The sequence below is a fragment of the Oenococcus sp. genome (genome assembly GCF_047725585.1).
GTDB lineage: Bacteria > Bacillota > Bacilli > Lactobacillales > Lactobacillaceae > Oenococcus > Oenococcus kitaharae_A.
The window spans coordinates 112,915-213,309 of record NZ_JBDNNF010000003.1; the positions used below are offsets into that span (position 1 = coordinate 112,915).

A 100,395-nucleotide genomic window follows, 5' to 3' on the forward strand; every position below is an offset into this window, starting at 1 on the left:
ATAAAGAACCGTATCCACCATATGTTCCAAAATCTTCGGCCCGGCAATTGCACCGTCTTTTGTCACATGGCCAACAATAAAAATCGTAATTCCGTTCGTCTTGGCAATCTGCATCAGATCAGCCGTCACTTCACGAACTTGGGCAACAGATCCGATTGGAGACTGCAAATCGGGTTCCTGCATTGTTTGAACAGAGTCAATCACCAAAAAATCAGGCTCCATCTGCTGAATCACAGATTCGATCTGCTGCATATCTGTCTCCGGATAGACAACAAAATCGTCAGAACCAACACCCAGCCGATCAGCTCGCAGTTTAATCTGGTTGGCCGATTCTTCACCAGAAACATAGAGAACACTGCCACCGGTCTCGGTCAGCTGGCCGGATACCTGCAGCATCAAGGTAGATTTGCCAATGCCAGGATCCCCACCGATTAGAACCAGGCTGCCCGGTACAATACCACCGCCTAGGACACGATTTAATTCCTGCATGCCGGTCTGAACACGCGGTGTTTCGTTGCCGGAAATTTCCGATATACGTTGCGGCTTGGCCACGCGGCCATCAAGACTGATTCTAGCCTTGCGGTTAACAACGGTATCCGGCACAATTTTTTCTTCGACTAACGTATTCCACTGACCACAATTCGGGCAGCGTCCTAAATAACCGGCACTCGTATATCCACAGTTAGAACAGACAAATTGTGTTTTTTGTTTTGCCAACTTTACTCCCCTGTCGAACCAAATCCGCCTTGACGGAGGCCGGCTGCACGATCATCGTCCACAGTCAAAAAGGGCATGAAGATTGCCTGCACGATCCGGTCGCCTTTTTTAATCTGAACATTTTGGCCAGAGATTGACTGTATCTGCACAAAGATCTCGCCCTCATTTTTTTCATTATTATAGTAGTCAGCATCAATCACACCGACTGAATTAGGCAGCACCAGGCCGCGCTTATACGGTCCTGAAGAACGATTGATCAAATACAGGACTTCGTTCGTCTGCATATAAGCCTTCAAACCGGTTGGAACCAATTTGATTGTGCCGTCTGCCGGGATCAGCATATCAGCAGCTGCTTGGATATCATAGCCAGCGGCATGAGCAGTGGCTCTTTTTGGTAATTGAATACCTGCCTGCTCGTATTTTGTAACAATTTCAAATCCGCGTTCTTTTGTCATATAACTCATTATACGGAATCAGCTGATTATTTAAAAAAGGCCAAAATAAAAACCGAAGCTGTCTTCGGTTAATTTACTTGCTGTTTTCTGAATACTCATCCAGCATATGATCACCACTAGGCATATGCCGCTCGTAGGTTTGTTCCATGCTCTCGATGTGTTTGTTCAAGTAGTCCATTTGCTGAGCCGTACCAGAATGAATATCCCGTAACTCCTCAGCCGTATAATGACCGCGTTTGACAAATTTCATGTTCATATTGCTCTCCCTATTGCGATAAATCTGATTGGAGATTTTTTATTTGTTCCCAAAATTAATAGCTACAACCCCATTATAAAAGCCATCGAAGCTTTGTAAAATAGACTTATGACAGAAAATGCAATTAAGCAGGAACATGGCCGCTATTTCATTGAAAATTCGGATGGCAAAACAATAGCCGAGCTGTTATACAGCGAAATCGCTGGAAAGAATGCGATCAGTATCGACAGTATTCGAGTAGATCCCGACTATCGCGGGCACGGCTTAGCGAGCAGAATACTCAAACAGGCAGTAAGCGATGCTGCTGCTGCAGGAAAACGCGTCAAGCCTGTTTGTCCCTATGCTAAAGCAGCATTTTTAAAAAATCCCGAATACGCCAAACTTACTTTTAAAGCATAAAATACTCAACCATTATTTTTCGGCTTGCGGCTTTTTTCAGAGCTGTGAATACCAAAAATATCCAAGAAAAAGGAGACAATCGGTAATCCCACAATCAGTCCCCAATCACCAATTAGCTTGCTCATCACGATTAAGGTAATAAAAGCAATGAAGACAGGTAAATCCGTCCGGTCGGCCATAAGGCGTGGATGCAGAAAATATGATTCGAACATGTGAATCACGATAACCAGCACAATCACTTCGGCAACACGAATAAGGCCGCCAGAAGCAAAAGCAATCACTGTCAGTGGAATGACAGAAATTAAAACTCCTGCAACGGGTATCAGGCCAAGAAGAAAGACGATAATTGCCAGCAGGAGCAAGTCAGGCATTCTCAAAAAGAAAAGACCGATAGTCATTAAAAAAGTATTAATCGTACAGATCAGCAGCTGCGTTTCGATAATTTTGCCTAAGATCAACACAAATTTGCGTGCCAAAAAATGCACATTTCCGAAAAATTCGTGATAAGGCGATTTCAAAAATTCTTTGCCGAATGAAAGAATCCGTGGGCGGGAAATGCTGTAAACAAAGCTAAGAAAAACAGCCAGCACAAAATGTGTCAATCCGCGGCCGACATGGCTGGCTTCACGAAAACCCGTTACCACGACGTTCCGGCTATTGGACACCATCTCGCTACTATGAATGAAGCGATTCACTAATCGGTTAATACTGCGATTTAAAAGCGGGTGGTTAATGATCGCTTTGGAAACCATTTGTGGAATTACCTTAAGCTGGTCGACTAGCAAAGGCGCAGCGTAAGAAATAGCTGCCGCCAATAATCCCAAGATCAATATGTACAAGGACACCACGGCAAGCAGATAAGGGACTTGAAAGTGTTTTTTAAAATACAAGCTGGATTTAATGGCTAAATAAGCGAAAATTGTTGTCAATAGAACAATCCCCATGAAAGCACGTAAAAAGTAAATCACAAGAATTAAAAGTGCTAGTGTCAGATAGAGCTTGACATTCTTCCGTTTTAAAAATTGGATAAAATCATCCATATATATGACCTGCTTTCATATTTTTTGTCACTTGACGGTCCAAAGGACGAAAGGGCTGTTACGGACAATTAGAACAAAAATTCATTGCAGCAAACGGATATTTGACAATATTTTAATTTTTGAATAGAAAAATGATAATTAGTCTAATTGCCGATCCGGGTTGAAAGCACAAACAGCTTCATGATCATTGATAACGCCGGTGCCTTGCAGATAAGAGTATATTGTCACCGGGCCGGTAAACTTGAAGGCATCTTTTTTCATCTGTTTGGCTACCAACTGCGATAAATCATTTTGTGCCGGAATCTGGACAGGATCGGTAATGTGGTGGTCAATTATCTGACCATCAGTAAAATGCCAAAGATAGTTATCAAAAGAGCCATACTGCTTCTGCGTGTTTAAAACGGCACGCGCATTGTTAATTGTCGCCTGTAGTTTTAGGCGGTTGCGAATCAGGCCGCTGTCAGCCATCAAAGAATCGATTGAGGTTAATTCGGCGACCTTTTGAATATCAAAATTAAAAAAAGCACGTTGAAATGCAGCGCGTTTTTTCAAAACAATTTCCCAGCTCAAACCAGCCTGATAAGTCTCCAAACAAAGCAGCTCGAATAAATAACGGTCATCATGGCTAGGACGGCCCCACTCATTATCATGATAAGCAGTCATATCGTCCCAAACTTTATAGTTTGTCAGCCATTGACAACGCCGTTTGCCATCATCGGCTTTTAAAGATTGTGTCGATAAAACCGTCACTTATTCAGCCTCAGCCTGGCCACTACTGATTGAAATATCAAGGTCAGCCGTCTGAGTACCGCCTGCAAATTCAAAGGAACCCGATGCGTGGTAATTATCGCCGCTTTTAGATCCTGTGAAATACAATTGGACATCCGTCACATCGGCGTCGTAAGATTCGGCTGCAGAAATAAATTCACCATTGATGGCCGAAATCCAGACAGGCAGATTCAGATTTTTATAAGAAAAATGCAAGGCCGTCGACAGCAGCGCTTTCTTCATTAATGTTTGATCATCCATAATTACCTCCTCAATTCATTTTATACTGCCTAGTATTGCATGAAAATAAATTAAAATATAGGGACTTGAAGTTTAATCAATCGAAAGCTGTATCTGCAAAACAATGTCTGTGGGCATTTTCGGTACTAATTTTACAGATTGGTCTTAGAGAGAATGTGCAATTGATTATCAAAATCATAGACAATCGGCTCACCGTTTCCAACTTCGACATTCATAAAATCCGCATCATTAACCCGATCCAAGAATTTTAAAAGAACGCGAATGGAAGAGCCGTGAGCGACCAGCAAAACATTTTTCGATGCCCTTAAGTTTGCCGCGATTTGGTCCTCCCAAAAAGGTTTGACACGCTGCCAAGACATCTCAGCTGATTCGCCCAAAGGTTCGATCACGGCCGATGCCCGATAACGGCGGTCCTGATCAGGATGCTGTAAAAGCGGCGGCACCAAGGTATAGCTGCGGCGCCATTCACGAACCTGCTGGTCGCCATATTTTTTGGCAGTCTTAGCCTTGTTTAAGCCTTTCAAAGCGCCATAATGGCGTTCATTTAAACGCCAGCTTTTTATAATCGGCAGCCAAGGCTGATGAATTTCGTCCATCACAATGTAGCTAGTAACGATTGCGCGCTGCAGGACTGAAGTGAGGACGATATCAAATTGAGTGTCCGATTCTGCTAACTCACGCCCGGCAATATGCGCTTGGGCAATGCCTTTATCAGTCAAAGGTGCATCCGACCAACCCGTAAAGACATTATCACGATTAGCGGTTGATTGGCCATGACGAATTAAAACAAGTTTACTCATAGTTAAATAGTAACGAAAATTCATCTGGATTGTGCAGTATCAAACGTGAAGCTGGTTGGTTCTGACTGCGAACTGTTTCTCAAATTATACAACCTGTTGTATAATTCTTGAACGGAGGTTCCTTTGTCAGACCAGGACTTTACACTTGAACGCCAAATTTTAAAACTGGGTCATCAGCTGATTGCTTGGCGCAGCGTCGACCTCAAAAAGCATCAGTTGACGTCCAACCAATCAGAGACTTTGTTTTACTTTCGTGCACATCCGGATGCGGATATTGTTGATCTAAAAAATTATCTCAAAATCAGTCATCAGGCTGCATGCCGAATGATTGAGCGCCTAAAAAGCAAATCTTTGCTTCAGACAGGTATTTCAAGCGCAGATAAGCGTGTCAAACAAGTTTATCTGACAGAAAAAGGCCGCCAGCTGTGTCATGAATTGCAGATAAACGGCAGCCAGGCCGGCCGGACAATTTTAAATCGGCTCAATGACCAGCAAAAGCAGGAGCTCGCTGATTTATTAAATAAAATCAGCGATCAATCATAAATCTATCTTTCAGGAGCAAAAAATGGCAAATAAACAAGTTCGTCGGCCCTTTGTGGTCATTTTAGGTATTTTAGTCGTTAATTTTCTCGGATTATTTTCCGAGACTTCGCTTAACATCGCGCTGCCCGTCTTGCGCGAGACTTTTTCCGTCTCGTCAGCAGCGATACAGTGGCTGGTCATCGCTTATATGCTGATGATCGGTTTAGCGTTACCACTATCGACTCTAATTTCACACTGGTTTAAGACCAAAGATATTATTATTTTTGCGATTTTTATTTTCGCTCTAGGATCGGTGATTGCGGCCTGCGCAAACAGTTTTGCCGTCTTATTGATCGGCCGAACCATCCAAGGAATCGCTACCGGTCTCTTCATTCCCCTTATGTTCACAATTGCCACGATTATTTTTCCCAGCAATAAATTCGGCAGCGTCATGGGTGTGATTGGTGTCGTTATGGGTTTTGCACCAGTCATCGGCCCGACTTTATCAGGAATTATTATTGATTCTTTGTCTTGGCGCTGGATTTTTTGGCTCTTTTTGCCTTTTCTGCTATTATCACTGCTCTTGACGATTTTCACGATGCCTAATGTGATCGAACAGACACATCCAAGAGTTGATTGGCTGTCGGTTATCTTGTCTATGCTTGGTTTCGGCTTGCTGGTCAGTTCGGTCGGCCTTATCAGCAACTTAGGCATCGCCTCCCCGATCGTGATCATTCTGATTTTGCTATCCCTATTGATTTTGTTTATTTATATCCATCGGCAATTGCGTATCAACCGTCCCATCTTGAATTTCAAAATACTAACCAATTCGCGCTATCGCAATGGCACTTTGATTGTTATTTTTAACTTCGGTATTGTGCTGGCCGCCATGTACTTATTGCCGCAAATGCTGCAAAACGGTTTAGGCCAGAAAGCAAATACGACGGGCTGGATTTTACTGCCAGCCGGTGTGTTAAACGCCGTGATTTCCGTGATCGCCGGCCGTCTATCTGACCATTTCGGTGCTCGATATCTCGTCTTGACAGGCACTGTGATTTTTATCGCCGGCCTGATTATGATGTCGATCATCAATTTAAAAAGCGGCATTCCTTATATTATCGCTGCCCAAAGTATGCTGCTGTCAGGCTCGGCCATGCTGTTTCCGCCGGCTCAAAGTTATGCACTGAGAAGCCTGTCAGCCGCACATTCCAGTGACGGCAGCACGATTATGAATACCTGTCAGCAGATTATGGGTGCTTTATCAACTTCAATTACAAATAGCCTGCTGGTCTTCGGCGGGACACTGCATCCGCTGCAAAACACAGCAGCCAGATTCATGTCTGCTTCGCGCTTTGCCTTTATTTTCGCTTTTGTACTGGCTGTTCTGATTTTAATCGTCGCCTTTCAAATCAAAGGTAAGGACAAGACTAGCAGGCAAACCGCTTAAAGACGCTCTAAAAGTAAATCCCATATAGCCGAAAAAGCTGCAATAATCGGATTTTTGCCAGCCTGCCGAGCTTCTCTGTATGACCTTCTTGCAAAAACGAGCAACAAAACAACCGCAATCAGCAACAGTGCCAGAACAATGATTATCGTCATAAGGGCTCCTTGTTCTCATTATATATAGTAAAAACCTCAACGAAAATAATCGTTGAGGTTTTTACTCGACAGCTTGTGCAATGAATAGATGGGCACTGAAATCTGCTGAAGCAGTCATTGGCTGATTAATGTCTAAAATCTGGTCAACGGCGTAACCGGCGTTTTCCAGTTCGTCACCGAAAAATGTTTCCTCGCTACCATTAATGCGATATAGGCGATCTGGCGATAAGCCCTTAAAATACAAACGCAGATAGGCTGGATTAGGGCGATTAAGAAACTGGTATCTCGCCGCGATTGCTAGTGTCCGGTCAGCATTGACAACTTCCCAACTGGCGACATTTTTATCGCCGGCAAAAGGACTCTGTAAGCGGTAAAAAGTACCGAATTGGAAAAGCTGCCGATGCCGTTTGTAAAAAGCAACCTGTTTTTTAATTTCCTGCTGTTCTTTTTCGGATAGCTTTGTGATGTCCAGTTCGTAACCCAAATCACCGAAATAGGCAACGCGTCCCCGTGTCGATAGCGGCGTGATGCGGCCAGTCTGATAATTAGGTACGTCAGAAACGTGGGCCCCCATCATCGACGGTGCATAACCATAAGAAGTCCCATATTGGATTTGGATCCGTGAAAGTGCATCTGTGTTGTCACTGGTCCAAGCCTGCGGGGCGTAATACATCATGCCCAAATCAAAGCGTCCGCCGCCCGAAGCACAGGATTCAAATAAGACATCTGGGAAACGATCAATCAGACGCTGGTATAGATGATAAACACCCAAGATGTAACGATGTGCCATTTCTAATTGCCGGTCAGCTGGTAATTCGCTGCCGAACATATCAGTAATGTAGCGATTCATGTCCCATTTCACATAATCCAGATGCGATTCTTCAATGCGCTGCACCATCATTTGGAAAACAGCGTCAACAATTTCATTACGCGTAAAATCGAGAACATACTGATTGCGGCCAGCGATTGGCTGACGTTTTGGAGAAGCGATTAGCCAGTCTGGATGCTTTTTGTAAAGCTCACTGGCCATGGAAATCATTTCTGGTTCAAACCAGAGACCGAATTTCAGACCCAGCCCGTGCACAGCGTCAGCTAGATGAGGCAAACCTTGAGGCAGTTTCTTTTTGTCGACGAACCAATCACCCAAAGACGTGTGGTCATCATCGCGATGGCCAAACCAGCCGTCATCCAAGACGAAAAGCTCAATGCCTAATTCAGCAGCTTTCTTGGCGATTGCCAATAATTTATCTTCATTAAAATCAAAGTAAGTCGCTTCCCAATTGTTAACTAGGATCGGTCGCGATTGTTTGGCAAAACGCGGATTGACTAAATGATTGGCATAAAAATTCGTCAGCTGCTGGCTCAATTGGTTAAAACCCTGCTTAGAAAAGCTCAAAACAGCTTCAGGTGTTTGAAAACTCTCGTTGGGATCAAGCGTCCAAGCAAACTCTTCAGGGTGAATGCCAATTAAAACACGTGTCAGATCATAATGATTCACTTCGACCTGATCAAGAAAATTACCAGAATAAATTAGATTAAAGGCGAAGACGTCGCCTGTATCTTCGGTAGTTTCTGGCCGTGCCAGCATGATAAAAGGATTTTCCTGGTGGCTCGAAGCGGTTCGCAGGCTGCCGACGCTCTGGATACCGGGCTTTAGAGCATTTTTGACTTCTTGTCTTTCTCGCGCCCAAGAACCGGCAAAACTAATCATCTGGAAACGGCTGTCCGGCAGATCCAATTGTGCACTCATAGCCCGCCTTAAAATAATTTTGTTGTCACTTAAATTACTAAAAGTCGTGCTTCGGACGATCACATCTTCCTGTTCAAAGACACTGTAATGCAGGCTGGCTTGCAAACCAGTCAATGGGTCAGCAAGATCAATCGTCAATGTCTGCACACCTTCAGATGGTTGGCCAAATGCTGAAGGCAGTTCGGACAAGCGCGCCTTACCCTCATCGATATGATAGCCGGCATATGCCAATTCACTGATTCGGCTGCCGTTCTCTGCTGCAATCTGATAAGCGGGATCTCTAAAATCGCCGCGGCCAAAAGCAGCATATTCGGTCTTCAAATTATCGGGATGAAAATCATCAACATCATTTCCCCAGGCGACCATCGCTTCGCGCCGCTCGCGTTTGGCCAGATTGTCATAGTGATCTTTAACATGGATTTTGCGGCCAAAGTATAATTGGCCTAAATCACCGTTTGCCATCACATGAAAAATATAGCTGCTGTGAGCTGTCTGCAGATGAAACACTTTTGCTTGCTGATTGACACTAATTGACATGAATTACCCCTTTAATCATTTAAAGCATCGCTTACATAATACTTGCAAAATAAGTAAGCGCTTACCGTATATGATTATTGTATTGAACCTAGGGCTTAATTTCAATCATTCAGCAGCCATAATCCTTTTTTCACAAGTCCCAGCCGATATAGTGGGCAACTTGTTCAACATCTTTATCGCCTCGTCCCGACAGATTAATAATCACAATCTGGTCTTTAGACATTTTTGGCACCATCTTGACAGCTTGGGCCACAGCGTGTGAACTCTCAAGGGCCGGAATAATGCCTTCCAGCTTCGACAACAATAGAAATGCGTCAACGGCTTCTTTATCCGTGATTGCGTAGTATTCAGCGCGATGCGTATCTTTCAAAAATGAATGTTCAGGACCAACGCCTGGATAATCAAGACCTGCAGAAATTGAATAAGCTGGCAGCACGCCGCCTTGTGCGTCTTGTAAAAGATAGGAAAACATACCATCAGCAATGCCAGGGCGGCCGTTAGTCATCGTGGCAGCGTTTTCTGGCGTATCAACACCTTTGCCGGCTGCCTCAGCACCAATCAAACGCACATTTTTGTCAGGAATAAATTCTGCAAAGGCACCAATGGCATTTGATCCGCCGCCAATGCAGGCAATAATCGCATCGGGCAGGCGGCCTTCTTTTTCAAGAATCTGGCGACGAGCTTCTTTGCTGATGACACTCTGGAAGTCTTTGACAATCGTCGGATAAGGGTGCGGGCCGACTGCTGAACCTAAGACGTAAAAAGTATCGTCTAGGTGCTGAGCGTAGTAGCCTAAGGCTGCATCAACTGCGTTTTTTAAGGTGGCTGTTCCAGCTGAAACAGAATGAACCGTTGCGCCCATCATTTCCATGCGAAAAACATTCAATTTTTGCCGCTGCATATCCATGGCACCCATAAAAATATCGCAGGACATACCAAATTTAGCAGCTGCCGCGGCTGTAGCGACACCGTGCTGGCCAGCCCCTGTTTCGGCCACGACCCTCTTTTTGCCCATGCGCCGTGCTAATAAAATTTGTCCCAAAACATTATTTAATTTGTGGGCACCCAAATGGTTTAAGTCCTCACGCTTTAAGTAGACTTTTGCGCCGCCCAAATATTTGGTCAGTGATTCGGCGTAATAGAGCGGCGTTTCCCTGCCGGAATAGTCCTTTAAATATCCAGCCAACTCTGTGCGGAATTCGGGATCATCTTTATATTGCAGATAAACCTTTTCCAATTTATTCAAAGCTGTTTTGACGGCTTCAGGGACATATTGTCCACCGTAATCACCAAAATAGCCGGTTCTTTTTACTTGTGCTGCTGTATTTTCTTCTGTCATTGTCTAATTCCTCATTATTTTTATTTTTACGGAGTCTAGACGGACGACCATTTAGATACAAAAAGCCGCATAGCGATTGATCCATCTTAGCTATGCGGCTGAATTCGATTCAAAAGGAAATCGTGACGGCATAGACTCTCTTCAATACAAATCAAAGCAAGTCTACGCTTAGAGTAAACTTACTTTCTGCTACGCCAGTTTTGCCAACGATTCAAAGTAATTGCCATCATCAGATTTCCTTTCTTAAAAGTTGTGTTTATTATTATCTGTTTAGATCATGAAGTCAAGAAAAAAAGGCAATAAATTAAAAATAGTTGTTTATAAGTGAATCAGTTTCTCGCCCTCTAAGCCTGCTATCACGCGATCAGCCACCTTTTTGCCTGGATACATGCTTGCCAAAGCAGTTGCATAAATATTCAGCTGCCCGGCATAACGCGCCGACAAATCAGCCATATAATTTTTCGTCAAACGATCCGTCTTGTAGTCAAACAAGATAACATCATCACCGTCAATAAAATAGCCGTCAATAATACCGTGAACTAAGACTTGATCGCCGCTACTGATACCCTGATAGAGTTTTTCGGCCGGCAGGAGCATGGCAAACGTTTCCTCACGTCTGAGACTGTCAACATGCGCTTGAATCTGCCTGCCTAACTCAGAATGTATCAGCCATTCCAGCTTGTCTAATTCAATCGCTTGGGCCAGCTCGGGATCACTAATAGTCTGATGAATTAAATTCGTCAGGTAATCTGTGGTCAGTTCTTTATGCCAGTCAATTTTTTCCAAGATTAAATGCGTGGCAGTCCCTTTATCTGTCGAACTGATATGTGTTCCCTGGCTGGACTGGGCGAAATCCGGCTTAGGCAATTCCGTGATTTCTGCAGCTGGTTGGTCATCCATTTCCGGCAAAAGCAAAGCGTCTGGATCCTCAAAAACACGTTTTAATTCACTGACGTTATGATAGGCCGCCAGATTACTTTCTGTCTGAAAGGGATATCGGTAATCGAGAATTTTTTCTGCCCGTGATAAATTAATTTCCGGGTCGGATTTAATATCTGAAGCCGTCACTGCGGCCGTATCGTTTTCCGTTTCTTGTGCAGCCATGTCTATAATTTGGCTATAGTCAACCAGTTTGATTGAAAATACCAAGTCGGATTGATCAGCTTGTTTGACCAAATCCGTCAAATCAATCCGGCCAGTCTTAGCTAAAGCCATACCAATCCACTGCTGATAGCTCGTCGCACGCAATCGATCCTGCACAGCCAGCACGGCCGGGTCTTTTGAAACAGGTGTCTCCCAAGATAAAGCTAAATCAGTCTGCGATCCGCTAGCACCAATTAGATACAGGCGCTGTTCGGCACGCGTTAAAGCAACGTACAAGAGCCGCATCTCTTCAGCCCAGTTTTTTTCCTTAATCTTTTCTGCAACAACCATTTTTTGCAGGGTCGGAATTTTTACACGCGAAACCGGATCAACCAGATCAATCCCGATGCCTTCGTCAAAATCTGCCACCATCGCGCCTTGCGTATCGCGCGCATCAATTTTTTTGTCAAGGTTCAAAAGAAAGACGATTGGAAATTCCAAACCTTTGGCTGCATGAATCGTCATAACTGAGACAGCTTGCTCACCCATATCCGCCGGCGCTTGGGAAAAGTCTTCAGTCGCGTTCATCAACTGTTCGACATAGCGAATAAAACTGAATAAACCAACAAAACGATTGTCTGATAATTGCTGAGCGTATTCGTATAAAGCGTGCAAGTTGGCTAAACGTTGTGTTCCGCCGACCATCGCCGAAACATATTCTGGCCAATTCGTGTCATCGTAAATCTGCCAAATCAAATCAACAATCCGGTTATCAGCCGCGATTTCCCGATAACGATTCAGCTGCTGGAGAAAGTTGACCAGTAAATCTTTTAAATCAGTGTCGGTGCCGGTTTCAGCATACGTTTTCACGGCCGTAAAATAATCGTGTTTTAAATCCACTGTGCGAATCTCGGCCAATTTATTTTCGTCCAAGCCATAAATCGGTGACCGCAAAACAGCTGCCAAAGGAATATCCTGATGCGGGTTGTCAATAATTTTTAAGAAACTTAAAATCACAGAAATTTCAAATTCCTGCAGAAAATTACCAGCCGCGACATTCACTGGAATATTGTGTTTGGCAAAAACAGCCTGCAGCTCGTTTTCCCAAGCATGCGAGCGCGCAAGAATGGTAATATCTTTAAATTGAACTGGCCGCATGCTTTTTGAGTCGCGGTCAAAAAGCTGCTCGTGGCCAACTAAATCCTGAATTTTAGCCGCAATCAATTCAAGTTCGGCGTCAGTCTTGCCAAAATCCGCCTCTGTCCGTTGGCCGTCATCAATCACGATCGACATCTCAGCAACTTTCTTCAAGTCGGCCGGATAATCTTTGTTGGCCGCCTTTAATTGGACATCCCCTTTGTAATCAATTCCGCCTAATTTCTGGTCCATTAATTGATCAAAAACGGAATTCGAAAACTGCGTGACATTTTTTTCTGAACGATAATTATCAGCTAATTCGATCAGACGACCGCCTTGATGCCGACCATAGGCACGATATTTTTCCGTAAACTTCTTCGGGTCAGCTTGACGAAAACCGTAAATACTCTGTTTTAAGTCGCCAACCATAAACATATTGTGGCTGTTTGCCACACTCGTGAGAATACTTTCCTGCAAATCATTAATATCTTGGTATTCATCGACAAGCACTTCATGATAACTGCTTTGAACTTCTTCACGAATACTGGGAACTTTGAGAATCTGATAGGCAAACTGCTCGCCATCTGAAAAATCCAGCAGCGATAGATCGCGTTTTTTAGCAGCAAAATGTTTCCGAAATAGTTTTGTCAGCTCAACTAATTCTGTGACAATTTTATCGGCATTTTGGCTAATCAGCAGCCATTGTTTTTCGTTAAGAAGCAGGAAATCCGTGGCAATTGAGCGATACGAATCCCGAGCAGCCTTGATCTGCTTATCGACGAATTGTTTGAAATACTCAGCTTCACCAGGTGTATTGCCCTTTTTGCGAGCGGATTTCGGCCAAGGATGCTGATCATAATAATCGCGAATCTGCTGCCAGTCATTACTTTTGAAACTTTCAATTAACCCCTGCATCATGGCAGCGACGTCAGTCAAATAAGGTTCGTAACTGCTATAATCCTGCAATTTTTCAATCTTCTCTTTGGCTGAGACAATCTGATAATAAGCTTCGACAACCTTATCGGATAATTGGGGCGCTAATAAGCGCTGCCAAAAATCGCCAGCAGTCAAACTTTCTCCCAAGCGATAATGGCGGCCGAGCGAATCCAGCCACTCATCGGCTTCGGCACGCGCTTCGGCCATCGAATTCAATCTAATGACCAGTTTTTTCAAATCTTGATCTCGGCTGGCTGAAGAAAAATTCGCGAGCAGTTCCAGAAAACGGCTGTCTTTATATGACGAATTAAAAGTATTATCAATCACTTCTTGAATCAGCAAATCTTTTTCGGTCTGATCAGCCAAAATGCGATAGCACGGGTCCAAGCCGATTGCCGCATAATATCGTTCGATAATTTTTAATGAAAAAGCGTCTAAAGTCCCGATTGCCGCGCTATTTAACGATAGCAGCTGCGCCTGTAAATGTTTTTTATCGGCCTTTGCGCTAGTCTCTCCGATCCCTTGACGAATGCGTTTTTCCAGACGACTTTTCATTTCCGAAGCTGCGGCATCTGTAAAAGTCGAAATCAGAAAACGATCAATATCCTGGCCTGCCAACAGCTGCTGGTAGACATGTTCAATTAAAACAGTTGTCTTGCCAGAACCAGCCGAAGCAGCAACCAGCAGATTTTCATCAGGAGCATGAAAAATAACAGCTTTTTGGTTTTCAGAATAGTTCATTTTTCCTGCTCCTTTTTCAATAAGGCCAAAACGCCTTTTCTGTTATTGGGATAAACATTCAAATCATGATAACGATCGCCAAAAGAACGATCGAAATTCATAACTTCCTTATAATCGGAATAAGTCAGTGCAGATCTCTGGTCGCCCTCCCGCAAAGGATACAAAGGAAAACGCCCTTGACTAATGGCATTGCCGGCTTGGACCAGTTTGTCCTGGTCATGTTTCATCAATAATTGCAGATCTTCTTTAGATAAGACATCATCGCTAGCAGCATGCTGTTCATTTTTTGTTAACGAAAAATGATAAAAATCGGCCTTCTCGCCAGCTTCCAGATGCTGCAAATTATCCAAATAGGCTGAATCGTCCAGTAAAAGACCACGGAATTGGAAATCCGGCCGCTGAAACTGTGCATTTTGGCCAAAGACCTGGTCCAGCGGCACACCCTTGGACAGCATATCTGCGATTGTGGCCGGCTGATTTTTAATCTGGGCGAAAACAGCCCCGCCCAACTGGCGAAATCCCAGCTGCTGTGTATTTTTTAAAAGATCCATCCAATAAGTCAACAACTGCAGCTCACTGCCAACATAAGCATCGCGAAAATTAAATTGTTTGCCATTGGACTTGTAATCAATAATTGTCGCAAAATCATGATTCTGATCCTGGCTATCAATGCGGTCGACTTTCCCGCGAAGATATAAGCGGTTGCCGTTTTCCAAAGTGAAATCCAGACCAATCAAAGGCGCCTGCTTGTTATCCTGATCCAAGCGGCCAAAAGCTGCCTCAGTGCGGATAGGGCGTGATTGGTTAAAGGCATTGGACAGCCGCATCAGACGGAAAGTCAATGCAACATCCTGTGTGAGGCTTTTAGCAACAGCCTGGAAATGGTCATCTGAATCCAGAATCTGAAAATCTTCTTGCTGCAGCAGGCTCTCAGCAGCCTGACGACTGCTTTCATCCAGTTCTTGATTGCTTAAATCGCGAAATGCGACTTTTTTTTCGATCATCCTATCAACGACTTTTTCAAAAATCGCATGATAGTAACTGCCTGAAAGCGCAGGATCCAGGGTAAATTGGCTCCGTTTTTTCAAACGCAGGCCATACTGCAGAAAATATTCATAAGGATTACTGAAATAGCGTTCGATTTGAGAAATTGATAAACGCAAATCTTTGCCAAAAAGCTTATCGACCAGATCTTTTCTCAAAGTCACAACTTGATTTTCATAATGGCTCGCGGCCAAAACTTTCTTAAAGTTGGCGTTTCGCAAGGTAATTAACGAATATAAACCGTCAATAAAAGCAGTCCCATATGCTTTTGCACTGCGGCTGACGGCAGTAACCGAGCTATTGGCATTGCCCAAATAATTAACGAGATCCGCCTTCTTTTCAGGCAGATCCGGCACTTTGACTTCGTACAAGTCCGAGACTTCCGGCAATGACAGGCGGGACAAATAAGGCGAAAGCTCATTTTTTTTGCCATCGCTTCTAAATTTTGGATAACTGAAGACAACTGATTCTGTGGCGGATAAAACGGTCGAATAAAAACGCAGATTCTCGGCAGCCATTTGCTGACGACTTGTGTCCTGCAAAAAATAATCCTTTTTGGCTTCAGCGAAATCACTGATTAATTGCTGACGATCAGAGTCATCCAATAGGCTTTTAGAATCAATCTGCGCCGGCAGGCTATCTGAAGTCGCACCAATAAAGTACAGTAAGCGATAATCCTGCCGCTGAACAATCCCGCTTTCTGAAATTGTAATCTGATCCAGACTGGCCGGAATACCTGAAAAGGTGGCCGCTGCAAAACCATCTTTTAACATCTGCAAAAAATCCTGGCCAACAAATTCCTTATCGGCAATCAAATGATCGATCTGTTCCAGGCTGTTTATCAGCATTTTCCAAGCTTGAACGCCTCGGTCATCGCCGCGATTGGCTTGTGCAATAAAGACCTGATCGACTTTAAAGTCCAGCAGCCAAGCCATCAAAGCTCTGACAGCCTGCCCATAAGTAGCCACTTTGGCAAAACGGTCCTTAAAACTATCCAGCAGCTGCACAATATAGACACGCATCTGATTAACCATTTGGTTGATTCGCTGGTCTTGTGGATCGCTTTTGGCCACATCCTGTTCATCACTGACCGCGACATACTGAAAATCACCATTACGCCAAAGAGCCTCTTTAGGGTTAGCTGCCAGAACAAAGTTTTCCAGATAATCCAAAGACTCTTGAAAATTCGTTTCGGATTCCCATTGGAATAGGCCGCTTTTTAAAATCCGCATAACCCGTTCGTAATCGAATTCTGCACTTGGTGTCAACAAACTTTCTAAAACAGAAGCTAAAGGATGATCAGACATGCGGGTATCACTGTCCAAGAAATAAGGCAGATCATAGCGCTGGAAAAAGTGCGGCAGAATATCTTTGTAATTATCCAAACGCTGAGCAATCACCAAAATGTCACGTGCCCGCAAAGTTGGATCGTCGACCAATTTGCGGCGAATCGAGCGGGCAACAAAAGCCGCTTCGTTTTCCTGGCTGCTGACGGCCCTGATCGACATCTGAGGCAATGGGCGTTTTTCTTGGGCAAAACCCTGTGTTTCTAATTCACGCCAGCTCTTTTCAAAATTCTGCTGCGACATAGATAAATTTCGATCGCGATGAATCCGCTCGATCTGGGCATCAGGAAAATTTTCTCTAATCAGGCGATTCGTCTTAAAAAAGAGATTGCCATCCCCAAAACGATCACTGGCACTATCGCCGATCAAAGCGACCGTCACTTCAGAATCACTGCCTAGTCTGCCTTGTCTATCCAAGGCAATAATTGCTTGTAAAACAGACATCTCAGTATTGGTAAAATTAGAAAAACCTTCAAAATAGAAATTTGCGTGCGATAAGTCTAAATCTGCCAAATCTTCAGCAAAATTTTTCAGCTTATCCTCAGGCAGCTCAAAGTCTGCCAGTAAAGGCAGAACTTGTGCTTCAATAATCGCCAGAAAATGAATTTTGTCAGCTAAACGATCTTGGCCGCTATGTGTTACCCCTAACTCAGCGGCAGTCAATCCGGAATCCCAAATTTCCTGCAGCTGTGCGGCAACATTGGCCACAAACCCTGGCAAACGGGCAGAACGCGCAAAAATTCCCAATTGTGCTAAGGGCAGATCCCGCAAGACTTGTCCAACTAGAATGGCGATTGATAAATCAGTCAGCGCCGTTTTCCCCTCTTCTTGTTTGGTCAAGGCCCAAGCCAGGCGTGAGAAAGAGTAAACCTGCAAGCGTGAAAAGGCCTGGTTATCTTGAGTTTTTGCGCCCAATAAGCCTCCAAAATCCTTTAAAACACCGACCTCTGACGAAAATTTAATATGGTTGGGTACCACATAGAAAAAACGCGCCTGCGGATCCGCCTGATATTTTTTATGTATACGAGCCAATAACTCGGAGCGAAAATCACTATCAGCAAAGGCTCGGATAATCTTTAAGGTCATAAGCCAATTTTAGCATCGTACAGGACAACACTTCATTCATACGAAACGTAATCAAAAACTTTCAGATTTTTGTTTGACCTTTATTGACTTTCTGACCAATACTGACTATTATAATAGGTGTAAGCGATAGATATGATATATCACTTAGCAATAGGAGGTATTGAATATGGCAAATGATTTAATTGATAGGAATGATGGACTGATGGACGTCGGCGATATGATGGGAAATTTGATGAATAATTTCTTTGGCCCGCGTGATGAGTTTTGGAACGGTATGCGTCGGAGTAATCCTTTGATGCGGACCGATGTTTCCGAGGATGACAAAGCTTACGCTTTACAGATTGAACTGCCCGGATTAGACAAAAAGGATATTAAAATAGATTACGCTAACAATAATCTGTCCGTATCGGGCACGCTGAATCGTGATTCGGAGCAAAGAGATAAGAAAAATCATCTCGTTGCCAGTGAGCGCCGCTCTGGCAGTTATTCTCGCAGCTACTATCTCCCTGGTGTTGATGAAAGCAAGATCAGCGCTAAGTATGAAGATGGCATCTTGAAGCTTGTTTTACCAAAGTCTGATGAGAATCAAGCACATCATATTGAAATTCAGTAAATCCAAAAAAGCCACTGTGATGATCAGCGGCTTTTTGTTTGTCCAAATTTATTTTTTAATCAGCTTGCGTGCATCTGATTCTGTAAAACGCAGCTGCTGCCATTTTTTGGATAGGAAACGATTATTAATCCGATAGTGAGGCTGCTTCTGCTTTTTGGTGAGAAAAGGATATACACCCTTATCAAAAGCCAACCAGCCGCGCCAGCCTAGGTGAATCGTATCTTCCATGAAATAAGGCTGGTCACCATCTTTGGACAAATCCAATACCCGGTTGAAAGATTGCTCATGCAGTTGATATTTGATTTTACGCACAGCACGCTGATAACGCGCTTCTTTTAAGCCTGTATAGGCAGCCCATTTATGATTAACAGGTGGTATTACAATCATGACATTGATATTGGACTGAGCAAATTGAGTCAGCAGCAACTGCAAATCGCCATACTCCGGTGAACGCAGGTAACTGGCTCTCCTTTGAACGCCGCGCAAACGCCGCACGCCAATCGGCCGAATTTTGCTGCGATAGAAACGATTAGAAATACCAAATGCGTTGTTGCTGCTCCCCCTAGCTGCCATACGGCCTGCTATGCGGCTTAGGCGACCATAAGAAAATTTCTTTGGCAGGTATTGGCTTTGCTTTAAAATTCGCCGGTCATAATTATCATTGATATGAAAATTACTGAATAGCTCATCTTCATGTTCTAAAACATTTTTTCGAGTTCGGATTTCCCATTTTTGAAAAGGGGTCAAGGCTTTTCCTTGGGCAATCCGCCGATACATAGCGGCTAAATCATCTTTGCGGCCTTTGCCCTGCAACGCAAGAAAGCGACGAGCTGCATATCGATCGACAGCTGTATTCCTTGCACGGCATAGCCAATCAGCACCTTGCAGATTGGAAAAATAAAAGTCAAAAGCTGCAGGTTCAGCTCCAACATGATCAAACCACTGCGGCGAAATAACAAAAACAGCCTGCTTATTTTGTAATTGCGGCAAAATGGTCTGCATGCCAAAATATTGTGTCAGTGACTGTGTTCCCCGCCGGCCTAATAAAAACGGCCGGTAACTGCGTTGATATTTAACCGCTAGCACTGAAGGATGGAAGGCATCCATACGTTCCCATTCAGAAGACCCGAAAAAAGGAATGTAACGCATATGCTGATCCGATAACGCTTGTTTTTTTAACTGCTGATTCTTAAAAACGACAGAATTCAAAGCAACTGCCGCCCGCTGTTCATCTTTGGATGAAAAGTGAGAATAATTAAAAGGCGCAAATAACAAAACAAGCAGAATCGCGACAGCCAGCAGTACGGGTCCAAAAATTCTCCAGAGCTTTTTCCCCATTAGTGATTCATCAGCTCCTTGACCTGCGCAATCACTTTATTGGGCGTATCCCATTGGCTGCGATCGAATTCAGAGACTGGTACATTGATCGAGAACTTTTCCTGCAAAGCTAAAATCAAATCAACAGTCGCCATTGAATCTATGAGACCATTTTCAAAAAAATTCTCATCACGCTGGTCAGACAAATCTTCACCAGCAATATTTTTTAAAATTTCTAGAACTTCTTTTTCCATTTTTACACCTCTATTTTTTGATAAACCATAAAACATTCAAGAATCCCGAGAACAACAAGAAACTGAACATCACCACGTGAAAAGTAAAGATAATCGCAATGCCTTGTGTCAACCAATTAGACTTCAGCCATTTTAGATGGCGGCGCTTATAACGCAGCCAGGCATCGTTAATCATTAGACCCAAGCCATGAAATAGGCCATAGGCAATATAGTACCAAGTGATGCCATGCCAAAAACCCATCAGCAGCATATTCAAGACATAAGCCACACTTGAATAAGTGGTGGATTTTTTGAATAATCGTTTTTTCTTCATGGCGAAGACCATCCGCATGAAAACGTAATCTCGAAACCAAAAACTCAAGCTGATGTGCCAACGATTCCAGAACTCTTTCAGGTTTTTTGACTTAAAAGGAGCCTTAAAGTTCATTGGCGTTTCGACGCCCATTAAATACGAAATGGCGACAGCGAATAAGGAGTAGCCCGCAAAATCAAAGAACAAGTAAAAACCATAAATATACATGACCCACAAAAGTTCAAATGATGGCCCCTTGCCAGCCGCCAAAGCCATATTTTCAGCATTAGGAAGCATTAAGCTGCCGAAGATATAAGACAATACGAATTTATACAAAAAACCGATAAACAGATATTTAACAGCTTTGCCAACCAAATCCACATAATGGTTCCGGTCCGGAATCTGCTGATAATCTTTTTCAAAACGCCGATAACGATCAATCGGGCCCGAAGACAAGGTCGGCATAAAAACCATGAATCTAAAAAAATGCCAAGCTTTGAAATCTTTTTGGACACCGTCCCGCATTTCCATAATCACGCCGACCGCACGAAAGGTCAGATAAGAAATACCAAGAAAACCAATGATCGATTTGGCGCCTTCATCGATGGCTGGCGTCATTTTCACAATGATCAAGGGCAGAATGGAGGCGAACACAGCTAGATAGAAAACCCAGGCCTTATTTTGGCGATTCCGGTAGACATGATACAGCCAGACGGCTAGCAGCTGCCAGATAATATAGCCGATTAGAGCTAATCCCTGACCCAGCTTATCGTCTGTAAACATTAAAACAATGAAAACTAACGAAAAGACGGCTTCATAAATCTTAAAACGCCGGCCGAAATATAAACCGATGGCTAAAGGCAGTATGGCTATCAACAGGTAAATAAAGTAAGTCGGATCCGCATAGGGCTGTAAATTAGGCAGTTGATTTCCGAAAAAATCAAACATTATTGACCTCAGCGATGGCCTTTTTGATGTCAATTTTTCCGTTGGCTGAAATCGGCAAACTGTCTTTGTAAACAAAACGGCTGGGAATCATATAGGACATCATCCGTTCTTTCAAATCTTCTTTAAGCGCTTTTGTTAAATCAGCATCCTTGGCAAACTGATTATCTTTGGGCACGACCCATGCCAGTAATTGGGCAACTTTATGATCCGAATCGTATCGTGGAATAGCCACGGCTTGTTTGACCAAATCACTTTGACTTAAACCATGGTTCACTTCCTCAAGCTCGATCCGGTAGCCGTGCAGTTTGATCTGAAAATCTTTACGGCCCTCATAATGCAGCAGACCGCGTGCATCCAAACTGCCTAAGTCTCCGGTACGATAAGCCCGCTGCCCTTGATAATGGAAAAAGGCTGCTGCAGTCTTTTTTGGATTGTTCAGATAGCCCTTTGAAACACTTGGGCCGTAAATAATGATCTCCCCAGATTGGCCACAAGGTACGGGTTTCCCTTGCTCATCAAAAATCGTGACTTGCGTATCAGATTTGACATAGCCCACAGGCAGACGATCGAATTGATTTACAAGCTGCTGAGTTATTTGAACTCCCGAAACAGCTACAGTAGCCTCAGTCGGCCCGTACGTGTTAAAAATTTTAGCGCCAGGAAAACGTTCTTGCAGCTTGTCGGCAGTCTTTTTAGTCAGCTCCTCACCGCAGAAAAGAAAATGACTCAGTTGAGGTAAATGAACTTGATCGAAATCCGGATTTATCAGACAGACTTCTGCAAAAGAAGGCGTCGAAACAAAAACCTGCAAATCATACTGCGGCAGAATCTCAAAGAGTTTTTTGAAATTATCAGCAACTTCTTTTGGCAAAGCCCGCAGCTGCCCGCCGGCTAACAATGCCGGAATCCAGTCCATGACAGATAAATCAAAAGAGAAAGGTGCTTGGGCTAAAGTGGAGGCATGTTCAGGAAGATTAAAATCAGAACCTAGTTGCCAATTGGCAAAACTTAAAATGTTGCTGCTGCTGATCTGTACGCCCTTGGGTTGACCCGTTGTACCAGATGTAAAAATGATGTAGAAGGTATCATCACCAGTGACGGCATGAGTCATCTTGTAGGCAGTCTGCTGCAAAAAAATATTTGCCAGCTGATCAGCTTGAATCACCGGCCGGTCTGAAATTTTTATCGGCAACGCATCACAGGCAATCACAAGAGCGGGATCAGCAATGGTTAAAATCGCCGTTAGCCGCTCGCTAGGCGAGTTTACATCGACAGGGATATAAGCGTGACCAGATTTAGCAGCAGCCAAAAAACTCGCAATCATCGAAAATTCCTGACCACCAAAAATCATGATCGGTGCATTTGTTTTGATTGGCTGACAATCGATATAAGCAGCCAAGGAATCAGAATATTCTTTGAGGTCGCGATAACTGTTATGTCTGCCCAAATAATCATATGCCGGTGAATCAGGATGGATAGCGGCTTGTGCATTGATTGTTTCTAAAATATTTTTAATCATAATCACCTGTTAAAACTCGTTATAGATAAATCCGCCATCGTTAATACCGGTATATCCATATAAATAAAGCAAAATGACCAGCACGACAAAATAAAATACTGTTTCTAACAAAAATTGAACGGCTGGACGATGGAAAAAATCAAACAAAATCTTCACGCCTTCTCCTTTTCGTAATCTCAAATCATGTTACATTAATTACATCTCTATTGCAAATTTGTAACAAAAAATAAGTTTAGTTGGTCCCACCATTATTCGTATTCGGCAATGGGGAAATTGGAAAATCAAGGATACGTCTTTGAATTAATTCAATGATTTGTGGATTAGTGGGTAGGTCAGAATGTTGAGAATCAGCGCCAGAAACCGTAATTTGCGTATAAGAATGAACAACGTTTTGAAAAATATAGCGGCCGGCAAGGACACTCTCGATCGGCACAATCCCATCATCTTTGTAGGTCTCAGTGCCGGCAATCGAATATACAACAAGAGAAGGCGGTAGATGATGACGCCTTTTTATCAAATCGGTTAGCAACTGTGTCCGATCATTGGGCGAACTTTCAGAAAAATTGTAGGGTGAACCAACAGTCATCAAAGTACCAACCGTATTTTTTTTGCTGTTAAAGTAATTTTCTAAGTAAATTGTCCAATCTAATCCACCATTGGAGTGACCAAAGGCATTGAAATGATTGAAATGATAACGTTTCTGCAAAGCCTGCATGGCTAAATTCAGCCAACGTGCCTGACGCTTAATCGTCTCATAACCATCGCTGTTATTTTGAAAACCAATCACAATATAAGGCTGCTGGTCATTAGCTTTGATACGGCCGGAATAAGTAATTGTGTTATTCGTATTGACTCTGACGCGCAATAAAGAGTGCGGCGTACTTTTGCTGTTCAGAATTAGAATCAAGTTATTAAAACGCGTATTGCTGGCAGCCGAGCCAGGAATCATAATCGTAGGATTCAATCTAGAATTATAGACAACTGCCTGGTTTTGAATACTCTGCCGCACCCAATTGCGGCCGACGAACAACGATGCCAGTGAGAAAAGCAGCAGAAATAATCCAGCAGACACATTTTTAATCTTTTTCATCGCGATCCCTTTCTAACCAGCGATTCACAAAAGGAAAATAGATCAGCATCCCCACTGCTAAATTGATAACAACCAGCAGCAGATTTCGCCAATCAGCACCTGATGATAAAAAAGCCACGAACAGACTCGGTGTTCGCTGAGGAAGCTGATAAACAGCAGGATTAACCAAATTCATTTTTAAGGCAATTGCTGAGATCGATACAGCTGCTAAAGGTGCCAATACAGCAGGCAGCAGCAGCAAAGGATTGAAAAAAATCGGCAGTGCGAAGGCCAGAATCTGATTGCTATTAAAAAGGCTGGGCAACAGAGCAATCTTAGCCATTTTTTTGGATTGCGCGCGCCCCTTCAACAATAAAAGCAGAATTAAGGCGAAACTCATCGAAACGCCGCCAAAAACTGCAAAAGCATCATAAAGCGTGTGCAGGCTTAAGACGTTTGGCACGGTTGAAACTTTATTGTCCAAAGAAGCGTTCAAATTACCAATCGCTGCCGGAAGAGAAAAAGTGTTACGTGTTAAAGCCAGTGGTACCGGTAATCCCAGCCACAAGAAAAGACTCGCCGTGATGGCCAGCAGGAGAACACCAGCAAAATTTGTTGACAGCAAGTAGACAAAACGGTCATTAAACCACTGTCCCAGATTAACCATCTGGGCAAATTGGTGATTTTTTAAAAGATATGCCGCCGCTAAGGCTGCCGAAACCAGGCATAAGAGACAAAACATGATCAATAATTGCCGATTAAACGTATTCGGATGCCGAATCAATAGCTGCATACAGCGCGTGAGCACAAAAGTGACTGCTGCCACAACAAGCAGGTTTTGGCCGGAAGCTTGAAAAAGAAAATCGTTGCTGAACAACAAAAAAGTCACAATAAAATTAACCAGAGGAATTAAATCATGGCGGTTGTCATGGTCAAGGGGCTCCATTAAATGCTTAGCATAGAAAAAAGCAAACAAAGGCAGCAGCAGACGCGTCAAGTAAAAGTCCAATTGAGATAATTCGATTGCCGGAGCTTGTAAAAAAGCCGGTAGTTTGATATTAAATACGGTCAGAAAAAAGCCCGGTTGCGTCAAGAAAATAGACACAAACAGGTGGAAAAAAACCGTCACAACGACAAAAGGCAGCATTTTTTTCAAAGCTGCATAAAAAGCTGCAAAGAAAGAAACTTTGTTCATCGCGTTCTGCCAGTGTTCCAATTGTGTCAACAAGGCTGCCAAGGTTTCCTTCATCTTACAACAGCCGCTGCTATGATCAAAACGAAAAGCAGCCAAAAAAAATCTGCTCCTTTCAGAGCAGATTTGTACAAACAACGATTTAACCAAGAAATCCTAACCACTTGCCGATAATACCTAAAGCGAAAATACCAAAGATAATTGTCAAAGGACTGACGCCTTTTTTCAGCAGCCAAGAAACAAACAGTGTTAATACCAGCGCCAACGCGCCCGGCAGAACCGTATCCAATATATTTTGTATCGTTTGCGTTTTGCCGCTAATCCTTGTTGCAACAATAGGAATATTAATCGTCGTCCACTTGGAGACCAAAGCACCCATGACGAATAATCCCATGATAGAGGCGCCTTCAGTCAGCTTCTTGATGCGATCGCCAGCCATATCGCTGATAATCTCACTGCCTTTTTGATATCCGTACTTGAGCAGATACCACTTGATAGAAAGACGAATGGCGTTGATTAAAACAAAGAACAAAAGCGGCCCTAAGATACTGCCTGTTTTAGCAATACCAGCACCTAAAGCTGCCAGCACTGGCCTTGCCGTTCCCCAAAGCAGTGGATCACCGACACCAGCCAGCGGGCCCATGAGCCCGATTTTCATGGCGGCAATCGCAGTGCCGTCAACCTTGCCGCCATTAGCTTTTTCCTCTTCCATGGCTGATGTAACACCAAAGATAGGTGCTGTCAGCCAAGGATGTGTGTTAAACCACTCCATGTGCCGTTCCAAAGCCTCATTACGCTCTTTGCCCGGTGCATAAAAGCGCTTGATAGCCGGAATCATAACAAAGCAGTAGCCCATGTTCTGCGCACGCTCAAAGTTAAATGAACCAAGCAGAAACCAGGAACGTACGTACATGTGGCGCAGATCGCTTTTGGTTAAAGTCTTTTTTGTGTCTGTATTTGCTATTGCATTATCCATTATGTCTCCTCTCAATCATCCAAATCGTCATCTAAATCGTCATCGCCGTTTGAAGCAGAAGCCGTTGCCAGTTTCTCACTAGTACCGCTGCTATGATGATTGTTTCCATTATTGTTGTTGTACTTCAGCTGGATGTAAAGCAGAGCAAAGATCAAACCCAAGCCGCCAAAACCAACTAGGTTGAAGTTCGTAAATGCAGCAAACAAGAATCCTAAATAGAAGAAAGGCTTCAAATGCGGCACATCCATCATGTTGATCACCATCGCATATCCGACAACCACGATGATACCGCCGGCAATCTGCAAACCACCTGTGATAACAGTTGGAATTGCTTTTAATCCCGCCTCAACAGCACTCGTACTAATCATCATGACAATAGCTGTCGGCACCATCACGCGCAATGCCTGCAGACCCATGGAAATTACATGCATCCATTCAATTGCGCGGTAATTGCCCTTCTTGGCAAAATCATCACCTTTATGAACAAAGAAAACCACAATCGTCCGAACAAAGATCGTTAATGCCTGACCGGCTGCAGCCAGCGGCACAGCAATCGCAATACCCTCACCAATGTTGGCGTGTGTGTTGATAACCAGCAGCGTTGACACAATTGAGGCCAAGGCGGTATCCGGTGCCATAGCCAGGCCGACATTCATCCAGCCTAGGGCCATCATTTCCAAAGTACCGCCCAAAATGATGCCCATGTTCAAGTTGCCCAAAATCAAACCCACCAGCGTGCAGGCAACAAGCGGCCGATGCGTCTGTCCTTCATCCAAAACGGAACCGACGCCAGCAATGCCGGCCACTAACAAAACTAAAATACCCTGTATAATATTCACTTTCCGTTATCTCCTTTATGATTTATCGTCGAGGATTTTCATGAAGTCTTTGCTGGCATCCCCCGGCAGCTGCTGCAGATCCAGACTGATCCCTTTATCGGCCAGTGCACGAAAGGCCTTAACATCCTCTGGTGTCACACTGACTGACTCTGTCACGTGGATTTTGTCCGGCGCAAAACGCATACCGCCAACATTCACTTTTTTAACTTCAACGCCAGCGTTAACTGCCTCCAGCAATTCTGTCGGATTACCAAAAATCAGCATGGCTGTTGTATCTTCATATTTAGGGTTTTGAAACACCCGCCCCATTTTTTCCGGGCTGACTGCACTGGCTTTCACATTAGACGGCGCCACAGACAAAACCAGTGTTTTACGCATCGGATCATCAGCAACTTCTTTACTAACGACGATAATACGGTCTGCCGGCAGCAACTTGATCCACTTGGTCAAAACCTGGCCGTGGATATAACGGTCGTCAATTCTTGTCACTGTTACTTTCATAATGTATCCCCTCCTTCGTCGCTAGCTGTCGTGTTCACACTTTTAATCTCGTCACTAAAGACGCGTACAGTTCCAGGTGCAATTTCCTTCAGATGCGATACGATAGCTGACAGTGATCCAGCCAGCATTGAACCTGCCTCCAGCAGCATTGGCAGATTAACTCCAGCTACAATATCGCGCTCCGTATGACCATAGACCAGTTGCGTCGCTGCGTTGTAGGGGCTGCCGCCAAAAAGATCGACAAGAAACAAAACCTCGCTGCCTGGCGCTAATGTGCCTAAGACCGTTTGATAATGTGCTTTTAAATCATCAACACCCTCACCCTTTGAAAATGTCACAACATGAATCTGGTCACTGTGACCGAAAATCATCTCAAAAGCACTTAGCAGACCAGGTGCTGCTTGTCCGTGACCACTCAGAATTATTGTTACCATTCTTATTCCTCCTCACTTATCTACATGCAAACAGCGTGCCAGACTTGTTTTAAACAAAAAAAGACGAAAAAAATACCTCTGTCATCCGTAAAAAAAGAAGAACAGAGGTGTTTTAAAACAACTGATGATTATTTGGAACGATTTACGATTTTTTTGAAACAAGTTGGCCGGAATTTAAAACAACTTTGAAACACTTTCCCCTTCATCAAGAAATATCGAAGCAATATATTTCTTTTCGTCCAAGGGCAGCGTGACAGCTAATTCTTTCTCATAATAAGTCAGCGACTGGCTAATAAATTTTTCCGCACGCGCCAAGGCAGGGGTGGTCGGTTCCGTGAAAGTCAAATTGTCTTGACGCAATGAACGCTCAAAAGCAAAAGCCGTATGAACAATACTTTTGATAATCAGGCTATTGGAAAAACGGTGATTCAAACGCTGCTGGACCTGATCAATCCAATTATTCAGCAATTGATTAATTAAATAAGGATTCAAGTAGACCAAATGTGCTTTTAAAATATCTTCGCATAAGTCATAAGCCACAATCGTCTTGTCAGACAAAGGCTGCTGCTGAGGCAAAGTTGGTTCATGGCGCAAGACAGCCTTCAACACGTCCTCACCATTTCCACCAATGAGTTCCTCTAGCGACACATAAGGTACCGGCAGACTTGGCCGTTTTGTCCCAACAGCTGCAATCACCTCGTAATCAAGTACGATTTTAGCAATCTGTTCCGTCATTTTTAAAGCCGAAACCGTCTTAACGCTGATTGCTTCCTTTGTATTGCTGTGAATAATTTGTTCCAATATGTCCTGGATTTTTTTGGCAGTCCCACTGCCCGTTGTGCAAATAGCCAGAATCACTTTTTGTGCGGCAGTTTCATTGGGCAGATCGCCCTGCATCACCAATTCGCGAAAATCTTCGCGGACAGAATTATAAATCGAGCCAAGATCCATATTCAAATAATTCACCTTGCGAATCACATCCAGCACAATCGAAGTTGTGACATTTGCGATCGTTTTAATTGCGACGCCTGTTTCGGCTGTTAAACGCTGTTCTAACATCGCTAAAGAACCCATATCAACGAGCAGCAGCACGCCTTTGCCTTGATCCAAACGAGGTACGATCGCAGTCATCTTGCGAAAAATATCTTCCGGCGACAAATTAAGCGGCATGTCCAGCGCTTGTGCATAATGGCCGCCGAACAATTCATTGGCTACCTGCACCATCGAAGAAGCCGTACTATTACCGTGAGAAACTACTAGTACACCGACCTTGTGGTCAACAGACAGTGTCTCAATTGATGCCAGCAGCATGGTGAGGTAAATAACTTCAATATCCGGTAGGTAAACGTCAAAACTACTTTTAATTCTCATAGCAAACAGCTTGGCCACTTGATACTCTTTGGCATGGCTCTTTTTAATCTCTTGGATTTCTGGTTCCAGCAGCAAGTCTGTTTTAAGGCCGCGTTTGAAAAAAGCGTCAATATGCATGCCCATATAATAGATAAAACGCTGATCCAGCTGCGTGTGCAGTTTTTCTTCGGCCAATTTTTTCAGCTCATGAGTGAAATCCAGTAATTCCGGCGAGACAAATTTTGCTAAATTCTGTTCGACACGTCCTTGATCAAAGAAATTTTTGATGTGCAAATGCAGATCAGTCATGATATATTGGTGAATTTCGTCGTCTGAAACGCCGTGTGACTTTAACAAACCGACTTTGTTTTCAATTTCGCTATAGATATTGCCTTCGCTATTCTCAGGCTGATCAGCCGAACCGTCGACATTAAAAACCGTATTTGTATCAACGAGCGACAGCAATTCCTTGGATTTTTTCAGATTAGAACTGCTTGATAGCCATTCTTGGCGAATTTCTTCAGACAGATCATTAACTTTAACTAAGACCCTATCCGTTGTATTCAAACTGTTTAAAAAAGCTTGCGCACAAACCAGCTGAATCTGAGATTTTAGTTGGCCAACATTACCGTAATTGTTGGCCGTAATCAAAGCCGTCAAGACATCAATGGCTACTACCAGCTGTTTTTTGATTCTTTGCGCTTCTTGTTGAAACAAATACTTGGCTAAAGAAACCTTTTCGGATAAAGTCCGTTCGGCCAAAGAAGGAATACGAATCGTCATGGGAATCCGACGCAGAAAAGTACTTAAGAGTGCGGAAGCCGGATCCTCGGTTGTGGCACCAATAATTAAGACATTGGCCGTACGATCCTTGCTGCTTTCGCCCAAGCGGCTGAAGTGGCCGTTATCAATGAAATAAAACAGCATTTCCTGTCCTTCAGGAGGCAGGCGATGAATTTCATCCAACAGCAAGATGCCGTGATCGGCTTGTTCAACTAGGCCAGGCGTATCTTTGTCAGCACCTGTATAAGCACCTTTCACGTAACCGAAAAGCTGAGACATCAGCAACTGAGGGTTGTTATAATAATCAGCACAGTTAAAAGCCATCATTGGCGCGTCTGCGCTTAATAAGCCGCGGGCTTTGGCAAAATCGTAAATTTTCCTCGCAAAGAAGGTTTTCCCGGAACCTGTCTGTCCGACCAGCAGCATATGCAGGCCGTGCGGCGGATAGGAAGCGGCGGCTTTAGCTTGAGAAATGGCGTTTTTCAAACTCCCTTGGGCACCGATGACCTGTGCAAATGGGTCGCCATGGAGGTCAATAGCGATTTTTTGTGCAGATACATTAGCTGGTACGCCAGCTGCTGCTTTAGCAGTTAAGCTCGATTCCAGCTGCTGTAAATCTGTAAATTCATAATAAGTCAAATCTGAGATACCGAATTTTTCCCGCACCCAGGATATAGGCAGAAAACGTACTGGAAAACTCTTGATTTTAACTGCTTTTTTGAGCCTCACGAGTTTATTTAATTCTAAAGAACAATTCGCACGGCTCACTTGTGTCTGAGCAGCTAATTCTTCAGCTGTACTGCCGGGTCGTTTTTTTGCTTGATCAATCGTCTGCTGGACCCAGCTGTCATTCAGGCTTCTCTCGATCTTATCGATTCGTTTCATAGACCCTCCAAAGAATTAGGCTTTGGCCAAACGCTGCCTCAGCAGTTTTAAATTCTTTACGTGCCAAGATGTTTGATTGATTTTCGGCAGGCTCATTTTTAAGGTTAACGGCTGATGACTATGCGGGTCCTCTTCGGTTGTTTCGATGATTAATTGATCCGCCAGTGCTTTGCTTTTGAGAGTGATACTGGCAATCTGATTTTTTGTGAGCACAAAACCGTTTGAAAATGCATCGAAAGCGTCATTGTAGCGAGCTGCAAAGAAAAAATCATCACCGATATAGACGCAATTTGTGACTGGATTTAAATTCACAATATTCACAGAAATCACGGCATGACCTGGTTCATACACCAATTTAGGATCTACTTGCTGCATATATGTTTTGAATAATGCTTCTTTAATAAATAAGCCCATCGGCTGTCTCCTTAACTTAAAACAAATTCCCTCACATATCCATTTTCCTCTAAATTGTGTGTGAAAACAAAATTGTCGTAAACCTGTTTTAAAACACGTATGTATAATTGAATGAAACAGCCGTTTTGAGCTGGGAGCAAAATATTATCATAGATGGAGGCAGCATGAAAGTTTGGAAAATCAGTTCCTGGATCTGGTCAATTATTTTCGTGATTGGTGCCTTATTTTTATGGTTTCGCAAAACTGATGGTGCAGGTGCGGCTAATAACGCGGCTAATCAAGCTGCGTCTTTAAGCATCTGGTTCATTTTGTTTGTCGTCATCCTGCTGGCCCATATGATCTGGCACCATTCTTTAAGAGCACACAAGCCAAGGAACCATTGAAATGATCAAAAGATCCATACGGATCATCTAAATAAAAGGCCATCATTTTTTGCTTCTTGGAGCCAGTGCCAGAACCATATAGGAGCAAATTGTGTTATATAGTTTATATGCGTAGTTCTATCATTGAGTGATAGAGAAGAGAGTTTTCAGTGAGACAGCAGAATTTATCCCAGCGGCCGCAGCAGCGCCAAGGATTCACAATGACGCAGCAGCTGCAGCAATCCATTCAAATGCTTCAGCTGACCAATCAAGAACTAACCAGCTTTCTTAATGATGCCAGCAATAATAATCCCTTTTTAGATGTCAAACTACCCGCTTGGTATCAAAATTCTCTGGATGGGCTTGTTTCCGCTGACAACAATAGCTGGATCGAAGCACAAGCAGATCGAGATCAATCTTTAGATAACTACCTGCTTGATCAAATTAATTTAACTATGCGCGATGCACCTTTGAGAGATTGGGTGATTGCGCTTGTTTTTCAGCTTGATGAGAATGGTATATTGCCACTTTCACTATCTGATATCCAACGAGAACTGGCCATTTCCAAAGTCCAAGCCATGGATGCCTTAACACTGCTTCAGCAGTTAGACCCGCCTGGTATCGGTGCACAATCACTCAGCCAAGCAATGGATCTGCAAATTCAACGCGATCCCCAAGCACCGAAACTAGCCGCTGTACTCATGCAGGATGAGCCTGATTTATTAAAAAATCAGGATTTGCAGTTATTAGCCGACAGGCATCATAGCAGCGCCGCTCAGATATCTGAGGCATTACATTACCTGCAGCGTTTATCACCCGCACCGGGCGCTTTTTTCAATCAGCCGCGAACCGAAGTACTGCTGATTCCGGATATTGCTATCCATCTGGTAGCTGACCATCCAGTCGTCGAAATTCTCAAAGTTAATCAACCAGAATTAAAGTTCAACGAAAGCTACTTCAATCGTTTGCAAACTTCACCAAATAAAGACACTGATTTAGACAGTTATCTCAAAACTCAGCGCCAGCAATATGACTGGCTGACAGCTAGCCTCGGTCAAAGACAGCAGACGCTTTTAGCTGTTGGGCAGGTACTAGCTGATAAACAGCTGGCCTTTTTCACGCAAGATGATCATCCGATTGCACCCTTATTGATGCGGGAAGTCGCTTGGCAGCTACATAAAAGCGAATCCACAATCAGCCGCACGATTCGTTTAAAAGCCCTCCAAACCGATTTCGGGATTTTTCCATTAAGAGATTTCTTTACACGCCGGTCATTTTTTGAAACACACTCCGATCAAGAAATTCAAACCCGGCTGCTGAAACTAATCGCACAAGAGGATCCTAAATCACCCTATTCGGACAGCGAACTGACTGCCATATTAGTCAAAGAAAATATGCCGATTTCTCGTCGAACTGTGGCTAAATACCGGCTGCAGCTTAAAATTCCGGCTGCGCGCCATCGAACATTAAAATAAATTGTCATCAGGCCAAGGAAAGCTATAATAGTTTCATATTATAAGGAGAAAAAATGACGTACTCACAAAATTGGAACATTGATCGCGTGTTCCCAGGGCTGGATTCTAAGGAACTCGAATCAGCCTTTCAAGCTGCTGAAGGCGAAAATCCGTCCCTAGCAGCAGAATTAGCTGCTTTGTCCGAAACATCCAGCAATCAGGCCATTTTGGCTGCTGCTGATTCCCTGCAGACAGCTGAAGGTAAACTGCATACAATTGGTTTTTACTTGAATGCTTGGAGTTCAGTCAATTACGGTAAAAGTGAAATCGGCCCTAAGTTCGACCGTTTATCAAAAATTGAGATTGACTACACAGTACAAGAACAAAAGTGGGGCAAATTTTTAGCTGCCTTGTCTGATGCGCGTTTTAAAGAACTTTTAGCCGATGACAAAGCCAAGCCGATTGTCTTTATTTTAAATGAGAGCAGAGAAAAAGCTGCCAAACTGCTTGACGATCAGACGGAAAAACTGATCAACGAATTTCAGGTCGACGCACTGCACGCCTGGTCAGCACATTATGACACGATCTCTGCAGGGTTAAAGACAAGCTATACAGACGCTGATGGCAAGATTCAGGAAGTCTCTGCCGGCCAAGCCTTAAATCTGTTAGATGGCATCAAAGACAAAGATGCACGTGCCGACTTGATGAAAAACTATGAAAAAATGTGGGGAAAAGCTGAAAACCTGTCCGCTGACACACTGAATCATTTAGCTGGTGCCCGTCTGACTGACTACAAAGCCCACGGTATTTCTGATTTTCTGGAAAAACCTTTGGAATTAAACCGCCTTTCCAAAGCCTCTTTGACAGCTATGTGGGATACAGTCGCTAAAAACGAAGGTATGCTGGTCAAATTCTTTGCCCGCAAAGCCAAACTGTTGGGGCTGGATTCTGATCAGATTTCTTGGCAGGATCAGACAGCTCCCGTGCAGGTTCCTGGTTATCAGCCGCGGACCTTGACTTACGATCAAGCGGCCAATTTTATTATCGATAATTTCTCCAAATACTCGCCAAAAATGGGCGCTTTTGCCAAACATGCCTTTGAAAATCAATGGATTGAGTCCGAAGACCGTCCTGGCAAGCAGCCTGGCGGCTGGGACGAATCGATTCCCGCTTTAAAAGAAGACCGTATTTTCCTGACCTTCACTGGGTCAGTCAACGATGCCGCAACCATTGCTCATGAATTGGGCCATGCCTTTCACTCACATAATCTGTATGATCTGCCGCAGTGGCGTCAAAATTATGCCATGAACGTAGCTGAGACGGCTTCGACTTTTGCTGAAACGATTATCAATACGGCTAATGTTGAAGCAGCACAATCAGACGCTGAAAAAATTACTCTGTTGGATGCCAAAATGTCCAATGCAACAGCTATGTTTATGAACATTCGCGCCCGTTTCATCTTTGAAAGCAATTTTTATAAAGAACGCCAAAAAGGTGTCTTGACGCCTGCACAGCTGAATCAGCTGATGGTCGCAGCACAAAAAGAGGCCTTTGCCGGTGCCTTATCTGATCAAGGTGTTCATCCCCATTTTTGGACCTCCAAGCTGCATTTTTACATTGACGATGTGCCCTTCTACAACTTCCCATATACCTTCGGCTATTTGTTCAGCTTAGGTATCTTCGCTTGGGCACAAAAACAGCAGGATTTCGAGACTGCTTATATCGCCTTGCTGCGCGACACGGCCAACATGAGTTCTGAAGAATTAGCGAAAAAACATCTCGGTGTTGATCTGACTCAACCTGATTTCTGGCAGGCTGGCGCTGATCTGATTAAAAAAGATGTCGATGAGTTCTTGGATTTGACTGAAAATCTTTAATATTTAGAAATTAAAAGACGACTATGTGCCGTCTTTTTTTGATTGCCAAACTTTTACCTTCTTTTAAAGTTGCCTTGCTATCATTATCTATAGGTTGAACTTTAAATAATCGGAGGAAATCTAATGCCTTGGAGTGAGAAAGAGTATCCAACCTCAATGAAGAATTTGAAAAAAGTCGCTCGTGATAAAGCTGTCGACATTGCTAACGCTTTAAAAGAGAAAGGCTATAGCGATCAAAGGGCTATTGCAATCGCGACTGAACAAGCTGAGAAATGGTATCAGGATCATCACGATCAAAGAGACCCTTTCAAAAAAAATAAATCATAAAAAAGCGAACCTCTCTGGGTTCGTTTTTTAATCTTCGCTTTGAAGCAAAAACTTTGACACGTATGCTGCGATGATCGCACCAACTTCTGGTGCGACAACGTAAAGCCACAAGTGCGATAAGGCCGAACCACCAGCGAAAAGTGCCGGTCCAATCGAACGTGCCGGGTTCAATGACCCGCCAGTCAGATTTAAGGAAAACACAATCATTAAAGCCAAAGTAAGGCCAATAATTAAGCCGGCAAAATCGCTATTGCCGTGTTCTTTGCTAGTGACGTTAAGAATAATTGTCAAGAACAGGAAAGTGGCTAACGTTTCAACTGTGAATGCCAGCCCGACAGAAATTTTCGGAAAATCTGTCTGACCCAATTGATTGGCAGCTTGGCCTAGTCCTTTGGCAAACAGTTGGACAAGCCAAGAAGCTAAGCAGGCCGCGATAATCTGAGACACAATGTAGCCAATTGCATCAGCCAAACCAATGCGCTTATTCAACCACATCGCAGTCGTCACGGCTGGATTGAAGTGGCCGCCGGAAATACCGCCAAAAGCATAGGCAGAAATTGTGACCGCCAATCCAAAAGCCAGTGCGATCGTCAAAACACTGCCGCGAGCAATCACAACTGAGCTCGTGCCAATGAAAACCAATAAAAAGGTGCCTAGAAACTCGCTCACATATTTTCTCATGCGATATCCTTCCAAGAAAAGAGAATAACTTTATTTTAAGTTTTTTCATTGATAAAAGAAAGTTATTGCTGTAATTTACGTGAATGTGGTCAAATATACGTACAAAATTATACTTTTTTAGAAAAAAGTTCGGGCATTGGATTCGCAATCATCTCGCTAGCGGCATTAAAATCCGAGAGCCAGGCGGCAATTTGTGTTTTCTTTAAAATCAAGGGCATGCGATTATGGACTGGTGCAACCGACTGATTGGGCTCAGTTGTAAACAAAACACTTCGTGCTTGACCATCAAAAAAGTTGTAACATCCGGCAATATAAAGTGCCTCATGATGGTTCGCATAATTGAACCAGACCTTTTCCTTGTCTAAGTTCCATTCAAAGAATCCTGTCGTTGGATAAACACAGCGCCGTTTTTTAAAGCTTTCAGCAAAAGTCCGTTTCTCTAGCAAAGTCTCTGAACGCGCATTAATCAAAAGTCGTTTGTTGTCGAAAATTGGAAAACCCCAGGCCATCCCCACAACTTTAATTTTCCCTTGATCGGCAATGACTACAGCCATTGTATCTCCTGGGAAAACTTCGCCGGTCTTGATTTCATAGCCGTTAGCCTGAGCCAACCGTGTGATTTGGCTGATTTCTGGCGAAAAATCAGATTGAAAAGTATACCGACCGCACATTTTCGGACTCCTCCTCACATTGCTTCTATCTTTATTTTATCTTAATCGCGTCATAAATCGGTCGGTCAGCCGCTTTAGGCCTCTGCATCGAAAAATGAGAAGAGTTTATCTTTTGTCAAAGCAGCCTTTTCATCACGATTAAAATCATGTGAAACGGCACCATTATCAATCACAATCAGACGGTTGCCGTATTTTAAAGCATCGTCCATGCGGTGCGTAATCATGAGGCAGGTCAGATGATCCTCGTTGACCCGCTGGGCCGTTTTCTGCATTAGTTCGGCACTGGTCTTTGGATCCAAGGCAGCCGTGTGCTCATCTAATAGTAAAATATCCGGCTTTTTGTAGGTCGCCATGAGAAAACTCAAGGCTTGACGCTGACCACCAGATAAATTTTCAGTCGCTGTATTTAAACGCTGATCTAGTTTATTGCCCATCGCAGCCGTAATACGCTTGAAATCCGCCATTTTTGAACTCAAATGACGCGGCAGTAAACGGCGTTTTTCACCTCGCTTAGCAGCCAGCAGTAAATTTTCAGCGACGGTCATACGTGGACTGGTTCCCATCTTCGGATCTTGAAAGACGCGGCTGAGAAAAGCTGTCCGTTTCTCAGCCGACACAGACGTAATATCCTGGCCGGCATGAAAAATCTGGCCGCTATCAGCCGGTAAAGTACCAGCGATCACATTGAAGAAAGTTGATTTCCCGGCACCATTGGCACCAAGAACCGTAATAAAGTCACCATCAGCCACATCCAAATTGAAGTTTTTCAAAATTTCTGTCTCGCTGCCGTTATCAGAATGAACCTTGACTGTGACATCTTTTAAAGACAAAATTGCATTCGTATTAGTCATGGCTGTTTGAAACTCCTCGCTTAATTAAATTGTCAAAATGAAGCAAATGGCTCAGACGCGGCAGCATCAGGCAGATAGCTAACAGAATCGACGACAGTAAATTCAGATCGTTGGTCGAAAAACCTAGCTGCAGGACGATCAGCAGGACAAAACGATAAATAATTGAACCTAAAGTAATCGCAACCAGACGCTGATTCATTGTCAAATTGCCAAAGACTACTTCACCGATAATGATGGAAGCCAAAGCCACGACGATAATGCCAATGCCCATATTGATGTCGGCATAGCCATTGTTTTGCGCAATAATCGCCCCGCCTAAAGCGACTAAACCGTTTGAAACCATCAAGCCTAAAATCGTCATCCGATCAGTATTAATCCCGATCGAACGCGCCATCGTCGGATTATCGCCTGTAACAATGAAGGCTTGTCCCAGATCACTTTGCAAAAAATAGATTAACAACAATGTCACAATGGTAACCGAGACAAGGCCGACGATAATCGCATCAAAATAGCGCGGCATCTGCGAAAGGGATGAGAAAATCGTTTGCCGGCCGATCAAAGAAATATTAGCTGAGCCCATGATACGCAGATTCACAGATAAGCAGGCCGTCATGACCAGAATACCGGCTAGTAAAATCGGAATTCTGCCTTTTGTATATAAGAAGGCAGTAATTGCGCCGGCTAGCATACCGGTCACAAAAGCCGCAAGGCTGGCAATAAATGGATCAACACCATGTGTGATCAGACTAACAGCTGTTGCGGCTCCCAGAGGAAAAGTACCCTCGACAGTCATGTCGGGGAAATTGAGAATTCTAAAAGTTAAAAACAAAGCGATACCTAGAATCGACCAGAGCAGGCCTTGCCCGATCGTAGAAACAATCAAATTCATTTAAAAATTTCTCCTTTGTCCTTGGCCTGTTTTAAGACTGATGCCGGCAATGTGATACCGAGCAGTTTTGCTTCAGTCGTGTTCACAGACATGATGCCTTTGCGAATAAATTCAATCGGATAATTAGCTGGCTTTCTGCCCTTTAAAACATTAGCAGCCATGATTCCGGAAACTTTGCCTAACTGGAATTGGCTGACAGCTAATGTTGCTAGCCCACCGTCATGAACCATCGTATCAGCGGCTGGAAAGACTGGGACTTTAGCGGCATTAGCCACATTAACAAGTGTCTTCATAGCACTGGCGACGCCGTTATCCTGTGGTGCGTAAACAGCATCAACTTGCGATACCATTTGGCCGGCAATCGTCTGCATGTCATTAGTTGTTGAAATCGTGTACATCTTAACTGTATAACCAGCTTGCTGAGCAAACTTTTGCATCTTCAAAGCATTATAAGTGCCGCCGTGATCAGAAGTTGTGTAGATAATCCCTAAAGTCTTGGCTTTGGGTACAATCTGTTTAATCAGATTCAAATGCGATTTTAACGGTGATTCGCCAGAAGTACCTGTGATGTTGGCACCTGGACGCTGATTAGATTTAATCAAACCGCCGCCGACCGGGTCTGTAATGCCGGCTAAGATAACCGGTGTTTTGCCTGCAGCTGCTTTAGCCAATGACTGAGCCGCTGGTGTCGCAATACCAACCATCAAATCTTCATTCTCATTGGCAAATTTTGAAGCCATCGTCTGCAGATTTGCTTGATCAGCCTGCGCGTTTTGGTAATCAATCTTCAAATTCTTGCCGACGTGGTATCCTTGTGAACGCAGGCCGGCCACAACACCACGGTGGATCTGATCCAAAGCCGGGTGTGTCACTAACTGCAGAATGCCTACCTTAACCGTTTTGGGCCCTGCTACTTTCTTGACATTGTTGTTGGCGCTTGGTTTTGGCATAGATGCCCGGTAAAAGGCAAAGGCCAAAATAGCCACAACAACTGCTATTAATCCATAAATTTTCTTCATCTTCATTCTCCCTTATCATTCAATCAGCAAAAGAAAAACCCGCAAGTGAGCGGGTCCGGCCAATTGTTCATCTAAAGATACGAGAACAAAAGAAAAAGCCCGCTATTGGCGGGCCTCAGTGAACAAATCACACAAAAGCAGCCCGCTTAACCGAGCCACCACCATGCTGAATTGTTCTTAAAGACTATTTTCATAACTGATGTTATTTATCATACACTGTTTGGCCGAAAAAACAACGTTGTCACAAAACTGTTTTAAACTTATTTTGTGAACAGGAGGCAAACATGAAAATTGCTTTTATCGGAACCGGTGTCATGGGCACCGGCATTATCAATAATTTTTTAAAGGCTGGTCAGACTGTGACTGTCTTTAATCGCACAAAGGCACATGCGCAAAAAGTCTTAGATCAAAGCGCAGTCTGGGCAGATTCAGCCGCGGAAGCAACTATCGGACAAGATGTCGTCTTTACGATGGTTGGCTACCCGAAAGATGTCGAGGAGACCTATTTTGGGGATCAGGGTATTTTTAAGCAAGCCAAGGCCGGACAGATTCTCATTGATATGACTACTTCAACACCAACGCTAGCTGCAAAAATTGCGGCGACCGGTAAAGAAAAAAAGATCGGCGTCTTAGATGCGCCCGTTTCCGGCGGTGATATCGGCGCGCGGGACGGCAAGCTAACAACGATGGTTGGTGGCGATCGAGCAGCTTATGACAAAGCACTACCTTTATTACAAATCGTTTCCAAAAAAGTGAACTACTTTGGTGAAGCCGGCAAAGGCCAGCACGCTAAAATGGCCAATCAGATCATGATTGCTTCGACCATGCTGGGCCTGGCCGAGTGGCTGACTTATGCCAAAGCGGCCGGGCTGGATTTGCAAGAGACATTAGACACATTGTCAGCCGGAGGCGCAGATAATTGGTCCATGGAAGCTTACGCGCCGAGAATTTTGGCTGGTGATTTCAAGCCTGGTTTTTATGCCAAACACATTTTAAAAGACCTGCGGATTGCCTTGGACGAAGCTAAAAAAATGAACTTGGACTTGCCCGCAACAGCTCTGGCCGAGCGTAGTTACGCTAAATTGGCCGAAGAAAAAGGTTTGGGCGATTTAGGCACACAAGCCATCGTCAAATTATGGTCGCAGTGGGCTTGAGCCTAAATAAAAAACGGTTTTTAATCAAGAGCCGTTTTTTTATTATCTGTTTTTTCATCAATCTTGCGAACTGCCGGCAGAATCACGGCGGCCAGTGTCACAAGCAATGTACCGACGCCAGCCAGTAGGAATAAACGTGTGATACCAAAATTATCGGCTAATGGGCCGGCAAACATCAAGCCGACCGGCGCACCAATATTTGTTAAGGCAGCTAGGACACTCATGACACGGCCCATCGTCTCGGCTGGGATTTGTTCTTGAACAATGGCAATGAAAGGCGAATTCATAAAGGCTAAAGCAAAACCAGCAATAATATTCAAGCTGGCAAAAATCCAAAATCCTACAGGGGTTCCCGGGAGAAAAGCGAAAACAGTAAAGGATAAGCCCAGTAGCAACAAGCCAAGAAAAATAGCGTAAAAACGATTTTTGCCAGCACCGCGAATACTGATATAAAGTCCGCCAAGCAGGCTGCCAACAGACCAGACCGTTTCTACGATGCCGGCTTGCCCGATCGTGCCATTAAAATGCTGGGTTGTCATTAATGGATAGAGACTGGCGCCAGGCATAATCAGCGTAATTGCGACTAATGACAATAGGCTGTATTGGAAAATACCGCGATGTTGTGCTAAAGCAACTAGCCCCAAACCAAAGTTCTTGAAGAATGAAACTTGTTCTTCCTGTGCAGTCGGCTTGGGAACTCGCGCTAACAGAATCGTTGCTGAACCAAAAATGGCACCAATCACGTCCAGCAGAATAATCCACTGAATGGACATCAAGCCAAACAGCACGGCTGATATACCTGGTGCAATCACCATTGTTAATGATTGCAAGGTTTGAATCTGACCGTTTATTTTCGTTAATTGTTCTGTCGGCACAATGGCCGGCACGATTGTATTTAAGGTCGGCTGTTGGAAAACCTGCGTGACGGCTCGTACAAAAATCGCAATCAGCAATAAAGTCAATAAAGCATTACCGGCAAACTGGCCAATCGTAATTGAAATAATAATCGCTACCAGCGCTGCCATCAAGTCCATGCTGATCATAATCACTTTGCGTGACCAGCGGTCAATCACAACCCCGGCAAAGGGTGCCAGAAAAATCCAAGGTAAAAACATCACCAGTGTTGACATAGAAAGCGCCGTTGCTGATTTTAAAACAGCTGTGATGTACCACATGAAGGCATACTGGACAATCATTGTGGTGAGCCCAGAGACAAATTGCCCGATAAAAATTAAGTAAAAGTTGCTCCGCCAAGATAGCTTTTGCTGAAAAGAGTCTGACATGTATAATCCGTTATGCTTATGCTTGTCTTGTTGCTCATTTTAGAGACCAGCTCTATTCATTATCCTATAAAAGCGATCCTAATTGTGACAAGAAATGTCGCAGGTTAAATCAGCCAAACAAAAACCGAAAACCATACGGCTTCCGGCTTATTCACGTTCAACGTTATTATAAAATAGCAATCAGGCCAACCAGCACGGCCACAATTGTGGCAACAGCCATCAAGACGGCCATTGTGATCGTCAAATAATCAAAACGGCTTTTATGCTGTTTTTTATTATTGTCGTAGGCCATGCGGCGGCGAGCCGTCTGAGAACGTTCAGCCAAAATTTCTTCGGCCGACTTGCTTGGTCTTGCATAATCAAAACTGCTTGAACTTGTTTCTTTATTAGAATTTTCCATCATATTTCTTAACAGTCTAACAGCTTTACAGACAAAAGCCAAATCGGTCCGTATTAATCGGACAGTCTTTGTTCCTAATTCTAATAAATAATTTTAATACCGATACTGCTCCGTGTTTGTGACCATGGCCCTCCGTTCACTTGATCAAAACCTTTAAATTTAGTGGTATATCGCTCACATTGAAAACGATACTACTAGGATTAATCACTATGTAGTTGGCCATTAAAGTAACCTTTCCATGACCTTTCTATGAAATTTTCTTGCATGTTAGAATAACAAATGAAAAGAAAAAACGAGTGGTGAAAAGTTGTGTCCTTTGGGATATGGCATCAGAGATAGCACTCAAGCATCCAATATTAATTTTCCAACCCACCAAACAACACAGTAAGGAGTGCATTGACCTATGATTTATCTTTTATTTCCTTTATTTTTCATGCTGCACGAGCTGGAGGAAATTGCCTTTATGCCTAATTGGGTTGTTAAGATTAAAAAAAACGCAAATAGTCGTTTTGTAAACTTGATTCCAACGACTAAGGCAAAAAACTTTGCCTTGATGGTATTGGAGGAATATCTGGTACTGCTAATCATAGCGGTTATTTGTTACAAAAAACAAGCTATCAATTTTTATTTGGCCCTGATGCTGGTTTATAACTTACATATTTTGGTTCATATAGTACAATCCTTGGTACTAAAAAGCTATATACCAGGACTATTTCTAGGAATTGTCTCATTTGGCTTAGTCGGCTGGTTAATGTGCTGGCAAATTGCTGCCATCAATTGGATACGTGTTTTCTTATTTTTACCATTGGTGGTCACAGCTATTGTAGCCAACCTCGTTTTGATTCATCAGGTTGACCACTGGAAAAATTGATTAAGTCAATGAGGAAAAAGTTGAACCAGTCTCTTGGTTATTAAGACTGAGATAACGATGAATCCATTTCCATCTACATGGAAAGAAATAAGTCCTTTACTGATGTCAGCTGATGTATACCCAGACTAAAACTAGCCTTTTAATTTATTGGATTAACAGAGTCATCAGATTTAAAAAAACAGGATTTCGCTGTGCCCATTGACGACCGCTTGACCATTGTTTTACACTGGACTAACTGTTGGTGGCCGGTACCATAAAGAGGAGGAATTATATGACGCAAGACGATTTATTTAGTGATGGCGAAATTACAGTTCACGGTGCCAGACAGAATAATTTAAAAGATGTTGATATACGAATCCCCAAAAAGCGAACAACTGTTTTTGTTGGATTATCTGGTGCCGGTAAATCATCATTGGTATTTGACACCATTGCGGCTCAATCACGTCGTGAATTGAACGAAACATTTCCCAGTTTCACGCAGCAATATCTACCTAAATATGGACAGCCTAAAGTGAAAGCCATTGAACATTTACCCGTTGCCATCGTTATCGAACAGAAAAAAATAGGTCAGAACCCCCGTTCAACCGTGGCAACCTATACAGGTGTCTATGCATTACTACGATTACTTTTTTCTCGAATTGGCAAACCGTTTATTGGTTATTCTGATACTTTTTCTTTCAACATGCCGCAAGGAATGTGCCCAGCATGTCAAGGACTTGGTTATATAGAAACACTTGATGAATCTGCTTTGGTTGATAAAAATAAATCTTTAAATCAAGGGGCTATTACATTCGTTAGTTTTGGTATCAATACCTGGCGTTGGAAACGTTATACAAACAGCGGCCTATTTGATAATGATAAACCGTTGAAAAATTATACAGATAAAGAGTGGGAATTGCTCATGCATGCACCTCAGCAGCCACTTCATAACGCCCCAGCCAAATGGCATCCAACGGCCTTGTACGAAGGAATCGTGCCACGAATTTACCGCTCAATTCTCCACAAAGCCGAAGCTAAACACCACAAAGAGGAAATTGAGAAAGTGGCTACTCACGCAGTTTGTCCTGCATGTCATGGAACAAGGGCCAATGATCTGGTCCGTTCAAACCATATTAATGGCAAAAATATCGCCGACGTGTGTGCCATGCCTCTATTGGATGCAGCCGCTTTTTTAAACCATATCAAACTGCCGCTAGCAAGTTCAATTATTCGTGAATTAACAACAATGCTTAATTCATTGATTGATATTGGCTTGGGCTATCTATCCTTGGACCGGGGAACAAACAGTCTATCTGGCGGCGAATCCCAGCGAATTAAGATTGCAAAATATTTAAATAGTTCGTTATCAGATTTGGTCTATATTTTGGATGAACCCAGTGTTGGCTTACATCCCCATGATATCCGTTTGGTCAAGCAAGCACTTTTAAAGCTGCAGCACCAAGGAAACACAATTTTGATCGTAGAACATAATCCCGCGATGATGACTGGCGCCGATTATGCTGTTGAAATTGGCCCAGTTGCAGGAAATGAGGGTGGCCAAGTGACTTTTGCTGGAACTTTCGATGCGTTGGTTAAATCCGATACACTGACCGGGCAATATCTGCGCCGACCATATGCATTTAAAATACCACGCAAGCCCAGCTTAGATTGGCTAAAACGCGATCATCTTCGTGCGCACAATTTGAGAGACGTCAATGTTCAAATACCACTGGGCATGATGACCGTTTTAACCGGGGTTGCCGGATCTGGGAAAAGTTCCCTCGCACAATCATTGATGAATAGTATCAAGACACCGGTAATTAATCTAAAACAGCGCGCCGCCAACGTTAATTTACGTTCGACACCACTGACCTATTTGGGAATCTTTGATAAAATCCGGCAACGGTTTGCTAAGGCTAATAAAGTTTCCAGTAGTTTATTCAGTTATAACGGCCAAGGAGCTTGCCCGGTTTGCAAAGGCAAAGGTGTCACAATTACCAACATGGCCTTTATGGATCCGGTTGTCCAAACCTGTGAAGCATGCCATGGCCGACGTTATAGTCCTGAAGCCCTTCGTTACAGATATCATAGCCATACAATTGCCGATATTCTGGAAATGAGTGTTGCTACTGCTAGTAAAAGTTTTGCGCACGACTTGGTTATTGGCCCACGTATCCTTGACTTACAGCGAGTGGGACTCGGATACCTCAAATTAAATCAATCGTTAACCACGTTATCTGGCGGTGAATTGCAACGGTTGTCGCTAGCCACACAATTGAACGGTCAGGGAAATATGATCTTTCTAGACGAACCAACTGCTGGTCTGCACATGCAGGATATTGACAAATTGTTGAATTTATTTAATGAGTTGCTTGCGCAAGGCAATACATTGATCTTGATTGAACATAATTTGACCGTGATGACACAGGCGGACTGGCTAATAGATATCGGACCGGATGCCGGTAGTTTTGGCGGCCGGATCTTGTACGAGGGTGCTCCTCAAGGTATCTTAAATCAGTCTAATTCATATACAGCAGTTGCATTAAAACAAGCATTAAACAGTTAGAAATCCTTGCCATATTCTAGTTTTTCATTTCTAATCGCAGCATCAATTGGATACCTAGTCGTATAGAGGTTAGCTATCAGTTTTAGAACAACATTATCACCGATGCTAATGGGGTTTTATATAGGTGTTTATCCCAAAATTCCAAACCAATCTTTTAATTAGGCTTTCTCTTTAGATGTCGTTCAAATAAGACTGCCTGACATAAACTAGTTCAGTTAACGTATTCTTCAAATCCTTGTCTTCTAAAGTATTAAGCAGATTGATATAGCCGAGTGTGGTGAAATCAGCTGATTTGAAGGCCTGATACAACTGTTGTTTCAAATCAAAAGCAATTTTGGCTTTTTGAAGGCGGCTGAAAAGTTCTTTGAAGACATCTTCTTTTTTTGGAACAATCACTTCCTCGTCAATCTGCCTATTTTTCGGAATAATATGATCAGGATCTTCAATCGTGTAACTCAGTTTGTGTTCCTGGTCATGCCAGTTGAAAAACGTTTTAGCCAGTTGATTACCCGCATGTTCAACCAGGCAATAATGACCATCGCTGCCTGCAAAAATCTGAATCAGCAGGGTCTGGGGCAGATGATCAGGCTTGTCCATAACATGCGGGTTTGTCACAATCAACGATCCTCTTTTGACAAAGACCGGGAGACTGTCGATACCGCGATAGGCATTAAACACCGTGTCTCCTTGGTATGGCAGATGGGTCAGGTAATCAATCCAGTTGCCTTTTGGCAGCCAAACCGTGGTATGGCCGTCCTGGGTTGTAGTATCGTGCGGCGCTGTAATCGGTGAAACCAGCATATGTGAACCGAAGAAATACTCATTTTTTTGTTCATAGGCTTGTGTTTCTTCTGGATAGTCATAATAAAGAGGCTTCACGAGCGGTACACCCTGGACATGCGTTTTAAAGTTAGCCGTATCCAAATAAGGCAGCAGTTGAGCTCGCAAACGCAAAAAACGTTCCTGGCTTTCTTGAAAGTCGCTGCGGTAATTCCATGGTTCTTTACCGGAAAAGAGATTATTTGAGGAATGCAGGCGGTTAATTGGACTAAAAACGCCGAATTGCAGCCAGCGGGTAGCTAGTTCGCCATCGAAATGACCGTGCATGTGACCGCCAATATCATGACTCCACCAGGTATAGCCGATATTAGCTGCCGTGATCGTAAAATAAGGCTGAAAATTTAACGATGCCCAAGAGATGATTGTGTCTCCAGAAAAGCCCAAGGGATAACGATGGGACCCTGGGCCGGCGTAGCGGCTTAAAGTTAGACCAATCCCATTGTGTCTTTTGACACTGTCTTGATAATGGTAATGGTTCAAGAGCCAGAGCGGGTCAAGATGCTGGTCAGTCTGACTGCCACCCTGTTGCCAATCAAGCCACCAAAAATCAACGCCTTGTTCCTCTAAGGGATGATGCACGTCGTCAAAGTAACTTTTCCTAAACTTAGCATTTTCTAAATCAAAGTCCGCTATTTCTTCTTTTTTCGCATCGAGGCCTAAGTTTTTGGCTACTTTTGGATAGCAGTCTTCAAAGGCACGAATTCCTGCGGCTGGATGAACATTTAAAGAGACCTTTTTGCCATCTTCGTGAAGCCAGGCCAACAGTTTCTCGGGTTGAGGAAACAAGCTTTTATTCCAGGTATAACCAGTCCAGCCAGACCCGTATTTGCGCGGTACATCAACTTGATGCCAATCCATGTCCAGCACAGAAACACTGATCGGAATTTTTTTCTCGTCAAAACGTGCCATTAAGCGCTGGTAACCGGCCTGAGTATAGGGATAATAGCGGCTCCACCAGTTGCCTAAAGCAAATCTTGGAATCAAAGGCACTGGCCCGGCCAGCCGATAGAAATCCGTTAAGGCCGCCTGGTAATCTCGGCCATAAGCAAAAAAGTAGCCATCAATAATTCCCTTAGGCCTAGTTTGATAAGAATCGGTTTCCGATAAATAACTGGCAGAGCCAGCATCATCTAGATAGCTAAAACCGTCTTTGGACATAATGCCGTCGGCTAAAGGAATCGGGCCATCGGCAGAATCCAGTGTGCGTGCCGTTCCTTTTAAATTATTGTTGTTATTCACGCCGAAAAACCAGCGATTTTGAAAAAGTGAATGTGCTCTAGCAACATCAATAAACAACGTGTCTGGCGCAAAACGGCCGCCATTGTAGTAAAGATGGCAGCCAGGAGTGACAATTTCTAAGACGTGGCCATTTTGGTTGTGGATCACGTCTATTTTCGGATGACCGAAATTACGGTCCACAACTGTTTGTGTGGGCCGGTCCTCAAAGTGACCGAGCGGATCTTCTTCAATTCTAATCAGAAAATCAGTGATCACAGTAAAGCGATAGGTCTCTCCGACTATTTTTTTATCCATTACTCATCATCCTCATCTACATTTTGTTTCAAATCATTTATATACTTCAATTCATTTTTATCTATCCAACTACTTATGTATTCAAACTGATACATGTATGCGTTTACATATTTATTCTATCAAAATGAGATCAACAAAAACACTCAGTTAGATAATGAGTGTTCATGAGACTTGAGGTGAGGTTATGAGCCGTTTGGCCTCAAAGCTTCAGACTGAAATCACCTTGTTTCAATCGTTTCCGAGTCTTCGTCCTTAGTTCCTCCGGCATCAACAAGAACACAGCTAAAGGCGCCGATAAGCGACTGCATCGGCGGCAAAAAGCAGATCAAAATCGCTAGAACTTGTTTCTTTATTAGAGTTTTCCATTATATTTTTCAATAGTCTAACAGCTTTGTGGACACAAGCTAAATTGTGACTCAGGCAATACACGCCACAGTAAAAATACCCCAAATATAAAACAAATAGACGCGATTATTTGAATAGCACAATCACACCTTCAGTTTTCCGAGCTAGACGATTTTCTGGCAAAAGCTTGAAGGAAGAATCTAATTTTGAAACTTTGAATTTTAATAATTTTTTAGAAAAAAGTCGTTTGAAATAAATCAAATTGTCACCTGAAACATCACTGATATAGTAATGCATAGCATCAAAATCCCGATAAAAGAAGCCGTGGTGCTGCTCGCGATAAGTTAAATTGACAAAGTCATCGTCAAAATGTGCTTTTGCGATAGTTGAATATTTCGAAGATCGGCAGTACCAAAAAGTACTTCTTTGCAGATCAGAAACTAGACCAGATTGAAAAAAAGCAATCGATAAGCATCCTGCTGCGATACAGGCAATTAAAATTAGGATCATGAGATCAAATGCGTGTTTTCTTAGCATAAGCAAAAAGCCAAATGGACAAATTCTAGTCTCTTGGATAATTCTTTTAAAATAGCAGTTCTGGTTTGCGACAATTGACTGCTGTCAATGAATACTTTCCCAGTATCCAAAAAAACATCAATTTTAATGGACATGCCCACTTTATATACGAAGTATTTTTTAATCTTAATGCCCTCTAAAGGGTGCTTTTTCAAGCAGACGTCAATCCAGCGATGTATCTCTGGATTCAATAATAATTTGCCAGATATCTCGCCAAAAGCACTTTTAATCACCTGCAAAGGCATCTTAATTGTCAGTAACACGAGCAATAGGGTAATAAAAAAATCACCCGTGTAGCGTAAAAAACCTAGGGCAGAATTCGGCTGAATAAACAATAAAATTAAAGCGGCAACGCCGATTCCCAAAGACATCATACCGTCCACAAAAGTCCCCTGCGTTTCAGAAAAAAGCATTGTGCTTAAATGATGAATTTTCTGGTTCTGTCTTTTGTAAAAATAGGAAAGGCTCCAAGACAACAGGATCATGACCATTTCATAAGGCAATATCGGGCCGACATCCAGTACGCTGCCCTCGCCACGCATGAAGTAGGCATAAGCCTTAAAGCCGACAGTCACCAGAGACGTGGATAATAAGACCACAGTCAGCACTGATTGAAATAACGAATATAGTGGTTCCAAGACAAAGAAACCGTCGGGAAACATTTTATTGCGATGGGTGCTGAGCGTGGATACTATCAAAGAAACAATCGCCGAGCAAAAAGTAATCAAGGAAAAATAGGCATCAATAAATAGGGCTTCAATATGTGTCGTGTGATAGACGAAGATGCCAGCGCAAGACATAAGTAAATTCACAAAGATGCCGACCAACAGTGATTTTTGTTCAATCTTTTTGGCTGTCATATTTTTTCATTGACCTTTTTTATTAAATATTCCAGCTGCGTCCGTTCTGCTGGTGACAAGACTGAAATTGTCTGGAGAAATACCTGGTTAAATAAGTGATAACTATTTTGGCAATAAGCTCGTAACTGCTGGCTTAAATGCAGATAAGAAACCCTTTTGTCTTGAGATGAAGGCTGTTTGCTTAAATACCCTTTTTTCAAAAAACGTTGAATAATTCTTGTGGCGGCTGGTTTTGATATCTGAGATTTTTCGGCAAAACTTGTCAAAGTCGGCTGATCGAGTTCATACAAAAAATTAATGTATTGTTCGTCGCTAGCTGAAAGGTCAGGTATTTGCCGACTACGTTCACTATTGTTTTGATAACGAATTAAGATTTTGTCATACAGTTCGGAAAAAGTTTGACTAATTGTTTCCATGAGATATTCCTTTATATAGTTAACAAAACTAATTACTTTTGTTAACTATATAAGAGAAACTATTTTTCGTCAAGAAATAAAGAGTACTTTTTAGGAAAAGTTCATTCATAGTGACAAATGTCATGAAATCGCAGACAAAAAACACACCTTCGTGTATTATGCGTGTTCTTGTTATTTTAAATTATGCCTATTCTGCTTCTATTGCTTCTAAGTCTTCACCCTTAGTTTCGGGAATTAAAAGGAGCATCGCTAACGCAGCTAAGATATAAATACCGGAAATCATACCTAAAGCAGCCGATAGAGAACCGTGCAAAGCTAGCAGTCCGATGAAAAGCGGGCTAAAGCCGCCGATAAAACGGCCCAGATTAAAGATCAAATTTTCAGCAGTTGATCGAATAGCCGTTGGATAATGTTCGGACAATAAAGCACCATAGCCACCCATCATGCCATTAACAAAAAATCCCAGGACCGATCCTAAAGCTACGAGCAGAACAGGGCTAGTGATTTGAAAATAAATCCAGACGATGATCGCCGCAGAAATCTGAAAAGTGATAAAAGCCGGCTTGCGTCCGAATTTATCAGCTGCCCAAGCAAAGACGACAATCCCGATGACCATACCGCTTAAAGTCGACAAGGTCCAAAAGATCGTCCCGCTGATCGTCGCGTGACGTTGGGTAGCCAGCATTGTCGGCATCCAGTTCATAATGCCAAAATAACCTAGATTCTGAACAGAAGTTAAAATAATCAATCCAATTGTTGTTAAAGTTATTTTTCTGTTTGCAAACAAAGGTTTTATCGAAAAACCCTTATGAGTCATACGCCTGTTTTCAATCCACATGGCAGGTTCTTCTAGATTTCGGCGAGTCCACCAAGCTAACAAGGCCGGTAGAATCCCGATCGCAAAGACACCCCGCCAGCCAAAATTGCCAGCTACATAACTCGCCAGCAAGGTAGCTAACAATGTGCCGCCTTGATAACCCAGTGCGACCCAAGAGGTCGCCTTCGTGCGTAATTTCGTTGGCCAGCTTTCAGAAACCAGCGTCATACCGATACCAAATTCACCTCCCAGACCCAGTCCGGCCAGAAAACGCATGCCGACAAAGATCTGATCAGAAGGTGCCAGCGCTGATAGGCCTGTGAAAAGCGAAAAAATTAAAATGGTCCAGGTAAAGACTTTTACGCGGCCAAAACGATCTGCCAAAATGCCAAAAGAAATGCCGCCAATCACGACACCAAACATCGTAATTGTTGAAATGCCGCCAGCCGCAGCGGTCGTTAAATGAAAATCGCCAATAATTAATGGCAGGACAAATGCTAACAGCATCATATCCAGGCCGTCCATGGCATAGCCAATCACGGATGACCATAAAGTCTGTCTTTGATAAGCACCGACTTTCTCAGGTTGAATCACGTTTCCACTTGCACTAGAAGTAACTGTCTTTTCCATCACTCTGCTATCCCCTTTTATTATTCCGCTTCGTCCAAACGCTTCAATTTACCGCGGACTTGGTCTAAACTCTCGATATGCTTCTCCGCAAAAATGGCCTCCAATTCGTCTTCCAAACGCTGAAAAATACTTGGCCCTTCGATGGCCAATTGTGATCCGACCGAGACCAGATCAGCACCGCACAAAAGATGATCATAAACATCACGCCCGGTCGTCACACCGCCAGTCCCAATGATCTTAATTTCCGGCTTCAAACGCAGACGAAGTGCTCGAACGTTAGCTAGCGCTGTCGCCTTAATCTGAGCACCACCCAGTCCGCCGAATCCGCCTTTTGCCATGAGAACAACACGATCAGTCTCAGGGTCAATCACCAAACCGTTTCCGACTGAGTTAACAGCATTGACATATGCTAATGGATATTGATTCAGGATTTTTGCGATACGGTCAAAGTGCGCCATATCAAAATATGGCGGCAGTTTCACACCTAAATGCCCCGTAAAAAAGCTGTAAATACGATCCAGCAGATGATCAGTCGTGTCAAAATCATAGGCAATCTGCGGCTTACCTGGCACGTTCGGGCAGGAAAGATTTAATTCAATCAGACCGTCGTAGCCGCTGGCGCGAATTTTTTTCACATTAGCAACGATTTCTTCTTCAGAGAGACCGACGACCGAAAGAATCGTCGGCAGTGTCAGCTGGTGATGCAGCACGTAGTCCAAATAATAATCAATTCCTAAATTGGGAAGGCCCATGGCATTGATCGTGTTGTGATGATCAGGATATGTAAAGTAGCGTGGGTTCGGGTTCCCGGTGCGTTTTTCAGCCGTAGCTGATTTGGTCATAACAGCACCCGCACCTGGAGCATGCTGAATTTTCTCCAGCTGATCGACTGTCTCACAAAAAATGCCACCGGCGTTTAACAGTAAATGATCAAAATGTTCGTTTGCAATTGTTGTTGAATAATTCATGTGCTTTCTCTCCTATTTCCGCCAGTGTTTTGGATCTTGATGCCAATCTTCTAAAGTCTCAATTTGCGATGCGTCAAGATCACCACGCGCCACAGCTGCCTGGGCTAATTGCGTGTAATTGGTCAGAGCAGCATAATCCAGCCCGACCGCCGCAAAATTCTCCGAAAGTGCCTGCAATTCATAAGAAAAAATCGCCAGCAGGCCGACCACTCGACCCCCAGCAGCTTGAACAGCTGTTGCCGCTCCCAACACCGATCCGCCAGTCGAGAATAAATCATCGATTAATAAGACGTTTTTGTTAGCAACATCGGCGCCTTCGACCTGTTTGCCGCGACCGTGATCTTTAGGCTTGGCGCGGACATAAATCATTGGTTTGGCCAAACAGTCAGCAACCAAAGCCGCATGCGGGATACCAGCCGTTGCCACGCCGCCGATAATATCAGCTTCGGGAAAACGCTCAGCGGCCAATTCAGCTAGACCAGCTGCGATTAAGTCGCGTACTTTTGGAAACGCGATTGTCAGCCGATTGTCTGTATAAATCGGGCTGACAATGCCGGAAGCCCAAGTGAAAGGATCTTCGGGCGCAAATTTAATAGCCTGGATAGCCAATAAATCTTCAGCGACCTCTTTTGAATAGTTGTGCGTCATGTAAAATCCTCCATTATTTTTTTATAAACAGATACAGGGTCTGCAGCCTGGATAATCGGACGCCCGACTACCAAGGCATCGGCACCAAGCTGTTTTGCTTTGGCCGGGGTGGCAATCCGGCTTTGATCGTCTGTTCCGCTATCAGGCAAACGAATGCCAGGTGTGACTTTCAAAAATCCTGGCCCGGTTGCCTGTCGGATCAAGCCTGCTTCCAAAGGTGACGAAATCGTGCCGGACATCCCCACCCTTTCAGCAATCCTAGCCAGATGCTGGACTGATTGTTCGACAGAGGCTGCCGTCATTTGCGTCTGCTGCATCTGTATTTCCGAGAAGGAAGTCAACTGCGTCACTGCCAGCAGTTTTAAGCCATCAGCTTTTTCTTGGACCGCAGCTGCCAGCATTTTTTCACCGCCCAAAGCATGCAAGGTCAGATATTGGACATTCATCTTGTTAATTGAGGCCATGCTTGCTGCGACCGTATTCGGGATATCGAAAAGTTTTAAATCCAGGAAAATAGGATAGCCAGCTTGTCTCAGTTCGTAAATAAAATCGGCACCAGTCGCGTAAAACAAGGCCATACCCACCTTGACAGCCGGCCGGATATCCTGATCTTCGAAAGGTTTCAAAAAAGCCAAAGCCTGGCTGCCATCCGTGAAATCCAAAGCGATAAATAATTTATCAGTCGTGCCTGTCATAGCTGCAGCTGCCTTTCTTCGATCGCGTCCACTTCAAAGGAGCGGCTTTCCAAAACCTGCAAGAAGGCTGCGACCGTATCCAGCGACGTGAACAAAGGGACGGCGTTTTCAATCGCGGCCGAGCGAATTTGACGGCCATCCGGTTCCAGCAATTCATCTGTCTCCAAAGTATTGACGACTAACTGCAATTGGCCGCTGCGCATAGCTGCCACCGGATTATCGGCTTGATCGGAAATTTTACCCAATTCTTTGACACGCAGCTGATGGCTTCTCAGATAAGCAGCCGTGCCAGCTGTTGCCCACAGCATATAGCCAAGACGACTAAAGCGTTCCGCCAAGGACAAAGCCTCTTTTTTGTCGCGGTCGGCAATCGTGAAGAGCACATTACCATGACTAGGCAGATGAAATCCCGAAGCAACGAAGGCTTTATAGAGGGCTTTTGACAACGTACGGTCAGTTCCCATGACTTCACCAGTCGACTTCATTTCCGGTCCCAGTGACGAGTCGACTTTTGGCAGTTTGGAAAATGAGAAAATCGGTGCTTTGACATGGACAAGATAACTTTTTTCTGCCAGGCCTTCATGGAAACCTAATTTTTTCAACGAAGCACCCAAAATCACACTCGTGGCTAACTGTGCCAGCGGGATCTGAGTCACTTTGGAGATAAAAGGCACCGTACGTGACGCGCGCGGATTGGCTTCGATAATATAGGCTTTTTCATCATGAATCACGAATTGGACGTTCATCAATCCGACTGTTTTTAGAGACTTAGCTATTTCAATCGAGGCTTTGACGATTTGGTCTTGGACATTTTGGCTGAGATATTGCGGCGGGTAAACAGACATGGAATCACCAGAATGAACACCAGCCCGCTCAATGTGTTCCATAATCCCCGGAATTACGACGGTCTGACCGTCACTAATCACATCGACTTCAGCTTCTTTACCAGTTAGATAGGAATCAATTAAGACTGGGTGATCATGGGAGACTTTCACGGCACGATGCATATATTTAGCCAGTTCATCAGCGTTAGCCACGATTTCCATCGCGCGTCCGCCTAAGACGTAAGAAGGCCGGATTAAAATCGGGTAGCCAACTTGTTCAGCAGCAGCCAAGGCTTCCTCAACTGAACTAGCCGTTTTCCCGACCGGCTGAGGCAACTGTAATTGTTGAATAACCTCACCAAAATCCTCACGGTCTTCAGCACGATTAATATCGGAAACGGCTGTCCCTAAAATCCTAACGCCAGCCGCCTGCAAAGGTGCAGCAAGATTAATCGCAGTCTGGCCACCAAATTGGACAATCACACCGAGCGGCTTTTCCAGATCCACAATATTCAAAACATCTTCTAGTGTGATCGGTTCAAAATACAGCTTGTCGGAGATGGAAAAATCTGTCGAAACAGTCTCAGGATTTGAGTTGATGACAATTGCTTTGTAGCCAGCTTTTTGAATCGCTTTGACAGAATGAACCGTCGCGTAATCAAATTCCACGCCTTGTCCGATACGAATCGGCCCGGAACCCAAGACAAGTACGCTTTTAGACCCGATGGATTTGGATTCGTTTTCGCGTTCATAGGTCGAATAATAGTAAGGCGTTTTAGAAACGAACTCGCCGGCTGCTGTGTCGACCATTTTATAAGTAGGTAATAGGTGCTGCTGTTCTCGCAAAGCACGGATTTTTTGTTCATCGCTGTGCCAGTAACGCGCGATGGCGGCATCCGGAAAACCGTTTTCCTTAGCCATTTTCAAATAATCCTGATCGAAAGGATGCTGTTTTAAAGCTTCTTCGATCTCGACTAGATGCGCAATTTTGTCCAAGAAGAAATAATCAATACCGCTTTTATCATGAATTGCTTCGACACTCACACCTCGGCGCAATAGATCGGCAATCATGAATAAGCGATCATCGCGTGCCGGCCAAAGCGCGTCCAACAATTTTTCTTTAGACCATTCCGGAAAACGCACGTCGTCTAAAGCTAAGGCACCAATTTCCAAAGAACGAACAGCCTTCATCAAAGCCATTTCGATATTGCGGCCGATAGCCATGACTTCACCAGTGGCTTTCATCTGTGTGCCCAAACGACGATCAGCTGTCGTGAATTTGTCAAAAGGCCAGCGCGGAATTTTCACCACGACATAATCCAAGGCCGGTTCAAAAGCTGCTTTACTGCTGCCGGTGACAGGATTGATAATTTCATCTAAGGTCAGGCCGACCGCAATTTTAGCAGCCATTTTTGCAATTGGATAACCTGTGGCTTTAGAAGCTAGAGCTGATGACCTAGAAACACGTGGATTCACTTCAATCACATCGTAGGCAAAACTATTCGGGTTCAAAGCTAGTTGGACGTTGGCACCACCCTGAATTTTCAAGGCTCTAATAATTTTCAATGACGCATCACGCAGCATTTGATATTCTTTGTCCGACAAAGTCTGCACTGGCGCTAGGACAATCGAGTCACCTGTATGAATGCCGACGGGATCCAGGTTTTCCATGGAAGCCACGGCCAAGGCATTATCATTAGCATCGCGCATCACTTCGAATTCGATTTCTTTATAGCCTGCGATCGATTCTTCAACGAGGATCTGTGTCACTGGCGATAATTCCAGCCCATTTTCAGCAATCTGGCGAAGTTCCATTTCATTGTTAGCGATGCCGCCGCCAGTACCACCCAAGGTATAAGCCGGGCGGACAATGACCGGATAACCCTGGTGTTCAGCAAAATTCAAAGCTTCAGTCAATGTCGTCGCTGTCTGTGATTTTGGAATCGGCTCATGCAGTTCTTCCATGAGTTCCTTGAACTTTTCTCGGTCTTCAGCCTGCTCAATCGCTGACAATTTCGTGCCCAGCAATTCGATATGCAATTCGTCTAAGATACCATCTTCGGATAAATCTTTAGCCAGATTCAAGCCAGTCTGACCGCCAAGTGTCGCTAAAATGGCATCCGGTCGTTCCTTTCTCAAGACGTTTTCGACAAATTCCAGTGTCAGGGGCTCAATATAAACCTTGTCCGCCGTTTCAGCATCAGTCATAATCGTGGCCGGATTTGAATTGACCAGTACCACGGAATAACCTTCTTCACGCAAAGACAGACTGGCTTGCGTGCCCGAATAATCAAATTCAGCCGCTTGGCCAATCACAATCGGTCCGGAACCGATGACCAGTATTTTATGAATATCAGACCGTTTGGGCATTTTTCCTCCTTTTGTCAGCTGCGATCAGCCGCAAGAAATCATCAAAAATCGTATCCGCATCATGCGGGCCAGGCGCAGCGTCTGGATGGAATTGGACTGAGAAAGCCGGATAAACAGTCGACTTCAGCCCTTCCACAGTCCCATCATTGACTTCACGGTAAGTCACGATCAAGTCAGTTCCAGCCAGCGAGGCCTCATCAACTGCATAACCATGATTCTGTGAAGTGAAGGCCAGTCTCGGGCTGTCGATTGATCGCACGGCATGATTAAAACCGCGATGGCCGAATTTCATTTTGAAAGTTTTTGCGCCGTTAGCCATGGCAAACAATTGGTGTCCTAGGCAAATACCGAAAAGTGGTTTCACTTTTTGCAAGGCCTGAATGGTTGGAATGGCGTAACTGACTGATTGCGGATCACCAGGGCCGTTTGACAGCATAATACCGTCAGGATCCACTTCTAATACTGTCTTGGCATCAACATCGGCCGGGAAAACAACCACATTGCACTGCCACGCTGCTAGAGAACGCAGAATGGAATTTTTCAAACCGAAATCAATCAGTGCAATCGTGACCCCAACATTCGGATTTTGGTAACCGCTGCGAACAGTCACCTGTTGAACCTGATCTGTCGGCAGTGCTTGCCCACGCAGCCAAGCGACTGTGTCCGGCGCTACTTGATCGACTAAAGCCGCTTTCATCACCCCTTGATCACGTAATTCTCTTGTGAGGGCGCGCGTATCGACACCCGTAATTCCCGGCAGACGCATCTTTTCAGCCCATTCGGTCAGCGAAATCTGCATGCGCCAATTACTGGGACGGCGGGCAATTTCATGCACAACAATCGCTGCAGCAGCCGGGCGCAGGCTTTCTGAATCGTCACGGTTAACGCCATAATTACCGATCAAAGGATAAGTAAAGACAATCATCTGATTGGCATAAGACAAATCCGTGATCGTTTCCTGATAGCCGGTCATGCCCGTATTGAAAACCAATTCGCCGACTGAAGTACCAGCTGTACCAAAGGCTTCGCCCTCATAAATTGATCCGTTTTCCAAAACTAAATAGCGTTTTGTCATGCTTGGCTCCTTTCCGCTGCATACACTTGCTGGCCGTTAACCCAAGTTGCCTGTGTCTGTCCATAAATTTCCCAGCCGATAAAGGGACTGTTACTAGCTTTTGAGGCAAATTCGTCTTTAGAAATGACATGGGGATGATCAATATCAAACAAAGCCAGATCTGCTTTTTGCCCCGCTGCCACTTTCACAGCCGCATCAGACAAAGAAAAAGCTGCTGCGGGTGCCTGATTCATGACTTGCAGCAAGCGCCGTAGAGACATGACACCGCTTTTGACAAAATGTGTGTATAAAAGCTGAAAACTCGTCTCAATTCCAGTCACGCCATTCGGTGCCTTTAACATCCCCTGTGCTTTTTCGGCAGCCGTATGCGGTGCGTGATCTGTTGCGACCATGTCGATTGTGCCGTCTAACAAGCCAGCAATCAAAGCAGCCCTATCATGCGGCGAACGCAGCGGTGGATTCATTTTCATCATGGCATCGTCTTTTGTGATCATGCCGTCGTCTAAAAGCAGATGATGTGGGGAAACTTCGGCCGTCACATGAACGCCTTCTTTTTTTGCAATCCGAATCAATGCGACACTCTCAGCTGTCGAGACATGCGCCACGTGATAACGCACGCCAGTCGCCTGAGCCATCACAAGATCACGCGCTAGCTGTGAACTTTCGCTTAACTTATTAGCGCCCGGCAATCCTAAAGCATCGGCTGCTGGACCAGCGTTCATGACACCGCCGTGAATCAGAGAATCGTCTTCGACATGCGCCACAAGCACTTTACCCAACCGAGCCGCAGCTTTCATCGCTTCATACATTGTATCGGCCGTCTGCACTCCCTTACCGTCATTTGTAAAGGCCACTGCACCAGCTTTTGCCAAAGCGTCTAAATCGTCAACATGATCTGAATCCAAACCGGCAGAAATGGCCGCGTACTGATGGATTTTCACAATCTCGTCACGCTGGTTTAAAGCCAGCATTTGGCGCAAAACATCAGGATTATCAACGACTGGATTAACATTCGGCATGGCTAGGACCGTTGTAAAACCGCCTCGCGCGGCTGCTTTTGATCCACTGGCTACTGTTTCTTTTTCGGCAAAACCCGGTTCTCTAAAATGTACATGCACATCAATTAATCCTGGCAGCAACAAAGCATTTTCAGCGTCTATCACTTGATCAGCGGAAACGGTAATCGTATCCGCGACCTGTTTAATATAAGTATTTTCGATCAGCACATCCTGTTTGATCAGCTGATTTTCGCCAACCAGCACACGCGCGTTTTTGATTAAAATCGTCGGCATATTAGACCAGCTCCCTTGTCGTTAATGGGCTATTCAAGTAATTGAGGATGGCCATGCGGGCGAAAACACCGTTTGCCATCTGCTGGAAAATGCGTGACTTGGGTGCCTCGACCAAATCGCTATCGATTTCCACGCCGCGATTGACTGGTGCCGGATGCATAATAATCGCATCGTTTTTCAAACAGTCGTAACGTGCCTGTGTGAGACCGAATTGTGCATGATAAGCGATCGGTGTAAAAGTCGAATTCTCGTCGGCGGATAAACGCTCGTGCTGGACGCGCAATAACATCACAACATCCTGCTGTCCAAGTCCGTCGTCTAAGTCAACATACTGCCCGTATTGTGTTAGTGACGCATCACGCCAATCACGCGGGCCGGAAAAAGTGACCTCAGCACCGAGCCGCTTTAAAATTTCGGCATTGGAGCGAGCGACACGAGAGTGATAAATATCACCGATAATTCGAATCTTCAAGCCGGCGAAACGTCCGAAATGTTCGCTGATCGTCATTAAATCAAGCAGACTCTGCGATGGGTGCTGACCGTTGCCATCACCAGCATTCACAAGCTTGGGCAGTGTTTTACCAGCCGATTCGTAAAAAGGTTCATACCAGCCGCGCAGACTATGCCTGATCACGACAATGCCGACGCCAATCGCTTTTAAGGTCTTTAAAGTATCTGAAAGGCTTTCGCCTTTTGCTGCCGAAGAACGGCTAGGGTCAATCACAATTCGTGGAAAACCTAATTTGATTTCTGCCATTTGAAAACTGCTGGCGGTGCGGGTCGAGTTTTCAAAAAAAATATTAGCCACGACTTGTTTTTCGGCCGCGGGAATTAAATCACCGTGCTTGAATAACAAAGCCTGATGGATCATCGCTAAGAGATCCTGATTGGATAAATCATTGATGTTTACAAAAAGATTAGCCATGTTCTCCTCCGAATTTTGGCAAAAAAAATACCTCAATTAGAAATAATTGAGGTATTAATCACTGAATAATGATTAAAAATTAAATTATCAACAGAAACATGAAAAGCAAAAGCGAGCCTGCAAACACTAATCTTTGCATAGAATTGTGTGTGAACACTGTTCATCTGCTCCTGCTCCTTCGCCTGTGACTTTTAAAAATTCACATTGCCAAATATCATAGCAGGATAAAAATACTTTGTCTAGCTTTTTCCGGTAGAAAAAATATTACATTATATCCAAAAGGACGATCACAACACCGATCAAAGTGATCGCAGCCATTAGGACGGCCATCGTAATCGTCAAATAATCAAAACGGCTCTTTTTACCATTTTTCGCGTTTTCGTCATCAATCCGCTGACGCGCAATTCGTGAACGGGCCTCGATGACTTCCTCTGGACTGGGCTTGCGCTGCTCTTTACGGATTTGTTTTCTAATTTCTTGCTGTCGGGATCTTTTCATCAAGTCTATTTTAGAGGAAAAACTCGCCCCTGCAGCATCTTTAAACGCTCACTAATCGAAAAACACAATTAAAACAGTCCAACAGCGATTAAACTTCCCGTTCTTGCCCATTGACACTCAAAGCAATGGGCTCGCCGAGCATTCTGCCAATTTGGGTGCCATGTGCATCGACCGAAATTTTTAACAGTCGACCTCTAAAGTTGATCCTAAAACGATATGAATGCCATAATTTAGGCAAAAAGGGTTTGAATGATAATCGGCCTTGGTCGCTCACACGCATACCAGCAAAACCTTGTACAATGGCAAGCCAAGAACCTGACATGGAGGTAATGTGCAGGCCGTCAACGGTGTCGTTATTGTAATTATCCAAGTCCAATCTAGAAGTCCGTTGATACATCTCGACAGCCTCGTCTTCAAGGCCGATATCTGCCGCGATGATGGCATGAATGGATGGGCTCAAGGAAGATTCGTGAACAGTTAAGGGTTCATAAAAATTAAAATTGTCACGCTTTTCTTTATCTGAAAACTTATCAAGAAAATAGTAAATGCCTTGTAAGACATCGGCTTGTTTAATATAAGGAGAGCGCAATATTTTGTCCCAGCTCCAGTGCTGATTGAGCGGCAGCACATCCTTTGGCAACTTGGCAATGGGTGTCAAATCCTTGTCCAAATAGGTATCGTTTTGAACAAAAATATGTTTATCCCCAACATCAGCCTCAGGGAGATAAAAATGATCGACAATATCCTGCCAGTGTTCTTTTTCCTGAGGACTAACGTGATTTTTTTCTTGATATTTGCTGGAAATTTGAGGCAGCATCTGTAGCGCATATTTTAAAGTCCACCTAGCGATGAAGTTGGTGTACCAATTGTTGTTAACATTGTTTTCGTATTCATTGGGACCGGTAACGCCATGAATCATATAGACTTTCTTTCTCGGAGAATAAAAAACACGGTCTGCCCAAAAACGCGCAATCGCTATGAGCACCTCGGACCCCTCGTTCTCAACCCATGACGTATCACCGGTATAGCGTGTGTAGTTGTACAAAGCAAAGGCAATCGTGCCGTTCCTATGTATTTCTTCAAAAGTAATTTCCCATTCGTTGTGAGATTCAATCCCGTCAAAAGTAACCATCGGGAACAAGGCGCCTTTCAGTCCCTGTTCTTTAGCATTATGATAGGCACCGGCTAATTGGTCATAACGATAACGCAGCAAATTTCTCACAACTTTCGGGTCAGCAATCGCAAGATACATTGGCACTATAAAGGCTTCCGTGTCCCAATAAGTCGCTCCGCCATATTTTTCACCGGTAAAACCCTTGGGCCCGACATTCAGGCGTGAATCATTACCGTAGTAAGTCGAAAATAATTGGAAGATGTTAAAACGAATGGCCTGCTGCGCCTCATCATCCCCTGATATTTCCACATCAGCCTTTTCCCAGCGATCTGTCCACACCTTGGCATGTGCTGCTAGCAGCTCTTCAAAAGATTGTCCGGCAAGTTGTGTAGCAAAGATGGCCTGATTAGCCTGCAGCATGGCATCTTCATTCTCATAATCCCGCGAGGTTGTCACGACAATCCGTTTTTCAAATGTTTTGGTTTGGCCTGATACAATCGCTTCAGAATCATTTTCAACTTGCTTAGCATCAGCATGATGACCAGTGGCCGCAAAGTCCCCAGAGACCAACTGGGCAGCCAGCACTGTAAATTGAGGCACGCCAAAATTATTAGGGACTGTTTGAGCGGAAACAAAGGAGTAATTATTTTGTGATGCAGTTTTTAAAGGCTGCCAAAATTTTTCATCGTAATTTGAATCTTCATTGGACACATCAGCGTCAATATAAGATCTGATCACGACTTTATGGTCCTGATGATCAATCGCGGTAAAGTGCCAGCGCAGGGCGGCTAATTCTTTTATAGAAACCGAGACAAAACGCTCAACGTCAAATTTAATACCTAATGCACAAAACGAGCGAGTCAATATGCCTCGTTTCATATCCAGTGAAATTTCAAAATTTTCAAAAGGTATTTTAGCTAAATCCAATTCGCGATCATCAACAAAAATACGCAGTTTTATGAAATTCAAGGCATTAATTGCTTTGCCAAAGTAAAGCGGATAGCCATTCTTCCACCAGCCGACACGTGTTTTGTCGGGAAACCAGACACCGCCGATATAAATGCCTTGCAGGTGATCAGCTGAGTAGTTTTCTTCAAACATCCCCCGCATACCCATGTATTCGTTACCCAAGCTGGTGATAGACTCCTGCAGACGCTTGTCGGTCTTGTCTAAGATATGGCTGGTAATTTTCCAGGGATCTATTTCAAAAATTCTCTTCATGATTAACAGTCCTTAAACTTTTGGTTTCTTTGCTTGAATCACAACATGCCCAGCCGCCACATTCGTGCCCTTACCATTATGGTTAAAAAGTAGGCCGACAGCCTGAATACCTAATTGCTCGGGAAGCACATCAAACGAATAAAAATGATCCCCGGCGATAGCTGCATACTCAGAGTTATTAAAACTGACGACTGGCACTGGTAATGAGAACTTGGCATCATATTGCTGTTTAGCAATGAAAGCTAAGCGGTCATCAGTTGCAAAAATACTGTCAATTGCCGGATTACGTTCCAAAATATCTACGAGCTGTTGTTTTGATACTTGTGGGTCATAACTGGTTTCCAAATAACAGAATTTTTTACCTGACTTGGCCATCTTTGCTTTAAAGCCAGCCAATCGGTTGATCTCGAATTTCCAATGATCACGGCTAGTCACTGCCAAAGGATAGCGAGCATGCAAATCATCAAGCAATATTTCGCCAGCTTGATAGCCAGCTAAACGATTATCATTGTCCACATAGAGGGCATCGGTCCATTCTTCCGGCTCGCCAGTGATCACATAACGAATTTTTTTCTTTCTTAAATACGCAGAAACTGGATCGTTTTTCATCGTGTACAGCAGCACAAATAATTTTGTCTTGGTTCCTTCAACTAGAAGTTTGACGTTGTCCAGAACTTGATTCCAATTATCCCCACTAGCTAGCGATGACGTATAGTTGAATTTTGCAATAGCCTGCTGGATGCCAAACAGCATGTGCAGACCAAAATCATTACCGGCAATGACGCCAGTGTTGGGGCCAAACACCACCCCTACCGTATTGCTTGATCCATTGCTTAAAGTACGCGCTGAAAGATTAGGAGAATAACCAAGTTTGGCGGCCATTTTTAATACATGGGCGCGTGTATTTTTATTAATATACGTACCAGAAACTGGGTTTGGATTCAGTGCCCTTGATGCAGTTGCGGTGCTCACTCCGGCAGCCAATGCAATATCTTTTAATGTCACCATAGCTTTATCATCCTTTAACTGATCCAGCCGTTACCCCTTCAACAAAGAAACGCTGCAACCAAATGAACAACAACGTAATTGGGATAGCGATTAATACTGATCCAGCCGCAAAGCTCATGAAGAGCGAGTTAGCATTTTCTCGGGCACCGACCATATTAAACAAGCCAACAGCAACAGTCCATTTGCTCTGATTATTGCCCAGGACAACTTGTGCAAATATAAAGTCCATCCAAGGCCCTGTGAAAGCAATCAGAGCGGTATAAACAATAATCGGTTTCGCTAAGGGAAGTGTGATTCTCCTAAAAATGTCCCAACGCGAAGCACCATCGATTTGTGCACGCTCATCAAGGCTCTGCGGAATTGTATCGAAGAACCCTTTTTGAACATAAAAGCCAAGTGCGGCGCCATAAGAATACATAATAATCAAAGACCAAAGGCTGTTTGTTAGGTCCAAAGCTTTCAAAATATAGTAGATCGAAATCATACTTAGAAAACCGGGAAACATACCAATGATCAAGGCAAACCGCAGATAAAAACCCTTTAAACGGAATTTCAATCGACTCAAGGCATAGGCAACACCGATTGTGATAAAAGTGGAGATAGCACCAGAGATGACTGAAACAAAAAGCGTATTCGTAAACCACTGGCCATAGTTCCAGCCTTGATTGTTCGTAAACAAATAAATGTAATTATTCAAAGTCCATTTATGCGGGATGAAATAAGAGACAAACTGCCCGCCTTCAGAACGAAAACTTTGTAAAATCACGTACAGGATCGGTATGATCCAAATGAATGCTAAAATTGTCAAAACAATTTGGCTGATTAAAGCCGTTCTCTTTTTTTCTCTTTGCATTATCCATTCACCCCCTGCAATTTATTCACTTTTTTATACATAAAGAGACTGAAGGCCGCCGAGAAGACAAAGATAATAATGCCGACCACAGAAGCGATGTTATAGTCTTGAGTACCTAAAGTCAGATTGTATAGCCAAGTTACTAACAGATCAGTATCGCCAGCATTATAGAAATTGGAATCAGCTGGTCCGCCACCGGTTAAGAGGAAAATGACATTGAAATTATTAATGTTGCCGATGAATTGCTGAATCAAAGCTGGCGCCATAACGAATAAAATCTGGGGGAAAGTGATATTCGTAAACACTTGAAATTTCGATGCGCCATCCATTTTAGCTGCCTCTACCTGCTCTTGAGACAGATTTTGTAAAATGCCTGTTGTAACTAGCATCGTAACTGGCATCCCAACCCACAGATTCACAATCAGTACAGTTGCCTTAGCTGTTAACCCATCTGTCAAAAACGGAATCGGCTTTGTAATCAGGCCGATATTCTCTAAAATAGAATTAATCAAACCCGCATTATTCAGCATGTTTGCCCAGATGAGAAAAGAAATGAATTGAGGGATTGCCATAGTCAAGATGAAAATGGTGCGGTAGATTTTTTGTCCCTTAACACCTTTCGTATTAATGAGCATGGCAAGAAAAATACCTAAAATAAAGCTTGAAACCGTTGCCAGCACTGCCCAGATTATTGTCCAAAGAAAAACTGGAAAAAATGTGCCGGCCATAGCACCGGTAAAAATGTTTCCAAAATTGGCCAGGCCAATCCAGTGAAACAGGTGCCCCGGTGGTAAGTGAGCATGATCGTAACTGGTAAAGGCAACTGAAACCATATAGAGGATCGGCAACACTGTAAAGAATAAAATACCGATCATAGGTATAGCCATGAAAAGCAGATGCAGCCTGTCATCCAGCAACTCAGCAACATCTTCTTTAAAGGTCATAATTTTCCGAGAAGATTTTTTGAATTCCCAAATTTTCCGATCCGATTTTAAATTAACTCGGTAGACGTAAAGGAATAAAGCAATAATCAAAAGCGAAGCCAAACCATATAACAGGATTAGCATGGAGTTATCCCCATTAACAGAAACATAGACACCTAATTTAGCGTCATACCTTTCTCCAGCTTGTTTGGTTCCCAGACTTCCTAATTGACTCAACGCATTGATGCCATCGACGAACAGCCAGGTAAAGAAACCGATTTCAGAAAATAGAAAGAAGAGTCCTTTAATAATCTGTTTGTTCGCGAGATTATTGAATCCCATAAGAAAATATGATATTTTTGTCGAACTATCACCAGATTTAAAAAGCGCCGAAAGAGAAATATGGGAGGTTTTTGGATCGGCAATCATCATTTTTTTCTTATTCTTAGCCAAAATATTTTGCTCACTTTCTAAAAAGCAGCCGTAGGCGCGGCTACTTAATTGCAATTAAATTACTTACTGTTAGACTTGGCAATCTGCTTATCAAACGCTTGGAGTTTGGGAAGCATTTGACTTTGAGAGATCTTGCCTTTCCAAGTGTCGTTAAAAATAGCATCCATCGGTGTCCAGAAATTATTAATTTCAGGAATCTTAGGCATTGGTGTTGCCCCTTTGGACATCTGCGTTACAGCTTTGGACAGTGCATCCTTTTTGACAGCTGCCGAATTCTGAACCGCTTTAGCAGATGGCACATAACCGATACTATTGAAGATCTTTTTTTGAACAGCATTAGATGTCAAATATGATGCCAGCTTAGCGGCTTGTGCCGGATGCTTGGTTGACTTATTGACAATAAACAATTTGACTCCCAGGAAGGCCTGCAGCTGTTTATTCTTCCCACCAATAGAAATAGTTGGATATTTAGCAACAGCATAATTATTTTTCAAAGCTTTTTGGGCATCTATTTTTGACCAAGGACCGGACAAGAAAGCATCTACTTTGCCAGAAGACAAGTCCTGCAAAGCGCCAGCATTGTCTTGAACGACACCTGGGTTATTTTTTTGCGCCTGAATCCATTTCAGAACCTGCGTGCCCTTGGTATTACCAAAGTTTGTGCCTTTTGCATTTTCACCGTTTTTACCGAACAACACATCACCATTAGTGAAGAACAAAGGTGTCCAAACGTAATTAGCGCCCGCTTCACCAAAGTTAACTGCTAATTTTCCTTTCTTGGTAATGCCAGACCAAGTTTTGACATCGGAAGCAGATAACTTGCTCTTGTTATAATAAAGAACTTGTGTCTCGACGCCATAAGGATATCCGAACATCTTACCCTTATAGGTTGCACCTTTAACAGCACCAGGGACATCTATTTTTTTAACTTGTTTTGAATATGTTGGAGATACCCGCAATACTAAGCCTTGTGAAACCAGAGTCCCTAATTGATCATGCGGCAGCATAGCAACATCACCAGCTGTCGTAGAATCTTTTTGCATATATTTAGTTGTATCGACCGATCCGACTTTTTGAAACTTGACCGAGATATTTGGATTGTTTTTTTCAAATTGCTTGACGACCGATTTATATGCATTGTTATCGGCCCAAAGTTTAATAGTTACTTTTTTGCTGGCAGCGTTTGCCGGAATTGAAGCAAATCCCGCGAAAATACCAGAAGCCAGAACCACGGCTGATGAAGCTGCAGCAATTTGGTGTACTCTCTTATTCATAATTTTTCTCCAAAAAAGCTAATAGGCATTTCAAATGCCTAAATAAATCATAACTGTAAGCGCTTTCAGTTGCAAGCGCTTTGCAAGTTTTGTAAAGCAAAAAGACTTGAAATCATCAAATGCTGACTTTTTTAGCACAGTTGCAGATCGAAATACTTGTATAAGTAAGCGCTTTCATATAAACTATCAAATGAGGAGTATTGGAAGATGCCGGAAATTAAACTCGAACACATAGCAAAAATCTATCCAGGCCAAAGTACCGCGACGATCAGTGATTACAACCTAGAAATCCATGATAAGGAATTTATTGTTTTCGTCGGCCCATCAGGATCCGGAAAATCCACAGTACTGCGAATGATTGCCGGGCTTAATTCAATCTCGCGCGGAAATCTTTATTTTGATGGCCAAAGGATGAATGATATTCCGCCAAAAGATCGAGGAATCGCGATGGTTTTTCAGGACTATGCGCTTTATCCGCATTTAACTGTTTACGAAAACATTGCTTTCCCTTTGCGAATCGCCAAAATTCATTCAGTGGAATTAGATCAGCGCGTGAAACAAACGGCGAATATCTTAGGATTGGATGATTTCCTGGATCGAAAACCAGCTGATCTATCAGGCGGCCAAAGACAACGTGTCGCGATTGCTGGCGCGATTGTACGCGGATCCAAAATTCTATTGATGGACGAACCGCTCTCAAATCTAGACGCTAAATTGCGAGTGCAAGCCCGCTCAAACATTTCCGACTTGCACAAAAAGATCGGTTCAACAACGATCTATGTGACTCACGATCAGACAGAGGCAATGACTTTAGCAGATCGGATCGTCTTAATTGATCACGGCAATATCCAACAGGTGGCTAGTCCTGAAGACATGTACAACTATCCTGCCAATTTATTTGTGGCGACATTTATCGGTAGCCCAGAAATGAATGTCTTTAAAGTAATTTATGATAACGGAACCGTCGATAATGGGCAAGGGATTAAATTCAAATTACCAAAGGGTATTTCTAAGCAGCTGGATGCAGCTGGTTATGACAAAAAGGATATTTTTTTCGGAATCCGGCCAGAAGATATACACGCTGAAGATATTGCCTTACAGGCATATAAGGAAGCTGTTTTTACAGCTCAAATCGAACTTTCGGAATTATTAGGCGAAACAGCTTTGCTGCATGTCAATAGCCAGAAAAGTAAAAATATTGTTGTAAAAGTGAACCAACGCGATAACGCCAAAGTTGGACAGACTATCACTTTAGCTATGAATCTTAATAAGGCACATTTTTTTGATGGGCAGGGAAATCACAAGAGGATTATTTAATGAACACAGCAGCTGTTTACCACAGGGCAGATTCAGAATACGCTTTTTTATATGGTGATCGAGACCATCTGAGATTACGATTACGCACCGCAGCTGGTGATGTTAAAAAAGTGTCGCTCCTATATGGCAATTTTGTTGAAGGCTCATACACACACTGGTACGATGGCGATGGCAGTGCCATGCAGAAGTACCTGTCGTCTGATTATTTTGATTATTGGACAGCCACCATTGAAGAGCCAATCGGGCATTTACCGGCATACGGTTTTCTAGTGGAAGATTTTTCAGACAATCAATATTTATATGGTGATCGCGGATTGGTTATTGACAGTCCTAGTGCCCGCTCAGATGTTGCCACGAATTATTTTCGCCTGCCTTATATGCATGAAATCGACCGAGTCATAAGTCCCGAATGGGTCAAAAAAACGATTTGGTACCAAATATTTCCAGATCGTTTTTCTGATGGCAATCATGATAATGACTCCAAGGTGACAAAGGACTGGAGTGACAATCAACCCAGCAGCCAAGATTTCTATGGTGGCGATTTGCAAGGAATCATCAATCACCTGGACGATTTAGCTGATTTGGGTATCAATGGCATTTATTTGACACCCATCTTTAAATCTCCCAGCAATCATAAATATAATACCAGCGATTACCTGGAAATAGACCCGACTTTTGGCGACAAGAACGTTTTCAAAAAATTAGTAGATGCTGTTCACGCCCATGGTATGAAAATTATGCTGGATGCCGTTTTTAATCACGGCGGGGATGAAAGTGCACAGTGGCAAGATGTTTTGCGAAACGGTCAAAAGTCGATTTTTGCTGATTGGTTTGTGATTCATGATTTTCCTATCCATTTCCACGAGACGGAGCTTGCTTATCGGCCCGATAAAAATTATGAAAGTTTTGCATTTACCAAGGATATGCCTAAATGGAATACGGCTAATCCCGAAGTTCAGGATTACCTGATCGGTGCAGCCGCATATTGGACCAAAGAATTTCAAATTGATGCCTGGCGTTTAGACGTGGCAAACGAAGTTGACCATCATTTTTGGCGTCAATTCCGTAGCAAAATAAAATCCATTAATCCTGAAGTATTCATTGTCGGCGAAATTTGGCATAGCGCTGGTCCCTGGCTGAACGGTGATCAAATGGATTCAGTCATGAATTATGGTCTAACGTCTGATGTTAACCATTATTTTGTAGATCAGGATATTAGCGCCAGCCAATTAGTTTCTCAATATAATGACCGCTTGATGAAATATCGCGATCAAACAAACGAGGTAATGTTCAACTTATTGGATTCGCATGACACAATGCGTATTAAGACACATGCTGAGGGCAACATGAATCTGGTCAAATCTGCCTTTGCCTTTCTTTTCCTGCAACCCGGTACACCGGATATTTATTACGGCAGCGAGTACGGCATGGCCGGCAAAGAAGATCCCGATTGTCGTCGGCCAATGGTCTGGGACAAACAGCAGCAAGATCTGAATATGTACGATTTTATGAAACGGCTGATTGCGCTGCGCCATGATAACTGGCAAATTTTGTCTGAGGGAAAAATCTTTTGGGACAAAGTTCCTGCTGAAAATCGTTTCCTTGCTTTTGGGCGTTTATTAGGAAAGGAAAAAATCAACAGTTTCTTCAATGGCAGCCAAAAAACTTGGTCCATAGAAACTCATGATCTCACAATCTCCAAATCAAACGTTTTGATCGGCAATCGTTACCAGATCGGGTCGGACAAGCAGCTTGAAATTCTCTCAGAGGGATTTGTAATCATGAAAGCAGATCATACTAAATGACAAGCGAACAATCACGCACTTGGTGGAAAAACGCTATTGGGTATCAAATTTATCCAATGAGTTTTCAAGATTCTAATAATGACGGCGTCGGTGACCTACACGGTATTATCGACCGGATTGATTACATCAAAAAACTTGGTGTTGATTTAGTATGGCTAAATCCAATATACAAGTCTCCCAAAGTTGATAATGGATACGATATTTCCGACTTCACATCAATTGATCCTGTATTTGGCAGCCTATCAGACTTCAAAGAATTGTTAGCCACACTCCATAAGAACAATATTCATTTAATCATGGATCTGGTTATCAACCACACCTCCGACCAGCATCAATGGTTTCAAGAGGCTCTCAAATCCAAAGACAACCCTTATCATGACTATTATCTTTGGCAGGATGGTTCAGCCGATCAAGTACCTAATGATTGGCATAATTGGGACGGCCAGTCGGAATGGACTTTTGTACCAGCACTAAAACAATGGTATTTCCACATTTTTAATCCCAAAATGCCGGATTTGAATTGGCAGAATCCAAAACTGAGAAATGAGATTATATCTGCTATTAAATGGTGGCTTGATCTAGGCATTGATGGTTTTCGTTTGGATGCCATTTCGCACCTCAAAAAAATGCCCTTCAGCAAATCCATGTCCAGCATGAGCAAAGAAAACGGCGGCGATCCCTGGCGTGTACATACGAATGTAGCCGGCCTGGAAGAATACCTGCAATTATTAAAAAATCTCTTTCAACAATATCCAATTTTTACAGTTGGCGAAGCTAATGGCGTGAGTTCTTCTCAAGCGCAATTGTGGACTGGCAGTAACGGCTATTTTAATTCCATCTTTCAACTAGAACAAAATTCGCACGATGGCATTGATTCAAAAGGCCGCAGCAAAGGAAATTTTCAAGTTTTTAAGAGAACAGTTTTTCATTGGCAAAACGCATTGCGTCTATACGGTTGGGGAAGTCCCTATCTTTCCAACCACGATACGCCGCGTGCTTTACAGAATTGGGGAGATGATAAAAGCGCAAAATCCGGTAAAGCTCTTGCAACGATTTTATTATCGTTGCAAGGCACGCCTTTTATCTATTTCGGAGACGAAATCGGAATTCCGAGTTTTCCATTTAAAAATATGCAGGAAATCAACGATCCCGAAGCTCAAATGCGTTTTAAATCCGAACTCGCAGAAGGAAAGGATGAACAGGCAATCTTCGCCGATTTGCGATTATGGAACCGTGATCAAAGCCGTACGCCTTTCCAATGGGATAACGCCAAAAATGCCGGGTTCACGGCTGCCAGGCCTTGGATAAAGATCAATCCCAGTTATACAAAAATCAACGCAACTCTCCAAGACCAAGAGGAGGATTCACTCTTAAATTATTATCGCCGCATGGTTCGCTTGCGACATGATCAGAGTGCTTTGCACACAGGGGAGTTTACAGCAGTCGAAGCTGAAGACCCGCAAGTCATGGCGTTCGTACGAAAATCAGAAAAACAAATGGCTTTCATTTTCGCTAATTTAACTGATACGCCAGCACTTTTTGAGCTTCCTGAATCTCTACTCTGCGGTTCTTGGCGATTACTAATCAGCAATTTTCCAAATGCTCATCTCAGCCAGAAGATCAGCCTTCAGCCTTATGATTCCGCCATTTTTATAAAGGATCTCAAATGACAACAGAAGTATCCCTATTCTCAGAAATTCAATCAGAAGCATTCGATAACAAATTTAAATACAAAGGCAGTGATTTGGGTGCACATTACACAGCTGCCGGCACCACTTTTAAATTATGGGCCCCAACCGCTCTTAAAGTAGATTTAATCGTCTACGGGAATGCTAAACAGCCAATGCTCGATGGCACTGTTTATCATATGCAACGCGGATCAGACAAACAACGAGGCATTTTTATACTTTATCTGGCAGGCGACCACGACAAGATGATCTATAATTTTCGCTTATTTTTCAAAAATGGCCGCATAGCAGAGAGCCGGGACCCTTACGCTTTTGCAGTGACAGCTAATGGCGACCGTTCTGTCGTTATCAATCAATCCAAAAGTTATCCGGCTGATTTTCATGTCAGCCATTTTAAACGAGTCAACCGAGCTGTTGATGCCATGATTTATGAACTTCATATTCGTGACTTTACGATCAGCCCCAGCTCTGGAATCGACCAGCAGTTTCGAGGAAAATATTTAGGGGCTGTTCAGACTGGCAGTACAAATCCAACTTCTTCTAAAGCAACTGGACTCGACTATCTTAAGCAGATTGGTATTAACTATGTACAGATACAACCTTTTTTTGATTTTGCAACTGTCGACGAAAATAATCCATCAACAACATATAACTGGGGTTATGATCCTAAAAACTATAACGTTCCAGAAGGCTCTTACGCCAGCGATCCCAATGATCCTTACTGCAGACTGATCGAAACAAAGGAAATGATTCAAGGTTTCCACGACCAAGGTATTGGTGTGATTATGGATGTTGTCTACAATCACGTTTTCCTAGTTGATCAATCAAGCCTTGACGCGACAGTACCGGGTTATTATTTCCGGCATAATCCTGATGGCAGCCTCTCAAACGGCAGCGGCATCAACAACGATACCGCTTCAGAACGTGCCATGTTCCAAAAATTTATGATTGACAGCGTGCGTTATTGGGTTAAAAATTTTGGCGTTGATGGTTTTCGTTTTGATTTAATGGGTATCCACGATGTTGATACCATGACCAAAATCCGTCATGCTATGGATGAAATTGATCCAAAAATATTATTGTACGGCGAAGGATGGAACATGAACACAGCTCTTCCCGAAAAGCTTAGAGCCACTCAACAAAATGCCGATGTCCTGCCCGGAATTGCTTTCTTCTCTGATCAAATGCGTGATGCTGTAAAGGGTGATGGCGATTCCCAAGAGGGCGGCTTTGTTAACGGTCCTTACCAGCCCTTAGTCGAACAACAACTCAAAAAATCCATTCTTGGGCATGCAAGCAATGGCAGTTATCAAAACGCCGCGCAGCTGATTCAATATGTCGAAGTTCATGATAATTTGACTTTAAACGACAAATTATCTTTAACGAATCCGCAGGATGATCCCTACCATCATTTTCTGAGAGATACCTTGGCTACCGCCATTATTTATTTGTCAGAGGGTATTCCGTTAATTGCTGCTGGACAAGAATTCTTACGGTCCAAACATGGCAACGCTAATTCTTACAATGCACCAGATATTGTGAATGCCCTTGATTGGGGCCAGTTATCAAAACAGCACAAATCAATTGAATTTCTGACACAGCTGATTAATTTTAGAAAATCCACGACTCAGCTGCACTTAACCCGCTACGATGACATTGATCGGCAGGTTAAGTTTTGGGATAGCGGCACAAAATCTTTGATTGTTTATACCTTGGATCATGATTTTCTGATTGTATTAAATGCATCAGGCAAAAAAATAGATTTGAAAACAGAAATCAGCCATGTAAATTTCAATCAAGCTGAACTTCTCTTGACTAACGACTGTCAAAGGAGCGGCCAAAAGGCCGAAATCAATGATCTAGCCCTACAAGTCTGGAAATTATAAGCTGCGATCGTAGGAACTCAGCCTGCCTCAGGCAACGCCACTTTGTTTCTGAATCCAGTCCCAGATTTCTTGGCTGCCAAATTTTTCAACAGCCGAAAACAAGGCTAGTGAACTGAATTGGGGCTGAAAATTCAGGCTTTTTTTAATGCGGGATTCGACTGCGTTGTGTTTGCCGCGAGCCACTTTATCGGCTTTTGTCGCAACCACTAAAATCGGCACTTGATAATAGGCCAGCCAATTGTACATGAGTTTATCGTCTTCAGTTGGTTCCATCCGAGCATCCATCAAGCTGACAACCCCACGCAATTGTTTACGGCTGCTGAGATAAGCCTCGACCATCTGGCCGAATTGTTCGCGCTGCGCCTTGCTGACTTTGGCATAGCCATAGCCGGGGACATCAACAAAATACAGTTTTTCGTCCAAGTTATAAAAATTCAAAGTCTGCGTCTTGCCGGGCTGGCTGCTGGTACGCGCCAAGCCATTACGCTGCAGCAAAGTGTTGATTAAAGTCGATTTGCCGACATTGGACCGGCCGACAAAAGCGACCTCTGGTAACTGACCGTCTGGGTATTGTTTTGGGGCAACGGCCGAAATGATTAATTTAGGATTAATAATCTTCATAGAATTAGTTTCACACATTTTTTAATGAAAAACAGTAAAGTCACCTTCGGAAATGTGTTTCCGATTAAAAAATCTGAAATACCAAGTAAACATTCAATATAATCAGAACGATCGTCGCAATCGTGGCTGCCCATTTGACCCAAGCGCTATTTTTGAAAGAACCCATCAATTTTTCATCGTTCGTGTAGATAACTAATGGGACGACCGCAAAAGGCAGTGCGATGCTCAAAAAAACTTGTGAAAAGGTCAGCAGTTCTTCTAAACGTGCTTCGCTGCCGCGATAAATAATCGCAAAAATCAAGACCGGTGTTACCGAGAATAAACGTGTCAGCAAGCGTTGGGCCCACAATGGCATCCGTAAATGGATAAAACCTTCCATAATGATCTGTCCGGCCAAGGTACCTGTTATTGTCGAACTTTGTCCGGAAGCCAATAAGGCAATCGCAAAAAGCATGCTCAATACCGGGCTGGCAATCGCACCAACAATCTGACTATTATTCAAGGCATTAAACAAATCGACAAAGCGGCCGACATCACTATTGGTACCGTAAAAAAGTGCCGCACCCAAGACTAACAGCAAACTGTTCACAATAAAAGCAATTGTCAGCTGCAGATTGGAATCGATGGTTGTAAAACGAATGGCTTTAGCGACAGATTTTTTGTCTTCGCGGTCAATGGCACGCGTCTGAGAAATAGAAGAACCAAGATACAAATCATGCGGCATAATCGTCGCACCGACAATACCTAATGCCAAATAAAGCATGGGCGTGTTTGTCACGATCTGTTCTGTTGGTAAATAACCTTGAATTACTTTGGCGATATTCGGCTGGGATAAGAAAACCTCATAAGCAAAGACCAGCAGCACCACGGTGATCAGCGTGACAATAATGGCTTCAATTTTTCGAAAACCTAATTTAGTCAGAACCAGCAGCAGCAAAACATCAGCAGCGGTAATCAGAATTCCGATGATGATCGGGATATTAAATAACAAGCGTAAAGCAATACCGGACCCAATAATTTCGGCAATATCGGTCGCCATGATAGCCAATTCTGTAATTACCCACAGAATAAAGCCGACTTTTTTTGATGTCCGATCCCGTGTCAGCTGAGCGAGGTCTTTGCCGGTCACGATGCCGAGTTTGGCGGCCATTGATTGTAAAAGCATTGCAATCAAGCTGGACAAAAGAATCACAGATAACAATACATACTCGAATTGTGCACCGCCCGCAATAGACGTGATCCAGTTTCCAGGATCCATATATCCCACTGCAATCAGGGCACCGGGGCCTGTATAAGCCAGCAAGGTACGGAAAAAACTAGCGTTCTGAGGTACTTTGATACTGCCGTTTATTTCATCCAAACTCTTTTGCCCGGATGTATTTTTATTAGCATTTTTCATGTTGTACCTACTTTCAAGAACGTCAATTAGTCTCTAAACTAATTATGACAAACTACGGCCCATTACAGGCACAAAAAAGACAAGCCTTGTCTAGGGCGTTGTCTTTAATCAAAAACTTATAGCAGCTAAATACTTGTTTTTAATCCAATCCTGGGAGCGGAATACCCTTACGATAGGAAACGCTGCGTGTCGAACCATCGGTATCAGCATAATTGTCAACAAAACCATCAGGCAGTTTAACATCCTTTAAGTGCTGAATGGTAGTCGTTCGAACGATCTCATCTTCACGATTTTCTTTGATCTTAAGAACAAATTCCGGGTCAATCAGCATTTCACGGCCGACATAGACACCGGATTCGCCTTTCTCGTCATCAACGGCATCCATGGCCTGGTCAGCAGTGAAAATATTTGTGCCAACATAGACTGGTACGTTACTGGCTAGTTCGCGGAAAATAGTAGCGAATCTTTTCGTATGTCCAACTGGAACAGCGTTGTAATCTGGACGTTTGGCATTATTGTAGCCAGCGGCCAAATTCAACGACAGATTCAAATAATCAATTCCGACTTTGAGGACTTCTTTAGTCTGTGCGATCATATCGTCCACATCATATCCAACTGAATCGCCATGACGCTCTTCAGGACTGATACGCCAGCCGATGATAAAATCAGTTTTGCCAGCTTCAGCAACAGCCTCTTTCAGACTTTTCAATACGGCTAATGGAAAAGCCATTCGTTTTTCCAATGAGCCGCCCCACTTATCAGTCCTGCGATTTGAATAGGTAGAGAAGAACTGCTGCAGCAAATCGTGGTTGCAGTTATGGATTTCAATCCCATCAAATCCAGCTTCAATCGCGCGTCTTGTCGCATTCTTATAATCATCCAGCACCTGCTCGATGTCGGCTTGACTCATTTCATCAAAGTCATAATGAACCCAAGGAAAATCGACCTTGCTTGGCGCATAGACACGATTCCCATATTTTTGCGAGCCCATCGCATCTCGGCCTGCATGAGAAAACTGCAAAATAGCTTTGGCTCCGCCAGCCTTCATTGCAGCTGCCAGTTTAGTCAAACCGGGTATGTCATCATCGTGAGCTGCACTTAATTGACCCTGAATCTGGATCCCAGAATCATTCACATAAGCATAGCCCGTATCGGCCACGCCGACGTTTGCTGCGCGAATCCGCAGATATTCAACCTGCTGATCAGTTACCTTGCCGCCATTAGAAGAATCGTCACACATGGGTGCCAGCATAAATCGGTTTTGAACTGCCGTGCCATTGCCTAATGTGATTTTTTCGAAAAGTTTATCGTATTTACTCAATTATAAAAACCTCCATGATAGACCAGCATAGCGATGTCAGGAATTTTTGTCAATCAATATTAGGGCATAAATTTTTCCAAAAAACATTCAAAATTTCATGTTTTTTTACAAATATTTTATATTATTTATTTGATAGTGAAAAATATATTTTAATTGTATTGTCAAACAGAATTTAATTTTTTTCACAAGTGAAAAAATGTTCAATTAGTTTTTGATAGTTAATAAACCGGACGGGTCTGTCCTTGCGTGGCCGGATCAGCAATGCCAACACTATCGTTTTTCAAAAAGTCCGGATCAGCAATTATTCGCAAAACAACGTCTGCAATACTTTTCCGTGATCCGGAAACACCCAGATACTGTTCGTCTTTATGCGTAATTTCGTATTTGACTTCACGATCGTTTAACCAAGGCAGACGCAATGTCGTATAGGCGAGACCTGACCGCTCCATGATCTGATCGGATCTAAGTGCTGATGCTAGCCCGCTGCCAATAGCGCTCTTATTCCATCTGCCGTATGCGCCAGGCACTTCATCATAAATACCGAGCACATTCGCATAAATTAAGCGTTGAACACCAGCCGCTTGCATGGCATCAACGACATTCTGTGTTTGATGATTATCAGGTGTATGGTCAACCACACCGACGAAAACAATATCTTGGCCAGCAATCGCCTGTTTGACATCAGCCGGATTGTCCAAACTGCCCGTGATCGAAGTAACTCGCGAATTACTGGCTAAACGACTTTTTCGGCGTGCGAATAATGTCAAATGAACATCAGAGAACTGACTGCCATTTAAAAGACCTTCTTCGACTAATTGTGAAATTTGGCCATTGGCGGCCATGATGAGAACATTTTTTGTCATTTTTAATACCTCCGTTATATTTATTCAAATTTGTCTGAGACACACAGCTGATTGTTGCTAGCAGCAGCACTGGCACATTTTTTTCGTCGCCAGCTTAATATAGCCGCCTTTCTCTCAGCGATACATAGTGTAATACTTGGAGTGTACTTCAAGTCAAATCCATTATTCAGCTATGTGTGGCTACTTTTTATTTCCTATAACAGAACACGACATCGCCCATCATATAAAGAGAAACAAAATATGTTAGCTAAGCTTACATAATAATGAATGAACGTGTCATTTGATCATACAACCTAGCTTAAATAAAAGTTATCTAAGTTGGTGGACTTACTTATCTTTTATTTTAGGAGGACCATGATGAAATCGAAAATTGTTAAGAACCCAGATGGCACACGGCGTGCATTGAGCAATCGCCATGTGCAGATGATCGCTATAGGTGGCACGATTGGAACAGGATTGTTTTTGGGATCCGGCAGCACGATTAGTAAAACGGGGCCATCGGTACTATTGGTGTACGTGATTCTCGGTCTGTTTTTCTTCCTAATGATGCGAACCATCGGAGAAATGTTTTATTCCGACCCATCTCAACATACTTTTGTGTCTTTTATATCACGCTATTTAGGCCCAACAGCCGGCCACTTCACAGGCTGGACTTACTGGATCGGCTTAGTCTTTGTTTGTATGGCAGAATTAACAGCGACTGCCAGTTATGTCAAATACTGGTTCCCTAATATACCTTCCTGGATTGTGGAACTGGTTTTTCTAGGCGTCTTGGCATCAGTCAATTTAATTGCTGCACGTCTTTTCGGTGAAGCGGAATTTTGGTTTGCCATGATCAAAATCATCGCCATTCTGGCAATGATCGTCACAGGTATCTTCATGATGACCAGTCATGCAGCGACACCGCTCGGCCATGCATCGCTATCAAATATTTTGCAAAATTATACTTTGTTTCCCCGCGGCGGATTTAATTTTATTTCTGCTTTTCCCATGGTGTTCTTCGCCTTTCAAGGTATTGAATTTGTTAGTATCACGATTGGCGAGGCTAAAACACCCCACGCAGTTATCAAAAAAGCGGTCAACGAGACACTACTCCGAATTCTGCTCTTTTATATAGGCGCTTTGATCGTGATTATGGGTATTATTCCATGGACATCTCTCCCCCCTACCAGCAGTCCATTTGTCCAAGTATTCAGACTAGCAGGATTCCCGGCAGCAGCAGCGACAATTAATTTTGTTGTCTTAACATCGGCTGCTTCATCCTTAAATAGCTGCATCTTCTCGGCTGGCCGTCACTTCTATCAATTAGCAACTGAAGTGCCGGAAAATTCTTGGATGTATCAGACATTCGCGAAGATTTCTAAGAACGGCGTCCCCGCTGCGGCTATTATCCTATCTGCGGCTTTGGTCTTGATTACACCCTTGATGAGTTTAACGACCACAATTGACTCAGTCTTCACAATTGTCACTGGTATCTCTAGCGACATGTACATCATTGTCTACACACTGACGATGCTGGCACACAGAAAATACCGCGAATCTCAAGACTTCCTGCCAAACGGCTTCTTGATGCCTGCCTATCATCTGACCAGTCCATTGACAATCGCATTTTTCGGGATTATTTTCATTAGTTTGTTCTTCGTCCCGCAAGATATGATTGGGGCAGTCGGCGAAGTTATTTGGACGCTTGTGTTTGGCGGCTTGGAATATCTGAGGCAAAAGAGACTGAAACCATTAAATGTCTAATTGAATCTTTCTCAGATACTCGATAAACTTCTATAATAGTAAATCCACTGTTGATTAGCAGTGGATTTTTTGTGGCACCGATCTATTGAAAGAGCTGATTTCCCCAAAAGAAAAGACCCGCTACTTGCGGGCCTCCTCATTAATTTGTCTTCAGACAAACATGATGATCTTGAAGAGTATAAACATGGTCAAAACGCTTAGATGTTTCCGCTCTCAAGTGGTGTGTCACCATTAATAACGTGATTCTAGGGTTACTAATCAAGCTGTCTTCAATTTTGTCAGCCGATATTCGATCCAAGGCCGAAGTACCTTCATCAACGAGAAAAATGGATCGGCCGGAAACCAGGCCGCGAGCTAAAACAATCCGTTGTTTCTGCCCACCTGAGAGGTCAGCGCCATCATGAGATAATTGTGTGTCTAAACCATCGGGCAGCTGGTCAATCAAAGGCTGCAGGCCGGCCTCTTCAACGGCATGCTTTAAAAGATCATCCCCGATTGCTTGACCCATCGTGATATTATTGGCCAAGCTGTCATTAAAAATATAAGGATCCTGATCCAGATAATAAATTTGTTCACGAATCGACGCTGAGCTTAGATTCTGATAATTATCGTGATCAAATAATAGACTGCCTTGATAATTCGTCAGCTTTGTGTTCAGCAAATTCAGCAGCGTTGATTTACCAGCACCGCTGGGTCCGATGAGCGCATATTTATGACCTTTTTCTAAAACAAGATTAGCCTGCTTGAGAATGGGCTGATTTTTATAAGAAAAACTAACATCTTTTAATTGGATGCTTTGCTGCAAGGCGGCGGCCGGCCTACTAGACTGCTGTTGCTGGATAGGCAGCTGTCTGAATTTGTCAAAGATCGGCCTGGTTGCTTTCATGGCAATCAATGTTTGGCTATTGCCAGTAATGCCGGAAAACACGCTGCCAGCAAAATTTTCCGTGGCGACAATTGAACCAATTGGGATTAATTTCAAAAAGACCAAAATGCCCGTTTGAATCACAACAATCAGCTGACTGGCCACACTAATGCCGTTCACCGAAGCCGACATCGTGCCGTAGATTTTTGCATAGTGATTATTTTTTTCGGCTAAATGATCAGAAGCTGTCAAGACCTTGGCAACAATTCTGCGCGTGAGGTTCATCATATATAAAGGATTAAAGCCTTCTAATGTGTCGGTTAGCTGGTCAGTTAATTTTTCTGATCCTTGTGTCATTTCTAAAGAAGTCCGGTCCAGTCTCTTTTTGAAAACATTGGGCGCCAGCAAAGTCGCCACCGACAGCATTGCCACAGTCACAATAAAAGAGTAGTGATAAAAGAGCAGGGCTGCCGCACCAAAAACAATATTAGCCGTGTTATCAACAAGATCGTAAAAATTATTAAAACCATTTTGATTAATCGTATTGATATCATTGGTCATCCAAGAGGTGTAAACAGCGTCGTTTCTAGCATGATAATCTTGATAACTGCTTTGCGAAATGCGTTTGGCAATATTTCGACGAATGGCCGTATCCATGCGCTGGATAATTTTAGAAGAATAGTAATCCTGAATGTAGAGGCTGAAACAGTAAAAAGTATAAGCGTCTATTTCCAACAGCATCCAGATCAGAAAAGATTGCAAATGCAGATGAACTAAGGCTGTTAAAGCGTTAGCCGAAGCTAGGCCTGCCAGCATCAAGACAAAGTCTCGGAGAATCAGAAACGCAGACAAAAAACCGTTCTGTTTGGAGAACTCACGTAAATACTGAGTTAAATTCATGAGTGTTACCCACCTTATTGTTATTTAATTTAGAAAATAGTTTTCTTAAAGAAATAACAAACTTGCTGGTGTGTGAACCAAAAACTTGAACATATGCCGTCCTTTGCCAATACCGTTTGGGCTATTTTCTCATAAGCAACAGCGATTTTCAATCCGATCAATTGAAGTAGTACTGTAATTTGAAATTACTCGCTTCAATCATCTACGCTTGTGTTAATATTATGAACAATTATCCCGGTATATATATATATATATATCATAATGCTAAATAATTAAAAGAAATGTGAGGAATGACATCATGAGAAAATATTTAAAAGAACAATGGGTCGGCACGCTGTTTTGTGTATTCCTAATTGCCTTGATGTCCGGCAGCAAAGTAGCAGCTGCCTTAATCAATACCTATCTATTAAACAGCTTGATCAGTTTCCAACGAAACCGATTTCTGCTGTTGGCAGGCCTGGCGATCTTGACCTGGGTGATTTTCGCTTTTTTGATCTATATCGTGTATGGTCTGCGGGCAAGACTGGTACAAAAGATGAGCCTGTCTTTGCGGCATGATATCAGCCAGCAAATTTCTGGTCTGCCATACAGCCGTTTTCATGCCAAAAATTCAGACGATTACTCATCTTGGCTGATGAACGACGTGACAATGATCGAAAACGGCGGTTTTAGTGTTTTCTTCGATATTATTTCTGTTTCTCTGGATGCCATCTTCTCAATCATCGCCCTGCTGTCTTTTCACTGGTCACTGGTGGTCTTAACGCTGTTGTTATCAGCTGTCACTATTTTTGCCCCACAATTGATGCAGAAAAAATTGAAGAAAGTCAGTGTCGAGACCTCACAGGCCAATGAAAACTTTGCCGCTTCTGTCAATGATATGCTGCATGGTTTTGACACATTGTTTGCTTATAATCTGACACAACGAATTATCAATCACGTCGATAAAAGCGGCCGGTTGCTGCAGACCAAAAAAGTTCAACTGGGACGTACACAAGCAGCTGCCACGTCAATTGGTGTCTTGGCAAACGCCGGTAGTCAACTGATTACAATTGCCTGGACTGGTGCCTTAGCACTAGCACGTCTGACGCCGATCGGATCAATTCTATCAACCGGCGCCTTGGCCTCAAACGTCTTTAACGGCTTAGCTAACTTAGGTCCAACGCTGACTTCTGTCAAATCCCTGAATCCCTTGTTTGCTAAATATCATCTGGGTGTCGATACCAGCCTCAATACCAGCAATCAAAGCACTAAGCCTCTAGCAGACGCCACTATCAATCTGACAAATCTGAGCTACCGCTATCAGGATAAAATAGCTTTGAAGCCGGTTTCGATCAAGCTTCCTTTGAATAGCAAAGTCATTATTACAGGTGAATCTGGCGCTGGTAAATCGACTCTGCTGAATATTCTAGCTGGTAAACTGCTGAATTATAGTGGTAGTGTCAAAATTGCCGGTCAAGAATTAAAGGATCTTTCCTCAAAACAGCTGCGCAAAACAATTACTTATGTTGATCAGATTCCCTATATTTTCAACGGCACCATCCGTGATAACTTGACCCTTGGCGAAAAATTCTCTGATGATGCCATTTTCCAGGCACTCAAACGCAGCGACCTATTTGACTTCGTTATGGCTCAAAAACAAGGCTTGGATAGTTCAGTCGGCGAAAAAGGTCAGCTCTTCTCTGGTGGCCAGCGACAGCGTTTAGCGCTGGCCCGGGGTTTATTACGGAATCCACAAATTCTGCTAGTCGATGAAGGCACCAACAGTTTGAAAAACGAAAGTGCTATTCAAGTAGAAAAGCAATTCTTAAGCTTGCAGGATATGACTGTGATTTTTGTTACTCATCAATTACATGAAGAAATTCGGCCAGAAATTGATCAATTAATTACTTTGGCTTAGTTTTTCACAAATGGCCCACCACACTTTTTTATAGATCACCAGCGATGATCTATTATAGGTGCGAGTATAATTGGCATGGGGACAGATTCGATTGGAGAAACACATATGAAAATCGCATTCATCGGTAGTGGACATGTCGGGCAGGCTCTAGCTAAATTAGCCATTAAAGCCGGCCATGAAGTGACTTTAACTAATCGCCACGGTGCTGACAGCTTAAAAGAAATTGTCGCCGGACTTGGTCCTCAAGCCAAAGCAGCTGATTTAGCTGATATTGCAGACGGCCAGGACTTAATTGTGCTGGCTGTGCCCTTTAACCAAATCAAAAATATTGATAGCAATCTGCTAAAAGGCAAAAAAGTCATCGATGCCAGCAATTATTTTCCGCAACGAGATGGGCAAAACACAGACTTACTCACACATAAAATTGCCAGCTCGCAATTGGTCGCCAATCACTTTCATAGTAGCGAGGTTGCAAAAGCATTCAATACTTTCGGCGTCGCAAATTTAGGCAGCCTAGCCAAAGCGGCCGGTACACCCGATAGAATTGTCATGACTGTCGCAGGCGATGGCGAAGTTAAAAAAATCGCTACTGACTTGATTTCAGAAATTGGTTTTCAGCCTTACGATGCAGGATCCTTATCTGAGAGCTTTAAAGTCCAAGCCGATGGGCCAATCTTTGGTTTTCAGGGAACTTTGGATGAAATTACAAAAAAACTTGCCTGATTGGCATAATAAAAAGGTTGTCAGTAGGCAGCCTTTTTTATTATCTAAAAATCAGTTTCTTTGCTTTTGTCTTCCCAAGCTTTCAAGCCATTAATGTCAGCCTGCAACTCATGGTTGACCACCTTAATCGCATCACTGCCTAACAGCAGCATGTCAGGTGTGTGATCAGATTGCACGGCTTCAACAAGTAAGTCACCGGCTTTCTTTGGATCACCCGGTTGTGTGCCGCTGCTATGGTCATTGTCTTTGCGGCGCAGGCCAGCAGTCTGGGCGTAATCATCAATCACAGCAGCCGACTCTTTAATCGAACGGCCGGCAAAATCAGTCCGAAAGGCACCTGGCTCGACAACCATAACCTTAATACCCAAAGGTGATACCTCTCGGCGCAAACTCTTAGACATAGCTTCCAAAGCATTTTTAGTCGCCGCATAATAGCCCGATCCCGCTAAGGAGTTCTTGGCCGCAATCGAAGAAATATTGACAATAGCACCTTGTTTTTTGGAACGCATATCAGGCAAAACAGCCTTGATCAGCCGTACGGGACCAAAGAAATTCGTTTCAAACAGCTCATCCACGTCGGCTGTGCCGCCTTCCTCAACGGCAGCTCGATAACCGTGTCCGGCATTATTAACCAAAACATCAATCGCACCGAAACGATCTTTGGAAGCAGCAACTGCCGACTTAATCTGTTCGGGGTCCGTCACGTCTAATGCTAATGCAATCGCGTGGTCAGGGTATTGATTGACAATTTCTTGAATTTTTTCCGTGTGGCGGGCAGTGACCGTCACATTATTGCCAGCTTTCAAAGCACTTAAAGCCAGATTATAGCCCAGGCCGCTTGAACAGCCTGTAATCAACCAGTTTGACATATTTGTTTACCTCTATATTTGGAATCTTCATTTGAGTCTTCACTGCTCAACATTAAAGATATGATCAGTTTAAACCCGCTGGCGGGCAAAATCAAAAAGCGCTTTCTTAAAAGCGCTTTTTAAATAACTGATCAGCCAGCTCTAATCGAAGATGTCACTGTTGAAACGTTATTTTTTGTCTTGCAAATCCTTTAAATTATAAGACGAACTGGTACCGTTTTTCAGAATATCTTCATTGAGGCTACCAGTCTCATGCAAAGCATAGATAGACTCACGGCCTGGCAAATGCGGTTCCATCCGCGGGTCAGAGAATAGATTAATTAATCCTGGAGTCAGGTGCGATTTTTTGACCTGTTCAGGCGAAATGTGATCAACAATCTCATTCCCACGGCCCTCTTTGATTTTTAAAGCAATTTGAGGATCCAATAAAGTAGCACGTGCCATTGCGACTAAATCCGACAATTGCATCGCAGATTGCATATCTTTTTCAGATAAAACGTTGCCAACAATGATTTCTTTGGCCTGCCTGCCAATCGCTGGTTGAAACAACTCAGCAAAAGTTTTCGTAGAATCCTTGGGCTTATCATTATATTGCGGCAGCGAGATATGAATATAATCCAAATCGTAGTTACCCGTAATCGCTTGAATCAATTGCGTCGACTCATGCCAGCTATAACCCACAATGCTATGAATTTCTTCCGGGCTAATGCGGTAGCCGACAATGAAATCCTTAGGAGCGAATTCTTTAACTACACGCATGACTTCCTTGACAATCTCAAGTGGAAAACGCATACGTTTTTCTAGACTCCCTCCCCAATCATCATTACGTTTGTTGGAAAAAATTGAGAAAAACTGTTGAATCAAGTAATGATTGGCACCATGAATTTCTACGCCATCAAAACCGCAATCAATTGCGCGCTTGGTCGCGGATCCAAAATCTTTGATGACCTGCCGCACTTCGCCGTCCGTTAATTCGTGCAACGGATAATCAATCCACGGAAAATCCATTGCCGTAGGCACCTCAGCTACTCGACCCATGGCTTGAGCATAGTTCGCTTCTCGACCAGCATGTGCTAACTGCAAAATAGCTTTATTACCATTTTTCTTCAATGCAGCGGCTACTTTTATCATTCCTGGAATAAATTTATCATCGTAAATCGCCAGTTGAGATCGATCATCTGCCCAAGTCCTTGACGGCCCACCATTTACACTGACATTCGTATATTCGACAATGACCATACCTGCAGACTGCGAACGCGCACCATAATAGTCTAATGTATCTTGTGAAACCATCTCTCGATTGCCAGAATTACTCAGCATGGGTGACTGTACAAGACGAGTATTAACCCTGGCACCATGACGAAAAGTGACTGTATCGGTAAGCGATTTCATTTAAGTTTCCTCCATAAAGACAACTTGTTAATCTTATCACATACTATCTTAATCCGAAGGCACGCTTTTGTCAATCAGCTGTCTTCTTTGATAATTGTCAGTCAATGGTTCCCAATTATTCAAGAGACACTAGCTTATTGGTGAAATTTACTAACTTTAGGTTAGAATTGTCTTAGATGTTACCTTCACTTCCTGAAGAAGTCGTGAAATTCACATTAAGTAACGTCTTTGCTTACACACTGGTAAAGAGCTGAAGACATGAATCAATCAGGCAAAAGCTCGGAACTTTAGAGGAGGAAAGAATGATTGCAAAAATAAAAATTGGTCACAGCGATGTGACATCAACTAAATTAGGCCTTGGCACCAATAAAGTCGGTGGCCATAATTTATTTCCAGGCCTCAATGACGACGATGGTTACGACTTGGTCCAAGAAGCTTTATCGGATGGTATCTCATTGCTGGATACAGCCTATGTCTATGGCTTAGGTAAATCTGAAGAAATTATCGGCGATGTTTTGCAGAAAAACGACCGTCAAAAAGTCATTATTGCTAGTAAAGCAGCTCAAGACCCAAAAGATAATCTGAAACTAAATAACAAACCAGCCTTTTTAAAACAGTCTGTTGATGATGCGTTAAAACGTTTGAAGACGGATTATATTGATATTTTTTACATCCATTTCCCAGATGCGCAGACAGATAAAGCCGAAGCTGTTGCGGCTTTGGCAGACGAGAAAAAAGCTGGCAAGATCCGTGCGGTTGGCGTTTCCAATTTTTCTCTTGACCAGGTCAAAGAAGCTAATGCCGATGGCCAAGTAGATATCGTTGAAGATAACTACAGCCTGCTGCATCGTGGTGCTGAAAAAGAACTACTGCCATACCTGAAGGCTAACGGTATTTCCTTTGTTCCTTATTTCCCTTTGGCTTCAGGCTTGCTGACAGGCAAATATACAGCTGCCGATGCCAGCAAATTTGATCAGTTTTCTGCCGAACAATTTGACCGAATCATCAAGGCTTTAGATCAAGTTCGTCAAATTGCCGATAAAAAACAGGCAACTGTCGCACAAGTCATGATCGCTTGGTACATGGCCGATCCCGATGTCAGCGTCGTGATCCCCGGTGCCCGTAAAGCTGAACAAGTCAAAAGCAACGCTGCTGCTTTATCAATTGATATCAGCGATAATGAATTCAAGACAATCGATCAGCTGTTTGCCGGATTCTAAAAAGATAGCATATGAAAAACCGTCCATAATTAGTGGACGGTTTTATTTTTTGGACTTCTCTAAGACAAATGTGCTCGCTATGCACAATAAGTAGTGAACACATTCATCTTTTTAAATATCTTTAACGCTTTAATTTATCAGTTTTCAGATAAAAGAATCCTAGCAGAATCAAGATGACAGGCCACACGAAGGCAACTTGGCCTTGTGGCAAAAAGCTAAAGTACCTATGCAGGACGAGAGCTAAAGATAGTAATACGCCAATGACAAGAAGCGAGTAGCTGCGGTAAGACCGCAATTTTTGCATTAACGGGGAATTTTGTGTCCTATTACTGATATAGATAGCCAAGGCAAGTATTAAAATAAAAACGATGTTAAAAGAATCATCCGTCATGATTGGTCTCCTTCAATAATAAAGACATGATTTTTTTATCATACACTTTCTTGGTTCAATACATCCATAAAATAAAAACCGTCCACTAATTATGGGCGGTTTTTCTATATATTTATGAAACAGTATTATTGAGCCGTGTAGCCACCATCGACTGTAAATTCAGAACCGGTCGCAAACTTAGCTTCTTTAGAGCCAAGATAGACAGCCAACCAGCCGATATCGTTAGGCTCGCCAATATGTCCCATCGGTGTCTTGGTGCGCTGGCTCATGCTCTCTTCAAAACCAGGCATCTCCTCAACCAATGGTGTCTTGATATACCCTGGGTGAATGGTATTCACACGAAGATTGTAATCATGCTGGGCACAATACAAAGCGGCTGATTTACTCATGATCCGCAAAGCGCCCTTCGTTGCGTTATAGGCAAACAGATCAGGATCACCAATCAAACCTTCGATACTAGAAAGGTTAATTATTGATGCATCCCCGCTCTTAGGATTTTTCATGTTAATCACACCATAGTGAGTACCAAAGTAAACGCCGTCCAAATTAACAGCCATTGTTTGACGCCACTGTGCGTAATCAGTACTCTCAACGTTTCCGGGAACGCCAATGCCGGCATTGTTGACTAAGATATCAACCTCACCAAATTCAGCAATTGTGTCCGCAAATAATTTCTTCCAGCCTTCTTCATCAGAAGCATCATGAACAACAAACTTAGCGTTAGCTGGATTGCCAAGTGTTTTCAAAGCTGCCTGACCAACTTTTTCACGCCGGCCGGTGAAAACAACTTTAGCACCTTCCTTTAAATACAAATCAACAATCGACAAGCCGATGCCCAGCGTTCCGCCGGTAACAATCGCAACTTTGCCCTTTAAACGATCCGTCATATCGAATACCTCCATATCCACCAAACATTTTACTCGGACTTTGTTACAAAGTAAACAATATAACAGACAAAATTGTGAATTTTTTAATTTTAATTCGTATGGTACTTGATGGGTACGGACACTTTATGGCTTTAACAAATTGAGCCGCATCAAAGATGCTTGAATCGTCGGATCCTGTAGTTGTCCACTGGCAGCGATTTTGCCATCGGCCATGACCAAAATCTGATCAGCAAAGGCAAATAAGGCCTCATTATAATGATGCGTAATGACAGTCCAACCCGAATCCAGCTGCATGAGCATCTCTTCAATCGCCTGTGCCGTATGCGGGTCCAATCCGCTAGCGGGTTCGTCAAAAAGTAAATAATCAAAGTGATCCAGCAGAGTTCTGGCAATGAATAAACGTTTAGCTTCACCACCGGATAATTCGTGTCCAGAACTAGATAACTGTTTAGCGAAGGCTTCGTCATTGGCATAATTGCTTAATTGAGCTTGCGTTAGGGCTGATTGAAGCTGACTCTTTGAAAATTTTTGTCTGAACAGACTGAGATTATCTTGAAAACTGGCCGAGAAAATTGCACCGCTTTGTTCAGCGATACCCAAACGAGCACGCAGACTTGCCAGATCAATATTTTTTTGATCATGGCCATTAATCAGAATTTTACCTGTATAGCCGTTTTTATCCAGCAAAGGCAGATTCATAAAGCTTGTCTTACCGGAACCCGTCTTGCCAACAATCAAGTAATGCTTGTCAGTCTCAAATTTAAAATTAACGTGACGAAGAATTGTCTGATCCTTCTTTGTGTAAACAATATCTTGATAGGCGATCGACTTTAATTTATTGATTGTTTGACCGACTGGAATTTTTTGCTGCAAGGCTAAATTAGCTTGAATCTTTTTGGCTGCTTCTTGGCCTCCCAAATAGTCAGCCATGAGTCCCGATGCCGACTGCAGCGGTTCAGCGATAAAAATCATCAATTGCGAAAAAGCAACTAACTGACCCAATGAGATTGATTTGTTCATGACGAAATAAATCCCGCCAACCCAGGTACCAAGATAGAGAAAATTATCAAGTAGTTGCGATAAACTGCCAATTAGCTTGCGATTTTTCTGATCTTTATTTTGTTTGACCAGCCAATCCTGATTCTGCCGGTCAAAGAGACGACGCATAATTTTATTGACGTTAAAAAGCTGAATCGTTCTTAAACCATCTAAGATATTCCGTAAAATCTGTGTATATTTTTCCGAAGAAGCGAGGACATCTTTTTTCGAAGCTTTCAACAATTTTTGATTTAAAAGCGGAATCAATAAGCCAGGCAAGCATAACACCAGGACGACCAAGCAGAGCATTGGCTGGATAAAAAGTGAAATGGCCATAGCAATGATAAATTGACATAGTTCTGCATAGATAGACACAGCTGCACGTAAATAATCGTCTTGCAGCACAGCCATATTATTAGTTAACTGATTGAAAGAGCTGGATTCATTATCATCGTGGCTTAAAGCCAGTGCTTGCTGCTCAGATAAATATTTGCGCATAAGACTAGCTCTGACAGCAGCAGCGGTCAAATTCAGCCATTTCTCCCTGAAATAAGAACTAAAAAAATAAAAGAGTGCATCGACAACGATATAAGCCAATACCAGCAGAACCAATAAACCATAAGTGATATGTGCCCTGCCGTTAGCAGCATCTGTCAATAATTGCAGAATCGAGGCAACAGATATTTCTACAAAAGAGGCAATTGGAATTAAAAATAGTAATAACAGTGAATATTTCTTTGAAAAAGATAAAAACTTCCCTAACATTTGAGTCTCCTGACACAATCACATCAGATCAGTCAAAGATCCAAGGCTTTTTGTGTATTTTAACACATTATGTTAAAACCATATTTTCTCAATGAATCTAATTAAATATAATATCCAAATTTTAATATTTTTTGTTGCTAAAAAGATATTGTTTTGTATTGTAAACATCCCAGTTTTTCATCAGCATGAGTCACGAATAACAAGGTATTGCCTTCCTCCACAAAAGCATTCAAGTAGCCGCAAATTACTTGCATACCAGCTGAATCAATACCGGAGAAGAATTCATCTAAAATCAAAATTCTTGGTTTTTGAGCCAAGGCCAAAATAAATGATAGTTTCTTTTGCGTTCCCAGAGATAGATCCGCAGTCACAGTATCTCGGTATGTCGGCATATGCAATTGTTCAACCAATTGAGCCAAAAAAGCCTCAGGACATTTCAGCTGTTTGACGGATTTCAAAAAAGTCAGGTGGTCATTAAAAGATAGATGGGGATCAAGCCTGTTCTTGTCACTCAAAAAAACATTATCCTCAGCGTGGCTTTGTACCCTCACCGACCCACTATCAGGACGTAAATCTGCATGAATCAATTTTAATAAAGTGGTTTTCCCGATGCCGTTGGGACCGGCGATACGATAAGCTTGACCATAATCAAAATTCAAGTCCAAATTTTCAATGACCGCCGCGTCCTCGTAGGCAAAAGATATGTTTTCAATACAGATATTAGGCATATAGAATACTTTTCCTTTCTCGGCTTTGCCGGATGCTGATGGCGATCATAAAACTGATAGTTGCTGCATTGATAACAATAAATAGGACCGATAGACCAGAATAAATCGGAAAAGAGACATCATAGTAAACAAAAGCAAGGATCGGCAGTGATGACACAGGCAGCCAGACAATCCACATAATGGCTTCAATCATGTTGCGAACAGCTAAGACCGTTTTCTTTCGTTGAATATCAAAAGCGCTGTGGATGCCCACAGAGCGGCCAGTTAGCCCAGCTAATTGGAGAACCATCGTCAATAAAAGCAGCAGCGAAGAGGTCAATAATATTAGTGGGATAGCGATAGACACCCAACCGTTCCAAGCGGCCAGACATAATGCAAGCAGATAAAGTGGCGCTAAACGAAGGACTAAATAGAGCGAGATCGCAACCAGCATATTTCGAATCAGTAAGGCATAATTTTTTCGCCAAATGAAGAAATCCAAATGGCATTTAATTTCAAAAAATTCCGGGAAACGCTGCAGGATACTAGGCATTAAGAAAACAGCCGGATATACCAGCAGCATAAAAGCAATTCCTAGAGCAACTTTTACTTCAGTCATCTGGCCAAGTATGGACAACCCAAATCCTGACAATAAATAGAAAATAGGTGTTGCAACTATGAACACATCTGACAGAGACTTTTTCGCGATGCTGCTTTTAAAATCTTTCATATAAGAGAAATGCTGAACAGGTTTAAGCAAACAAGCTGGTAGAAACAAGACCAGACAAGACGATCCCAGCAACAACCCACTATGCCAATCTAAAGCAAAGGCATCCAAATGAAAGTGTATAGTTCCAATAGATTTTTTTATGAGCAATTCAGACAACGCTTCCTCAATGAAATCTTTTATCGGAATGGCTATGAGAAAAGCTGTGGCAAAAGATAGTGGATTCAGCCATAGTAGTGGACGACGTTTTGATTCAATACGTTGCAGAAAAATAGATAAGGCTGCAGTTACAGTGATAATCGACATGGCAATCGCAGTTAGGCGAATCATGAATCCGCTAGTCAAGAACAAAACTAAACTTGTTGTGACAATTGGTATTCGAATAATCTTAAAAAAGGTCTGGGCGAAAAAACCAGCAGCCACTCGCCAACGATAAGAACTATCACGGGCAAGCATAGCAAGTAATGGCTGCTTTTTAGTGGCAGCCGCTACTGATCGAATATCCGGCACAAAGACAACAAAATTGACCAGCATAACGAAGAAAACAGCAATCATCGGTTCAGTTAAAACAGATTTTAGCAAAGGATATTGTTGGACGATCCATCGAAGTAATGACGGAAATAGCCTCAGCGAAGCCCATGCAGAAAAAAAGAGGCCAACGACGGAAACCGTATATGCAAACAAGCAGCACAATAAAAGTTTTCTCGCAGTCATCTTTTTAACGAAGGGAAGATTCGCATAAGCTGCTCGTAAAGAACTCACAAAAGCGATGGTCATCAGTTATCTCCAAAATAGCGGGGTCACGCAAGTTTCTAGAATAGCTGCTAAAGCCAGCAAAACAACTATCAGCAGCATTGTATTCACTAATTGCTTTCTCTGCTGTTTTTTAGCAAGATTAATTTTTTGAAAACCAATATTAGCCGCAATAAACAAAGCCGCCAGTTCAGCCACCCCATGGATGCTCACTAACAGAATAAAGTAAAGCCAGGCACCAGTCGTATAAATATTGGCTGCCAAAATGAAAGCCAACACCGCAGCGTTCACTATCAGAGCCAGAATCGTTGGAATTTTAATCAGGAAGAATCCCGATACCAAGATTAAGGCCACGATTAAATTCTTAAATAGGATTTGAACAAAAGTAAAATCTTTAATCTGGCTTTTTAAATCAATTGGTAAATTCGTGGCAGCATGCTGGTAGTTTAAAAATAGTGTTAATAGGATCGCAGTTACCACAAAGCTAGCAGCAAAAACTGTACACACAGTCAGTAAAGGTTTCTTTTTAATTAAAAAAACTTGCGAAAACCTATTCCGGAAAACAGCCATATTGAATATTACGAAGAACGCGATGGTTTTCTAAAAAAGCAACAAAAAAACGCCGACATTATTGGGGCGTTTCTCGGATATCCAATCAATCTTTAATCTCATAAATACTGTACATGGCAGTCTGCCGACTGTTCAGATAGTATTTATTCGCAAAGTCCGAAGCTTGTTCGATACTATCGAACAATTTGATTGACGCCTCCGGACTCTGTTTCTTTTCGTTGATAAACCAGTTGTGTTTGATATCGTATATGCCAAATGTAATAAGCTTGTCCTTCTTTCTTCTATTTCCAGCTTATATCCTATCGGCCCTAATATCAAATGAATGCAAAGATTTGTTTAACCAATAAAACACACTAACAAGTTGATCACTCATTGATCGAACATTTTCATGTCATCAATCAACTTAGCTATGCTAAAATACTTGACGAAAGCGCATACATTTCAAACTCAAAAGGCAGGGAATCTTTCTATGGCTAAAAATGAAATTAAAAAAATGTTGACAAGCAAATTATATTTTGCTGGCAGTCCTGAAGCTGTGGCACTGCGTATGCGGGCCAAAAAAATGACTCATCGTTTTAATCAAATGATTGATTTAGATGTGAACCAAAAAAACGACCTGCTAAAGGAATTATTGGGTCGCATCGGAACCAATAGCTATATTGAGCCGCCCTTTAGAATTGATTATGGCCGTTATACAACGATTGGCAATCATTTTTATGCCAACTATGATTGCATTTTTATTGACGTTGCCCCTATCACAATTGGCAACGATGTCTTTTTGGGGCCGAGAGTCAGTTTGTATACGGCTGGGCATCCTATTGATGCCGCAATTCGAAACGAAGAACTCGAATATGGTAAGCCGATCACGATAGGCAACAGTGCCTGGATTGGCGGAAACACAGTTATCAATCCAGGTGTCACCATTGGCAGCAATGTCGTCATTGGATCTGGTTCTGTGGTAACAAAAAATGTGCCGGATAATGTCGTAGCGGTCGGAAACCCATGCCACGTCTTAAGAGAAATCACTCCAGAGGATCATGCATACTGGCAGCAGCAAAAAGATATATATTTGCATGATAATGATTAATCAATATTAACCTGCTTTTTTAAATCCACCCTTATGAAACAGTGGATTTTTCGTAACCCTGTTTTACAGTAAGTCGAAATCGCGGCATTGCCTGCTTTATTTTTTCAGTCCCACTGTCACTGGAATCAGGGCCAGCAGCAGAAAAATACCAATTGTCCCGATAACGATACCAAGAATCTCTTGATGGTAAACCATTGTCAAGTTCATACCAAGCCCGAAGACCATCACGCCGAGAAAGGTCAAGCAGCTAATACCGATGGTTCGTTTATTGAGATTGAGTCTTGGTTTATTAGTCATCCTGCGATAAACCAACCAAGTAATGAATAAAATAATCAGTCCGATGATGCCCAAAACAATACCAGTTTGAAATAAATGCCAGGTAGGGAGCAAAGACATCGACATACCCAAGCCTAGGAAAAGAAAGCCTAAAGTACTCAAAAGAAGTGTGATATAACTACTTTTTTTCATCTTTCAGCTTTGCCCGCCTTTCTTCGTTTGCTAATTTTAACCTTGCTTTAGCATCTGCAATGCTTTCGCCATCATGCGTTAAATACTGATCAACAAATTTATCTTCGATCTTGGTGTAAGCACCCACGACTTTATCCGTTATTTTTTCATGAGCTTCGACAACGGATTTTGCAATTTTTTGATTTGCTTGAATGAGTTTTGATTTTGCCATCATTTTAGTGTCCTTTTCTTCTTTGATACATTGAGTGTAACGTGTGTTAAAATGAAAAAAAATCATCAATATCACGACATTTGTTGGTTTAATAAAGTTTGCCGAGGATACATGATATGGCCAACGTTCAGAATAATAAAAAAAGACGGACATCCGTCTTAAAAATTGAAAAAGCGCTCGTTACTCTGCTGCAAGAACACGACTTGCATCAAATTTCTATCATCGATATCTGTCAGGAAGCGCATCTGAACCGATCCACGTTTTATGCTAATTTCCTTGATATCTACGATTTGATCGATCAGCTGCAAAGCCGTATGTTAGCCGACTTTAAGGGACTATATCAGGAAGAGAACCAGGGCCAGCATAATTCTAACGACTTTACCAAATTATTTCGCCATATCCAACAGAACCAGCCATTTTACACAACCTACTTTAAATTAAAATTAGATACCTTAGTGAACATTAGCGACTACGATATCCACCTCGCTCAAAGACTATTCGATAATCGAAACCTGGACTACCATAAGGAGTTTTTTAGAACAGGCATCACGGCCATCATCAAAAAATGGCTAGACCACAATTGCGACTTGAGCCCTGAAGAAATGTCTGACATTCTTGCGACAGAATATCAAAACAAAATTTAGATGCAGCTTGTATACTGTATCTAAATTTTGATTACCAAATATAGGATCATTTCAATCGTCTATCAGCAGTATCGGCGACTGACTTATTTTTCATCGTGTTTATCGTAAAGAGGCATGGCTTGAATCGGGTGTTAGCCAAGATGATTAAAAAATAAAAATTATAGTTTGAATTTCCGACCGATAAAACAGCTGCTGCCTTGATAAGACATTCTCTGAAGAACACTTTTGGGGTAAATGACAAAACTGGCTGCAACTTGCTGATTAATAAAAATTTCTAACGACGAGTTGTCAATCAATATATCAAGTTTTTGAATACGTACAGGATCTGCAATCGTCAGCTCTTGCTGATGGGTGAAGGTAGCCAGATGCAGATTAAGCTCATACCGCGTTAATGATTGTCGCTTGAGCCGAATCGAATCACCAGAGTCATTATCAAATATCAATTCATCGCCCGTTAGCAAACCAGAATTCGAGCTGATAATGATTTTCCCAGCAAAGGCAACAGGCTTTTTAGTCTCAATCACAAAGGATTGATTATCATAAGAAGCTGGTAGATCCAGGAAAGGTTCTTGATACAAGACGTCATTAACGATTGATAACTGCCGCGGGATGCCCATCTGGCCATTCCATGTGTGGCCTTGTTTCCCCAAAAAATCCAGCAAGCGATCATTTCTCAACCACGGAATCAGAATCCTTTTGCCATGATAAGCAAATGACTGAGGGGCATAGAAATCCGGTCCTTGATCCAATACGGATATCTTGGCTAGATCAAACGTGGCTGTTTCCCAATTAATATCACCACTGGCAAGATGAACGACATTTGGCTGCCCATCGCCGATAATGGCACTAAATACGAGCCCCCAATGCCCATCCGAGGTCTGAAATAAGTCCGGGCATTCGGCCATGATACCGAGCTCAGGGCAGGAATCTAACAAAGTACTCGTGAAGTGCCATTGGAGTAAATCTTCGGATTGAAAAAGTAAAATCTGCCCGTGTCCATCTTTAGCCGAAGCCACAACGGCATAATAGCGATCGTTATAAGCAAATAATTTTGGATCACGAAAATCAGAAGTAAGCGATCCAGTCGGCAGTTGTCGAGCATCGATAACAGGGTTACCCGCATATTTTTGAAAATGGATACCATCATCAGAATAAGCAATATTTTGAGTCTCGGTCACGGTTCCTTGGTCTACGACGTGGCCTGTATACATCAGATATAAACGACCATCTTTTTCAATGGCTGAACCCGAAAACACGCCGGATTTGTCATAATCATGATCCGGGGCTAAAGCTACCGGCAGATTTTCCCAATGCAGCAAATCATCGCTGACAGCATGTCCCCAATGCATGTCGTCCCATTGAGTCGAATAAGGATTGTACTGATAAAATAAATGGCATTTGTTTTGAAAAAATATGAGGCCATTAGGGTCGTTTATCCAGCCAACGGGGGCTGAAAAATGGTAGAGGGGTTTACGCCAGTCAGCGCGATCCAAAAGCTGTTTGCTAATAAAATTGTTTGCCTGCAATAATTTTGTTTCTGTCATTTGTCACCATTTCCTGCAACGCCCAATCCTTGTACCAAATACCTTTAACAGATCAATTCTGAATGTTAGTATCACTCTCAGTCAAAAAGTTGTTCACCTGTTCAAAAAAGAATTCTGGATTGTCGCGAATTGAGACATGGGTAGCATCCGGAATAATAGCTAGTTTGCCATGCGGCAGCTGCTCGACCATGGTTTGCGCACTCTTGATCGGAATCATATCCTGATCACCAATCAGAATTAAAGTCGGTGTGTGAATTTCAGAAACACGTTTTTCGACAGTCCAGCCGGCCATCACGCCACTGGTCTGGAAAGGATTTCTTCCCATCATTAAATCAGTTAATTGATAGTTAGTCGTGTCAACAGCATGTTTGGTCTGGCTTTGGGAAAAACGTGTGTAATAATCACGATAGAATTTCCCCATAAATTGATTGAAAAGAGCGTCGCTAAATTCGCCTTTTTTTGCTTCCAAGAAGACATACTCAGCTTCATCTTTTGTCAAAACCTTGCCAACTTCTTCTTTCATGCGATCTGTGAAATCTGCGTCACGGTCAGCCATACCGACAATAATTAATTTAGTCAAATGTTCGGGGTACTTCAAAGCATATTCCAAAGCAATCATGCCGCCCCAAGAATAACCCAGTAGTGTAAATTGCTCGTAGCCTAACTGTCGGCGAACCTGTTCTAACTCATCGACAAAATAATCAATTTTCAAAGTTCTCTCAGCGACTTTCGGATCGGAAAAATCCGGTTGATCCGAATACCAAGATCCCAGCTGATCGTAATAAGTGATCTCGGCACCAGGAATTTCCGCAGGAAAGCTTTCAAAAGACTCGTGCGTGTCACCCGGGCCGCCATGAACAGCGATCATTTTGTCGGACTGGCCAGCATTTTCCGTATGAGACCATAGATGGTAGCCGTTTGGTAAAGTTAAAATATGCGTGCCGTTTTTCATAACCTAAGCATAATAAAAAACACTTGTGATAGCGCTTTAGAAAAGGCAAGATTGACGAAATTTGCAATTTTTTTCATAACGAATCACTGATTATGAGATTATTAACCAATGTCATACATAACAAAAGAAGAAAAATCGAGAAGATGTCCATGCCATGGCGTTCCATACTGATTTTCCCTAAAATTTCCACTGCTGTTGCATTACAACGTGTCAGAGAGCATTTTGATCCCTTAGTGTCTCATATCCGCCCTCACATTTCGTTAGTCTTTCCTTTCCAATCAGAAATTTCTGATACGATACTTATCGCGAAAGTCACGCAAATAATATCTGGAACCTCAGCTTTTCCAGCGGCCTTTACCAGATTAGGTCACGATGATAATGGCTATATCTGGCTAGAAGCAGATCAAGGCAGGGATACATTTACGAAACTACACGATCAGCTGTATAGCGATCCGGTTTTTGCACCTTTCTTGCGTAGGGATATTCCTTTTCAGCCGCATATCACAATTGCCAAAGTTAATCAGGGCAATACAGATAAGATAATAGCTGGCATCAAAATCCAGGATTTGTGCTTCTCGACATTGATAAATGCAATCTCAATTGAACGAGTAGCCGCCAACAACGATTCCGATGAATTTGCAAAAATGAATTTGATCTCAGGCAAACAACACTAATCAAATAAGGAAAATCAGGAGACATATGAAAAGAATTTATTTTGTTCGCCACAGTATTCGAGATAACCGAATTAAAAATGACCGGAAAGCGCCACTCACTCAGCAAGGCAAAAAATTAGCAGATGCCTTAAGCAGTTATTTTCAAGACAAGCAGATCCAGTCTATCTATTCATCGCCATATCTTCGTGCCTTGGAGACGATCCAACCCACGGCAAAAAGCTTGCAGCTGCCGATTACACAATCCGAGATGCTCAGGGAACGCCAAAGCAGTTGGCAAACGAACTGGCAGCAACATTTGCAATCTTTATGGGCAGATTTTCAATGTCAATTTCCTAATGAAGAGAATATGGCCCAAGTCCAAAAAAGAATGGTCGCTTTTTTTGCAGAAGCGATTCGCTCAGCTGACAATAATATGATCATCTGCAGTCATGGCACGGCTCTCAGCATGTTGTTCAACCATTTAACCGCTGGGCAGTTTTCTTTTAAAGATTGGCAATCTATGAACATGCCAGAAGTCTATCTTCTTACTTTAAGCAGCAACGATAGATTCGTCACTTTGGAGAAAATCGACACAGGCTCTGGAAAAATATTGAAAACATTTTCGAAATGAAGTTATGTCAATTAAGCTGGAACTATTTTTCTCTGTGATTTGATTAGATTGCAGAGTTAATCGCTATAGTATCTGCTGTACCGGATCCAGACTATAATAATTATTTTATAA

General features: G+C 43.0%; 90 protein-coding genes (1 of these 90 only partly in view). 23 read left to right on the forward strand and 67 right to left on the reverse strand.

Going from position 1 to position 100,395, the window contains the following annotated elements:
• From radA to ABF487_RS05135, 3 genes are all read right to left on the reverse strand, one after another.
• Positions 1-717 carry the 5' portion of a DNA repair protein RadA gene (radA, locus tag ABF487_RS05125; RefSeq protein WP_007745457.1) on the reverse strand. 690 nt of this gene lie to the left of the window's left edge, so only the first 717 of its 1,407 coding nucleotides appear in the window; it begins with the start codon at positions 715-717; its stop codon lies off the left edge, out of view.
• A 2-nt stretch (positions 718-719) separates the two neighbouring features.
• On the reverse strand, positions 720-1,172 hold the full coding sequence (locus ABF487_RS05130; RefSeq protein ID WP_028291884.1) for a deoxyuridine 5'-triphosphate nucleotidohydrolase: 453 nt from the start codon (positions 1,170-1,172) through the stop codon (positions 720-722).
• 73 nt (positions 1,173-1,245) lie between these two features.
• Entirely contained in the window at positions 1,246-1,428 is a 183-nt protein-coding gene (locus ABF487_RS05135; RefSeq protein ID WP_007745455.1) for a hypothetical protein, read from the reverse strand.
• A gap of 108 nt (positions 1,429-1,536) precedes the next feature.
• On the opposite strand from ABF487_RS05135, the gene ABF487_RS05140 reads away from it, so the two are divergent.
• On the forward strand, positions 1,537-1,827 hold the full coding sequence (locus ABF487_RS05140) for a GNAT family N-acetyltransferase (RefSeq protein WP_007745454.1): 291 nt from the start codon (positions 1,537-1,539) through the stop codon (positions 1,825-1,827).
• 5 nt (positions 1,828-1,832) lie between these two features.
• Here ABF487_RS05140 and ABF487_RS05145 read toward each other — a convergent pair whose 3' ends face one another.
• The 4 genes from ABF487_RS05145 to ABF487_RS05160 form a co-directional block, all read right to left on the reverse strand.
• Positions 1,833-2,867: an AI-2E family transporter gene (locus ABF487_RS05145; RefSeq protein WP_415634700.1), complete on the reverse strand. Its 1,035-nt coding sequence runs from the start codon at positions 2,865-2,867 to the stop codon at positions 1,833-1,835.
• A gap of 138 nt (positions 2,868-3,005) precedes the next feature.
• Positions 3,006-3,617 carry a DNA-3-methyladenine glycosylase I gene (locus ABF487_RS05150; protein ID WP_415625128.1) on the reverse strand — a complete coding sequence of 204 codons (612 nt, stop codon included), beginning with the start codon at positions 3,615-3,617 and terminating at the stop codon, positions 3,006-3,008.
• Entirely contained in the window at positions 3,618-3,896 is a 279-nt protein-coding gene (locus ABF487_RS05155) for a hypothetical protein (protein ID WP_415625129.1), read from the reverse strand.
• Positions 3,897-4,027: 131 nt separating this feature from the next.
• Positions 4,028-4,696 carry a 2,3-bisphosphoglycerate-dependent phosphoglycerate mutase gene (locus tag ABF487_RS05160; protein ID WP_415625130.1) on the reverse strand — a complete coding sequence of 223 codons (669 nt, stop codon included), beginning with the start codon at positions 4,694-4,696 and terminating at the stop codon, positions 4,028-4,030.
• Positions 4,697-4,819: 123 nt separating this feature from the next.
• On the opposite strand from ABF487_RS05160, the gene ABF487_RS05165 reads away from it, so the two are divergent.
• Together ABF487_RS05165 and ABF487_RS05170 are read left to right on the forward strand one after the other, a co-directional pair.
• Positions 4,820-5,239: a MarR family winged helix-turn-helix transcriptional regulator gene (locus tag ABF487_RS05165; protein WP_007745449.1), complete on the forward strand. Its 420-nt coding sequence runs from the start codon at positions 4,820-4,822 to the stop codon at positions 5,237-5,239.
• A 22-nt stretch (positions 5,240-5,261) separates the two neighbouring features.
• Positions 5,262-6,665, forward strand: coding sequence for a DHA2 family efflux MFS transporter permease subunit (locus ABF487_RS05170; RefSeq protein WP_415634701.1), 1,404 nt, complete (start codon positions 5,262-5,264; stop codon positions 6,663-6,665).
• On the opposite strand, the gene ABF487_RS05175 is transcribed toward ABF487_RS05170, so the two are convergent.
• The 5 genes from ABF487_RS05175 to ABF487_RS05195 all read right to left on the reverse strand — a co-directional run bounded on the left by ABF487_RS05175 (position 6,662) and on the right by ABF487_RS05195 (position 17,816).
• Positions 6,662-6,817, reverse strand: coding sequence for a hypothetical protein (locus ABF487_RS05175; protein ID WP_007745447.1), 156 nt, complete (start codon positions 6,815-6,817; stop codon positions 6,662-6,664). The genes ABF487_RS05170 and ABF487_RS05175 overlap by 4 nt on opposite strands.
• Positions 6,818-6,878: 61 nt before the next feature.
• Positions 6,879-9,104: an alpha-galactosidase gene (locus ABF487_RS05180; RefSeq protein WP_415634702.1), complete on the reverse strand. Its 2,226-nt coding sequence runs from the start codon at positions 9,102-9,104 to the stop codon at positions 6,879-6,881.
• Positions 9,105-9,234: 130 nt separating this feature from the next.
• Complete coding sequence (gene trpB, locus ABF487_RS05185; RefSeq protein WP_415634703.1) at positions 9,235-10,443, reverse strand: tryptophan synthase subunit beta; 1,209 nt, start codon at positions 10,441-10,443, stop codon at positions 9,235-9,237.
• Between the two features lie 318 nt (positions 10,444-10,761).
• Positions 10,762-14,340 carry a helicase-exonuclease AddAB subunit AddA gene (gene addA / locus ABF487_RS05190; protein WP_415634704.1) on the reverse strand — a complete coding sequence of 1,193 codons (3,579 nt, stop codon included), beginning with the start codon at positions 14,338-14,340 and terminating at the stop codon, positions 10,762-10,764.
• On the reverse strand, positions 14,337-17,816 hold the full coding sequence (locus tag ABF487_RS05195) for a PD-(D/E)XK nuclease family protein (RefSeq protein ID WP_415634705.1): 3,480 nt from the start codon (positions 17,814-17,816) through the stop codon (positions 14,337-14,339). Before ABF487_RS05195 ends, addA begins: the two co-directional genes overlap by 4 nt.
• A 166-nt stretch (positions 17,817-17,982) precedes the next feature.
• On the opposite strand from ABF487_RS05195, the gene ABF487_RS05200 reads away from it, so the two are divergent.
• Positions 17,983-18,429 carry an Hsp20/alpha crystallin family protein gene (locus tag ABF487_RS05200; protein WP_263779850.1) on the forward strand — a complete coding sequence of 149 codons (447 nt, stop codon included), beginning with the start codon at positions 17,983-17,985 and terminating at the stop codon, positions 18,427-18,429.
• Between the two features lie 48 nt (positions 18,430-18,477).
• On the opposite strand, the gene dltD is transcribed toward ABF487_RS05200, so the two are convergent.
• From dltD to ABF487_RS05265, 13 genes are all read right to left on the reverse strand, one after another.
• The gene (dltD, locus tag ABF487_RS05205; RefSeq protein WP_263779849.1) at positions 18,478-19,767 is read right to left on the reverse strand and encodes a D-alanyl-lipoteichoic acid biosynthesis protein DltD; all 1,290 of its coding nucleotides are present in this window, start codon (positions 19,765-19,767) and stop codon (positions 18,478-18,480) included.
• Positions 19,767-20,000: a D-alanine--poly(phosphoribitol) ligase subunit DltC gene (gene dltC, locus ABF487_RS05210; RefSeq protein WP_007745438.1), complete on the reverse strand. Its 234-nt coding sequence runs from the start codon at positions 19,998-20,000 to the stop codon at positions 19,767-19,769. The genes dltD and dltC overlap by 1 nt, the downstream gene beginning before the upstream one ends.
• 10 nt (positions 20,001-20,010) lie before the next feature.
• Positions 20,011-21,240 (reverse strand): D-alanyl-lipoteichoic acid biosynthesis protein DltB, encoded by a 1,230-nt coding sequence (gene dltB / locus ABF487_RS05215; protein ID WP_415625135.1) that lies wholly within the window; start codon positions 21,238-21,240, stop codon positions 20,011-20,013.
• Positions 21,233-22,759, reverse strand: coding sequence for a D-alanine--poly(phosphoribitol) ligase subunit DltA (dltA, locus tag ABF487_RS05220; RefSeq protein WP_263779847.1), 1,527 nt, complete (start codon positions 22,757-22,759; stop codon positions 21,233-21,235). Before dltA ends, dltB begins: the two co-directional genes overlap by 8 nt.
• A gap of 9 nt (positions 22,760-22,768) precedes the next feature.
• Positions 22,769-22,915 (reverse strand): teichoic acid D-Ala incorporation-associated protein DltX, encoded by a 147-nt coding sequence (locus ABF487_RS05225; protein ID WP_171900381.1) that lies wholly within the window; start codon positions 22,913-22,915, stop codon positions 22,769-22,771.
• Between the two features lie 76 nt (positions 22,916-22,991).
• On the reverse strand, positions 22,992-23,849 hold the full coding sequence (locus tag ABF487_RS05230; RefSeq protein WP_007745430.1) for an alpha/beta hydrolase: 858 nt from the start codon (positions 23,847-23,849) through the stop codon (positions 22,992-22,994).
• The gene (locus tag ABF487_RS05235) at positions 23,836-25,119 is read right to left on the reverse strand and encodes a PTS sugar transporter subunit IIC (RefSeq protein WP_263779846.1); all 1,284 of its coding nucleotides are present in this window, start codon (positions 25,117-25,119) and stop codon (positions 23,836-23,838) included. Before ABF487_RS05235 ends, ABF487_RS05230 begins: the two co-directional genes overlap by 14 nt.
• 43 nt (positions 25,120-25,162) lie before the next feature.
• On the reverse strand, positions 25,163-25,996 hold the full coding sequence (locus ABF487_RS05240; RefSeq protein WP_007745428.1) for a PTS system mannose/fructose/sorbose family transporter subunit IID: 834 nt from the start codon (positions 25,994-25,996) through the stop codon (positions 25,163-25,165).
• An 11-nt stretch (positions 25,997-26,007) separates the two neighbouring features.
• Positions 26,008-26,835 carry a PTS mannose/fructose/sorbose transporter subunit IIC gene (locus ABF487_RS05245; RefSeq protein ID WP_007745427.1) on the reverse strand — a complete coding sequence of 276 codons (828 nt, stop codon included), beginning with the start codon at positions 26,833-26,835 and terminating at the stop codon, positions 26,008-26,010.
• 15 nt (positions 26,836-26,850) lie between these two features.
• On the reverse strand, positions 26,851-27,336 hold the full coding sequence (locus ABF487_RS05250) for a PTS system mannose/fructose/N-acetylgalactosamine-transporter subunit IIB (protein WP_415625137.1): 486 nt from the start codon (positions 27,334-27,336) through the stop codon (positions 26,851-26,853).
• Complete coding sequence (locus ABF487_RS05255; RefSeq protein ID WP_007745419.1) at positions 27,333-27,770, reverse strand: PTS sugar transporter subunit IIA; 438 nt, start codon at positions 27,768-27,770, stop codon at positions 27,333-27,335. The genes ABF487_RS05250 and ABF487_RS05255 overlap by 4 nt, the downstream gene beginning before the upstream one ends.
• Positions 27,771-27,944: 174 nt before the next feature.
• Positions 27,945-30,788, reverse strand: coding sequence for a sigma 54-interacting transcriptional regulator (locus ABF487_RS05260; RefSeq protein ID WP_415634706.1), 2,844 nt, complete (start codon positions 30,786-30,788; stop codon positions 27,945-27,947).
• Positions 30,789-30,803: 15 nt separating this feature from the next.
• Positions 30,804-31,202: a hypothetical protein gene (locus ABF487_RS05265; RefSeq protein ID WP_263779844.1), complete on the reverse strand. Its 399-nt coding sequence runs from the start codon at positions 31,200-31,202 to the stop codon at positions 30,804-30,806.
• 164 nt (positions 31,203-31,366) lie between these two features.
• Between ABF487_RS05265 and ABF487_RS05270 the strand changes: the two genes are divergently transcribed.
• From ABF487_RS05270 to ABF487_RS05285, 4 genes are all read left to right on the forward strand, one after another.
• Positions 31,367-31,585, forward strand: a complete 219-nt coding sequence (locus ABF487_RS05270; protein ID WP_415634707.1) for a DUF3923 family protein — start codon at positions 31,367-31,369, stop codon at positions 31,583-31,585.
• 149 nt (positions 31,586-31,734) lie between these two features.
• Positions 31,735-33,039, forward strand: coding sequence for an RNA polymerase factor sigma-54 (rpoN, locus tag ABF487_RS05275; RefSeq protein ID WP_415634708.1), 1,305 nt, complete (start codon positions 31,735-31,737; stop codon positions 33,037-33,039).
• A gap of 53 nt (positions 33,040-33,092) precedes the next feature.
• Positions 33,093-34,895: a M3 family oligoendopeptidase gene (locus ABF487_RS05280; RefSeq protein WP_415634709.1), complete on the forward strand. Its 1,803-nt coding sequence runs from the start codon at positions 33,093-33,095 to the stop codon at positions 34,893-34,895.
• 123 nt (positions 34,896-35,018) lie between these two features.
• The gene (locus ABF487_RS05285; RefSeq protein ID WP_028291878.1) at positions 35,019-35,222 is read left to right on the forward strand and encodes a hypothetical protein; all 204 of its coding nucleotides are present in this window, start codon (positions 35,019-35,021) and stop codon (positions 35,220-35,222) included.
• A 27-nt stretch (positions 35,223-35,249) separates the two neighbouring features.
• Here the strand turns inward: ABF487_RS05285 and ABF487_RS05290 are convergent, their stop codons facing one another.
• From ABF487_RS05290 to trpX, 5 genes are all read right to left on the reverse strand, one after another.
• Positions 35,250-35,903: an MIP/aquaporin family protein gene (locus tag ABF487_RS05290; protein WP_415632573.1), complete on the reverse strand. Its 654-nt coding sequence runs from the start codon at positions 35,901-35,903 to the stop codon at positions 35,250-35,252.
• Positions 35,904-36,010: 107 nt separating this feature from the next.
• Positions 36,011-36,574 (reverse strand): SOS response-associated peptidase, encoded by a 564-nt coding sequence (locus ABF487_RS05295; RefSeq protein WP_415634710.1) that lies wholly within the window; start codon positions 36,572-36,574, stop codon positions 36,011-36,013.
• 74 nt (positions 36,575-36,648) lie between these two features.
• On the reverse strand, positions 36,649-37,425 hold the full coding sequence (locus tag ABF487_RS05300; protein WP_415634711.1) for an ABC transporter ATP-binding protein: 777 nt from the start codon (positions 37,423-37,425) through the stop codon (positions 36,649-36,651).
• Positions 37,418-38,314, reverse strand: a complete 897-nt coding sequence (locus ABF487_RS05305) for an ABC transporter permease (RefSeq protein ID WP_415632571.1) — start codon at positions 38,312-38,314, stop codon at positions 37,418-37,420. The genes ABF487_RS05300 and ABF487_RS05305 overlap by 8 nt, the downstream gene beginning before the upstream one ends.
• Positions 38,311-39,333 (reverse strand): tryptophan ABC transporter substrate-binding protein, encoded by a 1,023-nt coding sequence (gene trpX / locus ABF487_RS05310; protein ID WP_415634712.1) that lies wholly within the window; start codon positions 39,331-39,333, stop codon positions 38,311-38,313. The genes ABF487_RS05305 and trpX overlap by 4 nt, the downstream gene beginning before the upstream one ends.
• A gap of 284 nt (positions 39,334-39,617) precedes the next feature.
• Here trpX and ABF487_RS05315 point away from each other — a divergent pair, with 284 nt between their 5' ends.
• Positions 39,618-40,487 (forward strand): NAD(P)-dependent oxidoreductase, encoded by an 870-nt coding sequence (locus ABF487_RS05315; protein WP_415634713.1) that lies wholly within the window; start codon positions 39,618-39,620, stop codon positions 40,485-40,487.
• Between the two features lie 20 nt (positions 40,488-40,507).
• Here ABF487_RS05315 and ABF487_RS05320 read toward each other — a convergent pair whose 3' ends face one another.
• Together ABF487_RS05320 and ABF487_RS05325 are read right to left on the reverse strand one after the other, a co-directional pair.
• Positions 40,508-41,770, reverse strand: coding sequence for an MFS transporter (locus tag ABF487_RS05320; RefSeq protein WP_415634714.1), 1,263 nt, complete (start codon positions 41,768-41,770; stop codon positions 40,508-40,510).
• A 166-nt stretch (positions 41,771-41,936) separates the two neighbouring features.
• Positions 41,937-42,173 carry a DUF4044 domain-containing protein gene (locus ABF487_RS05325; protein ID WP_415634715.1) on the reverse strand — a complete coding sequence of 79 codons (237 nt, stop codon included), beginning with the start codon at positions 42,171-42,173 and terminating at the stop codon, positions 41,937-41,939.
• Positions 42,174-42,573: 400 nt separating this feature from the next.
• Between ABF487_RS05325 and ABF487_RS05330 the strand changes: the two genes are divergently transcribed.
• Positions 42,574-43,041 (forward strand): HXXEE domain-containing protein, encoded by a 468-nt coding sequence (locus ABF487_RS05330; RefSeq protein WP_415634716.1) that lies wholly within the window; start codon positions 42,574-42,576, stop codon positions 43,039-43,041.
• 271 nt (positions 43,042-43,312) lie between these two features.
• Positions 43,313-45,586 (forward strand): excinuclease ABC subunit UvrA, encoded by a 2,274-nt coding sequence (locus ABF487_RS05335; protein WP_415634717.1) that lies wholly within the window; start codon positions 43,313-43,315, stop codon positions 45,584-45,586.
• A gap of 171 nt (positions 45,587-45,757) precedes the next feature.
• On the opposite strand, the gene ABF487_RS05340 is transcribed toward ABF487_RS05335, so the two are convergent.
• The 18 genes from ABF487_RS05340 to ABF487_RS05425 form a co-directional block, all read right to left on the reverse strand.
• Positions 45,758-47,959, reverse strand: coding sequence for a TIM-barrel domain-containing protein (locus ABF487_RS05340; protein WP_415634718.1), 2,202 nt, complete (start codon positions 47,957-47,959; stop codon positions 45,758-45,760).
• Positions 47,960-48,430: 471 nt separating this feature from the next.
• The gene (locus ABF487_RS05345; protein WP_415634719.1) at positions 48,431-48,814 is read right to left on the reverse strand and encodes a hypothetical protein; all 384 of its coding nucleotides are present in this window, start codon (positions 48,812-48,814) and stop codon (positions 48,431-48,433) included.
• A gap of 20 nt (positions 48,815-48,834) precedes the next feature.
• On the reverse strand, positions 48,835-49,740 hold the full coding sequence (locus ABF487_RS05350) for a cation transporter (RefSeq protein ID WP_415634720.1): 906 nt from the start codon (positions 49,738-49,740) through the stop codon (positions 48,835-48,837).
• Entirely contained in the window at positions 49,737-50,156 is a 420-nt protein-coding gene (locus ABF487_RS05355; protein WP_415634721.1) for a MarR family winged helix-turn-helix transcriptional regulator, read from the reverse strand. Before ABF487_RS05355 ends, ABF487_RS05350 begins: the two co-directional genes overlap by 4 nt.
• A 187-nt stretch (positions 50,157-50,343) precedes the next feature.
• The gene (locus ABF487_RS05360) at positions 50,344-51,603 is read right to left on the reverse strand and encodes an MFS transporter (protein ID WP_415634722.1); all 1,260 of its coding nucleotides are present in this window, start codon (positions 51,601-51,603) and stop codon (positions 50,344-50,346) included.
• A gap of 20 nt (positions 51,604-51,623) precedes the next feature.
• Entirely contained in the window at positions 51,624-52,571 is a 948-nt protein-coding gene (locus ABF487_RS05365) for a dihydroorotate oxidase (protein WP_415634723.1), read from the reverse strand.
• 12 nt (positions 52,572-52,583) lie between these two features.
• Positions 52,584-53,219, reverse strand: a complete 636-nt coding sequence (gene pyrE / locus ABF487_RS05370; RefSeq protein ID WP_415634724.1) for an orotate phosphoribosyltransferase — start codon at positions 53,217-53,219, stop codon at positions 52,584-52,586.
• Positions 53,216-53,914, reverse strand: coding sequence for an orotidine-5'-phosphate decarboxylase (gene pyrF / locus ABF487_RS05375; RefSeq protein WP_415634725.1), 699 nt, complete (start codon positions 53,912-53,914; stop codon positions 53,216-53,218). The genes pyrE and pyrF overlap by 4 nt, the downstream gene beginning before the upstream one ends.
• A complete protein-coding gene (gene carB / locus ABF487_RS05380) occupies positions 53,911-57,108 on the reverse strand; it encodes a carbamoyl-phosphate synthase large subunit (RefSeq protein ID WP_415634726.1) in 3,198 nt (1,065 codons plus the stop codon). The genes pyrF and carB overlap by 4 nt, the downstream gene beginning before the upstream one ends.
• Positions 57,092-58,183, reverse strand: a complete 1,092-nt coding sequence (locus tag ABF487_RS05385) for a carbamoyl phosphate synthase small subunit (protein ID WP_415634727.1) — start codon at positions 58,181-58,183, stop codon at positions 57,092-57,094. The genes carB and ABF487_RS05385 overlap by 17 nt, the downstream gene beginning before the upstream one ends.
• Complete coding sequence (locus ABF487_RS05390; RefSeq protein ID WP_415634728.1) at positions 58,180-59,475, reverse strand: dihydroorotase; 1,296 nt, start codon at positions 59,473-59,475, stop codon at positions 58,180-58,182. Before ABF487_RS05390 ends, ABF487_RS05385 begins: the two co-directional genes overlap by 4 nt.
• Position 59,476: 1 nt before the next feature.
• On the reverse strand, positions 59,477-60,400 hold the full coding sequence (locus ABF487_RS05395; protein WP_415634729.1) for an aspartate carbamoyltransferase catalytic subunit: 924 nt from the start codon (positions 60,398-60,400) through the stop codon (positions 59,477-59,479).
• A gap of 264 nt (positions 60,401-60,664) precedes the next feature.
• Positions 60,665-60,898, reverse strand: a complete 234-nt coding sequence (locus ABF487_RS05400) for a DUF4044 domain-containing protein (RefSeq protein WP_007745384.1) — start codon at positions 60,896-60,898, stop codon at positions 60,665-60,667.
• Between the two features lie 88 nt (positions 60,899-60,986).
• Entirely contained in the window at positions 60,987-63,233 is a 2,247-nt protein-coding gene (locus ABF487_RS05405) for a glycoside hydrolase family 65 protein (RefSeq protein ID WP_415634730.1), read from the reverse strand.
• Between the two features lie 12 nt (positions 63,234-63,245).
• Entirely contained in the window at positions 63,246-64,241 is a 996-nt protein-coding gene (locus ABF487_RS05410) for a LacI family DNA-binding transcriptional regulator (protein WP_415634731.1), read from the reverse strand.
• Positions 64,242-64,248: 7 nt separating this feature from the next.
• Entirely contained in the window at positions 64,249-65,094 is an 846-nt protein-coding gene (locus ABF487_RS05415; protein WP_415626037.1) for a sugar ABC transporter permease, read from the reverse strand.
• Positions 65,094-66,446 (reverse strand): carbohydrate ABC transporter permease, encoded by a 1,353-nt coding sequence (locus tag ABF487_RS05420; protein ID WP_415626069.1) that lies wholly within the window; start codon positions 66,444-66,446, stop codon positions 65,094-65,096. The genes ABF487_RS05415 and ABF487_RS05420 overlap by 1 nt, the downstream gene beginning before the upstream one ends.
• 83 nt (positions 66,447-66,529) lie before the next feature.
• On the reverse strand, positions 66,530-67,744 hold the full coding sequence (locus ABF487_RS05425) for an extracellular solute-binding protein (protein ID WP_263779814.1): 1,215 nt from the start codon (positions 67,742-67,744) through the stop codon (positions 66,530-66,532).
• Positions 67,745-67,951: 207 nt separating this feature from the next.
• Here ABF487_RS05425 and ABF487_RS05430 point away from each other — a divergent pair, with 207 nt between their 5' ends.
• Genes ABF487_RS05430 through pulA form a run of 4 tightly spaced genes read left to right on the forward strand, consistent with a single transcriptional unit; the run spans position 67,952 to position 74,440 of the window.
• Entirely contained in the window at positions 67,952-69,061 is a 1,110-nt protein-coding gene (locus tag ABF487_RS05430) for an ABC transporter ATP-binding protein (protein ID WP_415633796.1), read from the forward strand.
• Positions 69,061-70,866 carry a glycoside hydrolase family 13 protein gene (locus ABF487_RS05435; protein ID WP_415634732.1) on the forward strand — a complete coding sequence of 602 codons (1,806 nt, stop codon included), beginning with the start codon at positions 69,061-69,063 and terminating at the stop codon, positions 70,864-70,866. The genes ABF487_RS05430 and ABF487_RS05435 overlap by 1 nt, the downstream gene beginning before the upstream one ends.
• Positions 70,863-72,536 carry a glycoside hydrolase family 13 protein gene (locus tag ABF487_RS05440; protein ID WP_415634733.1) on the forward strand — a complete coding sequence of 558 codons (1,674 nt, stop codon included), beginning with the start codon at positions 70,863-70,865 and terminating at the stop codon, positions 72,534-72,536. The genes ABF487_RS05435 and ABF487_RS05440 overlap by 4 nt, the downstream gene beginning before the upstream one ends.
• Positions 72,533-74,440: a type I pullulanase gene (gene pulA / locus ABF487_RS05445; protein ID WP_415634734.1), complete on the forward strand. Its 1,908-nt coding sequence runs from the start codon at positions 72,533-72,535 to the stop codon at positions 74,438-74,440. Before ABF487_RS05440 ends, pulA begins: the two co-directional genes overlap by 4 nt.
• Before the next feature lie 27 nt (positions 74,441-74,467).
• Here the strand turns inward: pulA and yihA are convergent, their stop codons facing one another.
• The 4 genes from yihA to ABF487_RS05465 all read right to left on the reverse strand — a co-directional run bounded on the left by yihA (position 74,468) and on the right by ABF487_RS05465 (position 78,644).
• Positions 74,468-75,061: a ribosome biogenesis GTP-binding protein YihA/YsxC gene (yihA, locus tag ABF487_RS05450; protein WP_415633792.1), complete on the reverse strand. Its 594-nt coding sequence runs from the start codon at positions 75,059-75,061 to the stop codon at positions 74,468-74,470.
• A 64-nt stretch (positions 75,062-75,125) separates the two neighbouring features.
• Positions 75,126-76,460, reverse strand: coding sequence for an Nramp family divalent metal transporter (locus ABF487_RS05455; RefSeq protein ID WP_007745365.1), 1,335 nt, complete (start codon positions 76,458-76,460; stop codon positions 75,126-75,128).
• A 139-nt stretch (positions 76,461-76,599) separates the two neighbouring features.
• Positions 76,600-77,781: an NADH-dependent oxidoreductase gene (locus tag ABF487_RS05460; RefSeq protein ID WP_415634735.1), complete on the reverse strand. Its 1,182-nt coding sequence runs from the start codon at positions 77,779-77,781 to the stop codon at positions 76,600-76,602.
• A gap of 218 nt (positions 77,782-77,999) precedes the next feature.
• Positions 78,000-78,644, reverse strand: coding sequence for an NAD(P)H-binding protein (locus ABF487_RS05465; protein ID WP_415634736.1), 645 nt, complete (start codon positions 78,642-78,644; stop codon positions 78,000-78,002).
• A gap of 357 nt (positions 78,645-79,001) precedes the next feature.
• Here ABF487_RS05465 and ABF487_RS05470 point away from each other — a divergent pair, with 357 nt between their 5' ends.
• On the forward strand, positions 79,002-80,390 hold the full coding sequence (locus ABF487_RS05470) for an amino acid permease (RefSeq protein ID WP_415634737.1): 1,389 nt from the start codon (positions 79,002-79,004) through the stop codon (positions 80,388-80,390).
• A gap of 139 nt (positions 80,391-80,529) precedes the next feature.
• Here the strand turns inward: ABF487_RS05470 and ABF487_RS05475 are convergent, their stop codons facing one another.
• Positions 80,530-82,155 carry an ATP-binding cassette domain-containing protein gene (locus ABF487_RS05475; RefSeq protein WP_415634738.1) on the reverse strand — a complete coding sequence of 542 codons (1,626 nt, stop codon included), beginning with the start codon at positions 82,153-82,155 and terminating at the stop codon, positions 80,530-80,532.
• A gap of 298 nt (positions 82,156-82,453) precedes the next feature.
• Between ABF487_RS05475 and ABF487_RS05480 the strand changes: the two genes are divergently transcribed.
• Both ABF487_RS05480 and ABF487_RS05485 read left to right on the forward strand, forming a co-directional pair.
• Positions 82,454-84,052: an ABC transporter ATP-binding protein gene (locus tag ABF487_RS05480; protein ID WP_415634739.1), complete on the forward strand. Its 1,599-nt coding sequence runs from the start codon at positions 82,454-82,456 to the stop codon at positions 84,050-84,052.
• Between the two features lie 75 nt (positions 84,053-84,127).
• Entirely contained in the window at positions 84,128-84,775 is a 648-nt protein-coding gene (locus ABF487_RS05485; protein WP_415634740.1) for an NADPH-dependent F420 reductase, read from the forward strand.
• Positions 84,776-84,819: 44 nt separating this feature from the next.
• On the opposite strand, the gene ABF487_RS05490 is transcribed toward ABF487_RS05485, so the two are convergent.
• On the reverse strand, positions 84,820-85,644 hold the full coding sequence (locus tag ABF487_RS05490) for an oxidoreductase (RefSeq protein WP_415634741.1): 825 nt from the start codon (positions 85,642-85,644) through the stop codon (positions 84,820-84,822).
• Between the two features lie 168 nt (positions 85,645-85,812).
• Positions 85,813-87,036 (reverse strand): NADH-dependent oxidoreductase, encoded by a 1,224-nt coding sequence (locus ABF487_RS05495; protein WP_415634742.1) that lies wholly within the window; start codon positions 87,034-87,036, stop codon positions 85,813-85,815.
• A 302-nt stretch (positions 87,037-87,338) separates the two neighbouring features.
• Here ABF487_RS05495 and ABF487_RS05500 point away from each other — a divergent pair, with 302 nt between their 5' ends.
• A complete protein-coding gene (locus ABF487_RS05500) occupies positions 87,339-88,256 on the forward strand; it encodes an aldo/keto reductase (RefSeq protein WP_415634743.1) in 918 nt (305 codons plus the stop codon).
• A gap of 121 nt (positions 88,257-88,377) precedes the next feature.
• On the opposite strand, the gene ABF487_RS05505 is transcribed toward ABF487_RS05500, so the two are convergent.
• From ABF487_RS05505 to ABF487_RS05530, 6 genes are all read right to left on the reverse strand, one after another.
• A complete protein-coding gene (locus ABF487_RS05505; protein ID WP_415632545.1) occupies positions 88,378-88,647 on the reverse strand; it encodes a hypothetical protein in 270 nt (89 codons plus the stop codon).
• Positions 88,648-88,772: 125 nt separating this feature from the next.
• The gene (locus ABF487_RS05510; RefSeq protein ID WP_415632544.1) at positions 88,773-89,534 is read right to left on the reverse strand and encodes an SDR family oxidoreductase; all 762 of its coding nucleotides are present in this window, start codon (positions 89,532-89,534) and stop codon (positions 88,773-88,775) included.
• Between the two features lie 123 nt (positions 89,535-89,657).
• Entirely contained in the window at positions 89,658-91,337 is a 1,680-nt protein-coding gene (locus ABF487_RS05515) for an ABC transporter transmembrane domain-containing protein (RefSeq protein ID WP_415634744.1), read from the reverse strand.
• Between the two features lie 137 nt (positions 91,338-91,474).
• Complete coding sequence (locus ABF487_RS05520) at positions 91,475-92,065, reverse strand: ABC transporter ATP-binding protein (protein ID WP_415634745.1); 591 nt, start codon at positions 92,063-92,065, stop codon at positions 91,475-91,477.
• Entirely contained in the window at positions 92,058-93,548 is a 1,491-nt protein-coding gene (locus ABF487_RS05525; protein WP_415634746.1) for a hypothetical protein, read from the reverse strand. The genes ABF487_RS05520 and ABF487_RS05525 overlap by 8 nt, the downstream gene beginning before the upstream one ends.
• A 3-nt stretch (positions 93,549-93,551) precedes the next feature.
• Positions 93,552-94,094 carry a stage II sporulation protein M gene (locus ABF487_RS05530; RefSeq protein ID WP_415634747.1) on the reverse strand — a complete coding sequence of 181 codons (543 nt, stop codon included), beginning with the start codon at positions 94,092-94,094 and terminating at the stop codon, positions 93,552-93,554.
• 469 nt (positions 94,095-94,563) lie between these two features.
• Here ABF487_RS05530 and ABF487_RS05535 point away from each other — a divergent pair, with 469 nt between their 5' ends.
• The gene (locus tag ABF487_RS05535; RefSeq protein ID WP_415634748.1) at positions 94,564-95,181 is read left to right on the forward strand and encodes a sugar O-acetyltransferase; all 618 of its coding nucleotides are present in this window, start codon (positions 94,564-94,566) and stop codon (positions 95,179-95,181) included.
• A 96-nt stretch (positions 95,182-95,277) separates the two neighbouring features.
• Here the strand turns inward: ABF487_RS05535 and ABF487_RS05540 are convergent, their stop codons facing one another.
• Positions 95,278-95,649 (reverse strand): hypothetical protein, encoded by a 372-nt coding sequence (locus ABF487_RS05540; protein WP_007745336.1) that lies wholly within the window; start codon positions 95,647-95,649, stop codon positions 95,278-95,280.
• Positions 95,636-95,926 (reverse strand): hypothetical protein, encoded by a 291-nt coding sequence (locus ABF487_RS05545; RefSeq protein WP_415634749.1) that lies wholly within the window; start codon positions 95,924-95,926, stop codon positions 95,636-95,638. The genes ABF487_RS05540 and ABF487_RS05545 overlap by 14 nt, the downstream gene beginning before the upstream one ends.
• A gap of 50 nt (positions 95,927-95,976) precedes the next feature.
• On the opposite strand from ABF487_RS05545, the gene ABF487_RS05550 reads away from it, so the two are divergent.
• Entirely contained in the window at positions 95,977-96,504 is a 528-nt protein-coding gene (locus ABF487_RS05550) for a TetR/AcrR family transcriptional regulator (protein ID WP_415634750.1), read from the forward strand.
• Between the two features lie 158 nt (positions 96,505-96,662).
• Here the strand turns inward: ABF487_RS05550 and ABF487_RS05555 are convergent, their stop codons facing one another.
• Both ABF487_RS05555 and ABF487_RS05560 read right to left on the reverse strand, forming a co-directional pair.
• Positions 96,663-98,048 carry a glycoside hydrolase family 32 protein gene (locus ABF487_RS05555; RefSeq protein ID WP_415634751.1) on the reverse strand — a complete coding sequence of 462 codons (1,386 nt, stop codon included), beginning with the start codon at positions 98,046-98,048 and terminating at the stop codon, positions 96,663-96,665.
• Positions 98,049-98,100: 52 nt separating this feature from the next.
• Positions 98,101-99,000, reverse strand: coding sequence for a proline iminopeptidase-family hydrolase (locus tag ABF487_RS05560; RefSeq protein ID WP_415634752.1), 900 nt, complete (start codon positions 98,998-99,000; stop codon positions 98,101-98,103).
• A gap of 92 nt (positions 99,001-99,092) precedes the next feature.
• On the opposite strand from ABF487_RS05560, the gene ABF487_RS05565 reads away from it, so the two are divergent.
• Complete coding sequence (locus ABF487_RS05565) at positions 99,093-99,674, forward strand: 2'-5' RNA ligase family protein (protein WP_415634753.1); 582 nt, start codon at positions 99,093-99,095, stop codon at positions 99,672-99,674.
• 25 nt (positions 99,675-99,699) lie between these two features.
• A complete protein-coding gene (locus ABF487_RS05570; protein ID WP_415632528.1) occupies positions 99,700-100,284 on the forward strand; it encodes a histidine phosphatase family protein in 585 nt (194 codons plus the stop codon).
• Positions 100,285-100,395 lie beyond the last annotated feature (111 nt).

Coding starts and splice junctions, on each gene's coding strand:
- pyrE (WP_415634724.1), bottom strand. CDS start 53,219: ATGACGCACAACTATTCAAAAGAGGTCGCTGAAGATTTATTGGCTATC.
- ABF487_RS05520 (WP_415634745.1), bottom strand. CDS start 92,065: ATGCCTAATATCTGTATTGAAAACATATCTTTTGCCTACGAGGACGCG.
- ABF487_RS05315 (WP_415634713.1), top strand. CDS start 39,618: ATGAAAATTGCTTTTATCGGAACCGGTGTCATGGGCACCGGCATTATC.
- ABF487_RS05395 (WP_415634729.1), bottom strand. CDS start 60,400: ATGGCTAATCTTTTTGTAAACATCAATGATTTATCCAATCAGGATCTC.
- ABF487_RS05145 (WP_415634700.1), bottom strand. CDS start 2,867: ATGGATGATTTTATCCAATTTTTAAAACGGAAGAATGTCAAGCTCTAT.
- ABF487_RS05350 (WP_415634720.1), bottom strand. CDS start 49,740: ATGACAGCCAAAAAGATTGAACAAAAATCACTGTTGGTCGGCATCTTT.
- ABF487_RS05175 (WP_007745447.1), bottom strand. CDS start 6,817: ATGACGATAATCATTGTTCTGGCACTGTTGCTGATTGCGGTTGTTTTG.
- ABF487_RS05415 (WP_415626037.1), bottom strand. CDS start 65,094: ATGCAAAGAGAAAAAAAGAGAACGGCTTTAATCAGCCAAATTGTTTTG.
- ABF487_RS05545 (WP_415634749.1), bottom strand. CDS start 95,926: ATGATTTTTTTTCATTTTAACACACGTTACACTCAATGTATCAAAGAA.
- ABF487_RS05280 (WP_415634709.1), top strand. CDS start 33,093: ATGACGTACTCACAAAATTGGAACATTGATCGCGTGTTCCCAGGGCTG.
- ABF487_RS05535 (WP_415634748.1), top strand. CDS start 94,564: ATGGCTAAAAATGAAATTAAAAAAATGTTGACAAGCAAATTATATTTT.
- trpX (WP_415634712.1), bottom strand. CDS start 39,333: ATGAAGAAAATTTATGGATTAATAGCAGTTGTTGTGGCTATTTTGGCC.
- ABF487_RS05430 (WP_415633796.1), top strand. CDS start 67,952: ATGCCGGAAATTAAACTCGAACACATAGCAAAAATCTATCCAGGCCAA.
- ABF487_RS05505 (WP_415632545.1), bottom strand. CDS start 88,647: ATGACGGATGATTCTTTTAACATCGTTTTTATTTTAATACTTGCCTTG.
- dltB (WP_415625135.1), bottom strand. CDS start 21,240: ATGTTTGATTTTTTCGGAAATCAACTGCCTAATTTACAGCCCTATGCG.
- ABF487_RS05305 (WP_415632571.1), bottom strand. CDS start 38,314: ATGAATTTGATTGTTTCTACGATCGGGCAAGGCCTGCTCTGGTCGATT.
- ABF487_RS05405 (WP_415634730.1), bottom strand. CDS start 63,233: ATGAAGAGAATTTTTGAAATAGATCCCTGGAAAATTACCAGCCATATC.
- ABF487_RS05355 (WP_415634721.1), bottom strand. CDS start 50,156: ATGGAAACAATTAGTCAAACTTTTTCCGAACTGTATGACAAAATCTTA.
- ABF487_RS05135 (WP_007745455.1), bottom strand. CDS start 1,428: ATGAACATGAAATTTGTCAAACGCGGTCATTATACGGCTGAGGAGTTA.
- ABF487_RS05285 (WP_028291878.1), top strand. CDS start 35,019: ATGCCTTGGAGTGAGAAAGAGTATCCAACCTCAATGAAGAATTTGAAA.
- dltD (WP_263779849.1), bottom strand. CDS start 19,767: ATGGGGAAAAAGCTCTGGAGAATTTTTGGACCCGTACTGCTGGCTGTC.
- ABF487_RS05360 (WP_415634722.1), bottom strand. CDS start 51,603: ATGGAAAAGACAGTTACTTCTAGTGCAAGTGGAAACGTGATTCAACCT.
- ABF487_RS05290 (WP_415632573.1), bottom strand. CDS start 35,903: ATGAGAAAATATGTGAGCGAGTTTCTAGGCACCTTTTTATTGGTTTTC.
- ABF487_RS05510 (WP_415632544.1), bottom strand. CDS start 89,534: ATGACGGATCGTTTAAAGGGCAAAGTTGCGATTGTTACCGGCGGAACG.
- ABF487_RS05540 (WP_007745336.1), bottom strand. CDS start 95,649: ATGAAAAAAAGTAGTTATATCACACTTCTTTTGAGTACTTTAGGCTTT.
- ABF487_RS05555 (WP_415634751.1), bottom strand. CDS start 98,048: ATGACAGAAACAAAATTATTGCAGGCAAACAATTTTATTAGCAAACAG.
- ABF487_RS05300 (WP_415634711.1), bottom strand. CDS start 37,425: ATGACTAATACGAATGCAATTTTGTCTTTAAAAGATGTCACAGTCAAG.
- ABF487_RS05480 (WP_415634739.1), top strand. CDS start 82,454: ATGAGAAAATATTTAAAAGAACAATGGGTCGGCACGCTGTTTTGTGTA.
- ABF487_RS05385 (WP_415634727.1), bottom strand. CDS start 58,183: ATGACAAAACGCTATTTAGTTTTGGAAAACGGATCAATTTATGAGGGC.
- ABF487_RS05470 (WP_415634737.1), top strand. CDS start 79,002: ATGAAATCGAAAATTGTTAAGAACCCAGATGGCACACGGCGTGCATTG.
- ABF487_RS05170 (WP_415634701.1), top strand. CDS start 5,262: ATGGCAAATAAACAAGTTCGTCGGCCCTTTGTGGTCATTTTAGGTATT.
- ABF487_RS05530 (WP_415634747.1), bottom strand. CDS start 94,094: ATGGCTGTTTTCCGGAATAGGTTTTCGCAAGTTTTTTTAATTAAAAAG.
- dltA (WP_263779847.1), bottom strand. CDS start 22,759: ATGATTAAAAATATTTTAGAAACAATCAATGCACAAGCCGCTATCCAT.
- ABF487_RS05265 (WP_263779844.1), bottom strand. CDS start 31,202: ATGGGCTTATTTATTAAAGAAGCATTATTCAAAACATATATGCAGCAA.
- ABF487_RS05495 (WP_415634742.1), bottom strand. CDS start 87,036: ATGAAATCGCTTACCGATACAGTCACTTTTCGTCATGGTGCCAGGGTT.
- ABF487_RS05325 (WP_415634715.1), bottom strand. CDS start 42,173: ATGATGGAAAATTCTAATAAAGAAACAAGTTCAAGCAGTTTTGATTAT.
- ABF487_RS05260 (WP_415634706.1), bottom strand. CDS start 30,788: ATGAAACGAATCGATAAGATCGAGAGAAGCCTGAATGACAGCTGGGTC.
- ABF487_RS05490 (WP_415634741.1), bottom strand. CDS start 85,644: ATGTCAAACTGGTTGATTACAGGCTGTTCAAGCGGCCTGGGCTATAAT.
- trpB (WP_415634703.1), bottom strand. CDS start 10,443: ATGACAGAAGAAAATACAGCAGCACAAGTAAAAAGAACCGGCTATTTT.
- ABF487_RS05180 (WP_415634702.1), bottom strand. CDS start 9,104: ATGTCAATTAGTGTCAATCAGCAAGCAAAAGTGTTTCATCTGCAGACA.
- ABF487_RS05500 (WP_415634743.1), top strand. CDS start 87,339: ATGATTGCAAAAATAAAAATTGGTCACAGCGATGTGACATCAACTAAA.
- ABF487_RS05160 (WP_415625130.1), bottom strand. CDS start 4,696: ATGAGTAAACTTGTTTTAATTCGTCATGGCCAATCAACCGCTAATCGT.
- ABF487_RS05230 (WP_007745430.1), bottom strand. CDS start 23,849: ATGAAAAAGATTAAAAATGTGTCTGCTGGATTATTTCTGCTGCTTTTC.
- ABF487_RS05390 (WP_415634728.1), bottom strand. CDS start 59,475: ATGCCGACGATTTTAATCAAAAACGCGCGTGTGCTGGTTGGCGAAAAT.
- ABF487_RS05140 (WP_007745454.1), top strand. CDS start 1,537: ATGACAGAAAATGCAATTAAGCAGGAACATGGCCGCTATTTCATTGAA.
- yihA (WP_415633792.1), bottom strand. CDS start 75,061: ATGAAGATTATTAATCCTAAATTAATCATTTCGGCCGTTGCCCCAAAA.
- ABF487_RS05270 (WP_415634707.1), top strand. CDS start 31,367: ATGAAAGTTTGGAAAATCAGTTCCTGGATCTGGTCAATTATTTTCGTG.
- ABF487_RS05440 (WP_415634733.1), top strand. CDS start 70,863: ATGACAAGCGAACAATCACGCACTTGGTGGAAAAACGCTATTGGGTAT.
- ABF487_RS05435 (WP_415634732.1), top strand. CDS start 69,061: ATGAACACAGCAGCTGTTTACCACAGGGCAGATTCAGAATACGCTTTT.
- ABF487_RS05570 (WP_415632528.1), top strand. CDS start 99,700: ATGAAAAGAATTTATTTTGTTCGCCACAGTATTCGAGATAACCGAATT.
- ABF487_RS05255 (WP_007745419.1), bottom strand. CDS start 27,770: ATGGTAACAATAATTCTGAGTGGTCACGGACAAGCAGCACCTGGTCTG.
- ABF487_RS05565 (WP_415634753.1), top strand. CDS start 99,093: ATGAGATTATTAACCAATGTCATACATAACAAAAGAAGAAAAATCGAG.
- ABF487_RS05485 (WP_415634740.1), top strand. CDS start 84,128: ATGGGGACAGATTCGATTGGAGAAACACATATGAAAATCGCATTCATC.
- ABF487_RS05525 (WP_415634746.1), bottom strand. CDS start 93,548: ATGACCATCGCTTTTGTGAGTTCTTTACGAGCAGCTTATGCGAATCTT.
- pulA (WP_415634734.1), top strand. CDS start 72,533: ATGACAACAGAAGTATCCCTATTCTCAGAAATTCAATCAGAAGCATTC.
- ABF487_RS05155 (WP_415625129.1), bottom strand. CDS start 3,896: ATGGATGATCAAACATTAATGAAGAAAGCGCTGCTGTCGACGGCCTTG.
- ABF487_RS05295 (WP_415634710.1), bottom strand. CDS start 36,574: ATGTGCGGTCGGTATACTTTTCAATCTGATTTTTCGCCAGAAATCAGC.
- ABF487_RS05195 (WP_415634705.1), bottom strand. CDS start 17,816: ATGACCTTAAAGATTATCCGAGCCTTTGCTGATAGTGATTTTCGCTCC.
- addA (WP_415634704.1), bottom strand. CDS start 14,340: ATGAACTATTCTGAAAACCAAAAAGCTGTTATTTTTCATGCTCCTGAT.
- ABF487_RS05335 (WP_415634717.1), top strand. CDS start 43,313: ATGACGCAAGACGATTTATTTAGTGATGGCGAAATTACAGTTCACGGT.
- ABF487_RS05550 (WP_415634750.1), top strand. CDS start 95,977: ATGGCCAACGTTCAGAATAATAAAAAAAGACGGACATCCGTCTTAAAA.
- dltC (WP_007745438.1), bottom strand. CDS start 20,000: ATGGAAAAAGAAGTTCTAGAAATTTTAAAAAATATTGCTGGTGAAGAT.
- ABF487_RS05250 (WP_415625137.1), bottom strand. CDS start 27,336: ATGAAAGTAACAGTGACAAGAATTGACGACCGTTATATCCACGGCCAG.
- ABF487_RS05465 (WP_415634736.1), bottom strand. CDS start 78,644: ATGACAAAAAATGTTCTCATCATGGCCGCCAATGGCCAAATTTCACAA.
- pyrF (WP_415634725.1), bottom strand. CDS start 53,914: ATGACAGGCACGACTGATAAATTATTTATCGCTTTGGATTTCACGGAT.
- ABF487_RS05200 (WP_263779850.1), top strand. CDS start 17,983: ATGGCAAATGATTTAATTGATAGGAATGATGGACTGATGGACGTCGGC.
- ABF487_RS05365 (WP_415634723.1), bottom strand. CDS start 52,571: ATGAATTATTCAACAACAATTGCAAACGAACATTTTGATCATTTACTG.
- ABF487_RS05515 (WP_415634744.1), bottom strand. CDS start 91,337: ATGTTAGGGAAGTTTTTATCTTTTTCAAAGAAATATTCACTGTTATTA.
- ABF487_RS05330 (WP_415634716.1), top strand. CDS start 42,574: ATGATTTATCTTTTATTTCCTTTATTTTTCATGCTGCACGAGCTGGAG.
- ABF487_RS05455 (WP_007745365.1), bottom strand. CDS start 76,460: ATGAAAAATGCTAATAAAAATACATCCGGGCAAAAGAGTTTGGATGAA.
- ABF487_RS05420 (WP_415626069.1), bottom strand. CDS start 66,446: ATGATTGCCGATCCAAAAACCTCCCATATTTCTCTTTCGGCGCTTTTT.
- ABF487_RS05400 (WP_007745384.1), bottom strand. CDS start 60,898: ATGAAAAGATCCCGACAGCAAGAAATTAGAAAACAAATCCGTAAAGAG.
- ABF487_RS05340 (WP_415634718.1), bottom strand. CDS start 47,959: ATGGATAAAAAAATAGTCGGAGAGACCTATCGCTTTACTGTGATCACT.
- carB (WP_415634726.1), bottom strand. CDS start 57,108: ATGCCCAAACGGTCTGATATTCATAAAATACTGGTCATCGGTTCCGGA.
- ABF487_RS05410 (WP_415634731.1), bottom strand. CDS start 64,241: ATGGTGACATTAAAAGATATTGCATTGGCTGCCGGAGTGAGCACCGCA.
- ABF487_RS05320 (WP_415634714.1), bottom strand. CDS start 41,770: ATGTCAGACTCTTTTCAGCAAAAGCTATCTTGGCGGAGCAACTTTTAC.
- ABF487_RS05345 (WP_415634719.1), bottom strand. CDS start 48,814: ATGATCCTAATTTTAATTGCCTGTATCGCAGCAGGATGCTTATCGATT.
- ABF487_RS05560 (WP_415634752.1), bottom strand. CDS start 99,000: ATGAAAAACGGCACGCATATTTTAACTTTACCAAACGGCTACCATCTA.
- ABF487_RS05130 (WP_028291884.1), bottom strand. CDS start 1,172: ATGACAAAAGAACGCGGATTTGAAATTGTTACAAAATACGAGCAGGCA.
- ABF487_RS05240 (WP_007745428.1), bottom strand. CDS start 25,996: ATGGATAATGCAATAGCAAATACAGACACAAAAAAGACTTTAACCAAA.
- ABF487_RS05475 (WP_415634738.1), bottom strand. CDS start 82,155: ATGAATTTAACTCAGTATTTACGTGAGTTCTCCAAACAGAACGGTTTT.
- ABF487_RS05425 (WP_263779814.1), bottom strand. CDS start 67,744: ATGAATAAGAGAGTACACCAAATTGCTGCAGCTTCATCAGCCGTGGTT.